Genomic DNA, 112,491 nt, shown 5'->3' with positions numbered 1-112,491 from the left:
ACCCGCAAGGGCTACCGCGTCGGCCAGATCGCCTCCGCCGGCCTGGTCTCCCTCGCCCACGGCACCAACGACGCCCAGAAGACGATGGGCATCATCACCCTCGCGCTGATCGCGGGCGGCTCCCTCGCCCCGGGCTCGAACCCTCCCACCTGGGTGATCCTCTCCGCGGGCCTGGCCATCGCGCTCGGCACCTACATCGGCGGCTGGCGCATCATCCGCACCATGGGCACGGGCCTGACGGACCTGGAGCCGCGCCAGGGCTTCGCCGCCCAGACCAGCGCCGCGACCGCCATCCTGGCCTCCTCCCACCTGGGCTTCTCCCTCTCCACCACGCATGTCGTCTCCGGCGCGGTGATGGGCACGGGCCTCGGCCGCAAGGGCGGTGTGGTCCGCTGGTCCACCGCGACCCGCATGGCCATCGCCTGGGTCCTCACCCTTCCGGCCGCCGCGCTGGTCGGCGCGGGCGCCGAGTCCGTCACGGACCTCGGTGACTGGGGCACCGCCGCGGTCGCCGTCTTCCTGGTCGCCGCGAGCGCCGCGATCTGGAAGATCTCCCGCCGCGAGGTCGTGGACCACACCAACGTCGTCGAGGAGACCGAGGAGCCGGCCGGCGTGGTGACCACCGCCATCGCCGCCGTCACCCCGCCCCCGGCGGGCACGATCGGCGAGGACCTGACGGCCACGATCGCCTCCCCGGCCGCCGCCGCACCGGTCGCCCCGGCCACCCCGGCCGCAGCCACCTCGGCCACTCCGCCGGCCGCCACCGTCTGACCCCGGCCACCCGGTTACCGAAGGAAGCATCATGAAGATCGACTGGTCGGCCATCGGCTCCGTCTTCGGCGTCAGCCTCGCGGTCACGGTGGGCCTGGTGGCCGTGTTCACCCTCGGGGTGAGCGCTCTGGCGCGGCGTGAGAAGGCGGCGGCCCAGGGCAACTCCGCGGCCCTCGCCGTCACCGGCGCCTACGTCTGCTTCGCGGCCTGCGCGGCGGCGGTGGCGTACGGCATGTATCTGATCGTGGCGAAGGTCTGACCACACCTCGGCAGGGCTCCTCTCCGGCTCGTTCCGGAGAGGAGCCCTGCCGCATGTCCGGACCCGGGCGATGTGGGGATCGGCACACTCTCCCCCTGCAGGTCAACGGCAAGTTGACGGCCGTTCCGGACACGTGGTGGACTGCCCAGGCCATGTACGGCGGCAGGAGAGGAAGCCGGTGCGAATCCGGCGCGGTCCCGCCACTGTCACCGGGGAAGAACCCCCGGGAGCCAGGAACTCTCACCGCCGAATCTCCGTCGAACCAGGGCGCGGACACCCTGAGTGAGGACAACGATCGCCATGCCCGGCTGCCGAAGGACCCCTGTCAGGCCCGCTCCTGTACCCACGGCCGGCTGAGCCCATGGGTGCCGATCGCTCCTACGCGTACGGCGCCGCCGCCGGCCTTCTCGGGGACCTGCTCCTCGGCGATCCGCGCCGCGGGCATCCGGTCGCCGTGTTCGGGCGGGCGGCCACGGCCGTGGAAGGCGCGTTGTGGCGCGACCACCGCGGCTGGGGCGCGCTGCACACCGTCGTGTGCGCGGGCGGCGCCGTCGCCCTCGGCACGGTAGCCGCGCGCGCCGTACGCCCCTCCCCCGCCGCCTCCGCCGCGCTGACCGCCGCCGCCGTCTGGGCGGTCGTCGGCGGCACCTCGCTGGCCCGCGAGGCCGGCACGATCGGGCGGGCGCTGCAGGCCGGGGACATCGAGGCGGCCCGTGCCCGGCTGCCCCATCTGTGCGGCCGGGACCCGCAGGCGCTGGACGCCGACGGGATCGCGCGGGCCGTGGTCGAGTCCGTCGCCGAGAACACCTCCGACGCCGTCGTGGGCGCGCTGGTGTGGGGTGCGGTGGCCGGGGTGCCGGGGCTGCTCGGGTTCCGGGCCGTCAACACCCTGGACGCGATGGTGGGTCACAAGTCCCCTCGCCACCGCCGCTACGGCTGGGCCTCCGCCCGCCTCGACGACGTGGCCGGCTGGCCGGGGGCCCGGCTGACCGCCGTACTCGCCGCCGCTGCCGGTCCCGACCCGCGGGGTGCCCTGCGCGCCTGGAAGGCCGACGCCGGCATGCACCCGAGCCCCAACGCCGGGCCCGTGGAGGCCTCCTTCGCGGGCGCGCTCGGCGTGCGCCTCGGCGGCACCCTCTCCTACGGCGGCCGCGTCGAGCACCGGCCCGTCCTCAACGGGGACATGGGCCGGGCCGTCCGGGTCACCGACATCGACCGGGCCGTACGGCTCTCCCGCCGCGTCGGCCTCCTCGCGCTCGGCACCACGGTCGCCGCGCGCCTCCTCGTCAAAAGCCTGAAGGGACGTGGGAAGTGAACGGGGGACTCCTCGTCGCCGGCACCACCTCCGACGCCGGCAAGAGCGTCGTGACGGCCGGGATCTGCCGGTGGCTGGTGCGTCAGGGGGTGAAGGTCGCGCCGTTCAAGGCGCAGAACATGTCGCTCAACTCCTTCGTGACCCGTCAGGGCGCGGAGATCGGCCGGGCGCAGGCCATGCAGGCCCAGGCGTGCCGGATCGAGCCGACCGCGCTGATGAACCCCGTGCTGCTCAAGCCGGGCGGCGAGCAGAGCAGCCAGGTGGTGCTGCTGGGCAAGCCGGTCGGCGAGCTGAGCGCACGCGGCTACCACGGCGGGCGGCAGCAGAAGCTCCTCGGCACGGTGCTGGACTGTCTGGCCGAGTTGCGGGGCACGTATGACGCGGTGATCTGTGAGGGGGCGGGCAGCCCGGCCGAGATCAATCTGCGCCGGACCGACATCGTGAACATGGGGATCGCGCGGAACGCGCGGCTGCCCGTGCTGGTGGTGGGGGACATCGACCGCGGGGGCGTCTTCGCCTCCTTCTTCGGCACCGTCGCCCTGCTCTCGCCCGAGGACCAGGAGCTGATCGCGGGGTTCCTGGTGAACAAGTTCAGGGGCGATGTCTCGCTGCTGGAGCCGGGGTTGGAGATGCTCCAGGGCCTGACCGGGCGCGGGACGTACGGTGTGCTGCCGTTCCGGCACGGGCTCGGCATCGACGAGGAGGACGGGATGGGGGTCCCCCCGCGCGAGCGAAGCCGAGCGTGGGGGAGTGTCTCGCTGCGCGGGACCGTCCGGGAGTCGGCCGTCACTCCCCCGGTCGGCGAGGACGTGCTGCGGGTCGCCGTGTGCGCGATCCCGCTGATGTCCAACTTCACGGACGTGGACGCGCTGGCCGCCGAACCGGGCGTCGTGGTGCGGTTCGTGGACCGCCCGGAGGAGCTGGCCGACGCGGACCTCGTGGTGATCCCGGGCACGCGCGGGACCGTACGGGCGCTGGAGTGGCTGCGGGAGCGGGGCCTCGCCGACGCCCTTGTCCGCAGGGCCGCTGATCAGAGGCCGATCCTCGGCATCTGCGGCGGCTTCCAGATCCTCGGCGAGCACATCGAGGACGAGGTCGAGTCGCGCGCCGGCGCGGTCCCCGGGCTCGGGGTGCTGCCGGTGCGGGTGCGGTTCGCCCGCGAGAAGACGCTCACCCGGCCGGTCGGCGAGGCCCTCGGCGAGCGGGTCGAAGGGTACGAGATCCACCACGGCGTCGCCGAAATCACGGGCGGAGAAGCCTTCCTCGACGGCTGCCGGGTCGGCCGGACCTGGGGCACCCACTGGCACGGCTCGCTGGAGTCGGACTGCTTCCGGCGGGCCTTCCTGCGCGAGGTGGCCGCCGCCGCGGGCCGCCGCTTCGTGCCCGCGCCGGACACCTCCTTCGCCGCGCTGCGCGAGGAGCAGCTCGACCGGCTCGGCGATCTGATCGAACAGCACGCGGACACGGACGCGCTGTGGCGGCTCATCGAGTCGGGCGCGCCGCAAGGACTGCCTTTCATTCCACCGGGAGCGCCCGCATGAGCACAGTGTTGTTGTTGTCCACCGCCGACACGGATCTGCTGGCGGCTCGGGCCTCCGGTGCGGACTACCGCATCGGCAACCCGACCCGGGTGGACGTCGGGCAGGAGCTGCCGGAGCTGCTGGCGGGCGCGGGCCTCGCCGTCGTACGGCTGCTGGGCGGCAAGCGGGCCTGGGAGGAGGGGCTCGCCGCGCTGAAGGCGGCCGGGATCCCGACCGTGCTGCTGGGCGGCGAGGCCGTGCCGGACGCGGAGCTGATGGCCGAGTCGTCGGTGCCGGCCGGGGTCGTCGCGGAGGCGCTGCGGTACCTGGTCGAGGGCGGCCCGGCGAACCTGCTGGAGCTGTCCCGGTTCCTGTCCGACACCGTGCTGCTGACCGGCGAGGGCTTCGAGGAGCCGCGCACGATGCCGGCGTACGGCGTGCACGGTGAGCGTGCTCGCGTCGACGGCCGGCCGACGGTGGGCGTGCTCTTCTACCGGGCGCACGAGCTGAGCGGCAACACCGCCTTCGTGGACACCCTCTGCGACGCGATCGAGGCGCGGGGCGCCAACGCCCTTGCGGTGTACTGCGGTTCGCTGCGCGGCGCGGACGCGGGGCTGTACGAGCTGCTGGGCGGGGCCGACGCGCTGATCGCCACTGTGCTCGCGGCGGGCGGCACACACGCCTCGCAGGCCTCGGCGGGCGGTGACGAGGAGGCCTGGGACATCGGCGCCCTCGCCGACCTCGACGTCCCTGTGCTGCAGGGGCTCTGCCTCACCTCGTCGAAGAAGGCCTGGGAGGAGTCGGACGCCGCCCTCTCCCCCATGGACGCGGCGATGCAGGTCGCGATCCCGGAGTTCGACGGCCGCCTGATCACCGTGCCGTTCTCCTTCAAGGAGCAGGGCCCCGACGAGGTCCCGGTGTACGTCGCCGACCCCGAGCGGGCGGGCCGGGTCGCGGGGATCGCCGTACGGCACGCGCAGTTGAAGCACAAGCCGAACGCGGAGAAGAAGATCGCGCTGGTCTTCACCGCGTACCCCACCAAGCACTCCCGCGTCGGCAACGCGGTCGGTCTGGACACGCCCGCTTCGGCGGTCCGGGTGCTGGACGCACTCCGCGACGCCGGATACGGGATCACCGAATACCCCTCCGGCGGCGACGAGTTGATCCACCGGCTGATCGACGCCGGCGGCCACGACGTCGAGTGGCTGACCGAGGAGCAGCTGGCCGCCGCGCCCGCGCGGGTGCCGCTGGCCGATTACCGGGCGTGGTTCGACAAGCTCGACCCGGACCTCAGGGACGCCATGCTGGAGGCGTGGGGCGAGCCGCCGGGCAGCCTGTACGTCGACGGCGACGACATCGTGCTGGCCTCCCTCCGGTTCGGGAACGTCGTGGTCATGATCCAGCCGCCGCGCGGCTTCGGCGAGAACCCGATCGCGATCTACCACGACCCCGACATGCCGCCCTCGCACCACTACATGGCGGCCTACCGCTGGCTGGAGAACAGCTTCGGCGCGGACGCGATCGTGCACATGGGCAAGCACGGCACGATGGAGTGGCTGCCGGGCAAGGGGCTCGGGCTGAGCGCGGGGTGCGCGCCGGACGCCGTCCTCGGTGACCTCCCGCTCATCTACCCGTTCATCGTCAACGACCCCGGCGAGGGCACCCAGGCCAAGCGGCGCGGGCACGCCACGGTCGTCGACCACCTGGTGCCGCCGATGGCGCGCGCCGACACCTACGGTGACCTGGCCAAGCTGGAGCAGCTGCTGGACGAGTACGCGCTCGTCTCCGACCTGGACCCGGCGAAGGCGCCGGCCGTGCGCGCCCAGATCTGGACGCTGGTCAAGGCGGCCGAGCTGCACCACGACCTGCATGTGGACGAGCAGCCGGGCGACGACGACTTCGACGAGTTCGTCATGCACATCGACGGCTATCTGTGCGAGATCAAGGATGTGCAGATCCGCGACGGGCTGCACATCCTGGGCGGCGGCCCGGTCGGTGAGCCGCGCGTGAACCTGGTGCTGGCCGTGCTGCGGGCGTCCCAGGTGTGGGGCGGCCGGGCGAACGCGCTGCCGGGGCTCAGGGCCTGCCTCGCCGCTCATTTCGGGCTGGTGGAGAAGGAGTTGCTGGCCGAACCGGGGGCGCCGGTGAAGGTGCCGGTGGAGCTGACGGACCTGGTGGAGGGGCCCTCCCGTACGGGCGCCGACGCGATCGACCTGCTGGAGCAGCTGTGCCGGCGGATCGCGGAGGGCATGGAGGAGCGGGCCTGGGAGCGTACGGCCGTACCCGCCGTGCTGCGCGACGCGCTCCGCGTGCAACTCCCGGATGCCGTCGCCGTGTTGGAGTTCGCGTGCGACGAGGTCGTACCCCGGCTGGCGAAGACCACCGACGAGATCGGGCACATCCTGCGGGCCCTGGACGGCGGTTACGTCCCGGCCGGTCCCTCGGGTTCGCCGACCCGTGGTCTGGTGAACGTCCTGCCGACCGGCCGTAACTTCTACTCGGTCGACCCCAAGGCCATTCCGTCCAGGCTGAGTTGGGAGGTCGGGCAGTCGCTCGCCGACTCGCTGGTGCAGCGGTATCTGAGCGACACGGGCGAGTACCCGCAGTCCGTCGGCCTGACCGTGTGGGGCACGTCCGCGATGCGCACCCAGGGCGACGACATCGCCGAGATCCTGGCGCTGCTGGGCTGCCGTCCGGTGTGGGACGACGCCTCGCGCCGGGTGACGGGCTTCGAGATCGTGCCCCTGGCGGAGCTGGGCCGGCCGCGCATCGACGTCACGGTCCGTATCTCCGGCTTCTTCCGGGACGCGTTCCCGCATGTGGTCGGGCTGATCGACGACGCGGTGCGGGCGGTGGCGGAGCTGGACGAGCCGGCCGAGTCCAACTACGTGCGGGCGCATGTGGAGGAGGACGCGGCCGGGCACGGCGACCGGCGGCGCGCGACGGCCCGCATCTTCGGCTCGAAGCCGGGCGCGTACGGCGCGGGTCTGCTGCCGCTGATCGACGCCCGGAACTGGCGCTCCGATGCCGACCTGGCCGAGGTGTACGCGGTGTGGGGCGGGTACGCCTACGGGCGCGGGCTCGACGGGCGGGCGGCGCGCGGGGACATGGAGACGGCGTTCAAGCGGATCGCGGTGGCGGCGAAGAACGTCGACACCCGCGAGCACGACCTGGTCGACGCCGACGACTACTTCCAGTACCACGGCGGCATGGTGGCGATGGTCCGGCATCTGACCGGCGCCAACCCCGAGGCGTACGTGGGCGACAGTGCCGTTCCGGACCAGGTGAAGACCCGCACGCTGGGTGAGGAGACCCACCGTGTCTTCCGCGCCCGGGTGGTGAACCCGCGCTGGATGGCGGCGATGCGCCGGCACGGCTACAAGGGCGCCTTCGAGATGGCGGCGACCGTGGACTACCTGTTCGGCTACGACGCCACCGCGGGCGTGGTCGACGACTGGATGTACGAGAAGCTCAGCGCGGAGTACGTCTTCGACCCGGAGAACCGGGACTTCATGAAGGAGTCCAACCCGTGGGCGCTGCGCGGCATCACCGAGCGGCTCCTTGAGGCGGCGGACCGGGGGCTGTGGGCGGAGCCGGACGCGGACACGCTGGAGCGGCTGCGCGCCACGTATCTGGAGCTGGAAGGCGACTTGGAGGGCGACGACCAGTGACAACTCCCTTCCCTTTCACGGCCGTTGTCGGTCAGGACGATCTGCGGCTCGCGCTGCTGCTGAACGCGGTCAGCCCCGCCGTCGGCGGTGTGCTGGTGCGTGGTGAGAAGGGCACGGCCAAGTCGACGGCGGTACGCGCCCTTTCGGCGCTGCTGCCCGGGGTGGCCGTGGTCTCCGGGTGCCGGTTCTCCTGTGACCCGGCGGCACCGGATCCGGCCTGCCCGGACGGCCCGCACGAGCAGGCGTCCGGTACGGCACGGCCCGCACGGATGGTCGAGCTGCCCGTCGGGGCCTCAGAGGACCGGCTGGTCGGCGCCCTCGACATCGAGCGGGCGCTCGCCGAGGGCGTGAAGGCGTTCGAGCCGGGGCTGCTGGCCGACGCGCACCGGGGCATCCTCTACGTCGACGAGGTCAACCTCCTCCACGACCACCTGGTCGACCTGCTGCTGGACGCGGCGGCGATGGGCGCCTCGTACGTGGAGCGCGAGGGTGTGTCGGTGCGGCATGCGGCGCGCTTCCTGCTCGTCGGGACCATGAATCCCGAGGAAGGCGAATTGCGACCCCAATTGTTGGATCGTTTCGGGCTGACCGTCGAGGTCGCGGCCTCGCGGGAGCCCGATCAGCGGGTGGAGGTCGTGCGGCGCCGGCTGGCGTACGACGACGATCCGAGCGGGTTCGCCGCACGGTGGGCGGACGAAGAGGCTGCCGTACGCCAACGGATCGTGGCGGCACGGGAGTTGCTGCCGCAGGTGCGGCTGGGAGACGGGGCGCTCCGGCAGATCGCGGCGACCTGTGCCGCCTTCGAGGTGGACGGCATGCGGGCCGACATCGTGATGGCGCGTACGGCGACCGCGCTGGCCGCGTGGGCCGGGCGGACCGACGTGCTCGCCGAGGACGTACGGCAGGCGGCGCTGCTCGCGCTGCCGCACCGCAGGCGCCGTAACCCCTTCGACGCTCCCGGTCTGGACGAGGACAAGCTGGACGAGACCCTGGAGCAGTTCTCCGGGGACGACTCGCAGGGTGATGAGGATCCCGATCCCGACGGGCCCGGGGGCGGCGGCGGGCAGCCGGCGCCCGACAGCGGACCGCAGGGTGGCGGGGACACCGCCGCGCGCCCCGAGGCCGGTGAGGGCGGGGAGCCGCAGGCGTCCGGCGGGCGGGAACAGTCGGCCGTACGGGCCGCCGAGCCGTTCCGGACCAAGGTGCTGAGCGTGCCCGGGATCGGTGAGGGTGCCGCCGGGCGGCGCTCGCGGGCGCGGACCGAGCACGGGCGGACCACCGGGGCCCGCCGGCCCCAGGGGGCGCTGACCAAGCTGCATCTGGCCGCGACCGTGCAGGCCGCCGCCCCGCACCAGCGGGTGCGCGGCCGGTCCGGGCCGGGGCTGGTGATCCGCCGGGACGATCTGCGGCAGGCGACCAGGGAGGGCCGCGAGGGCAACCTCGTGCTGTTCGTCGTGGACGCCTCCGGATCGATGGCGGCGCGGCAGCGGATGAGCGCCGTGAAGGGTGCGGTGCTGTCGCTGCTGCTCGACGCCTATCAGCGGCGGGACAAGGTGGGGCTGGTGACCTTCCGGGGGGCCGGTGCCGATGTCGCGCTGCCGCCGACGTCCTCCGTGGATGCCGCCGCCGTACGGCTGGAGTCGCTGCCGACGGGTGGGCGCACGCCGCTGGCGGCCGGGCTGCTCACGGCACATGACGTGCTGCGGGTGGAGCGGTTGCGGGATCCCGCGCGCAGGGCGCTGGTCGTGGTGGTGACCGACGGGCGGGCGACCGGTGGCCCGGAGCCGGTGGCGCTGGCCGGGCGGGCGGCACGGCTGTTCGCGGCCGAGGGGGTCGCCTCGGTGGTCGTGGACTGCGAGTCGGGTCCGGTGCGGCTGGGGCTGGCCGGGCAGCTCGCGGGTGAGCTGGGCGGTACGGCCGTCACGCTGGACGAGCTGCGGGCGGACTCGATCGCCGGGCTGGTCAAGGGAATGCAGAGCAGGAGGGCCGCGTAATGCCGCAAGGACAGCCGAGTGTCGTACCGGACGACGGACTGACGACCCGTCAGCGCCGGAACCGTGCGCTGGTCGTCGTGCACACGGGCGTCGGCAAGGGCAAGTCCACCGCCGCGTTCGGGCTCGCGCTGCGTGCCTGGAACCAGGGGTGGCCGATCGGGGTGTTCCAGTTCGTCAAGTCGGCGAAGTGGAAGGTCGGCGAGGAGAACGCGCTGCGCGTGCTCGGCGCCTCCGGCGAGGGCGGCACCGTCGACTGGCACAAGATGGGCGAGGGCTGGTCGTGGGTGCAGCGGGACGCCCAGATGGACAACGAGGAGAAGGCCCGGGAGGGCTGGGAGCAGGTCAAGCGGGACCTGGCGGCCGAGACGTACCGGCTGTACGTGCTGGACGAGTTCGCCTATCCGATGCACTGGGGATGGGTGGACACCGATGAGGTGATCGAGGTGCTGCGGGACCGGCCGGGCACCCAGCACGTCGTCATCACCGGGCGGAACGCGCCGGAGAAGCTGGTGGACTTCGCGGACCTGGTGACCGACATGTCCAAGGTCAAGCACCCCATGGACGTGGGCCAGAAGGGCCAGAAGGGCATCGAGTGGTGAGGTCGTCGGTGCCACGGCTGGTCATCGCCGCGCCCGCCTCGGGCAGCGGCAAGACCACCGTGGCCACGGGGCTGATGGCCGCGTTCGCCGCGCGGGGGCTCGCCGTGTCCCCGCACAAGGTCGGGCCGGACTACATCGACCCCGGGTACCACGCGCTCGCGACCGGGCGGACCGGGCGGAACCTGGACGCCTACCTGTGCGGGCCGGAGCTGATCGCTCCGCTGTTCCTGCACGGGGCACGGGGGTGCGACCTGGCCGTGGTCGAGGGTGTGATGGGGCTGTACGACGGGGCGGCGGGCGAAGGCGAGCTGGCCTCCACCGCGCACGTGGCCAAGCTGCTGGGCGCTCCGGTGGTGCTGGTGGTCGACGCGTCGTCGCAGTCCCGGTCCGTCGCCGCGCTGGTGCACGGGTTCGCTTCCTGGGATCCGGGGGTGCGGGTCGGGGGCGTGATCCTCAACAAGGTGGGCTCCGACCGGCATGAGGAGTTGCTGCGGGAGGCGTTGGATTCGGCCGGTGTGCCGGTGCTGGGTGCCCTGCGGCGGGCTCAGCAGGTGGACACGCCTTCTCGGCACCTTGGGCTGGTGCCGGTCGCCGAGCGGGGCTCCGCCGCGGTCGAGGCCGTCGCCGCGATGGCTGCGCAGGTGTCCGCCGGCTGTGACATGGCGGCGCTGGAGGCACTGGCCCGTGCTGCCGGTCCCGTACCAGGGGGCTCCGCCCCCTGGACCCCCGCCTCGTCCGCCCTCCACCCGACTCGCTCGGCCGGGAGGCGAGGGCAGGGCGGGCCCGAACCGTCGGCCGGGAAGCCGACCCCCGTCGTCGCCGTCGCCGGTGGACCCGCCTTCACCTTCTCCTACGCCGAGCACACCGAGCTGCTCGCCGCAGCCGGTGCCGACGTCGTCACCTTCGATCCCCTCCGTGACGAGCAACTGCCCGAAGGCACCGCAGGGTTGGTCATCGGTGGGGGTTTCCCCGAGGTGTACGCCGGTGAGCTGGCCGCCAACGAGCCGTTGCGCAAGGCCGTCGCGGAGCTGGCCCTCGGCGGTGCCCCCGTGGCCGCCGAATGTGCCGGACTGCTCTATCTCTGCCGGGAGTTGGACGGGCAGCCCATGTGCGGGGTGCTGGATGCCACCGCGCGGATGACGCAGCGGCTGACGCTCGGTTACCGGGAGGCCGTGGCCGTCGGGGACAGTGTGCTGGCCGTCGCCGGGACGCGGATGCGGGGGCACGAGTTCCATCGCACCGTTGTCGAGCCCGGCGCCGGGGCGGCTCCCGCCTGGGGAGTGCGGGCGCCCGTACGGCGGGTGGAAGGTTTCGTACAGCAGGGCGTGCACGCGAGTTATCTGCACACGCACTGGGCGGCCGAGCCCGGTGTGGCCCGTCGGTTCGTGGAGAGGTGCCGGACGTCATGAGCAGCAGGCTGGTCGGGGTCGGGGTGGGTCCTGGTGACCCGGAGCTGGTGACCGTCAAGGGGGTCAACGCCCTGCGCGCGGCCGATGTCGTCGTCGTACCCGTCATGGACACCGGTGAGCGGGGGCGGGCCGAGGCGACCGTGCTGCACTACGTGGGCGCGGAGAAGGTCGTCCGGGTGGTGTTCGCGCTGAACGAGCGGACCGACCGGGCGCGCCGGGAGGCCGCCTGGGACGCGGCGGGCGAGCGGGTCGCCGAGCTGCTGCGGCGGCACGGGTCCGTCGCCTTCGCCACCATCGGCGACCCCAATGTGTACTCGACGTTCACGTATCTCGCGCAGACCATCGTGGCGCTCGTGCCGGACGTGGTCGTCGAGACCGTGCCCGGGATCACCGCCATGCAGGATCTCGCGGCGCGCTCCGGTGCCGTGCTGACCGAGGGCACCGAGCCGCTGACCCTCGTACCGGTCACGGCCGGGTCCGCCGTGCTCAAGGACGCGCTGGCGGGGCCGGGGACGGTCGTCGCGTACAAGTTCGGGCGGCAGGCCGCCGAGGTCGCGGAGGCGCTCACGGAGACCGGGCGGCTGGCGGACGCCGTGTGGGGTTCGGCGCTGGGTCTGGCGGAGGAGTCGGTGCGGCCGGCCGCCGAGCTGGACGGGGAGCCGCTGCCGTACCTCTCCACGCTGATCGCGCCGCCGCGCCGGGACGGCGGACGGGGCGGGAAGCTGTGACCCGCCCCCTCGGGGTGACCCGCTCCCTCGGGGTGACTCGCTCCCTCGGGGTGCGCGGTCCCGTCGGATCAGCCGCCGGAGATGCCGACCACCAGCCAGATGAAGGCCGCGCCCGCCACCGTGCACAGCAGGGTGGAGCGCGCGGGGTGCTCGTGGTGGGCCTCGGGCAGGATCTCGGCGGCGGCGAGATAGAGCAGCGCGCCGCCGAAGAGGCCCAGATAGCCGCCGAGCAGCGGTTCGGGGATGTGGAAGAAGACCGTCGACAGCGCGCCCAGCACCGGTGCGCAGGCGTCGGCCACCAGCATCCCGATGGCCCGGCGGCGGGCGTTGCCGTACAGGCTGGTGATGGTGAAGGTGTTGAAGCCGTCGGCGAAGTCGTGCGCGATCACGGCGAGCGCGACGGCCGCGCCCATGCCGCCGCCCACCTGGAAGGCGGCGCCGATCGCCACGCCGTCCATGGCGCTGTGCCCCACCATCGCGCCGGCCGCCGCCAGGCCCACCTCGGGCGCCCGGTGCCGGTGCCCCTCGGCTCCGCCGTGCGGGGCCTGCCGGGCGGCCAGGGTGCGTTCGACCAGATGGGCCAGCAGGAAGCCGGCCACGAAGAGCAGCAGGGCGGCGGGTACGCCGAAGATCTCGCGGTCGGCGGCGTGCAGCGCCTCCGGCAGCAGGTCCAGGCCGACCACGCCCAGCATCAGACCGCCGGCCAGGCCCAGGACCAGATGCCGACGGTCGGTCACCCGCTGTGCCGTCCAGCCGCCGGCCAGCGTCATCAGGAACGCGCCGAGCGCGACGAAGACCGCCATAGGCCCTTGCTATCCGATGGAGGCACCTTCGCGCACATCCGGCACCTCCCATATCCCCCTACACCCTGACATTTCGCTGCTCCCGCAGTGTGTTTTCCGTACGAGAGGACCTTTCCCATGGCCGATGCCACTGCCGATGCCAAGGGCGACGCCACTGCCGATGCCAGGGGCGACGCCCCCGCCGGCAAGGTGACGTTCGTCGGTGCCGGCCCCGGCGCCGCCGATCTGCTGACGTTCCGCGCCGCGCGCGCGATCGCCGACGCGGACGTGGTGATCTGGGCGGCCAGCCTGGTCCAGGCGGAGGTGCTGGAGCACGCGCGAGCGGACGCGGAGATCCTGGACTCGGCGACCATGTCCCTGGAGGACGTCGTCGCCGTCTACCGGCGCGCCCGCGCCGAGGGTCTGAAGGTGGCCCGGATCCACTCCGGCGACCCGGCGCTGTGGGGCGGCACGCAGGAGCAGCTGGACCGGTGCGCCGAGATCGGGATCGCGACCGAGGTCGTCCCCGGTGTGTCGGCGTTCTCGGCCGTGGCCGCGCTCGCGCAGCGCGAGCTGACCATCCCCGAGGTCGCGCAGTCCGTCGTCCTCACCCGGCTGGGCGGCGGCAAGACGCCGATGCCGCCCGGCGAGGAGGTACGGGAGTTCGCCCGGCACGGTACGACGATGGCGATCTTCCTGTCGGCGGCGCGCAGCGGGCAGCTGGTGCGCGAGCTGCTGGAGGGCGGCTACCCGACGGACACCCCCGTGGTCATCGCCTACCAGGCGACCTGGCCGGAGGAGCTGCTCGTGAAGTGCACGATCAGCACGCTGGAGGAGACGGTCAAGGAGCACAGGCTCTGGAAGCACACGCTCTTCCTGGTCGGCCCGGCGCTGGACGCGCACGGGACGCGGTCGCACCTGTACCACCCGGGGCACTTCCACGGCTACCGCAAGGCCGACCCGGAGGCCCGGCGGGCCCTGCGCGAGCGGGGAGCGAGCAGTTGATCACGGTCGTCGGCGCGGGGACCGGGGCGCCGGTTCCCGAGGACGTCGTGGCGGGGGCCGCGCTCGTCGTCGGCGGGCGGCGGCACCTGGACGCCGTGCGGCTGCCCGAGGCGGCCGAGCGGATCGTCCTCGGGCCGCTGGCGCCCGCGCTGGACACGATCGCCGGGTACGTGGCGAAAGAGCTCCCGGTGCTCGTGCTGGCCTCCGGGGACCCCGGGTTCTTCGGGATCGTGCGGGCGCTGGCCGAGCGGTTCGGGGCCGGGCTGCTGGACGTGCGGCCCGGGGTGTCGTCCGTGGCGACGGCGTTCGCGCGGCTCGGGCTGCCCTGGGACGACGCGGTCGTGGTCAGCGCGCACGGGCGGGAGCTGCGCACAGCCGTGAACGTCTGCCGGGCCCGGCCCAAGGTGGCCGTCCTCACCGGGCCGGGGGCCGGGCCCGCCGAGCTGGGCGCCGCGCTCACCGGGTGCGACCGGGTGCTGGTCGTGGCGAGCGCGCTCGGCGATCCGGCGCACGAGCGCGTGGAGCGGGTGACGCCCGCCGAGGCGGCGGCCCGGGACTGGGGTACGGCGGTGAGCGTGGTGCTGTGCCTGGACGAGGCGCGGGCGCTCGGCGCGGTGCGTACGGTCGCCGGGGTGCCGGAGCAGCCCGGCCGGTGGGCGCTGGAGGAGTACGAGATCGCACACCGGGACTCGATGATCACCAAGTTCGAGGTGCGTGCGCTGGCCCTGGCCCGGCTCGGGCCCCGGCTCGGCGACCTGGTGTGGGATGTCGGCGCCGGGTCGGGCTCGGTGGCGGTGGAGTGCGCGCGGCTCGGCGCTGCCGTCGTCGCCGTCGAGAAGACCGGCGAGGGGGTCGGGCTGATCCGCGCCAACGCGGCCGCGCACGGCGTCGAGGTGGACGTGGTGCACGGGGCGGCACCGGACGCGCTGGCCGGACTGGACACCCCCGACGCCGTGTTCATCGGCGGCGGCGGGCGTGATCTTCCCGACATCGTCGGCGCGTGCGCGCGGCGGGCGCGGCGGGCGGTCGTCGTCGCGATGGCGGCCCTGGACCGGGTGCCTGCGGCGCGCGAGGCGCTCGTGGCGGCCGGGTTCGCCTGTGGCGGGGTGCTGCTCCAGTCCTCGCGGCTGGCGCCGCTGCCGGGGAATGTGACCCGGCTCGCGGCGACCAATCCTGTGTTTCTGCTCTGGGGCGAGAGATTTCTGGCGTCTAGTGAAGGAGTTCCTCAGTGATCGGCCTGATTTCCGCCACCGCGGCGGGGGCGGCGGCGCGCGACCGGCTGGCCGCGGCGTGGCCGTCGCGGACGCGGGTGTACGAGGGTCCCGTCGGGGAGGCGGTGCGGGCCGCGTTCGCGGAGTGCGAGCAGCTGGTGTGCTTCCTGGCGACGGGAGCGACCGTACGACTGCTCGCGCCGCTGCTCGGCGACAAGACGGCGGACCCGGGTGTGGTGTGCGTGGACGAGGGCGGCCGGTACGCCGTGTCGCTGGTCGGCGGACACGGCGGCGGCGCCAACGAACTCGCCCGCGAGGTGGGCGAGTTGCTGGGGGCGGAGCCCGTGGTGACGACCGCGACGGACTCCGTCGGGCTGCCGGGGCTGGACACGCTCGGGCTGCCGTACGAGGGTGCGGTGGCCGCGGTCTCGCGCGCGCTGCTGGACGGCGAACCGGTCGCCCTGCAGGCCGAGTTGACCTGGCCGCTGCCGGCGCTGCCGACGTCGGCGCAGGGCCCGTACACGATCCGGCTGACGGACCGGGCCGTCGAGCCCGGCGAGCGTGAGGTGCTGCTCCGGCCGCCGTCGCTGGTGGTCGGGGTGGGCGCGTCCCAGGGGGCGCCGGCGCAGGAGGTGCTCGGGCTGGTCGAGGAGACACTCGCGCAGGCGGGTCTCTCGGTCACGTCCGTCGCCGAACTGGCCACCGTGGACGCCAAGTCGGAGGAGCCGGGCATCGTGGCGGCCGCCGAGCGGCTGGGGGTGCCCCTGGTGACGTACTCCGCCGAGGAGCTGGCGGCCGTCGAGGTGCCCAACCCGTCGGACGCGCCGCTCGCGGCCGTCGGCACGCCGTCCGTGGCGGAGGCCGCCGCCCTGGTCCGGGGCGGCGAACTCCTCGTACCGAAGCGGAAGTCCGTACGCGCTGACGGCCGGCCCGCCATGGCGACCTGTGCCGTGGTACGGCGTCCGGCGCGCGGGCGGCTCGCGGTGGTCGGGCTCGGACCCGGCGCCCGGGACCTGCTCACCCCGCGTGCCACGGCCGAACTCCGGCGCGCTTCCGTGCTGGTGGGCCTCGACCAGTACGTCGACCAGATCCGCGATCTGCTGCGGCCGGGCACGCGGGTGCTGGAGTCCGGGCTCGGCGCCGAGGAGGAGCGGGCCCGTACGGCGGTCGCGGAGGCCCGCAAGGGGCACGCGGTGGCACTGATCGGCAGCGGGGACGCGGGCGTGTACGCGATGGCGTCCCCGGCGCTGGCCGAGGCGTCCGACGACATCGACGTGGTCGGGGTGCCCGGGGTGACGGCCGCGCTGGCCGCCGGGGCGATCCTGGGTGCGCCGCTGGGCCACGACCATGTGTCCATCAGCCTGTCCGACCTGCACACGCCGTGGGAGGTCATCGAGCGGCGGGTGCGGGCGGCGGCCGAGGCGGACCTCGTCGTGACGTTCTACAACCCGCGTTCGCGGGGCCGCGACTGGCAGCTGCCCAAGGCGCTCGCGATCCTCGCCGGGCACCGGGAGCCGACGACGCCCGTCGGTGTCGTACGCAACGCGTCCCGGCCGGACGAGTCGAGCCGGGTGACCACCCTCGGCGCGCTCGACCCGGCGACGGTCGACATGATGACGGTCGTGACGGTGGGCAACACCGCGACCCGGAACATCGCGGGGCGCATGGTGACCCCGCGCGGCTACCGCTGGCAGGCAGCGCAGGAGGAGGCCCGGTGAACCGTGTCGTCCACCCGATCGAGCAGGAGTCCTACCGGCGGTTGCGCGCCCGGCTGGACACCTCGCACTTCCCGCCGCTGACGAGGGCGGTGGTGGAGCGGGTCATCCACTCCGCCGCCGACCTCGACTACGCCGGCGACCTCGTCATGGACGAGGGCGACCTGGCGAAGGCCCATGCGGCGCTGCACGCCGGGGCGCCGGTCGTCGTCGACGTCGAGATGGTGGGCGCCGGGATCACCCGGCGCGAGACCGTCTGCCGGCTGAAGGACGCCGAGGCGGGCCCCGGCCTGACGCGTTCGGCGCACGCGATCCGGCTCGCCTACGAGCAGGTCGGCCCGGGTGCCCTCTGGGTGATCGGCAACGCGCCGACCGCCCTGGAGGAGCTGCTCACCCTGGACGCCTCCCCCGCGCTCGTCATCGGCCTGCCCGTCGGCTTCGTCGGGGCCGTCGAGTCCAAGGCCGCGCTCCGCGAGAGCGGGCTGCCCGCCGTGAGCAACGTGTCCGAGAAGGGCGGGTCGGCGGTGGCCGCCGCCGCGCTCAACGCCCTGCTGTACCACCCCACTTCATCCGAGGAGACCCCGTGACCACCCCGCCGCCCGCCCTGCTCATCGCCGGTCACGGCACCCGGGACGAGGCCGGAGCCGAGGCGTTCCGCGACTTCGTCCGGGAGCTGGGCCGCCGCCACCCCGAACTGCCCGTCGCGGGCGGCTTCATCGAGCTGTCCCCGCCGCCGCTCGGCGAGGCCGTCGCCGAGCTGGTCGAGCGGGGTGTACGACGGTTCGCGGCGGTGCCGCTGATGCTGGTGTCCGCCGGGCACGCCAAGGGTGACATCCCGGCCGCGCTGGCCCGCGAGAAGGAACGGCACCCGGGGATCTCGTACGCCTACGGCCGTCCGCTGGGCCCGCACCCGGCGCTGCTGGGCGTGCTGGAGCGGCGGCTGGACGAGGCGCTGGGCTCCTCCGGGCGGAGCCCCGAGGACCGGTCGGACGTGACCGTGCTGCTGGTCGGGCGCGGCTCGACCGACCCGGACGCCAACGCCGAGGTGTACAAGGCGGCCCGGCTGCTGTGGGAGGGGCGCGGGTACGCCGGTGTGGAGACGGCGTTCGTGTCGCTGGCGGCGCCGGACGTGCCGAGCGGGCTGGACCGGTGCGTGCGGCTGGGGGCGAAGCGGATCGTCGTACTCCCCTACTTCCTGTTCACCGGGATCCTGCCGGACCGGGTGCGGCAGCAGACCGAGGGCTGGGCGGCCGCGCACCCGGAGGTCGAGGTGCGCTCCGCCGAGGTCATCGGGCCCGAGCCGGAGCTGCTGGACCTGGTGATGGAGCGGTACGCGGAGGCGGTCGAGGGCGATCTGCGGATGAACTGCGACTCGTGCGTGTACCGGATCGCGCTGCCGGGCTTCGAGGACAAGGTGGGTCTGCCGCAACAGCCGCACTTCCACCCGGACGACGACGGGCACCACGGCCATGGACACGGGCACGGGCAGCACCATCACGGGGGGCACACGCACAGCCATGCACACTGAGGACAGCAGGCACGATCTGCGGCATCACGGCGACGCCGAGGTCCGTGACGACGGCTCGGCGCTGGTGGACCTCGCCGTCAACGTCCGCGCGGACACTCCCCCGGCGTGGCTGCGGGAACGCATCGCCGAGTCGCTGGGCTCGCTCGCGGCCTACCCGGACGGGCGGGCCGCGCGGGCGGCGGTGGCGGCGCGGCACGGCCTGCCGGTGGAGCGGGTGCTGCTGACGGCCGGGGCGGCGGAGGCGTTCGTGCTGCTGGCGCGCGCGCTGAAGGTACGGCAACCCGTCGTCGTGCACCCGCAGTTCACCGAGCCGGAGGCCGCGCTGCGGGACGCGGGGCACACCGTGGACCGGGTGCTGCTGCGGGAGGCGGACGGGTTCCGGCTGGATCCGGCGGCGGTGCCGGAGGAGGCCGACCTCGTGGTGATCGGGAACCCGACCAACCCCACGTCGGTCCTGCATCCGGCGGACACGATCACCCGGCTCGCCCGTCATGGGCGGACGCTGGTGGTGGACGAGGCGTTCATGGACGCGGTGCCGGGCGAGCGGGAGACGCTGGCCGGGCGGACCGACGTACCGGGTCTGGTGGTGCTGCGCAGCCTGACCAAGACCTGGGGGCTGGCCGGGCTGCGGATCGGGTATGTGCTGGCCGCGCCGGAGACCATCGGGTCGCTGGAGCAGGCCCAGCCGCTGTGGCCGGTGTCCACGCCGGCGCTGGCCGCGACCGAGGCGTGTATGACGCCCCGGGCGCTGGCGGAGGCGGGGCATGCGGCGCACCGGATCGCGGCGGACCGGGCGCATCTGGTGGCGGGGCTCTCCGCTTTCGCCGACCGGGGTGTCTCGGTGGCCGGTCCGGCGGAGGGGTCGTTCGTGCTGGTCCGGATGCCGGGGGCGGCCGGGGTACGACGCCGGTTGCGTGAGCTCGGCTACGCCGTGCGCCGGGGTGACACGTTTCCGGGGCTCGGCGAGGAATGGGTACGGGTGGCTGTGCGGGACCGGGGCACGGTGAACGGGTTCCTTTCGGCACTGTCCGTCGCGCTGCCGTAGCTGGGGCTCCGCCCCTGGACCCCGCCTCGCCCGCCCTCCACCCGAAACTGTCGGCTGAGAGGTTCCGTCAGGAGATCGCCCTGAGCCCACCCCTCGCGCGCGCCCCGCGTTCGCCGCGCCCGTACCCCCGGAGTTCGGCGATCGCCTCGGCCGTCCGCTCGTCCGCCGGAAGGTACACGACAAGCTGCTGGGCGTCCGCCGTGACGTCCAGCGTCTCGCGAGTGAGCCGGAGTTCGTGTCCCGACGGGTGGTTCAGGCGCAGCACCCCGCGCTGCGGCACCACGTGCAGGTTCAGGCGGCGCGTGAACTCCGGGCCCGCCACCGGGGCCAGTTCCGTGCTGAGCCACTCCGCGTTCTCGATGGACGGGCCGAGCCACAGGTCGAAGGCCTGCTCGTCGGCGACCTCGGACCAGTCGGTGAAGAAGGTGCGGGCGCGCGGGTCGGTGAAGACGTACCGGGTGAGGTTCGGGGTGTCGCTGTCGAGGAGTCCGGTGCCGTCCGTCAGCAGCTCGTAGCCGCTGGTGCGGGCGAGGATGTCGCCGAGGCGGTTGGTCACGACGGCGATGCCCGGTTCCAGCAGGCGGAGCGTGTCGAGCAGGGCGGGGCGGACGTCCCGGCGGGGCGGGGCCGGCCGGGTGTGGCTGGGGCAGGCGCCGCCGGTGATCTTCGCGAGGTAGCGCAGATGACCGCGCTCGGCCGCGTCCAGACTGAGCGCGTCGGCGAGGCAGTTGAGCACGGACACCGAGGGGTTGCGGTCGCGGCCCTGTTCGATGCGGGTCAGGTACTCGACGCTGATGCCGGCGCGTGCGGCCAGGTCGAGCCGGCGCAGCCCCGGTGAGCGGCGGCGGCCGCGCTCCGGCAGTCCCAGTGTCTGCGGCTGGATGCTGTCCCGCTTGGCCCGGACGAAGTCCCCCAGTGGTGTACCCATGAGGGGAGGATAGGTCGCCCCTGTGACCGTCGCCGAGGGCTCAGCGTGGCCCTGCGGGGGCCAGCCTGGGCACGGCCTGGCTGTGCGGTGCCGGGCGCCCGATCGTGGTGGGCATGGAGAACACGAACACGCACAAGCTGCTGATCATCGTCGGAAGCGTTCGGGAGGGCCGGTTCGGGCCGGTCGTCGGGTCGTGGGTGGCGGAACAGGCCCGCACGCACGGGGGGTTCGAGGTCGACGTGGTCGATCTGGCCGACATCGACATCCCGTTGGCGCTGCCGGCCGAGTCGCCGAAGTTCGCGGGGGACGCCTACCCGCGGCCGGCCGGGATGGCCCGGCTGACGTCGGCGCTGGCCGAGGCCGACGCGTTCATCGTCGTCACGCCCGAGTACAACCACAGCTACCCCGCCTCCCTGAAGGCCGCGATCGACTGGCACTTCACCCAGTGGACGGCGAAGCCGGTCGCCTTCGTCAGCTACGGCGGCGCGGCCGGCGGCCGGCACGCGGTGCTGCACCTGGAGAACGTGCTGACGGAGCTGCACGCGGTGACCATCCGGGACGGGCTCGCCTTCCCGAACTACTTCACCGCCTGGCAGGACGGCCGCCCCCTGGACGAGACGGCCGCCGGTTTCGCGAAGACCCTGCTCGACCAGCTGTCCTGGTGGGCGGCGACGCTGCGGGCGGGCCGGGAGACCGCTCCCTACCCGGCGTGAGGGCTGGGCAGGGAGCGGCAGAAGGCCGTGCCGTCAGCCCTTGCGGCGCCGGGCCACCGTCACCGCTCCCCCGCCGGCCAGCACCAGCGCCAGGGCACCGCCCGCGATGTACGGAGTCGCCGAGCTGCCGCCGGTCTCCGCGAGGTCGGCGCGGGATCCCTGCGCCTTGACGTCGGCGACCGGGTCGTGGCTCTGCGCCGGGTCGCCGGCGGGCGCGGACGCCGGGGACTCGCAGGTGGCGCGGGCCAGGGTGACCGTGCCCTCGACATCGGCCACGTTGAGCTTCAACGGGTTGACGGAGACCTTGAGTTCGAGGGCGGTGGCGGCCGCCGTACGGGTCGTGGTGCTCCGCCGGGACAGGTCGAGGCGGACCTCGCCGACGCCGGGCACCTTCACCTCGGTCGGGCCGCCGGCGGTGAGCGTGACGCGCTTGCCGAGGACGGTGACGGCGCCGAGGACGTTCGCGGCGGCGACCGGTGCCCTGCCGGCCTCGCAGGTGGCGTCGGCGGTGATCGTGTCGGCCTCGATCAGGGACAGCAGGGGCAGGCCGGGGACGTGCAGTCGGGCGTGGGCGAGCCGGACCGAGCCCTCGGCGCGCCGCGCGGTCACCGTGGCCTTCGCCGAGGCGACGTCCGCGCCGAGGACGGTGAACGGTCTGCCGCCGGCCACGCCGTCGAGCCGCGCGGACAGGGCGGTCCGGTCGGCGCTCTGCGGTGCCTGGACCTCGTTGAGGGAGACCGCGAGCGGGACGTCGACGGTCTTGTTGAGCAGGGACACGTCGAGACCGGTGCGGAGCACCACTGCGGTCGCGCGGCCGTGGTCACCGGTCGCGTGCGCGGCGCCCGCTCCCAGGACCACGGGGACTGCGGTGAGGGCGGTGACCGTCGCCAGGGCGGCGAGTCTGCGCGCGGGCATGCGGAAGTCGTTGCTGTTCAAGGTGGTGGGACCCCCAGAAGGAACCTGCTTGGGACCCGTCAACCTTGTACGCGGTGTGGGTGAACGGTCAGCGATCCCGGGTTACTTCACTCAAACGTGGATTTTCCACACACTGATTCGAATCGCCGGGCACGGGCGTTCCCTTACCCGACGACGATCCCGTTCAGCACCACCCGGCGCGGTGCCGCCAGCACCCGTACGTCCGCGCGCGGGTCGGTCTCGTACACCACCAGGTCGGCCGGTGCGCCCTCCTCCAGACCGGGGCGGCCGAGCCAGGCGCGGGCGCCCCAGGTCGTCGCGGACAGGGCGGCCACGGGCGGGATGCCGGCGGTGACCAGCTCGGCCACCTCGGCGCCGACCAGGCCGTGGGCCAGTGAGCCGCCGGCGTCCGTGCCGACGTAGACCGGGATCCCGGCGTCGTAGGCACCGCGCACGGTGTCGTAGCGGCGCTCGTGCAGCCGGCGCATGTGCGCGGACCAGCGCGGGAACTTGCTCTCGCCACCGTCCGCGAGCCGCGGGAAGGTGGCGATGTTGACGAGGGTGGGGACGATCGCGACGCCCCGTTCGGCGAAGAGCGGGATCAGGTCCTCCGTGAGACCCGTGGCGTGCTCGATGCAGTCGATGCCCGACTCGACCAGGTCGCGCAGGGAGTCGGTCGCGAAGCAGTGCGCGGTGACGCGGGCGCCGAGCCGGTGGGCTTCCGCGATCCCCGCCTCGACGGCCTCACGGGGCCAGCAGGCGGACAGGTCGCCGAGGTCGCGGTCGATCCAGTCGCCGACGAGCTTGACCCAGCCGTCGCCGCGCTTCGCCTCCTGGGCGACATAGGCGACCAGGTCCTCCGGTTCGATCTCCCAGGCGTAGTTGCGGATGTAGCGGCGGGTGCGGGCGATGTGCCGGCCGGCCCGGATGATCTTCGGCAGGTCGGCGCGGTCGTCGATCCAGCGGGTGTCGGAGGGCGAGCCGGCGTCCCGCAGCAGCAGGGCGCCCGCCTCCCGGTCGGTGAGCGCCTGCTTCTCGGCGGTGTCCGCGTCGACCGGGCCGTGCGCGTCGAGGCCCACATGGCAGTGCGCGTCGACCAGGCCGGGCAGCGCCCAGCCCTCGACAGTGGTGACGTCCCGGGCGCCGGCGGGGCGGTCGTACGACACCCGGCCCCCGACCACCCACAGCTCGTCGCGGACGTCCTCGGGCCCGACGAGGACCCGCCCCTTCACGTGCAGCACGGCACCATCGCTCATGTACTGCACCTTAATGAGCTACTGCTCGGACCCGCCCACCTGGTCGGAGGTCTCCTCCTCGACCTCGGCCATCGCCGGGTCCAGCAGCCGGGAGAGGAAGTGCCGGGTGCGCTCGTGCCGTGGACTGCCGATGACCTGTTCGGGGCTGCCCTCCTCCACGATCACGCCGCCGTCCATGAAGACGACCCGGTCGGCGACCTCGCGGGCGAAGGTCATCTCGTGCGTGACGACCATCATGGTCATGCCCTCCTGGGCGAGCCTGCGCATCACCGCGAGGACGTCCCCGACCAGCTCCGGGTCGAGCGCGGAGGTCGGCTCGTCGAAGAGCATCACCTCCGGGCCCATCGCCAGCGCCCGGGCGATGGCCACGCGCTGCTGCTGGCCGCCGGAGAGGGAGGAGGGGTACGCCTCCGCCTTCTCGGCGAGGCCGACGCGGGCCAGGTTCTCGGCGGCGATGCTCGCGGCGCTCGCCTTGTCCCGGCCGAGGACCCGGCGCTGCGGGAGCGTGAGGTTCTCGGTGACGCTGAGGTGCGGGAAGAGGTTGAACTGCTGGAAGACCATGCCGATACGACGGCGTACGGCGTCGATGTCGACGTCGGGGTCGGTGATCTCGGTGCCGCCGACGAAGACCTGGCCCTTGGTGGGCTCCTCCAGGAGGTTCACGCAACGCAGCAGGGTCGACTTGCCGGAGCCGGAGGGGCCGATGACGCAGACGACCTCGCCCTGGCCGATCTCCAGGTCGATGCCCTTGAGCACCTGGTTGTCGCCGAAGGACTTGTGCAGGTCCCGGACATGGATCTCGCGGCGGGTCACTTGATCTCCTTCTGGGCTTTGGCCTCCAGGCGACGGGCGACGAAGCCGAGCGGGATGGTGACCAGCAGGTAGCACAGGCCCGCGACCAGGATCGGCGTGGAGTTGGCGGTCGTACTGGCCAGGTCCCGGCCGAACTTGGAGAGTTCGCGCTCCTCCAGGGTCACACCGAGCAGCAGCACCAGGGAGGAGTCCTTGAAGAGCATGATCAGCTCGTTGGTGAGCGGCGGAAGAATGATCCGGAACGCCTGCGGGATGATGATGGAGATCATGGCCTTGGCCGGCGAGAAGCCCAGCGAACGGGCCGCCTCCATCTGCCCCTTGGGCACAGCCTGGATGCCGGCACGGAACGTCTCCGCCATGTAGGCGGCACCGATGAGTCCGAGGCCCAGGGCGCCCTTGCCGTAGGTGCCGCCGGGGATCTCCGTGCCCGGGAAGGCCAGCGGGACGGCCACCGCGATGAAGACGAAGATCAGCAGGGCGGGCAGCCCCCGGAAGATCTCGATGTAGACGCTCGCCAGCCAGCGGTACGGGCCCACGGAGGACAGCCGCATCAGCGCGATGACCAGGCCGAGCGCAAGTCCGAGAACGAAGCCGGACACCGTGAACAGGACGGTGTTCTTCAGCGCCAGCGTGATCACGTCAGGCCACATCTGCTTGGCGATGCTGCCCTGCGCGAACTGGTTCTGCAGTCGGCCCCAGTCCGCCGTGACCGCGAAGGCGATCACGGCGGCGACGAAGACGACGTACTGGATGCCCCGGGACAGACGGCGCTTCTGACGCTGCGTCAGCCCCTTCTTCTTCGGCTGGAGTCGTACGTCCGTGTCGGTCATGAGGTGGCGGCCGGGGAGGCGACGGAGGCGTCGTACGGGCCGATCCACTGCTCGTAGATCTTCTTGTAGGTGCCGTCGGCCTTGGCGTCCTTCAGGGCCTTGTTGATGGCCTCGCGCAGGGCGGTGTTGCCCTTCTTGACCGTGAAGCCGTACTGCTCGCCGGTCTTGAGGTTGTCGACGACCTTGAACTTGCCGGCGTTGGCCTTGTCCTTCAGCCAGCCCTGGACGACCGGGTAGTCGATGACGACGGCCTGGACCTGGCCGGTGCGCAGGCCGTTGAGGACCGCGTCGGAGGAGTCGAAGGAGATCGGGTCGAAGCCCTTGCCCTTGACGTAGTCCTCGCCGGTGGTCTGCGCCTGGGCACCGAGCTTCTTGCCCTTGGCCTTGACGTCGGCGAGCGAGGTGATGCCACTGCTCTTGTCGACGAGCACGGCCTGGGTGGCTTCGAAGTACGGGTCGGAGAAGTCGACGTTCTTCTTGCGCTCGGGCGTGATCGTCATGCCGGCGGCGGCCAGGTCGCACTGGCCGGAGTTCAGGAAGGCGCCGGTCTTGAAGTTCTCGAACGGGGTGTCGACGATCTGCTGCGTGACGCCGAGGTTCTTGGCGACGAGGTCGATCAGGGAGACGTCGAAGCCCTGCACCTTGCCGTTGATCTCGGACTGGAACGGCGGGTAGGGCAGGTGGGTGCAGGTGGTCAGCTGGCCGGCCTTGACGACGTGGACCCCCTTGACGGTGGCACCGCTCCCCCCGCCGTTCGAGGAGCAGCCGGCGGCCACGAGCACCAGCCCGGCGGTCGCGGTGGTGACAGCCAGGAGGCGGGTCCGGTGTCCGAGGAACGTTTTCATGGGGGGATCTTCTCTGTGGGGGAACTGTGGCTTCCGATTATAAGGATGAGTTTGAGTCTCTCAAATCAAACCCATGGTTACGGAGCCGTTGCACCTAAGATCGATGGAGTCGACCTCCCTGAACGAAGAGAGAAGCAGCGCCGTGAGCCACCCCTTCCTCGATCTGCCCCCGCTGAGTGCCGAGCGTTTCGCCGCGATCGAGGACGGGGTGGCCCGGCTGCTGGACACCCGGCAGGACGTGCTGATCACGCAGGGTGAGGCGCTGCTCCCGCTCGAAGGCGCGATCCGCGCGGCGGCCGGGCCGGGCACGGTGGCCCTGAACGTGATCACCGGCCCCTACGGGCAGACCTTCGGCAACTGGCTGCGCGACGCCGGCGCGACCGTGCACGACATCTCCGTCCCCTTCCACACGGCGGTGACGGCCGAGCAGATCGAGGAGGCGTTCGCCGAGCACCCGGAGACCGACTTCGTGTCCCTCGTCCACGCGGAGGCGGCGACCGGCAACACCAACCCGGTCGCGGAGATCGGCGAGGTGGTACGGCGGCACGGCGCGCTGTTCTACCTGGACGCGGTGGCCTCCGTGGGCGCGGAGCCGGTGCTCCCGGACGCGTGGGGCGTGGACCTGTGTGTGATCGGGGCGCAGAAGGCCATGGGCGGCCCGGCGGGTGTGTCGGCGATCTCGGTGAGCGAGCGGGCCTGGGCCCGGATGGCGGCCAACCCGAACGCGCCGCGCCGCTCCTACCTGTCCCTGCTGGACTGGAAGGAGCGCTGGATCGACGCCGGCCGCGCGGTGCTGCCGCACGCTCCGGCCCAGCTGGAGATGCTGGCGCTTGAGGCGTGCCTGGAGCGGATCGAGTCGGCGGGCCTGGCGGCGGTCATGGCCCGGCACCGGAGCGCCGCGCTGGCCACCCGGGCGGGCGCGGTGGCGCTGGGCGGCGGGCTGGAGCCGTACGTGTACGAGGAGAAGGACGCGGCACCGGTCGCCACGACACTGCGGGTGCCGGCGGGCGTGGTGGCCTCGGAACTGGTGACCGGGGCCCTGGCGACCGACCCGGCGCTGCCGCTGGTCGCGGGCGGGGGCGCGCTGGCCAAGGAGATGGTCCGGGTCAACCACTACGGGGCGGATGCGACGCCGGGTGTGGTCCAGGGGTCGCTCGCCGCCCTGGGCAGCGCGCTCGCCGAGCACGGCCTGACCGTGGACCTGGAGGCCGCCCGACGGGCCGCGGCCGAGGCCTGGGGCCAGGGCCGCTAAGCGGTCCCGGCGAAGTGGGCTGCGGTTCGGCAGCGCCCCGTAGGGGCGCGGGGCTGTATCGATATGCGGCTCCGCCGCGATGGGGGTACCTCCCTGCTCGAACGAAGTTGAGAGCTTGGGGGAGCGCCCAGCCACGACGGGCCCGCAGACGACCGACGGCCCATTGCGGCACTTCCCGCGGAGCGCTTGGCGCTTCAGGAATCCGGCGAGAACGCTCACGTCGAAGAACCTCGGCGGCTCCTCGCTTTCACCGGAAGGGACGCGGTCTCACGGCCGTACGAACTGGGTCTCGGCGGCACTGACGTCCGCGGCCGGCATCGGCGGCGGGCGGCGGGCGGTGTCGCTGACCTTGATCAGGACGGCGACCAGCAGCCAGTTGGCCACCATGGACGAGCCGCCCTGGGCGAGGAAGGGCAGCGCCTTGCCGGTGAGCGGGATGAGCCCGGTGACACCACCCACGACCACGAAGACCTGGAGGACGAGCGCCGAGGCCAGGCCGCCGGCAAGCAGCTTGCCGAACGGGTCGGTGACGGTGAGGGCCGTACGCAGGCCGCGCTCGGCGAGCAGGGCGTAGAGCAGGATGACGACCGTGACCCCGGTCAGGCCGAGTTCCTCGCCGACTGTGGTGAGGATGAAGTCGCTGCGCCCGGCGAAGCCGATGAGTTCCGGATGGCCCTCGCCGAGGCCGGTGCCGAGGATGCCGCCCGAACCGAAGCTGAACAGGGCCTGGGCGGCCTGGTCCGAGATCAGCCCCGGCGGGCGCTTGTCGGGCGGGAGGAAGATGTCCATCGGGTGCAGCCAGGCGACGACACGGCCATGGACGTGCGGTTCGAAGGACCCGACGACGAAGGCGCCGACGGCGAACATGACGACGCCGAACACCACCCAGCTGGTGCGCTCGGTGGCGACGTACAGCATGATCACGAACAGGCCGAAGAAGATCAGCGAGGTGCCGAGGTCCCGCTCGAAGACCAGGACGAGCAGACTGAGCAGCCACACGGCTGCCACGGGGCCGAACTGGCGCCCGCGCGGGAGATACATGCCGAGGAGACGCCGCCCGGCGAGCGCGAGGGCGTCCCTGCGCAGCGTCAGATATCCCGCGAAGAAGACCACGATGACGATCTTCACGAACTCGCCGGGCTGGAAGGACAGCGGGCCGATGAAGATCCACCGCTTGGCGCCGTAGACGTCACCGGGGTAGAAAGCCGGCGCCATCAGCAGGACCAGCCCCACGGTGATCGTGACGTACGGATAACGCTGAAGCCTGCGGTGGTCCTTGAGGAGCGCCACCGCCCCGGCGAACACCGCCACCGCGATGGCGCACCACGTCAGCTGCCCCGACGCCGCGGCCGTCGAGTGGTGGTAGTGCGTCCCGTAGGCGATGTCGAGACGGTGGATCAGGACGAGGCCCAGACCGCTGAGCAGGGTGGCCAGGGGCAGGATCAGCGGATCGGCGTGCGGCGCGAACCGGCGTACGGCGACATGGCACACCACGGGCAACACGCCCACGACCAGGCACGTCAGTGCCATACTCGGCGGCAGCTTCCCGCTGACGGCGAGGGCCGTCTCGGCATAGCCGTAAGCGCAGATGAGGACGGCGCCGAGGAGCAGGACCAACTCCAGGTTCCGGTCGCTCAGGCGTCCTGACCGGCCTGGCCGCACTGCCAGTTGTGCCGGTCCCCGCCGACCAGTCATACCATCCCCTTCGATCGGGTCCGCCGCCGCGACCCCGCTCCGGGCCCCAGTCAGCAGAGTTATATGGTTGCGCAACAACGCAACTGAACTGTAGCTGACGGCAGGTAAGAGGAGGGCCAGTGGCGGCAGCGAGCAGGCGGGGGCGCCGCAGGCTGTGGCCGGTCGTGATCGGGGTGGGCGTGGTCCTCGCGCTCGTGGGTTATCTCGCCGTTCGGTTCATCCGCTCGGCGACGTCCGACGCATGCACGGCGCATGGCACGGACGGTACGACCGTCACACTCGATCTGGACCAGGCGTCCCACGCCGCGACCATCGCGGCCGTGGCCCACGCGCGCGGTCTGCCGGAACGGGCCGTCACCATCGCCCTCGCGACCGCGATCCAGGAGTCCAAACTCCGCGATCTCTCCTACGGGGACCGGGATTCCCTCGGCCTGTTCCAGCAGCGCCCGTCCGAGGGCTGGGGCAGCCCCGCCCAGATCCGCGACCCCGTCTACGCGTCGGGCAAATTCTTCGACGCACTGGTCAAGGTGCCGGACTACGTCGACCTACCGGTCACCGTCGCCGCGCAGGATGTCCAGCACAGTGGCTACCCGGAGGCCTACGCATCACATGAGGCCACGGCAGCGACGCTGGCCGACGTGCTGACGGGACAGGAGGGGCCCGCGCTGACCTGCACGATCAGCGGAGCGAGCAAGAGCGGGGCGGATGCCGCCCAGGCCGGCGGAGGGAGCGGTACCGACGACGCCGGGGCGGGTCGGGGCGGCGGTACGGCAGGCGTCGTACACGAGGGCGGCGACGGCGGTGGTGTCGCCGCAGCGGTCCGACGTGAGTTCGGCAGGGTGCCGGCCGCCGTCCCCGCGACCGGCAGCAGCGTCAGCTACCCGGTCACCGAGACGGCCACGGGCTGGTCCCTCGCCCTGTGGCTGGTCTGTCACGCCGACGCGTTGCACGCCGCGTCGGTCACGTTCGACAACCGTCGATGGAGCAGCGGCGCCTCGGACCATGGCTGGACGCAGATCTCGCCCGCGTCGGCGAACTCCTCGACGGTGGCTGTGAACGTGAGCCGGCCCGCGGTGGCCGCTGCACCTTGACGGACTGCGGCAGGCCCACGGCCAACCAGAGAGATTGCTTGCAGACTTGCGCAATATCGCAGACGTCTGGCGAGAATGGTGCCCGTGACCACCCATGACACCCCTCCTCCGCAGCGCCAGGGCCCCGAGCACTGGTCCGAGCTGCTGCATGTCCGTCTGGAGCGGATCGAGGGCCTGCTCGCTCCGGCCGAGCAGGTATCCGAGTCCGAGCGTCCCGCGTGGCAGCGGCGCACCAGAGGTGAGCAGCGTTGGGCGGTGATGGCGGCACTGCTGGTTGCCGTCTGGGTGCAGTGGGCGCTGCCGGAACGCTTCAGCATCCACCCGCACTGGCTGCTGCCCGTCCTGGAGTTGGCCATGATGGCGGCGCTGTGGGTGGCCCATCCCCACCGACGGATCGAGTACCGGTCCCGCCCGCTGCGCGCGCTGGGCCTGCTGCTGGCCGGCGCGGTCAGCCTGGCCAACGGCTGGTCGGCCGTCGTCCTGGTGCGCGACCTGCTGCACGGTACCGAGGGCTCCAATGCCGCGGCCCTGCTGACGACGGGAGGCGGCATCTGGCTGACCAACGTCATCGCCTTCAGCCTCTGGTACTGGGAGTGGGACCGAGGCGGCCCGGTGACCCGCGCCCTGGGCACGCGCCAGCATCCGGACTTCCTCTTCCCCCAGATGCAACAGGAGGGCATCGCGCCCGACGACTGGGAGCCGCAGTACATGGACTACCTGTATGTGGCCCTCACCAACGCCACGGCCTTCAGCCCCACCGACACCATGCCGCTGTCCCGCTGGGCGAAGCTGCTGATGTCCACGCAGTCCACGATCTCGCTGCTGACCCTGGCGCTGATCATCTCGCGCGCGGTCGGGGTCCTGCAGTAAGTCTCGTGCGTGCGGGGGGAGTTGAAGGTCACCGGCGTGAAGCGGGCGGACAGGGACGACAGCGAGCTTAAATTTGCTAGATTGCGCAACTACGCAACTACGCCTGGCGGGCCCGACCGGTCATGGGAGTGGAAGATGAGCGACCTGCGGAACGGGCCAGGTGGTCGGGCGACGCGCAGTCGTACGTCCCCGGTGCCAGGCCCGCGCGGGGCAGGGCGAGCAGGCCGGGGCCGCCCGGTGCGACGCGGCAGGCGAATGCTGAAGATCGCCGGAATCTGCCTGTCTCTCCTGGTGCTCGGTACGGCCGGTGTCGGCTGGTGGTTCTACCAGCACCTGAACGGCAACATCCACAGCGTGTCCCTGGACGGCAAGGGCGGCACCGAGAAGGCCGACGCCTTCGGCCGCACCCCGATCAACATCCTGGTGATCGGCTCGGACGGCCGCACCAGCGCGGAGGACTGCAGGCTCGGCGGCGGCTGTTCGAAGACCGGTGTGCAGTCCGGCAACGGGAACGCGGACGTGGAGATGGTGGTGCACATATCGGCGGACCGCTCCAACGCCACGGTGATGAGTGTGCCGCGCGACACCATGACCCAGGTGCCCGCCTGCAAGGACCCTGTCTCCGGGCAGTCCACGTCCGGTTACTACGGCCAGATCAACAGTGCCTTGTCGTACGGGCCTGCCTGTCAGGTGGCCACCGTCCATCAGCTCACCGGCATCCCGATCGACCATTTCGTCAAGCTCGACTTCTCCGGCGTCGTGCAGATGTCGGACGCGGTCGGCGGCGTCGACGTCTGCGTCAGCGACGACGTCTACGACACCTACTCGCATCTGAAGCTGTCCAGGGGCACCCACACCCTCAAGGGCTCGGGCGCGCTGGAGTTCGTCCGCTCCCGGCACGGCTTCGGCGACGGCAGCGACCTGGGCCGTACGACGACGCAGCACATTTTCCTCAGCTCGCTGATCCGCAAGTTCAAGAGCGCCGGCACCCTCACCGACCCCACCGCGGTCTATGGCCTCGCCGACGCCGCCACCAAGGCGCTGACCGTGGACGACGGCCTGGGATCGGTGAGGAAACTGATCGGGCTCGCGTCGGACGTGGACAAGGTCCCTGCCAAGCGTATGACGTTCACGACGATGCAGACCGATCCCGATCCGAACAACAGGGACCATGTGGTCGTGGGCCCGGGCGCCAAGACCCTGTTCTCCACCATCGCCAACGACCAGTCGCTGACGACCGATTCGGGCAAGAAGGCCGACGCGGCCTCGGCCACCGCCGAACCCACGGCCACCGCTTCGGCCGTACCCGCCTCCCAGATCGCGGTGACGGTGGGGAACGGCACCACGGTGACCGGCCGCGCCGCGGACGTCGCGACGGCCCTGACCGACCAGGGCTTCGGTTCCGCCACGGTCATCCACGGCACCCCGAGCTCCGCCACGACCACGCTGACCTACGGCACCGGCCAGAAGGGGGAGGCGCAGACGGTCGCCAAGGCGCTCGGCCTGCCCTCCTCGCAGCTGAAGCAGGGCACCGGCACGGGCCTGACCCTGGTGATCGGCAGCGACTGGCCCAGCGGGACAAGCTTCCCGGGCGGCAGCTCCTCGCCCGCGCCGGCCGACACCCACGCCGCCGTCGGAGGCGCCCATGCCTCCACCGCCGACCAGGCCAAGACCTGTGCCAAGGTCAGCCCCTACAAGACGGTCAGCCTCAATGGTGTCTCCATGACGCCCACCCAGGCATACGCGGCGGCACGCGGCATTCCCGACTCCGACACCTGAGAGGGGGAGCAGCGTGCGGCATCGTCGGCGTGCTCGCCGCGCAGGGTTTCGGCCAGGGCCGTTGTCGTACCCGCGTGTCATGCTGCGGCCATGACGACCCCTCAGGCACCCCGGACCCTTCCCGACGGCCGCCCGGTCTCCGCGCCGACCGGTCCCGAACGCGCCACACTGGAGAGCTGGCTGGACTTCCACCGGGCCACGCTGGAGCTGAAGTGCCAAGGCCTGGACGACACGCAGGTGCGGCAGGCCTCGGCGGAGCCGTCGTCGCTGACGCTGCTCGGACTCGTCCAGCATCTCGCCGAGGTGGAACGCAACTGGTTCCAGCGGGTGCTGGCAGGACGGGACGTACCGCCGCTGTTCGAGGAGCGGACGGGGTACGGCCTCGATCCCGAGCGCGGGCTGGCGCAGGCCCTGGCCGTGTGGCGGGCGGAGATCGCGCGGGGCCGGGAGCTGCTCGCCGGGCGGGATCTGGAGGACACCGGGCGCATCGTCGACGAGCCGATGGCCGGCGTCGAGGTCAGTGTGCGCTGGGTGCTGATCCACCTCATCGAGGAGTACGCCCGGCACAACGGACACGCCGACATTCTGCGTGAACGAATCGACGGGACCACCGGGACCTGAATTCAATTTACTTTCACAATTCCCGCCAATTCTCCGGACGACAGCTTCCCGTCTTCTTCTGCCCGCTTTTTCCAAGACTAAACGGGGCACTTTTCCGGCATGTTTCATACACGCCATTGACGGTTTCCTGGCTGTGACACACTCCACAGAGACATGGATTTGCCCCGATTTGTCACGGGACAAGACGGGCATAACGCCGATCGCTCTGCACACCCCAGTGACGGCGGCCGTGCATTTCTGAATTCACATCGGTAAATTCGTGCCGCATGACTGCCGCACCCGCAGACCTGTTCATCGACCAGCCGGCGGTGACCGACGGAGCCACGCTCTGGCGTCTCGCCAAGGACTCGAAAACGCTCGACCTGAACTCCTCGTACAGCTATCTGCTGTGGTGCCGGGACTTCGCCGGCACCTCGGCGGTCGCGCGCGGTGCGGACGGGGAGCCGGTCGGCTTCGTCACCGGCTACGTACGGCCCGAGCGCCCCCGCACGCTGCTCGTCTGGCAGGTGGCCGTCGACTCCGCCCACCGGGGTCTCGGCATCGCCGCCGCGCTGCTGGACGGGCTGACCGTGCGCCTGGCCGCCGAGCGCGGCATCACCGACGTGGAGACCACCATCACCCCGGGCAACACCGCCTCCGAGCGGCTGTTCACCTCGTTCGCCGCCCGGCACGGGGCGCACCTCGAACGCGAGGTGCTGTTCCCCGCCGAGCTGTTCCCGGACGGCCCTCACGACCCCGAAGTCCTGTATCGCATCGGCCCGTTGACCGAGTACACCGCCCACTGAGGAGCGATTCACCGTGACCATCACCCAGCCCGACCTCAGCGTCTTCGAGACTCTTGAGTCCGAGGTGCGCAGCTACTGCCGCGGCTGGCCCACGGTCTTCGACCGCGCGCGGGACAGCCGGATGTACGACGAGGACGGTCATGCGTACCTCGACTTCTTCGCCGGTGCCGGCTCACTCAACTACGGCCACAACAACCCGGTACTCAAACGGGCGTTGATCGACTATCTCGCACGCGACGGGGTCACGCACGGCCTCGACATGTCGACCACGGCCAAACGGACCTTCCTGCAGACCTTCCAGGATCTGGTGCTGCGCCCGCGGGACCTGCCGTACAAGGTCATGTTCCCGGGCCCGACCGGCACCAACGCCGTGGAGGCGGCGCTGAAGCTGGCCCGCAAGGTGAAGGGCCGGGAGGCGATCGTGTCGTTCACGAACGCCTTCCACGGGATGTCCCTGGGCTCCCTCGCCGTCACCGGCAACGCCTTCAAGCGGGCCGGCGCCGGCATTCCGCTGGTGCACGGCACGCCGATGCCGTTCGACAACTACTTCGACGGCACGGTCCCGGACTTCCTGTGGTTCGAGCGGCTCCTGCAGGACCAGGGCTCCGGGCTCAACAAGCCCGCCGCCGTGATCGTGGAGACCGTGCAGGGCGAGGGTGGCATCAACGTGGCCCGGCCCGAATGGCTGCGCGCGCTCAAGGAGTTGTGCGAGCGGCAGGACATGCTGCTGATCGTCGACGACATCCAGATGGGCTGCGGCCGTACCGGCGCCTTCTTCTCCTTCGAGGAGGCGGGGATCGTGCCGGACATCGTCACCGTGTCCAAGTCGATCAGCGGCTACGGCCTGCCGATGTCGCTGTGCCTGTTCAAGCCCGAGCTGGACGTGTGGGAGCCGGGCGAGCACAACGGCACCTTCCGCGGCAACAACCCCGCGTTCGTCACCGCGACCGCGGCGCTGGAGACGTACTGGGCCGACGGCTCGGCGATGGAGAAGCAGACCCGGGCCCGGGGCGAGCAGATCGAGCAGGCGCTGATCTCCATCACCGAGGAGAACCTCGCCGACGTCAAGGAGTACCGCGGGCGCGGACTGGTGTGGGGCATGGAGTTCCACGACAAGGCGCGGGCCGGCCGGGTCGCCGGGCGGGCCTTCGAACTCGGGCTGCTCATCGAGACCTCCGGCCCCGAGGGCGAGGTCGTCAAGCTGCTGCCGGCCCTCACCATCACGCCGGACGAGCTGGACGAGGGCCTCAGGATCCTCGCCCGCGCCGTCCGCGAAACCCTCTGACCGACCGACCAGGAAAGAGCGCACCACCGTGATCGTCCGATCGTTCAAGGACATCGAAGGCACCGACCGGCACGTCAGGGCCAGGTCCGGCACCTGGGAGAGCAAGCGGATCGTCCTCGCCAAGGAGCGGGTCGGCTTCTCCCTGCACGAGACCATCCTGTACGCCGGGACGGAGACGTCGATGTGGTACGCCAACCACATCGAGGCCGTCGTCTGCACCAGGGGCGAGGCCGAACTGACCGACCACGAGACCGGGAGGACGTACACGATCACCCCCGGCACCATGTACCTCCTGGACGGCCACGAGCGGCACACGCTGAAGGTCAAGGAGGACTTCCACTGCCTCTGCGTGTTCAACCCGCCCGTCACCGGCCGGGAGGACCACGACGAGAACGGCGTCTACCCGCTCCTGACGGAGCCCGAGGAGGTGTGACAGACATGACCACCCTGACCGATCTGTACCCCAGCCGCGGCGCCACCGAGGTGAGCGTCCCCCGCCAGGACCCGGTCGTCTGGGGCTCCCCGGACACGCCCGGCCCGATCCCGACCGCCGACCTGCAGTCGTACGAGCGGGACGGCTTCCTCGCGATCGACCAGCTGATCACCCCCGACGAGGTCGAGGTCTACCGGCAGGAGCTGGACCGGCTGGTCGCCGACCCGGCCGTCCGGGCCGACGAGCGCTCCGTCGTGGAGCCGGCGTCGCAGGAGATCCGCTCGGTCTTCGAAGTGCACCGGATCAGCCAGGTGTTCGCGAACCTGGTGCGGGATCCGCGCGTGGTCGGCCGGGCCCGGCAGATCCTCGGCTCGGACGTGTACGTCCACCAGTCCCGGATCAACGTCAAGCCCGGTTTCGGAGCGAGCGGCTTCTACTGGCACTCGGACTTCGAGACCTGGCACGCCGAGGACGGCCTGCCGAACATGCGCACGGTGTCCGTCTCGATCGCGCTGACCGAGAACTACGACACCAACGGCGGCCTGATGATCATGCCGGGTTCGCACCGCACGTTCCTGGGCTGCGCCGGCGCCACGCCCGAGGACAACTACAAGAAGTCCCTCCAGATGCAGGACGCGGGCACGCCGTCCGACGAGGCGCTGACCAAGATGGCGAGCGACTACGGCATCAAGCTCTTCACGGGCAGGGCCGGCTCGGCGACCTGGTTCGACTGCAACTGCATGCACGGCAGCGGGGACAACATCACCCCCTTCGCGCGCAGCAACGTCTTCATCGTGTTCAACAGCGTGGAGAACGCGGCGGTGGAGCCGTTCGCCGCGCCGGTGCGCAGGCCTGAGTTCATCGGGGCGCGGGACTTCACACCCGTCCGGTGACCGCATACCACCCGCCGGCCGGCCCGCCGCGCAGCGGCAATCGGATACAGCATCGGGGCGCGGGACTTCACACCCGTCCGGTGACCGCATACCACCCGCCGGCCGGCCCGCCGCGCAGCGGCAATCGGATACAGCATCGGGGCGCGCGACTTCACGCCGGTGAGGTGAGATCCCCGTGAACCCCGGGCCGGGGTCTCCTGTGTGGGACGGGAGGCCCCGGCCCGGTCATGTCGTCAGCCGGCGAGGACGTTCAGCAGCCGGTCGACGTCCGCGGGCGTGTTGTAGAGGTGGAACGAGGCCCGCAGGTTGCCGGCCCGGTTGGAGACCTCGATGCCGGCACGGCTCAACTCGCCTTGCCGCTGGCCCAGTCCGGGCACCGAGACGATCGCCGAGCCGGGCGCGGGCAGCGCCTCGTGGCCGAGCGTGGCGAGACCGGCCCGGAAGCGATCGGCGAGGTCCAGGTCATGGGCGTGTACGGCGTCGACGCCGAGTTCCTCGATGAGGTCGAGGGAGTGGCGCAGCCCGGCGTAGGTGAACAGGCTGGGGCTGACGTCGAACCGCCGTGCCGAGTGGGCGAGTTCGGCCACCGGGCCGTAACAGCTGTCCCACGGCTTCTCGGCGGCGACCCAGCCCGCGAGCAGCGGGGTCAGCTCCCCGAAGTCCTCGGGGACGACGAGGAACGCGGCACCGTGCGGGCCGAGCAGCCACTTGAAGGTCGTGGAGACGGTGAAGTCGTAGGCGCCTGCGTCCATGGGGAGCCAGCCGGCCGCCTGGGAGAAGTCGACGTAGGTACGGGCGCCGTGAGCGCGGGCGGCCTCGCGCAGGGCCGGCAGGTCGGCGATCCGGCCGTCGGCGGACTGGGCGGCGCTGACCGCGACGAGCGCGGTGCCGGAGCGCACGGACTCGGCGAGCCGCTCCAGCGGTACGGCACGGACCTTGAGGTCACCCCGGGTGTGGAAGGGGTTGATCACGGAGGTGAAGTCGTCCTCGGCGGTGAGGACTTCGGCGCCGGAAGGCAGGGCGGCGGCGACCAGTCCGGTCTGGGAGGCGACAGATGCGCCCGCCGCCACCCGGGTGACCGGGACTCCGGCCAGCCGGGCGAAGGACGCGCGGGCGGTCTCGACGTCCTCGAACAGGGGATCCAGGGCACGGCCCTCGGTCCGGATGGCGACGGCCTCGTGCAGGGCGGCTACGGTACGGGCGGGCAGCAGGCCGCTGCTCGCGGTGTTGAGATAGGTGTTCTTCGGGCTGAACTCGGCGCGGACGAGGCTCTCGAAGGTCTCCATGCCCCCACTGTGCGGGGCATGGCATCTCTCGTCCATTGCGAATTTTTGCGTGGATCCGCTTAGGAGCCCTTATACATCCGCGCCGACCTGCGGTTTCAGCCCTGCTGCGGCACCGCACACCCGTCCGGGCCGCACGCTGCCCCGTCCCCTTGGTCCCCCTGCTCGACCAGCTTCAGCGGGGAGCGCTCGCCCCAGGCCTGGCTGAGGGCCTGGGTGAAGACCTCGGCGGGCTGGGCGCCGGAGACGCCGTACGTCCGGTCGAGCACGAAGAACGGCACTCCGTTCGCGCCGAGCTGCGCGGCCTCGCGCTCGTCGGCGCGGACGTCGTCGGCGTAGCGGGACGGGTCGGCGAGCACGGCACGCACGGCCTCCGCGTCCAGCCCGGCCTCCACGGCCAGCTCGACGAGCCGCTCGTCGCCCTCGGTGAACAGGGACCGCTCCTCGGCGAAGTTCGCCCGGTACAGGATCTGGATCAGCTCGTCCTGCCGGCCCTGCTCCTTGGCGAAGTGCAGCAGGCGGTGCATGTCGAAGGTGTTGCCGTGGTCGCGGCCGCGGGTGCGGTAGTCCAGGCCCTCGGCGGCGGCCTGGGCGCCCAGGTTGTCCTCGCCGGCCTCGGCCTGGGCCTCGCTCATGCCGTACTTCCGGGTGAGCATGGTGATCACCGGCTGGACATCGCCCTTGGCGCGGCCCGGGTCCAGCTCGAAGGACCGGTGCACCACCTCGACCTCGTCGCGGTGCGGGAAGGCAGCGAGCGCCTTCTCGAAGCGGGCCTTGCCCACGTAGCACCAGGGGCAGGCGATGTCGCTCCAGATCTCGACGCGCATTCTTCGGCTCTCTTCGGGTCGTACGGGCACGGAGGCTCTCTCCGCCACCGGTACGTGAACGTTCAATCAGCGCGGTTCATTCCCCGGCCCGTACGGCGTACCGCAGGAACAGATGGTGATCACCCGCGGCCGGTGGGTTCTCCGGGTCCGGGATCCAGCCCTGGCGGGCGTAGAAGGCCTGGGCGCGCCGGTTGTCCACGTGCACGTCGAGAACGGCGGTCCGTCGGCCGTCGGCCCGCCACTGCTCCACGCAGGCGGCGTGGAGGGCCGTACCGATGCCGGAGCGCCAGTGGCCGGGGTCGACATGGAACTGGAAGAGCTTGACCGTGTCGGCCGGGCCGCCCGCCGGGGTCCGGAAGGAGGCGATGCCGGTGATCACGCCCTCTGCCACCACGCACAGCACCTGCCCGTCGGGCCGCTCGACGGCGCCGCGCCAGGTGGCGGTCCAGTCGATGCCGTCGTCCGGGAGGCCGTCCGGGTAGTACGTCGAGCGCGCCCTGCGGTGCAGCGCGGCGATGGTCTCGGCCTCGGCGGGCAGGGCGGTGCGGATCACGCGGCTGCCCTTCACACGGTCACTGATCATGCCACCGAGGACGCGACCGCTCCCGTACCGGTTCCTCAGCTCCCGTCTCTCAGGTCCTGCGGCCAGCTCTGCCGGAACTCGATGTGGTCGTACGTCACCACGCATCCCTCCCCCATCGGCGACTGGGTCATGAAGCCGACCAGCGCGTCACCGGTCTCCTTCTCGTCGCCCAGCGTGAACAGCCGGACGAAGGTCCATCGCTCGCCGTCCCGGGAGGCGTGGAAGGCGAAGGCCCGCCCGGTCCGGCTGACCCGCAGCCACGCCGAACTCCCTTCCACGGTGAAGGAGTTGGCGTCGTCGGAGTGTCCCCGGGTGACCACCGTGCAGACGGTGGGCACGTCCGGGGAGTACTCCAGGCACAGCTTGGCCCAGGCCCGCTCGCCGACGTGCGCGTACAGCACGCCGGCGTCGAAGGCCGCCCGGAACCCCACGGTCACCCGGGCGATCAGCTGAAAGTCCCCCTCGGGCGCCCCCAGCAGCCGCGGCGCGTCGGAGGCGGGATCGAGCGCCTCACCGGTAGGCGTGACGAACCGGTCCTGCCGGGCCCCGGCCCATCCGGTCAGCACGCCGCCCTCGTAGGACCAGTGGCCGTCGGGCCCGTATGTACGCAAGGGGAAGGGGAGTTCGGGAAGTTCCACGTCCATCGGCCAATCATCGCAGGGGTGCTGGAACTGCCTGAGGGGGGCGGCGTTACCGCTCCAGAACCCCGTTGAACCTCCGGGGAAGCCCCAGCGGGTTCTCGTCCTTCAACTCGGCAGGCAAGAGGGCGGTGGGCGCGTTCTGGTAGGCCACCGGCCGCAGCCACCGCTCGATGGCCGTACCGCCCACGGACGTGGACGTGGACGTCGTGGCCGGGTACGGCCCGCCGTGGTGCTGGGCCGCGGCCACGGCGACACCCGTCGGCCACGCGTTCACCACGACACGCCCCGCCAGCGGCGTCAGCTCGGCGAGCAGTTCCGGCCCCCGCCCCTGCCCGGCGGCCTCCTCGGCGGACACCTGGACGGTCGCCGTCAGGTTGCCCGGCAGCCGCGAGAGCACGGCCTTCGCCTCGGCCTCGTCGGCATAGCGGGCCACGACCGTGACCGGCCCGAAGCACTCCTCCAGCAGCAGGTCGTACGCCCCCTCCTCGGCCAGCTTCTCCGCCGACACCGTGAGGACCCCCGCGCTGACCGTGTGCTCGCCGCCCGCGCCCGGTGTGACGGGCGAGTCGACGTCCGCCAGGGCGGCCCGCTCCTGGACCCCGGCGACGAAGTTGTCGCGCATGCGGTGGTCGAGCAGGACCCCCGCCTCGGTGTCGCTGACGGCGTCGGCGAGGGACTTCACCAGCCGGTCGCCGCCCGCGCCGGACGGCACGAGCACCAGGCCGGGCTTCACGCAGAACTGCCCGACGCCGAGCGTCATGGACCCGGCCAGCCCGGAGCCGATCGCCTCCGCGCGCTCGGCGACGGCCGCCTCGGTCACCAGGACCGGGTTCAGCGAGCCGAGTTCGCCGTGGAACGGGATCGGCACCGGACGCGCGGCGGCGGCGTCGAAGAGCGCGCGGCCGCCCCGGATCGACCCGGTGAAGCCCGCGGCGGTGACCAGCGGGTGCCGGATCAGCTCGATGCCCGCCTCGAAGCCGTGCACGAGGCCGACGACGCCCTCGGGGATGCCGTGCTCGGCGGCGGCCCGGCGCAGCACCTTGGCGACCAGCTCGGACAGGGCCGGGTGGTCGGGGTGGGCCTTGACGACGACCGGGCAGCCCGCGGCGAGCGCGCTCGCGGTGTCGCCGCCGGCGACGGAGAAGGCGAAGGGGAAGTTGGAGGCGGAGTAGACGGCGACGACGCCGAGCGGGACCTTGTAGCGGCGCAGGTCCGGAATGGGCGGGGTAGCGGTGTCGTCGGGGTGGTTGATGACGACGTCGAGGAAGGCGCCCTCGTCGACGATGTCGGCGAAGGCCCGCAACTGGTAGCCGGTGCGGGCGAGTTCCCCGGTCAGCCGGACCGGGCCGAGGGCGGTCTCGGCGTCGGCGGTCTCGATCAGGCCGTCCTTGGCCGCTTCCAGGCCCGCGGCGGCGGAACGCAGGAACGCGGCGCGGACCGTGCGGTCGGCGAGGGCGCCGCGCGCGGCGTCGGCCGCGCGGACCGCGGCGTCCACCTCCTGCGCTGTGGCCTCCACCGCAACCTGCTCACGCTGCTTCCCGGTGCGCGGGTCGACACTCCAGACTGGTGCTGCTGCCACCGCGGGTTCCTTCCAAACGAGACTGCGCTTAACTGGGTCACCCATCAGCCGCGTTCGATATACTGAACACTGTCTCTGATGATGAATTCGCTGCTCAGAGACTATATATCTGGGTCCTGAATATCCAGGGCCCTCGAACATCCGGGTCTCGTCGAACGAAGGGGTCAAGGGCGATGACGGCAGGCGACGCAGGGGGCGGGGCGCAGGTCAAGTCCGCGGTACGGACCGTTGAGCTGCTTGAGTACTTCGCCGGCCGGCCTGGCATGCACTCCCTCGCGGCGGTCCAGGAGGCCGTGGGGTACCCCAAGTCCAGCCTGTACATGCTGCTGCGCACGCTCGTGGAGCTGGGCTGGGTGGAGACGGACGCGACGGGCACGCGGTACGGCATCGGGGTGCGGGCGCTGCTGGTCGGCACGTCGTACATCGACGGTGACGAGGTGGTGGCCGCGGCCCGCCCGACGCTGGACCGGCTGTCGGACGACACCACGGAGACGATCCACCTGGCGCGCCTCGACGGCACGAACGTCGTCTATCTGGCCACCCGCCAGTCCCAGCACTATCTGCGCCCCTTCACCCGGGTCGGCCGCCGGCTGCCCGCGCACTCCACCTCCCTCGGCAAGGCGATCCTCGCCAGCTACACCGACGAGCAGGTCCGCAAGCTGCTCCCGGAGACCCTCCCGGCCCTCACCGAGCACACCATCACCGACCGCGAGAAGCTCATCGAGGAGCTGCACCAGGTGCGGGAGCAGGGCTTCGCGGTCGACCGCGAGGAGAACACGCTGGGCCTGCGCTGCTTCGGCGTGGCGATCCCGTACCGCACCCCCGCGCGGGACGCGATCAGCTGCTCGGTGCCGGTGGCCCGGCTCACCCCGGCCCACGAGCAGATGATCAAGGACGCGCTCTTCGACGCCCGCGACCGGCTGACGCTGGCGACGCGCCGGCTCTGACCGGACATCTCGGGGGGCCGGTCTTTCTGAGCGTCCGATGAGAAAGCGGGCGTACGGGAACGATCAGCCCGTTCCCGGTCGTCTTCCTGACCGGGATGAACAAGACGATCAGGCGGGCCTCCGTCTTCTGTCTGCTGCTCGTGCTCGCTCTGCTGGTCAGGGCGACCTGGGTGCAGTTCTACGACGGCAAGGCCCTCGCGGACGACAACGACAACCGGCGGGGCGCGATCGAGACGTACTCGCGGCCCCTCGGGAACATCATCGTGGCCGGAAACGCGATCACCGGCTCGACACGGACGAAGGGAGGCGACCTCGCCTACAAGCGGACGTACACGGACGGCAGGCTCTACGCCGCGGTGACGGGCTATGCCTCGCAGGCCTACGCCCCCACCCAGCTGGAGGGCATCTACCAGGACCTGCTCAACGGCACGGACACCAGGCTCAAGACCGTCCTGGACACGCTCACCGGCGAGCGCGCCGACCCGGGCAACGTGCTCACCACGATCGACCCGGCGGTGCAGAAGGCGGCCTACGACGCCCTCGGCGACAAGAAGGGCGCGGCCGTCGCGATCGACCCGAAGACCGGCAGGATCCTCGCCGTGGTGTCGACGCCGTCGTACGACCCCTCGTCGCTCACCGATGCCAACACGGCCGGGGCCGCCTGGCAGCGGCTCACCGCGGACCAGGACAAGCCGCTGACCAACCGCGCGCTGCGCCAGCCGCTGCCGCCGGGGTCGACGTTCAAACTGGTCGTAGCGGCGGCCGCGCTGGAGGACGGGCTCTACAAGAACGTGGACGAGCACACCGACAGCCCCAACCCGTACACCCTGCCGGGCACGGTGCGTCCGCTGGCGAACGAGAACGCGTCGGCCCCGTGCGAGAACGCCTCGATCCGGGTGGCCCTGCAGTACTCCTGCAACAACGTCTTCGGCAAGATGGCCGTCGACCTCGGGCAGGACAAGGTGAGGGCCATGGCCGAGAAGTTCGGCTTCAACGACGACACGCTCGATGTGCCGGTGCGGGCCTACGCCAGTGTGTACCCGTCCGGCATGGACAAGGCGCAGACCGGGCTGTCCGGCATCGGCCAGTTCGATGTCACCGCGACCCCGCTCCAGATGGCCATGGTGTCCGCGGCCATAGCCAACGGCGGCAAGCTGGTCTCGCCGCACATGGTGTCGCAGATCACCGACAGCGGCGGTGATGTGCTGCACGACTACGACACCGGCGCGAGCACGCAGCAGATCGTCAGCTCCTCCACCGCCGAGCAGCTCCAGTCGGCGATGGAGACGGTGGTGCGGGACGGCACCGGTACGAACGCGCAGATCGACGGCGTGACCGTCGGCGGCAAGACCGGTACCGCCCAGCACGGCGAGAACAACAGCAAGACGCCGTACGCCTGGTTCACGTCGTTCGGAAAGTCCGACAGCACCGGCAAGGAGGTGGCCGTGGCGGTGCTGGTCGAGCAGTCGGACGCGGCGCGCTCGGAGGTCAGCGGCAACGGGCTGGCGGCGCCGGTGGCGAAGGCGATGATGCGGGCGGCGCTGAAGAGCTGAGGCCTACTTCACGCCGAGCAGCTGCTCGACGGGATCGATGGCGAAGTACACCAGGAACAGCGCCGAGACTCCCCACAGCAGCCAGTTGACCTCCCGGGCCTTGCCCAGCACCGACTTGATGAGCACGTACGACAGGAAACCGGCCCCGATCCCGTCGGTGATGGAGTACGTGAACGGCATCGCGGCGATGGTGAGGAACGCCGGGATGGCGATCTCGTAGCGGTCCCAGTCGATGTGCTTGACGTGGGTCATCATCAGGAAGCCCACCGCGATCAGCGCGGGCGCCGCCGCCTGGAGCGGGACGATGGTGAGCAGCGGGGTGAGGAACAGGGCGAGGCCGAACAGGCCGCCGGTGACGACGTTGGCGAGCCCGGTGCGGGCGCCCTCGCCGACGCCGGCCGCCGACTCGATGTAGGCGGTGTTGGAGGAGGCGGAGCCGAGACCGCCGGCGACAGCGGCGGCGCCGTCGATGAACAGCACGCGGCCGATGCCGGGCACCTGTCCCTTCTCGTCCAGCAGCCCGGCCTCGGCGCTGATGCCGACGATCGTGCCCATGGCGTCGAAGAAGTCCGACAGGATCAGGGTGAAGACGAGCAGGACGGCGGTGAGCACACCGGCCTTGCCGAAGCCGCCGAACACGCTGAAGTGACCGATCAGTCCGAAGTCCGGGGCGGCGACGATCTTGTCCGGGAGCTTGGGCGTGGTCAGGCCCCAGCTCTTGATGTGGGCGGCGGCGTTGATGACGATCGCGACGACGGTCATCGTCACGATGCTGATGAGGATCGCGCCCTTCACCTTCCGGGCGAGCAGCGCGATGGTGAGCAGTACGCCGAGGCAGAAGACGAGCACGGGCCAGCCGGTGAGCCGGCCGACCGCGCCGAGCTGGACCGGCACGGTGGTGTCGGCGGCGTCCGGGATACGGCTGACGAACCCGGCGTCGACAAAGCCGATGAAGGCGATGAACAGGCCGATGCCGACGCCGATCGCCTGCTTGAGCTGGTTCGGGATGGCGTTCATGATCGCTTCCCGGAGTCCGGTGAGGACCAGGAGGCAGATGATCAGGCCTTCGAGGACGACGAGGCCCATCGCGTCGGGCCAGCTCATCAGCGGGGCGAGCTGGAAGGCGACGACGGCGTTGAGACCGAGGCCGGCGGCGATCGCGAGCGGGAGGTTGCCGCCGACGCCCATGATGATCGTCATCACACAGGCCACCAGTGCGGTGGCGGTGACGAGTTGGCCGGTGTCGAGGGTGTGCCCGTACTTGTCCTTGGCACTGCCCAGGATGATCGGATTCAGGACAAGGATGTAGGCCATGGTGAAGAACGTGGCGAAGCCGCCGCGTATCTCCCGGCCTATGGTGGATCCCCGTTCGGAGATTCTGAAGTACCCGTCGACGGACATGGGCCAACTCCTTGTTGCCTGATGAGCGGTGTGCGGATGCTGGCTGGATTGTTCCCTCGCTGAACCCGGTTCAGGTTTTCTCCGTGTTACGGATTCGGGTTCGGCGGGTCATACACCGTCCGAGCCCCCGTACATCTTCACCAAATGATCACTGCTACGCTTCCGGATCTCCGTCTGAGGCACCCCCTCCGGGTGTCGGCTGTCATTCACATGACACTCCAGAGTCGTACCGAGTCGTATCGAGAAGAGGTCACCCGTGGGCACAGTCGTCGACGACGCCGCCTCCGTGGAGTTCCATGCCTTCTTCGAACGGCACTACGCCGAACTCTCCCGCCTGGCCTACCTGTTGACCGGTGAGTCCGACGCCGCCGACGACCTGGCGGCGGACGCGCTGCTGGCGCTGTGGCACCGCTGGGACCGGGTCCGCGGCGCCGACCATCCGGTGGCGTACGCCCGGGGCGTGGTCGCCAACCTGGCCCGCACCCGGATCCGCAGCGCGGTGCGCGAACGGCGCCGGATCGCGCTGTTCTGGTCGCACCGCGAGGAGAAGACCGAGAACCCGGACGTGGCCGGGGTGGTGGACGTGCAGGAGGCGCTGCGCAGACTGCCGTTCCGCAAACGGGCCTGCGTGGTGCTGCGGCACGCGTTCGACCTCTCGGAGAAGGACACCGCGCTCGCGCTCGGGGTGTCGGTGGGTACGGTTAAGAGCCAGACGTCCAAGGGCATGGCCGAGCTGCAAAGATTGCTCGGCCCGCAGGGCGATCCGCGGCGGATGCACGCGGTGATGGCGACCCGGAGCGGCGAGAGCGGAGGACGGAACCGATGAGGCAGCAGGACGTGCACGACGAGCTGCGCGCCCGGCTGCACGAGGCGGCCGCGGCCCATGAGCCCGACCGCGCGCGCATCCTGGCCCGCGTGGAACGCGGCATGGCCGCACCCTCCCCCTCCGCTCGCGCCGCCCGTTCCGCCCGCTCCGCCCACCGGGCCACGCGATCGCCGGTGCTCGGCTGGGCACGGGTGGTCGGGGCCACGGCGGCGGTCGCCGGGGTGCTCGCCGTCGGCGGGTACGCGGTGGCGTCCGCGGTGAAGGACAAGCCTCCCGCGCGACAGACGGTGGCGGTCTCGCCGACGCCCACGCCGTCCCCGGACGCGACCTCGCGCCCACCGGCTCCCTCCGGTCCGGCCCCGAGCACGGGCGGCACGCACTCCGCGCACGCACCGAGTGCCTCGCCGTCCCGCACGCCGGGAGCCTCCGGACAGCCGCCCGTCGCCCACAGCGAGCAGGACGGCCCGCTGTGGTCGGACGGCTCGGTGGACCCGCACAGCAACGACTTCTGGGCGCAGAGCAATCTGACCCTGAAGACCTCGAAGCAACTGAGCGCGCTCACCGTGGAGTTGAAGGTAGCCCAGACCGGCGGGGTGTCCTCGACGGGCGCTTGGCGCTCCCTGCCGGAGACGGACTTCACACAGACGGTGGAGGAGCGGGACGGCTTCCTCGTCTACACCTGGACCCTCAAAGAGGGCCGTACGGTCCCGGCGGGCGAGTGGGTGTTCGCGGGGCAGTACAACCACGAGCGCGGTGGCCGGGACGCGAAGGGCGACGGCTACACGATCACGGGCACCGCCGCCGGCAAGCCGTACGTGGTGAAGGGCGACTTCGCAAAGCACGGCTGACCAGCCACGACGGACCCACGGACTCAATTCATGGTCGCCCCGATGACACCGGACCCCGTCGTCAGAAACGTCGTGGCCGGCAGCGAGCCGGCGCCGTTGCCGTTGCCCTGGAAGGCGGGGTCGGTCCAGCGGTTCCTGCCGTTGCCGAAGGCCCAGGAGTGCTCGATGGTGACCGTCGAGGAGAACTGCCACAGGTCGAGGCCGTCGTCGGAGTTGTTGTAGAGGCGGATGACGGTGCCGGTGCCGGCGTTCTTGACGGCCGACTCCAGTTGGGCCGTGGTGGAGACGGTGACCGTGGCCGTGGTGGCCTGGGCTCCGCCGTCGGACAGGCCGAGGTGGACGCCGCCGGCGGCCACGGCCACGGCGGCGGCGGCGGCGATCGTGAGGGTGCGCGTCCCGCGGTGGCGTCCGGTGCTGTGCCGCACGGTGGTTCCTTTCCTGGGGGGTGTCATGGGGGTGACGGGTTCCAGTCGCCGCGGCTGGACCGGGGTGCCGGGCCCGCACGAAAACGACCGAAACTTTCGCCCCCTCCCATCGCCCGCACACCGATTGACGCCCTGTCCCCCGCTGGCCACACTCCGAGAACGCGGACCGCACAGCACCCAACAGAAACCCTCACGATCCCCCAGGACGGCCATGCGTCTCAGAAAACTGCTGGTTCCCCTGTTCGCCCTCGCCCTCACCCTGCTGGCCGCCCAGCCGGGCTCGGCGGACCCGGCCCGCACCACGTACGCCGGTTACCTCTTCGCCTACTTCACCGGCGAGGGCACGACCGACGGCGAGCAGATCCATTTCGCCCTCAGCCAGGGCAACGACGCGCTGCACTGGCGGGAGCTGAACGGGGGCAAGCCCGTGTTGTCGTCGACCATCGGGGAGAAGGGTCTGCGCGATCCGTTCGTGATCCGCTCCCCCAAGGGCGACAAGTTCTACTTGATCGCTACCGACCTGAGGATGTATCAGAACAGCAGCGGCGGCTGGGACTACGTCCAGCGGCACGGCAGCAGGTCCATCATGATCTGGGAGTCCACCGACCTGGTCCACTGGACCGACCAGCGGCTGGTGAAGGTCGCTCCGGACAACGCGGGCAACACCTGGGCGCCGGAGGCCTACTGGGACGACCGGCTGCACGAGTACGTCGTCTTCTGGGCGTCGAAGCTGTACCCGGCCGACGACCCCGACCACATGGGCTCGACGTACAACCGCATGATGTACGCGACGACCAAGGACTTCCGCACCTTCAGCGCGCCGAAGGTCTGGGACGACCCGGGTTACTCGGTGATCGACTCGACGGTCATCAAGGACAAGGGGACGTACTACCGCTTCACCAAGGACGAGCGGGATCCGAGCTCCAGCTCCCCGTGCTCGAAGTTCATCACAGCGGAGAAGTCCCGGGATCTGACGGCCACGAAGTACGGCTTCGTCGCGGACTGCATCGGCAGCGGCGCGATCCAGCGCGGCGAGGGGCCGACGGTGTTCCGGTCGAACACCGAGAAGAAGTGGTACCTGTTCATCGACGAGTACGGCCTGCGCGGGTACGTGCCCTTCGAGACCACGGATCTGGCCTCCGGCAAGTGGACCGAGTCCACGGACTACGCGCTGCCGGCGAGCCCCCGCCACGGCACGGTGCTGCCGGTGACGGGGGCGGAGTACGAGCGGCTGCTCAGGACGTACGGCTGAGCGGCGGGGCCGTCAGGAGACGAAGTACGTCGGGTTGGGCAGCTTGTACGTCCGGTCGGCGTAGCCGCCGTCCAGGTCCGAGTACTGGTCGCCGAAGTTGGCGATGATCTCGTAGCCGAGGTCGTCCTCGATGTGCTTGCGGGTGCCGGACTTGTACTGCACGGTCGTGCAGGTCCAGGCGCCCGGGGTGGCGCAGTCGCTCAGGTAGGCCGGCGGGTTGGCCTTGTCCTTGAGGAACATGTGGTCGGCGTCGAGGTTCACATCGGCGCCGACCTTCTTCAGGTTGGCGACGGCGGCGGTGCGCTGCGCCTCGCTCAGGCCGGAGTTGTAGAAGACCTCGACGCCCTTGGACTCGGCGTACCGGACCAGCTCGGGGCTGCCGAAGACCGCCGGCCGGTCGGCACGGTTCACATAGTCGTTCCACGTAGCGGAGCTGAACGTGTAGTTGTACCGCTTCTCGTAGTCCAGGCTGAGCAGCAGCGTGTCGTCGATGTCGAACATCACGGCCGGCTTCTCACCGTGCCGGTGCGCCTTGCGCGCGGCCTTGTCGATGTAGGCCTTGGCGTCGGCGTCGATCCCGGCCAGGTCCTTGGCGTACGGGCTGTCCGGGGACGCCTGATAGACACCGTTGCTGTCGAGGCTGGTGCCGTAGTAGGTGTCGATGTCCTTCACCAACTGCCCGATGTTGTAGGGCTCGTGGGTGGAGTTCGCCGTCGACTGGCGGGCACCGGCCGCGCCCGCGCCGTACAGCGCGACGCCGGCGAGGGCGCAGGCGGCACCGAGGGCGACGGCTCTGTGGGACTTCCGCATGGATTCTCCGGATCTGGTGGTTGGAGTGACGTACCAGGTCAGAGACTGTCTACGCGCATAACACCCGGCCCGGCGAGGGGTGTTATCCGATCGATACACTTTTCTCGTGCCCGGACAAGGCGAGCGGTTCGGGGGCGATGCCGCATCGATCGAAGCCATGCTGAACCGGTTTTTGCGACCGTGCGGTGGGCGGGTGAGGATCGTGGGCATGAGATTCGTCGATGTCCACTGGCAGGAGCACGGGTTTGTTCTGGACCCGAGGGCCTACCTGGCCGAACTGCCCAGGCTCCGTGACGCGTTGCCTCAGGGTGCCTGGGCCTTCGTCTCCGATCCTGGGCACTACGACATCCCGGGTGCCACCCGCTGTGTGAAGGATCTGGAGCTGGCCGGGTTCCAGCCGGCCACCGACAAGAGCGGCCTGCTGGTTCTGGACTTCGCGCCCACCAAGTGGAAGCACGACTCGGGCCTGCGCATCAGCTACTCGGGGGTGCGGCACTCCGTCAGTCCGCCAGTCCGGCCGGCCGTCAGTTCATCGTCGCGCCGATCGTCGTGCTGCCCGTCGTCAGGAACGTCGTGTCCGGCAGGGAGCCGTCCGACGTGCGGGCGTTGTAGACGGTGGTGGCGTCCGTGGAGATGAAGGACGGGGTGGAGATGCCGGAGTCCCAGTTGTTGCCGGCCGAGGTCACGTTGGAGCCCTTGCTGACCAGGCCGCTTCCGTTGCCGACCGCCAGGTTCTTGCCGAGCTTCGCCGAGCTGGTCGCGAAGTAGTAGCCCCACTTGGCGTTCGCGTAGGCCGTCGTGCGGTTGATGACGATCGACCCGGTGTTGGAGTTCTCCGTGAACCCGTTGCCGGAGTTGTCCCAGGCGGCGGAGTTGTTGACGACGTGGGCGACCGTGACGCCGTTGCCGCCCAGCTTGAACCCGTTGCCGTTGCCCTCGAAGGCGCTGTCGCCCCAGCGGTTCTTGCCGTTGCCGAAGGACCAGGTGTGCTCGATGGTCACCGGGGAGGAGAAGGACCACAGGTCGATGCCGTCGTCCGAGTTGTTGAACAGCCGGGCTCCGGTGACCAGGTTCCCGGTGCCCGAGCCGAACTTGATGGCGACTCCGTCGGCGTTCTGGCCGTGCGTGGCGGCGTCGTAGTTGCCGTAACTGTCCAGGTTCTTCACGGTGTTGTTCACCGTGCCGTCCCCGGTCAGCGTGAAGCCGGAGTCGCCGTTGTCGATCGTCTTGTCGTTGTTCCAGTACGTCCCGGTGCAGGACTGGCAGACGACGGCGTGGCTCGGCCCGTTCTGGAAGGTGATGCCGGAGACGTTCCAGTAGTCGGCCGTCAGCTTGAAGATCCAGGAGCCCGACGGCAGCGACGAGCCGTCTATCTTCACCGTCTCCGAGCCGTACGCCGTCAGGGTGACCGGGGCGGAGGAGGTGCCGTTGGCCGTGGACTGGAGGGTTGCCGTCGGGTAGTAGGTGCCACCGCGGACCTGGATGACCTCTCCGGCGGTGGCGTTCTTGATGGCGTTCGCCAGGTCCGTGGAATTGCTGACCACGACCGTGGCCGCGTGTGCGGGCGTGGCGAGCAGGCCGAGCCCGCCGGCGGCCACGGAGAGTGCGAGGAATGTGCTCTTGATGCGACGCATGACGTGCGGGTCCTTTCGTCGGCTCAGAGCGAGCGGCTGTGGTGTCGGGGATTCCAGTCGCCGAGGTAGGCGGCCGGGGTGTGCGGCACTGCCTCGGCGGGGGTGAGCTGGGGCCGGTTGGCGGGGACGGTGACCACCGCGCCGGGCCCCGTGTTCCGGTACTCGACGAAGCGCATGGACTGCCACGGATAGGCGTCCGACATGTTGGTGTAGGGGGCGACCGCGTCGATGCCGGGGCCGAGCCAGGTGTCGCGGACGGTGAGCATCGGGCGGGCGGTGGTGTCGGAGCCGGGCACCCAGGGGCGGGCCAGCTTGTAGGCCGCGTCCGGGGCCGCGCTGCTGACGTGACCGCGTACGACGAGGTAGCCGCGGGGGTTGGCCACGGCGGTGGAGGGCGCGAAGACGAAGCCGTACGGGGCCGTCGGCACGTCCGTCCGGTCGAGGGTGCGGAAGTGGCAGTGCTCGTACACCGCCGTGGCCCGGCCGAAGACGAAGTCGACGTCGCCTTCGACGTAGCAGTGGGCGTAGTACTGGCGGGCGAAGGCCGTGAGGGCCATGGAGTCGGCGTACAGGGTGTCCTGGTGGCCGAGGAAACGGCAGTGCAGGAAGGCGCTGCGGTCGCCCTGCACCTTGATCGCGACCGCCTGGGTGCCGCTGATGCCGGGGTGGTCGGCGCGCAGCCAGTCGTTGGCGAAGGTGATCCAGCGGGCCGTGAAACCGGCGGGCTGGACGGTCACCGTGGCCGAGCCGGTCGTGCCGTACGTGCCGCCGCCGGGCTTGGGGGTGCCGGCCGCGTTGTCGTAGACGATCACGACGTCCCGGGGGTCCTCGGTGGCGCCGATCCAGGTCATCTCCGTACGGGTGGTGTCGACGGCGACCGTCTCGCGGTAGGTGCCGGGGGCGAGGACGAGGGTGCGGCCGGTGCCGGTGGCGGCGGTCACGGCGGTCTGGACGCTGGTGAAGTCGCCCCGGCCCTGCGGGTCGACGTACAGGGTCTGCGGAGTGAGGCGGCGGGCCGGGGAACCGTACCGGCCGAACGGGCCCGGCGCCCCGGCGGCGTGCGCGGGGACGGTACCGAGGCCGACGAGGCCGAGCGCGGCGGTGACCCCGGCGCTCGCGGTGAGGAAACCCCGTCTGGACAGCCGGAGTTGGGGCGAGGGCATGGTCATACTCCTTCGCGGTGCGTGCGGCTCTGGGAAGCGGGAGGAGGAGGGCGGCCGGGGCGGTGGGGTGCGCGCCCCGGCCGGCGGTTCAGCACAGGTGGCCGGCGCCTGCCCGGTGATCGACGATGCCCGGCACGGCCTGGGCCGGGTCCACCTTCGTCCGCAGGGTCGGGGTCCAGCCCGCGCCGGACTGCAGGATCTCGCTCGGCACCTGGGCGTTGTGAACGGCGATCAGGTCGGTCGGGACGCCGTTGACGTAGTTGTCGTCGGCGGTGATCGGCGCCTCCTTCCACTTCTTCAGGATCGTGCCCGCCTGGACGCCGTCCGGGAGGGTGAACGCGTTGTGCTCGGCGACGATCTGGGACTCCATGCCGATGCCGTAGCTGTAGACGTAGTCGGTGCCGCCCGCGACGAAGTGGTTGTCGTAGGAGTCGACCTTGCCGAAGCGGACGCGCGGGGCGCGCTCCAGCACGTTCGTGTACAGGTTGTGATGCAGGGTGACTCTGAGGTGGCCCCGGTCGATCGCGGCGGTGGCGGCGCCGTCGCTGTTGCCGATGAGCGTCGTCTTGTCGTGGTCCGCGAAGACGTTCCAGGACGCGGTGATGAGGTCGGATCCCTTGACGATGTCCATCTCGCCGTCGTGCTGCTCGTAGATCCGCCCGTAGTAGGACGGCAGGGAGCTGTCGGGGTGGTCGCCGTCGGTGAAGGTGTTGTGGTCCATCCAGACGTGTGTGCCGCCGTAGATGGTCACGTCGTCGTACTCGGAGTTCCAGTTGCCGACGGCCGTGTCGGTGGGGTCCCACTGCGGGAAGCAGTCGAGGGCGCTCTGGAAGCGCAGGTTGCGGACGATGACGTTGTCCACGCCCTTGATCACCAGGTTGGCGCCCTGGAATCCGGCGTCCTTGCCGATGCCGATGATCGTCGTGTTGGCCGGGACGTTCGCCTCGACGTAGGCGGCCTGGTTGGCGGCCGAGGCACGGCGCAGGCCCTCGGGGCTGTCGGCGGGCTCGCCGTCGAGCTTCTTGGTGCGGCCCCAGACCGCCGGGTCGTAGGTCTTCAGGTAGGTGGCGAAGTCGTAGCCGGGCACGGCGAACGAAGCACAGCTCGGCTCGTCGGCGCGGATGGTCCCCTGGACGCGGATGATCTTCGGCGCGCTCCCGCCGTCCTTGAGGGCCGCCTTGAACTGGTCCCAGGTGGTGACGGTGTACACGTGCGCGGAGTCGGCGGCGGCACCGCCGGTCGTCCCCGTGCCGTCCGCCGCCCAGCCGTCGTCGGCGGGCAGCACCTGCCGGTCCGGGCCAAAGGCCCGGAGGCCCGGCTGGGCGGAGGCCGTGCCGGTGCCGGTGACGGCGAGGACCAGGGCTGTGCAGCCCACCAGCGCTGCTATGACACGTCCATGACACTTCTGTGTACGCACTGTGCGGGTCTCCTCGATATGACTCGACATGAGAGGCAAGCGGTCAGGATTGCGGTGCCGGCGGCCAGGTGATCCAGGACGTCGGGATGTCCTCGTGCAGCCGTACGGCGTCGTGCGGCGCCAGCACCCGGGTACGCAGCAGCTCCTGTGCCACGAGCCGGGCCACGGCGATGGCGCCGGGCGGGTTGAAGTGCGTGTTGTCCTGCTCGGTGGCGGTCCAGTTGAAGTAGACCTTCGTCTCCTCCACCCCGAGGCGCTGCCACAGCGCGAGCGACAGCGCCTCGATGTCGAGCAGCGGGACGTCCTCCTCCCGCGCGAGCGCCCGCATGGCCGCCGGGTACTCGCCGTGGGTGGGCACGGCGTTGCCGTCGGCGTCGAACCGGCGGCGCTCGACCGGGGTGGCCAGGACGGGCCGGGCCCCGTGGGCCCGGGCGCCGTCGAGGTAGAGCCGCAGATACTGCTGGTACGTCGTCCACGGCTCGGTGTAGCGGGTGGGGTCGGCGGCCTTCTCGTCGTTGTGCGCGAACTGGACGAGAAGGAGGTCCCCGGGACGGATCTCGGCGAGTATCGCGTCGAGCCGCCCCTCGTCGACGAAGCTCTTCGAACTCCGGCCGTTCATGGCACGGTTGTCGACCTTGTGGTCTCTTCTCAGAAAGAAGGGGAGTGCCATTCCCCACCCGGTCTCGGGTGCCTCGTCGGCGTATTTCTGCGCCGCCGTCGAATCACCGGCGATATAGAGGGTGCGCGACCGCCCGGCGGCCTGGGCGAGGCCGCCGGCGGAGAGTGCGAGGGGAACGGAAGCGAGGGCGGCGAGGCCGGCCTGTCTGCGCGTGAGGGACACGACGGTCCTTTCTCAGGCTGTCAGTGATTCTTCTTCCAGTCCGCCTGAGCCTTGTTCAGCTGATCGGCCAGCGTGTCCAGGAACTGCTTCGCGCTCAGCTTGCCGAGCAGCAGCTTCTGGAAGTTCGGCTCGTTGTCGGACTTGGAGATGGTGTTCCAGTCGGGCAGGTAGTACGGCAGCTGGACGATCTTCGTGTTGGCCCCGTTCAGTGCCTCGGCCGCCAGCTTCGTGGGCTCGGCCTGCTGGATCCACGCGTCCTTCGCCGCGTCCGTGTTCGCCGGCACCTGCCCCGCCGACTGGTTGAACTTGGAGTTCTCGGCGGCCGAGACGGCGAACTCGATGAACTTCCAGGCGGCCGCCTTGTTCTTGCTCGACTTGAACAGGCTCAGCCCGTCCACCGGGTTGGACACCTGGACGCGCGTGCCGTCGTCCGTCGTGGGGTTCGGAACGCCCCGGAACTTGTCCTTGCCGAGCGCCTTCAGATGGTCCTGGTAGGAACCGAGATTGTGGCTCAGCATGCCGATGGTGCCGCTGTCCCACTGGGCGACCATCTTCGTGAAGTCGTTGTTGATGTCGGCGGACGGGGTGTCCTTCTTGTAGAGCGCGATGTACTTCTCCAGCGCCGCCACGTTCCTGGGATCGTTGACGGTGGTCTTGTCACCGTTCCAGAACGAGGTGATGCCGGTCTGGCCGTACACCGCGTCCAGGGCCGGCGCAATGGATCCCGCACCGCCGCGGATGGTGAAGCCGAACTCGTTCTTGCCCTTGTTCGTCAGCTTGTCGGCGGCCTCGTAGAACTTCGACCAGGTCGTCGGCGCGGCCAGGCCCGCCTTCTTGAACAGGTCGGTCCGGTACCACAGCGTGCCGTTGTTCGCGGACGTCGGCACCTGGTAGAGCGTGTTGTCGCCGCCGGCCGCCTTGCTGACGTCGATGAGGTTCTGGCTCAGCTTGCCGTTGAGCGTGCTCTTCGAGAGCCGGGAGTCCAGCGGCTCCAACGCGTTCTGGGCCGCGACCTCGGCGAGCATCGCGGTGCCCACTCCGCCCACGTCGGGCAGGCCGCCGCCCTGGATCGCGGTGTCGTACTTCGACTGGGCGCTGGCCGCCGGGATGCCGACGTAGTCGACCTTGATGTCCGGGTACTTCTTCTCGAAGTCGCCGATGATCTGCTTCCAGATGTCGGTGCGGACACCGCCGTTGTTGTCCCAGAAGGTGATCGTGCCCTTCCCGGACCCCTCGTTCCCCTTGTCCCCCGCGCTGCCGCTGCCGTTGTCGCCGCACGCGGTCGCGGTCAGCGCGACGACGGAACCCACGGCGACGGCCATGGCGGCGCGCCTGCTTCTGCGGATGCTTCTGCTCTTCATACGTCGGCTCTTTTCATCATCGAAGGAGAGTGCGGAAGAACTACGAAGAGGACGGACTACGAAGACGTGATCCGGAACCGGGTGAAGGTCGCCGCCCCCGCGTGCCCCGGTCCCTCGGGAGCGACGGCGAACAGGCCGAGCAGGGCACCGACCCAGCGCCAGGGAGTGGCCGCGAAGACGGGACCGGAGCGGCGCGGGCCGTCCCCGACGTCGTAGCCGAACCGGCAGCGCGCCCCGGCGCCGATCTCGATCCGCAGCCGGGCCCGCCCCTCGGGCGCGGGGCAGGACACCCCGGCGTCCCGCTCCCGGTCGGCGGCGGCCTCCGCGAACCGGTGCACGAGCCGGACCGTGCCGTCGGCCGCCCGTTCCAGCCCGATCCAGCCGAACGCGTCGCCGAGGACGACGAGTCCGGCCCGCGCCCCGGGTTCGGCGGAGTCCAGCCGCAGCTCGACCTCCACCGTGCAGGGCAGGCCGGGCAGCCGCTGGGTGAGGATGTTCGGGAGCCTGCGCGGGTCGTGGGCGTCGGCCGAGCGCACGCAGCTCAGCCGCAGCCCGTCCGCCGAGTGCTGGGTGGCCCAGCCGGCATGGGGGTCCCCCCGCTCGAGCGAAGCCGAGAGTGGGGGAGGGTTGGCGGTCCACTGCCACTGACGGCCGTACCGCCCGCCGGGGAAGTCGTCGTCGGTGGCGGGCACGGCGGGCGGCTGCGCCGGAAGAGCGGGCCTGCGGTGTACGGCGACGGGGGCGCCGCTGTCCCCGATGACCGGCCAGCCGTCCGGGCCCCAGCCCATGGGCTGGAGGTGGACGACCCTGCCGTACGCGCCGCGCTGCTGGAAGTGCAGGAACCAGTCCTCGCCGGCCGGCGTGCGCACCCAGCCGCCCTGGTGCGGCCCGTTGACCTCGGTGTCTCCCTGCTCCAGGACGATCCGCTCCTCGTACGGCCCGAAGAAGCCGCGCGAGCGGAAGGCGCCCTGCCAGCCGGTCTCCACTCCCCCGGCGGGCGCGAGGATCCAGAACCAGCCGTCGTGCCGGTAGAGCTTGGGGCCCTCCAGGGTGAACCAGCCGGGGATGCGGTCGCCGTCGACGATCACCTTGCCCTCGTCCAGCAGCGAGGTGCCGTCGGGGTGCATCCGGTGGCCGGTGAGCCGGTTCTTGATGCCGGAGCGGGACTTCGCCCAGGCGTGCACGAGGTAGGCGTCGCCGGTCTCGTCGTCCCACAGCGGGCACGGGTCGATCAGGCCCAGGCCGGCCTTCAGCAGGTGCGGGCGGGTCCAAGGGCCCCTGATCTCCGGGGCGTTGACCTGGAAGATGCCCTGGTCGGGATCGCCCCAGAAGATCCAGAAGCGGTCGTCGTGGTGCCGGATCGAGGGCGCCCAGACCCCGCCGTCGTGCCGGGGCAGCGCGAACCGCTCCTCCGGTTCGAGGCGTTCGAGGGCATGGCCGACGAGGGTCCAGTTCACCAGGTCGCGCGAGTGCAGCAGCGGCAGGCCGGGGGCGCGGCCGAAGCTGGAGGCGGTGAGGTAGAAGTCGTCACCGACGCGGACCACGTCCGGGTCGGACCAGTCGGCGTTCAGGACGGGATTGGCGTAGGTGCTCATGCGCTCACCGCCTTCCGGGCCAGCGCGGCGGCCCCGTCCCGGTCCAGCCGGCCGTCGGCGACGACGGTGACGATCCGGCGTACGGCGGTCACGCCGGGCTCGACGGTCAGCCGCTCGGTGTGCGCCAGCGACGAGCCCACGCCCGGGTACTCGGCGGCGCGCACGAACCACGGGTCGCGCCGGGTCTCCTCGGTGGCGCCGGCGAAGACCAGCGTCCAGCCGGCCCCGGCGAGCGCCAGCCACCCGGCACACCGGCCGTGCACCCCGTCCTCGCCCTCGCGGTCGGCGGTGAAGACCTCGGGTGCCCGGGGTTCCTTCCGAGCCCGCCAGAAGAAGCCGCCGTAGGCCGCGCCGGGCCGTCCGTCGGTGGCGGGGCTGCCGATGGTCAGGGTCCCCGGGGTGACGTTGGTGAGGGAGAAGGTGAAGTCCAGAGCCCAGGCCGTGGCGGTGAGTTCGACGGCGGCGACAGTACGGCGCTCGCGCAGCAGCTCGGCCCCGGCGGCGACCCAGCGCAGCTCCTCCATGAAGCCGTCGGGGTCGCGCAGTTGGAAGGCGCTGTGCCGCTGGGCGCCGTGGTCGTCGAGCTCGGTCGGCCCCTGGTCGCGGACGGTGGGGGTACCTCCCTGCTCGAACGAAGTTGAGAGCTTGGGGGAGCGCCCGCCCCAGAAGTTGTGCCCCTCGACGTCGGGAACGGCGACACCGACGCCGAGGTGGTGTGCGTGGTCGGCGGGGCTCAGCTCGGTCACCGCTGTACCGGCCAGCGTGGTGACCGGGTGCAGATAGGGGCGGGGGGAGAGCCGGGCGGGCAGTTCGGGCCGGGTGACGTACCGGGCGACCGGGCGGCCCGCGGCCCGCAGGACCAGGGTGTCGGGGGAGGCCATCAGCGGCTCGCCTCGTTCCGTACGGCCCAGGGGGCGCCCAGTTCGGAGTAGAGGGCGAGGGTGTCGGCCGAGGCCGCGACCAGTGCGTCGATGCCGGGCACGATCCGGCGGTCCTCGGCGGGCAGCCGCCGCCAGGCGCCGTCCGGGAGCGGGGCCGGGTCGGGGGCGGTGCGGACGGCCTCCACGACCCGCATGAAGGCGCCGGTGTCGTCCGGCGGGACCAGCAGCTCGGTACCGCTCTGCAGGTGCTCGACCAGGTTCTCCAGCAGGTCGGTGCGGCCGTACTCGGTCTCCTCCGGACCGTGTCCGGCGCGCTGGAGCAGTACCCGGTCCTGCTTGTACCAGAAGGTGATCCGGCCGCTGCCGCCGTGCACCAGGACGTACGGCTCCCCCGGCTCCTCGGCGCACAGGGTCGCGGCGACGGTGACCGGGCCGCGCGGGGTGCTCACGCGGACGCAGGAGGTGTCGTCGGACTCGATGTCGTTGGCCCGCCGCAGCTCGGTCTCGATGCCGGTGACGTCCTCGGCGCGGGTGGTGCCGAGCAGGGCGAGACCGGTGGCGACGGCGTGCGCGAGGGGGTTGGTGAGGACTCCGTCGACCACGTCGGTGCCGTTCAGGCGGCGCCGGCCGGCCCAGGGGGCGCGCCGGTAGTAGGCCTCGTCGCGGGCCCAGGCGCCGGCGCCGCCGACCCCGACGATCTCGCCGATCGCGCCCTCGGCGAGCAGCCGCCGGATCGCGGGCACGGCGTGCGAACCGAGCGACTGGAACCCGATCTGGCAGACCACGCCCGCCGTGCCGACCCCGTCGGCCATGCGCCGGAACTCCGCGTACGACGGCGCGGGCGGCTTCTCCAGCAGCAGGTGCACGCCCCGGGCGGCGGCCGTGAGCGCGAGGTCGGTGTGGGTGGGGATGGGGGTGCAGACGACCGCGATCCGGGCGCCGGTGGCGTCGAGGAGCGCACCGAAGTCGGCGGACTGCTCGGGCGTGCCGAGGCCGTCGGGGATCTCGTGCGGGGCCAGCGGGGTCAGCTCGCAGATCCCGGCGAGCCGGACGAGGCCGCGCCGCTGGAGCCGGCGGATGTTGTCGAGGTGCCAGCGGCCGTGACCGCGCGCGCCCGCGAGAACGATCGGCAGTGTCATCCCTTCACCGCCCCCGCGCTGAAGCCGGTGATCAGCCACTTCTGGATGAAGGCGAAGACGATCACGACGGGTACGGCCGCGATGATGCCGCCCGCCGCCAGCGCGCCGAGGTCGACGCTGTCCGCGCTCATCAGGGTGTTGAGGCCGACCGGGATGGTCTGCTTGCTCTGGTCGGACAGGAACATCAGGGCGAACAGGAAGTGGTTCCAGGCGTGCACGAAGGCGAAGGAGCCGACGGCGATCAGCCCGGGCCGCAGCAGCGGCAGGACGACGATCCGGAAGGCGGTCATCCGGTTGCAGCCGTCCACCCAGGCGGCCTCCTCCAGGGAGTACGGCACGTTCCGGATGAACCCGCTGATGAGGATCATCGACAGCGGCAGCTGGAAGACGGTCTCGGCGATGACGACACTCGCGAGCGAGTTGATCATCGACAGCTTGGCGAAGATCTGGAACAGCGGGACCAGCAGCAGCGCGCCCGGTACGAACTGGGAACACAGCAGGGCCAGCATGAACCCGCGCTTGATCCTGAAGTCGAAGCGGGCGAGGGCGTAGCCGCCGGCCAGGGCGACGACGGTGGTCAGCACCAGGGTGGCGAGGCCGACGTAGACGCTGTTGGTGAAGTAGGTGCCGAAGCTGCGCTCGGTCCACACCTTCTGGAAGTGTTCGAAGGTCATCGGCCACGGCACGAGCGAGGTGGAGCCTGCCGGGCGCAGGGCGAAGAGCAGGATCCAGTAGAAGGGGATCAGGGTGAAGAGGAGATAGATCGACAAGGGGACATAGATCTGCCAGCGCGGTACCTCGTCCCAGGCGCGCCGCCGCTTGCGGGGCAGGGCGGGCTCGGGCGCCACGCGCTCGTCCTCCGCGGGAGCGATCTCGGTGATCACTTGCTCTCACCTCCGAACTTGCTCAGCCGCAGATAGACGATCGAGCAGAAGAGCAGGATCACGAACGCCACCGTGGTCAGCGCGGAGGCGTAGCCGAAGTTGTGTGCGTCGACACTGGTGTTGGCGATGTAGAGGGGAAGGGTCGTGGTCTCGCCGGCCGGACCGCCGCCGGTCAGGGTGTAGAGCAGGTCGACGTTGTTGAACTCCCACACCGCGCGCAGCAGCGTGGACAGCACGATGGCGTCCTTCAGATGGGGCAGGGTGATGTGCCAGAACTGCTTGATCCTGCTCGCCCCGTCGACCTCGGCGGCCTCGTACAGGTCCTTCGAGACGGACTGGAGGTCGGCGAGGATGAGGATCGCGAAGAAGGGCACACCCCGCCACAGGTCGGCGACGACCGCCGCCGGGAAGACGGTGGAGGTGTCCGACAGCCAGCTGGTGCCGTACGACCCCAGCCCCGCGTCGGCAAGGTAACGGGTGATGCCCGTCTGGGAGTTGTAGAGCAGCACCCAGATCGCGGAGGTCAGCACGCCGGAGACGGCCCAGGGCGAGAAGACCAGGGCGCGGCCCAGCGCCCGGCCGACGAAGGTCTGGTTGACGATGAGCGCCAGCGCCAGGCCCAACAGCAACTGCAACCCGACTTCCACCACGACCCACTTGGCGCTGAAGGTCAGCGTGTCCCAGAACTGGGGGTCGTGGGCGAAGATCTGCGTGAAGTTGCCGAATCCCGCGAAGCCGTTCCGCCACGGCTTGGTCGGGTTGTAGTTCTGCAGGCTGTAGTAGAAGACGCTGAGCACCGGGTAGGCGATGAAGCCCAGCATCAGCAGGGCCGCCGGGGCGATCAGCAGGTACGGCAGCCTGCGCGGGGTCGCGGAGGCACGGCGCCGCCGGGGTGGCGCGGGCGGTTCCGCCACGGCTGCGGCTTGGGCCATGACTTTCTCCGTTCGCAGTGGGCTGTTCAGCGAGTGCGGTGGGCATAGGAAGCGCTTGCTACATGCACATGCGTGAAGCGCTTCGACAGGCGGATACACGGGTGTGCTCAGCCGGCGTACGGGTCCGGCACGTGGCCCGGCCGGGCGAGGAACTCGAAGTCGCAGCCGGTGTCGGCCTGGGTGATCTGCTCGTTGTAGAGGGCGCCGTAGCCGCGTTCGTACCGGGCGGGCGGCGGGGTCCACTCGGCCCTGCGGCGCGCCAACTCCTCGTCGTCCACGTGGAGATGGAGGCTGCGGGCGTCGACGTCCAGGGTGATGAGATCCCCGGTGCGCACCAGCGCCAGGGGCCCGCCGACGTACGACTCCGGGGCCACGTGCAGCACACAGGCGCCGTAACTCGTTCCGCTCATCCGGGCGTCGGAGATCCGCACCATGTCCCGCACGCCCTGCTTGAGCAGGTGGTCGGGGATGGGGAGCATGCCGTACTCGGGCATGCCGGGTCCGCCCTTGGGCCCGGCGTTGCGCAGCACCAGCACGCTGTCGGCGGTGATGCCGAGCGCAGGGTCGTTGATGATGCGCTGCATGGTCCTGTAGTCGTCGAAGACGACCGCCGGTCCGGTGTGCTTGAGCAGGTGGGGCTCGGCGGCGATGTGCTTGACGACCGCGCCGTCCGGGCAGAGGTTGCCGCGCAGTACGGCGACCCCGCCCTCGCTCGCGACCGGGTTGTCCCGGGTCCGGATGACGTCGTCGTGGTGCACCTGGGCGCCCGCGATCTGCTCGCGCAGGGTGTCGTACGAGACCGTCGGCCGGTCCAGGTGGAGCAGGTCCGGGATCCGGGAGAGGAAGCCGGGCAGGCCGCCGGCGAAGTGGAAGTCCTCCATGAGGTACTTCCGGCCGCCGGGGCGGACGTCGGCGAGGACGGGCACGGTGCGGGCGATGCGGTCGAAGTCGTCCAGGGTGAGCCGTACGCCCGCCCGGCCGGCCATGGCGATCAGATGGATCACGGCGTTGGTGGAGCCGCCGAGGCCGAGCACGGTGGTGACGGCGTCCTCGAAGGCCTCACGGGTGAGGATCCGGCTCAGCTTCCGGTCCTGGTGGACGAGTTCGACGGCCGTCATGCCCGCCTTGGCGGCCATCCGGTCGTGTCCCGAGTCCACCGCCGGGATGCTGGACGCGCCCGGCACGGTCACGCCGAGCGCCTCGGCGGCGGCCGTCAGCGTGGACGCCGTACCCATCGTCATGCAGTGGCCCGGCGAGCGGGCCAGGCCGCTCTCCAGCTCGGCCATCTCGCAGTCGCCGATGAGGCCGGCCCGCTTGTGGTCCCAGTACTTCCACATGTCGGTGCCGGAGCCGAGGACCTCGCCGCGCCAGTGGCCCGGGAGCATGGGCCCGGCCGGCACGAAGACGGCGGGCACATCGGCCGAGGCGGCTCCCATGAGCAGGGCCGGGGTCGACTTGTCGCAGCCGCCCATGAGGACCGCGCCGTCGACGGGGTAGGAGCGCAGCAGTTCCTCGGTCTCCAGCGCGAGCAGGTTGCGGTAGAGCATGGGGGTCGGCTTCTGGAAGGTCTCGCTGAGCGTGGAGACCGGGAATTCGAGCGGGAAGCCCCCGGCCTGCCACACGCCCCGCTTCACGGCCTGCGCGCGGTCCCGCAGATGCACATGGCACGGGTTGATGTCGGACCAGGTGTTGAGGATCGCGATGACCGGCTTGCCGAGGTGTTCCTCGGGGAGATAGCCGAGCTGGCGGGTGCGGGCGCGGTGGCTGAAGGAGCGCAGGCCCTCGGTGCCGTACCACTGGTGGCTTCTGAGCTCCTCGGGGCTCTTGCGGGGCACGCTCATATGGACCATCCGGCGGCGATGGCGGCGACCTCGGCGCGCTCGTCCTCGGGGAGGTGCCGGCTCGGCGGGCGGACGTCCCGGCGGCACAGGCCGAGCGAGGCGAGGGCCTCCTTGACGACGGTGACGTTGTTGGCGGAGCCGTGGGCGGCCCGGAGTTCCTCGAAGCGGCGGATCTGCTCCCAGACCTTCATGGCGGCCGGGTAGTCGCCGGACCGCAGCGCTTCGATCATGTTCAGCGAGACGGCCGGGGCGACGTTCACGAGTCCGGAGGTGAAGCCGGTGGCGCCCGCCGAGAAGTAGGAGGGGGCGTACGGCTCGGCGAGCCCGGCGACCCAGACGAAGCGGTCGAGGCCGGCGTCGCGGGCGAAGGCGGCGAAGCGGGACGCGTCCGGTACGGCGTACTTGACGCCGATGACGTTCGGGCAGTGGTCGGCGAGTTCGGCGAGCCGGGCGCCGGGCAGCTGGGCGTTGCGCAGGTACGGCACCACGCCCAGCTCGGGCACGGCCTCGGCGATGGCGCGGTGGTAGTCGACCCAGCCGGCCGCGGAGACGTAGGGGTGGGCGGGCTGGTGCACCATGACCATGCCGGCGCCGAGGTCACGGGCGTGCCGGGCGGAGGCGACGGCGGTGGGCAGATCGTGTCCGACACCGACGAGGATCGCGGCGCGGTCGCCGACCTCGTCGATGGTCGACTCGGTGACGACACGGCGCTCTTCGGGGCTGAGAGCGTAGAACTCGCCGGTGTTGCCGTTCGGGGTGAGGGTGGTGATCCCGGCTTCGAGCAGGCGGCGCAGCAGGGCCCGGTGGGTGCCGGTGTCGATGGAGCCGTCCGCGGCGAACGGGGTCACCGGGATGGCCACCACGTCGGCCAGGGCCGCCCGCCTGCTCTCGAACGTCACGCTGCTCATCGATGACCTTCCTCTGCGTGGGGCTGGGGGTCCGAGGGGTCCGAGGTGTCCGAGGGGAATGCGCGCTGGACGAAGGACGCGATGTGGGCGTGCAGGGCGCCGGCGGCCCCATCGGCGTCGCCGGCGAGCGCGAGCCGCAGGATGTCCCGGTGCTCGGCGGCCTCCCGCTCCCAGGAGGGGTCGGTGGCCCAGGCGACGGCGGAGACGAGGGCGGCCTGGTCGCGGACCTCGTCGAGCATCCGGCCGAGCAGCGGGTTGCCGCACGGCAGGTAGAGGGCGCGGTGGAACTCCCGGTTGGCGAGCGACCGTTCGGCGGTGTCGGTGGCCTCGTCGGCGCGGGAGAGCGCGTCGCGGGCGTCGTCGAGGGAGGCACCGCGCCGGACGGCCCTGCGCAGCGCCTCCGGCTCCAGCAGCAGGCGCACGTCGTAGACCTCGCGCGCCATGTCCGCGTCCACCATGCGCACCGTGACGCCCTTGTACTGGCTCATCACGACGAGGCCGGTCCCGGCGAGGGTCTTCAGCGCCTCGCGCACCGGGGTCTTGGACACCCCGAACTGCGCGGCCAGCTCCGTCTCGACCAGGGCCTGTCCGGGCGTCAGCTGCCCGGTCAGGATGCGGTGTTTGATCGCGTCCAGCACGAACTGCGTGCGGGACGGGATCGGGGTGGGCACAGAGGTCATGCGGCCCTCTCGGATCTCACATATCGCGTCTCATATATGACGTACGAAGTACGACGCGGTTGAAGGTAAGAGGGGGCCTGTGTTTCGTCAATGCTTCTGACAAAGGAAGTCGGGGGGCGCCCTCAGAGCGTGTGGGTGGCGCCCTCGACCGCGGCGAAGGTGGGTCGGCCCGCCACCTCGGCGGCGCGTGCGGTGGCCGCCTCGCGGGTGAGCGTGGGACCGACGTGGGTGACGAGCAGCCCGCGCACACGCGCCTCGCGGGCGATACGCCCGGCGTCCTCGGGCGTCAGATGCACCTGTGCGCCCTGTTCGCTCTCGCGATGCACGTCGATGTCGGCCTCGCACAGGAACAGATCGGCACGGTAGGCGAGTTCACCGAGCGCGGCGCACGGCCCGCTGTCCCCCGAGTACGCGAACACGCTCCCCTGGCACTCGGCGCGCAGCCCGTACGCCTCGGTGTCGTGGGCGACGGCGCGGGCGGTCAGCCGGAGGTTCCAGTGCCGGACGTCGTGGCCGTCGTACAGCGCCCGGAAGTCGAAGACGTCCTTGAGGAACCCGACGTCCGGCCGCCCGAAGAAGCCGGCCAGCCGCTGGGCACAGTCCCGCGGGGCGTACACCGGGACCGGCGCGTGCGGGGTCATCCCGCCGAAGGCGAAGGCATAGGCGGCGGCGAGCAGGTCGGCACTGTGGTCGGCGTGCAGATGGGAGATCCAGATCGCGGTGAGCCGTGCCGGATCCGTGTGCCGTTGCAACGCGGCGAACGACCCGGGGCCCGCGTCCACCCACACCTCGGCCCCACCGCCGGCCAGCAGATACCCCGAGCAGGGCCGGTCGGGACCGGGATGCGGGGAGGCGGTGCCGAGGACGGTGAGGCTGAGGGGCATGGAGGGAAGCGTACGGTGCCGTTTCAGCCAGGGACGCTGCGACTCCCCAAGGGGCGCGGGGCCGTGCCGGTGTGCGGCTCCGCCGCGATGGGTCCCCCTGTTCGAGCGAAGCCGAGAACTTGGGGGAGCGAACAAACGAGAGGGACCCGCAGCCGGAAGCGGTCTGCACCTCCGCGGCGGGAAGCCGCTAACCCGACACCGGTCGCCATTCCGGATCCCGGCCGCTCAAACCCACGGCTCGGTCCAGCAGCGTCGAAGACTCCGGGACGGGAACGACCGGCCCGAACAGGCCGCTGCCCCGGTCGGGATCGTCGGCGGCGGCACGCAGGAACGTCAGCGCCGAGCCCAGTGCGGCGGGGTCGGGCGCATACTCCTGTCCCGTGGCGCGCGCCAGATCCCACCCGTGGATGACGAGCTCGTCGGCGACGACGGCACCCGCGACCGGCGCCGGCAGATCCACCCCGCCGGCCCGGGTGTCCCCGGTCCACGCGGCCGGGTCGCGCCAGGCGTCGGCCAGCTCGTCCAGCGCCTTGGACAGCTCCTCGCGCCAGCCGGGTCCGATGTCCGGGACGGTGGCGCCCGGGTCGGTGTCGGTCGTGGGGCCGAGGTCCTTGCGGGCCGCGTCGCGGAAGGCGACGGACAGCCCCAGCAGGTGACCCAGCAGATTGCGCACGGCCAGGTCCGGGCAGGGTGTCGGGCCCGTCATCTGCTCGTCGGTCACCGACTCGGCGAGCCGCGCCACGATCCTGGTCTGCGGTCCGAGGTCCAGCGTGGTCATGCCTGTCTCACTCCTTCAGGGTCGCTGCCTGTACGAAGGGCAGACCGGCGGGCTCCCGAAAACTCATCGGTCCGTGTACGCCCCAGGGGCACGACTGACACGTTCCGACGGATTGCCGCCAGGAGCGGACCGCACCGGAATAAGGCACCTTACCGATCCGCGCCCACCCCCCTTAGCCCCACGATGACCAGGCATGACGACTTCCTGGACCCTGCCGCGCGTGCTGCGCGACCGCAACGCGGGGCTGTATCTGACGGCGGTGGTGGTGTCGGGCTTCGGCAACTCCGCGCTGTTCCTGGCATCGGGTGTGTGGGTGAAGGACCTCACCGGTTCCGACAGCCTGGCCGCGCTGTGCATGCTCGCCATGTGGGCCCCCACCCTGGTGGGCCCGCCGCTGGGCACGATCGCCGACCGCGTCCGCCGGGGGCCCCTGCTGGTGGCGCTGAACGCGGGACTGGCCGCCCTGCTGCTCACCCTGTGCACCGTGCGCTCCCCGGGCGGCCTGTGGCTGCTCTTCACCGTCCTGCTGGTCTACGGCGCCGCCGAGGTCGTCCACGACGCGGCCGAGTCGGCCCTGGTGACCGCGGCCGTCGGCCCGGAGCGCCTCGGCGACCTCAACGGGCTGCGCATGGCCGTCACCGAAGGCATGAAGCTCGTCGCCCCGCTGACCGGTGCGGGTCTGTACACGGCCTTCGGCGGCCCGGCCGTCGCCTGCCTGGACGCGGGCACCTTCGCGGTCGCCGCCGGGTTGTACGCCCTGCTGCGGGTGCGCGAGGAACGACCGGCCCGGACCGGCGGCAGCCGGCGCAAGGAGACCGCGGAGGGCCTCCGGCACCTGTGGGGCCACCCGGAACTGCGACCGCTGGTCGGGGCGGGCGGTACGACGATGCTCCTCGCCTCCTTGAGCAGCACCACGCTGTATGCGGTCGTCGACCGCCTCGGCCACTCCCCCGCGTACACGGGCGTGCTCTACGCCGTCCAGGGCGCCGGTTCGGTGGCGGCCGGGCTCGTCTCGGGCACCGCGCTGCGGCGGCTCGGTCCCCGCCGGTTCGCGGCCGCGGGGATCGCGCTGACGGCGCTCTCGGTGATCACCCGTGCCGTGCCGTCGGACCCGGTCGCCCTCGCGTCCTCCGCGGCGGCCGGTCTCGGGCTGCCCTGGGTGCTCGTCGCGGTGTTCACCGCCGTCCAGCAGCAGACGCCCGGCCCGCTGCTGGGCCGGGCGACGGCGACCGCCAACACCCTGGTCTTCACGCCGAACGTCATCGGGCTCGGCCTCGGGGCGGGCCTGGTCGAACTGGCCTCCCCCGTGCTGCTGTTGCCGATCTACGGCCTGGCGCTGCTGCTGACGGCGGCCGCGCTGGCTCAGCGCGCGGACAGGGCCTCCCGTACCGCTGCGAGGTCGTCGTCCGACGCCAACCCGGCGTGATACAGCCGCAGTTCGGTCGCGCCCTGCGCACGCGCGCGTGCCGCGTCGTCCGCGAGGGTGCCGGGGCTGCCGCCCATCCCGGAGACCACGGTGAAGTTGGCGGCCAGCACCGTCTCCTCGCGGGCGTGTGCGGCGAAGGGCGCGAGCAGGGCCGTGCCGCCGGCGCACGGTACGACGACGCCGTCGGCGACGGAGAGGACGCGAGCGGGGTCGGTGCCGGGGTTGGCGCCGCAGTGGTACGAGACCGGGTCGGCGTGCAGCAGGATCCGGAAGCCGGCCGGGGCGGCGGCGCGTACGGCGGCGACGACCTCCTCCTGGAGGGTGCCGGCGGTTTCCTCGCGCCAGGCGCGCGTGCGGGCCGCCGTCTCCTCGCCGAGGAGCTTGCCGACCGTCGGCCAGCCTTCGTCGCCGGCCGCGCCGCGCCACAGCGGCTCCAGCGCGTCCCGTACGGAGGCCACTAACGCGTCCGGGTCGAGGCCCTGCCCGTCGTACCCGGCACGGCAGGACGGGCAGAAGCACAGGGCCATCAGGTACTGCCCGGCCTCCCCGAGGGCGACGCCGCCGGTCTTGTCGTGGGCGTGCAGATGCTGGAGCCCGTACCAGCCGAGGGACTCCAGCTCGGTGCCGTGCGCGCCCGGGCGTACGGCGGCCTCGGCGGCCAGGTCGGCCAGGTACGCGCGCGTGGCGGGCTGGGCGATGCAGGGCGCCCAGGGGTAGCGGTCGCCGTAGGCGTTGACGACCGAGGTGTCCGGGTGTTCGGCGCCCAGCCGGGAGTTGTGGGCGAGGACGACCCAGGTGTGCACCTCCAGGCCGGCCGCGCCCAGGGCCCGCGCGGCCTCGCCGTGGGCGTCGCCCGGGGCCCAGCGGCCGGCGGGGTACGGCCTGAGGCCCCGGCCCGCCCAGCGTTCGCCCGGCGGGTAGAGGACGGCCGCGTACTCGGCGGTGACGATGCGGTGGCCGGGGTGGCGGGGGGTCAGGGCGCGGGTGGAGTGGTAGGCGGCGGCGAGGGTCACCTGCTCCACGCCGAGCCCGGCCACGCGCGCGGGGGCGTCGGGGTCCCCGACGACGTCCCAGGGGTAGAGGAACGCGGACGCCTTCACCGGCCCTCCTCCAGCAGCGCATGGCCCCGTTCGATGAGCTGGGCGAGCTGCTTGACGTGCTCCTCCGGCGGCTCGTGCAGCGGGGGCCGGACCTCGCCGACGTCCAGGCCGCGCAGCCGTACGCCCGCCTTGACGAGGGAGACGGCGTAGCCGCGGCCCTGGGCGCGCAGTTCCACGAACGGGCGGTAGAAGCCGTCCAGCAGGCGCCCCACGGTCGCCGTGTCGCCCGCATTGACGGCGTTGTAGTAGGCGAGGGCGATCTCGGGGGCGAAGCAGAAGACGGCCGAGGAGTACAGGGTGATGCCGAGGGCGTGGTAGGCGAGCTGGGTCTGTTCGGCGGTGGGCAGGCCGTTGAAGTAGAGGAAGTCGCCGGGGACCTCGGTGCGCACCGCGCTGACGATGCGCTGCATGAGGTCGAGGTCGCCGAGGCCGTCCTTGAGGCCGATGATCCCGTCGGTGCGGGCGAGTCCGACCACCGTGTGCGGGGTGAAGACGGCGTTGTCGCGCTGGTAGACGATGACCGGGAGGGCGGTGGCGGCGGCGACCTCGCGGTAGTGCCGCAGCAGGCCCTCCTGTCCGGCCTGGACGAGGTACGGGGGCATGGCGAGCAGGCCGTCGGCGCCCGCCTCCTCGGCCAGGCGCGCGTAGCGGACGGCGAGCGCGGTGCCGTATCCGGCGCCCGCGACCACCGGCACCCGCCCCTCGGCCGCCTCCACGGCCGCCCGTACGGCCGCCTGGAACTCCTCCGGCAGCAGCGCGTGGAACTCCCCGGTGCCGCAGCAGGCGAACACGGCGGCGGCACCGGCCTCGACACCCCGGCGCACATGGGTGCGGTAGGTGTCGAGGTCGAGGGCGCCGCCCTGGCCGTAGGCCGTGACGGGGAAGAAGAGCGGCCCGCTCGGGGCGCTGAGCCGGGCGGCGAGAGGGGCTGGCGTCACGGGCTCTCCCTTGAGACACACGGTGCATGTTTCTGATTGGCGTCTACATTTCTGAACGCGACCACGCTAAGGGGCCTTCTTGCGGCGGGTCAAGCGGGGAAACCCGTAACTCCGAAGCGAATTCACCGAGATCACGCGACACTTGACGGTACACAGCAGAACTCTCTAGCTTGTCCACGTATGTGAATGCCGGCCACAAGGAGAACCGAGGATGCCCGCTCCCCGCACCGTTCTGCTCACCGGCGCCGCCGGCGGGCTCGGCACCCTGATGCGGTCCCTGCTGCCGGAGTACGGCTACACCCTGCGCCTGTTCGACGTGCGCCCCGTCGAGGGCGCGCCGGACGCGATCACCGCCGACCTCGCCGACACGGCGGCCCTGCGTGAGGCGGTGCGGGGCGTGGACGCGGTCCTCCACCTCGCGGGCATCTCCCTGGAAGCCCCCTTCGAGAAGATCCTGAAGTCCAACATCGAGGGCACCTACAACCTGTACGAGGCCGCCCGCCAGGAGGGCGTGCCCCGGATCGTCTTCGCTTCCTCCAACCACGCCGTCGGCTTCACCCCGGCCCCGCGCGTGGGCGACCCGCTCATCCCGATCGACACCCCGCGCCGCCCGGACACCTTCTACGGCCTGTCGAAGTCCTTCGGCGAGGACCTCGCCCAGCTCTACTGGGACAGGCACGGCCTGGAGACCGTCTCCGTCCGCATCGGCTCCTGCTTCCCGGAGCCGTCCAACGTGCGCATGCTCTCGGTGTGGATGAGCCCGGCCGACGGCGCCCGCCTCTTCCACGCCGCTCTGACCGCCGAGGGGGTCGGCCACACGGTCGTCTACGGCTCCTCCGCCAACACCCGGCTGTGGTGGGACCTGACCACCGCGCGGGCGCTCGGTTACGAGCCGCGGGACGACTCCGAGCCGTACGCCGAGAAGCTGATCGCCGAGCAGGGCGAGCTGGACCCGGAGAACCCGGCGCACACCCACCTGGGCGGCCCCTTCGTGAGCGACCCGCCGATCTGGCCGTACTGACCCCACTGAAGTCCCCGGGCGGCGGAAAATCGTCGCTCACGCGCGCGGGCGGGCACCGAACGGGCCCACCCGCCGCCGTGTTCGGGCATCCGGACCGCCCGCTCCCACCCCGCCGGCCGCGGCCGCGCAGGTCCGCGCCGGGCAGGCCGTACGGTAAACGGGCACACACGGGCAGGAACGGGCCCGCAACAGACCTGGTCAGCGCCGCGTACCCGCTGTAGAACTTCCCCCATGGGCCCGAACGGGCGGTTCCACGGGAAGGCGGGTGACGAGATGAGCACGAGGACGGCCGAAGAGCGCCAGCGTGAGATCGTGCTGGCGGCGCGCGCCACCGGCTCGGTCGACGTCACCGCGCTCGCCGCCGAGCTGGGCGTGGCCAAGGAGACGATCCGGCGCGATCTGCGCGCGCTGGAGGACCATGGTCTGGTCCGCCGTACCCACGGCGGCGCCTATCCCGTGGAGAGCGCCGGCTTCGAGACGACGCTGGCGTTCCGCGCCACCAGCCATGTGCCCGAGAAGCGCCGGATCGCGGCCGCCGCGGCCGAGCTGCTCGGGGACGCCGAGACGGTCTTCGTCGACGAGGGCTTCACCCCGCAGCTCATCGCCGAGGCCCTGCCCACCGACCGGCCGCTGACCGTGGTCACCGCCTCCCTGCCGGTCGCGGGCGCCCTGGCGGAGGCCGAGAACATGTCGGTGCTGCTCCTCGGCGGCCGGGTCCGGGCCGGCACGCTGGCCACCGTCGACCACTGGACGACGAAGATGCTCGCCGGATTCGTCGTCGACCTCGCCTACATCGGCGCCAACGGCATCTCCCGCGAGCACGGTCTGACCACCCCCGACCCTGCGGTCAGCGAGGTCAAGGCGCAGGCGATCCGGGCCGCCCGGCGGACCGTGTTCGCGGGCGTGCACACCAAGTTCGGCGCGGCCAGCTTCTGCCGGTTCGCCGATGTCGGCGCACTGGAGGCGATCGTGACGAGCACCCTGCTGCCGGCCTCCGAGGCCCACCGCTACTCCCTGCTGGGCCCGCAGGTCATCCGGGTCTGAACAACCGAATCAGGTAGTCCGAAAAACCGACGCAGTCCCCACGTACGGCACCTCCACGCCTTGGAGTGCCCCTTATCTCCCCATTCATCCAGGAGCGATCCATGCGAACCCCGAGCCGACGGAGGCCGCGAGCCACGCTCGCCATGGCCGCCGCAGGGACGCTGCTCGCCCCGCTCCTCTCCGGCTGCTGGGCCGGTGCGGGCGGGTCCGGTTCCGGCGGCGACGCCATCAACGTGCTGATGGTCAACAACCCGCAGATGACCGAGCTGCAGAAGCTCACGGCCGCCCACTTCACCAAAGAGACCGGCATCAAGGTCAACTTCACGGTCCTGCCCGAGAACGACGTCCGCGACAAGATCAGCCAGGACTTCGCCAACCAGGCCGGCCAGTACGACGTGGCCACCCTGTCCAATTACGAGATACCGATCTACGCCCGCAACGGCTGGCTGCACGAGATGAACGGATACGTCGCGAAGGACCCGTCGTACGACGAGCAGGACGTGCTCGGTCCCATGCGCCAGTCCCTCACCGGAAACGACGGCAGACTCTACGGACAGCCCTTCTACGGCGAGTCGTCGTTCCTGATGTACCGCAAGGACGTGTTCGCGGCGAAGGGCCTGACCATGCCCGCCCACCCCACCTGGCAGCAGGTCGCCGACCTGGCCGCGCGGGCAGACGGCGCGCAGCCCGGGATGAAGGGCATCTGCCTGCGCGGACTGCCCGGCTGGGGCGAGCTGATGGCGCCGCTGACGACGGTCGTGAACACCTTCGGCGGCACCTGGTTCGACAAGAAGTGGAAGGCCCACCTGGACTCCCCCGAGTTCGAGAAGGCGACAAAGTTCTATGTCGATCTCGTCCGCGGGCACGGCGAGTCCGGCGCCGCCCAGTCCGGCTTCGCCGAGTGCCTCAACGACATGACCCAGGGCAAGGTCGCCATGTGGTACGACGCCACGAGCGCCGCCGGACTGCTGGAGGCAGCCGGTTCCCCGGTCAAGGGCAAGCTCGGCTACGCCCCGGCCCCCGTCGAGAAGACCCCGTCCTCCGGCTGGCTCTACACCTGGGCCTGGGGCATCCAGAAGGCCTCCCGCAACCCCGACAAGGCCTGGAAGTTCATCTCCTGGGCGTCGGGCAAGGGCTATGAGCAGCTGGTCGGCGAGACCAGTGGCTGGCCGAACGTGCCGGCGGGCAAGCGGGCGTCGACGTACGAGAACGCCGACTACCGCGCCTCGGCCGCCTCCTTCCAGGAGATGACCAGGCAGGCCATCGAGAGCGCCCGCCCGGACGACCCCGGCGTGCAGCCGCGGCCCGCGCCCGGCATCCAGTTCGTCGGCATCCCCGAGTTCACCGACCTCGGCACCAAGGTCTCCCAGGAGATCAGCGCGGCCATCGCCGGACGCCAGTCCGTCGGCTCGGCCCTCAAGAAGTCCCAGGCGCTCGCCGAGAAGATCTCCAAGGAGTACGAGGGACGATGACAGCGACGACCACGGCCCCGCTCACGGCCGCCCCCGCACGTACCGTGAAACAGCCCTCGGCCCGGCTGCGCGCCTGGGCCACCCGGGCCCCGCTGCTGCCGGCCCTCGTCTTCATGATCGCGGTCACCCAGCTGCCGTTCGTGGCCACGCTGGTGATCTCCTTCTTCGACTGGAACGCCCTCTATCCCAAGGCCCGTCACTTCACCGGCCTGGACAACTACCGCCAGGTGCTCACCGACGCCGACCTGCGCCACTCGGTGTGGACGACTGTGCTGCTCACGGTGGCCGTGGTGCTCGCCAGCCTGGTCCTCGGCCTGGCGCTCGCGCTGCTGCTGGACCGGAAATTCCGCGGCCGGGGCATCGTCCGCACCCTGCTCATCGCACCCTTTCTGGTGGTGCCGGTGGCCGCGGCCCTGCTCTGGAAGCATGTGCTCTACAACCCTGAATACGGCCTGCTGAATGGGTTGTTGCACTATGTGGGCGGCCCACAGCCGGACTGGATCTCGAACACCCCGCTGCTCGCCGTCGAGGCCTCCCTGGTGTGGCAGTGGACGCCGTTCATGATGCTGATCCTGCTCGCCGGGCTGCAGAGCCGGGACCAGCAGCAGATCGAGGCCGCGCGGGTCGACGGCGCGAACGACTGGCAGATCTTCCGCCACCTCACCCTCCCCCACCTGCGCCGCTACCTCGAACTCGGCGCCCTGCTCGGCTCGATCTACATCGTGCAGAACTTCGACGCCGTCTTCACGATCACCTCGGGGGGCCTGGGCACGGCGAACCTCCCCTACACCGTCTACCAGAGCTTCTACCAGGCCCATGAGAACGGCCTCGCCTCGGCGGCCGGCGTCCTGGTCGTCATCGGCTCGATCATCATCGCCACCTTCGCGCTGCGCGTGGTGTCGTCCCTGTTCCGCGAGGAGGTGTCCCGCGCATGAACGCCGTACCGCACCGGAACGGACCGAGTGCCGTACTACGCCGTAACGGACTGGGCCTGGTGGCCTGGCTGGCCGGCATCGTGTTCTTCCTGCCGATCGCCTGGATGGCCCTCACCTCCTTCCACTCGGAGGCGGACGCGGCGACCAACCCGCCGTCCTTCACCGCGTCGTTGACGCTGAACGGCTACCGCGAGTTCTTCGGCAGCGGCGGCGGGGCGAGCCCGTGGCCCGCGCTGATCAACTCCACGGTCGCGTCCGTGGTCTCCACGCTCTGCGTCCTGCTGCTGGCCCTCCCGGCGGCGTACGCGCTGTCGATCCGGCCGGTGAAGAAGTGGACGGACGTGCTGTTCTTCTTCCTGTCCACGAAGATGCTGCCGGTCGTGGCGGGCCTGCTGCCGATCTACCTGTTCGCCAAGAACACCGGGATGCTCGACAACATATGGCTCCTGGTCATCCTCTACACCTCCATGAACCTGCCGATCGCGGTGTGGATGATGCAGTCCTTCCTCGCCGAGGTGCCGGTGGCGGTGATCGAGGCGGCGAGAGTGGACGGCGCCCGCCTCCCGACGATCCTCGCGCGCGTGGTCGCCCCGATCGCCCTGCCCGGCATCGCGGCGACGGCGTTGATCTGCTTCATCTTCAGCTGGAACGAACTTCTCTTCGCCCGAGTCCTGACGGGCGTGGTCGCCGAGACCGCCCCCGTCTTCCTGACCGGCTTCATCACCAGTCAGGGCCTGTTCCTGGCCAAGGTGTGCGCCGCGTCGCTCGTCATCTCCCTGCCGGTGCTCGCCGCGGGGTTCGCCGCCCAGGACAAGCTGGTCCAGGGCCTGTCGTTGGGAGCCGTGAAATGAAGGCCGCCGTCATCGAGTCCGTGGGCCGCGCCGTGGTCACCGAGGTGCCGGACCCGACGCCGGGCCCGCGCGAGGTCGTCGTGGAGGTGGCCGCCTGCGGCCTGTGCGGCACCGATCTGCACATCCTCCAGGGCGAGTTCGCACCCGAGCTGCCCATCGTCCCCGGGCACGAGTTCGCCGGCGAGGTGGTCGCTGTCGGCACCCAGGTCACGGAGCTGGCGGCCGGCGACCGGGTGGCCGTCGACCCGTCCCTCTACTGCCACGAGTGCCGTTACTGCCGTACCGGCCACAACAACCTGTGCGAACGGTGGGCGGCGATCGGCGTGACCACGGCCGGCGGGGCCGCGCAGTACGCGGTCGCCCCGGTGGCCAACTGCGTGAAACTCCCCGAGCACGTGCGCACCGAGGACGCGGCCCTGGTCGAGCCGCTGTCCTGCGCGATCCGCGGCTACGACGTCCTGCGCTCCCGTCTCGGCGCCCATGTGCTGATCTACGGCTCCGGGACCATGGGCCTGATGATGCTGGAGCTGGCCAAGCGCACGGGCGCGGCGAGCGTGGACATGGTCGACATCAACCCCGCCCGGCTGGAGACGGCCCGCCGGCTCGGCGTCTCGGCGGCCGCCGGCGGCGCGGACGAGCTGGAACGGCCGCAGGGCTGGGACCTGGTGGTGGACGCGACCGGCAACGCCGCCGCCATCCAGGACGGCTTGGGCCGGGTGGCGAAGGCGGGCACGTTCCTGCAGTTCGGCGTGGCCGACTACGCGACGCGCGTGACGATCGATCCGTATCGCATCTACAACCAGGAGATCACGATCACCGGCTCCATGGCGGTGCTGCACAGCTTCGAGCGGGCGGCGGAGCTGTTCGCGAACGGGGTGCTGGACCCGCAGGTCTTCATCAGCGACCGGCTGCCTCTGGACGAGTACCCGCGGGCGCTGGAGCAGTTCGCTGCCGGGGTGGGGCGGAAGATCGTGGTGGTGCCCTGAGACGGCTCGGGGTCGGACCCCTGAGCCGATCGGGGGATGGGTAAGGGAACGGTAAAGCGGTGTCGTTCGTTCACCCGGCATGACAGCTATGACCCCTGGCTCGAACATTCCTCTGTCAGCCGCCCGCGTCACGGTGGACGTGGCCGCGCCCGTGCGGCTCGACGTGTCGGGCCTGCTGCTCACTGCCGACGGCAAGGTGCGCTCCGACGACGACTTCATCTTCTACAACCAGCCGGCGGGACCGGGCGTGACCTACACCCCCGGCGGCGGTACGGCCCCCGACGCGATCACGGTCGACACCGCCGCCGTCCCGCCGGACATCGAGAAGATCGTGGTCACCGCCAGCCCGGACGCGGCCGGCCAGACCTTCCAGGGCATCGAGCCGACGGCCACGATCCGCGACGCGGACGCCGGCGCGGTGCTGGGCACGTTCACCCCGCCCCGGCTCGGTACGGAGACGGCCCTGGTCGTCGTGGAGGTCTACCGCAGGGGCGGCGCCTGGAAGGCCCGTGCGGTGGGCCAGGGGTACGCCGACGGACTGGCCGGCATCGCGACGGACTTCGGGGTGACGGTGGAGGAACCGGCCGCGGCGCCGGCGGCTCCGCCGCAGCAGCCGGTGGCTCCGCCGGTCCCGCAGGCTCCCCCGGCTCCCCCGGCGCCCGTTCCCGGTGCGGGGAAGGTGAACCTGGACAAGGGCCGGGTCAGCCTGCAGAAGAACCAGACCGTGTCCCTGGTCAAGGCCGGCCGCCCGCTGCTCTCCCAGGTCAGGATGGGCCTCGGCTGGGAGCCGGCGTTCCGTGGCGCGGACATCGACCTGGACGCCTCGGTCATCGCCTACGGCCCGCAGCGCAACCACATCGACAGCTGCTACTTCGGCAAGCTGAGCATCCTGAACGGCGCGATCAAGCACTCCGGGGACAACCTCACCGGTGAGGGCGGGGGCGACGACGAGGTGATCGTGGTCGACCTCGGCCGGCTCCCGCAGGAGGTCACCGGTCTGGTCTTCACGGTGAACTCCTTCTCCGGCCAGAAGTTCACGGAGGTCGCCAAGGCCTACTGCCGCCTGGTGGACGCCGCCACCGACGAGGAACTGGTCCGCTTCGACCTCACCCACGCCGAGCCCCAGACGGGCGTCATGATGGCCAAGCTCATCCGCCAGTTCTCCGGCGAGTGGGACATGACAGCGATGGGCGACTTCGTGAAGGCACGCACGGTGCGGAACATGGTGGAGCCGGGGGCGAGAGCGCTGTAGTTCGCCGAGGGTGCGTGGGGGTGGATCGCTCTACCCCCGCAACCCCTCCATCAACAAGCCCAGATACCGCCGGATCTGCGCGCCCTTCCCATCGGCCAGCTCCGATGCCGTAGCCACCCCATGGGCCAGCCGCAGCAGCTCGATCGGCTCCAAGTCGGCCCGCAGGAAGCCCTCCTCACGGGCCGCCTCGATCAACCGGCCCGCCGCGCCCCGCACCGTCGTCCCGCACGCCGTCAGCGCCGCCGTATTGCCGTCCGTGACCGCCGACCCCAGCAGCGCCTTCAGCCCGCGCACCTGGATCGTGCCGACGCACAGCTCGTACAGCCACTCCATCAGCGCCTCACCCGGCGGGAGTTGTGCCGCCAGCTCGTCCGCCCGCGACCCCAGTGCCTCGATGCGGTCCACGTACGCGGCCTCCAGCAGCGCCTGCCGCGTCGGGAAGTGCCGGTAGAGCGTGCCGGAGCCGACGCCCGCCCGCTTGGCGATGTCGTCGAGCGACGCGTTCTCCCCATGCTCGGCGAAGGCCTCCGCCGCCACCTTCAGCAACCGCTCGTAGTTGCGCCGAGCGTCCGCGCGCATGGGCCTGACCTGCGTCATCCAGTTACTCCTTGCCAAACCGGGGACTCTCTCCGTATTTTACCGACATCTAAACGGAGACAGTCCCCGCTTACTGCCGTCCTGCTCCGTGGCAGCTCACCCCTGCCATGGAACACCGCCGCGCGCCCGGGGACGCCCAGACCGGGAGACCGCCATGTCCACCCCGTCCGCACCGTCCGCCACCGCCACAGCGTCCACCGCGCCCTCGCCACCCGCGAGGCTCGGCACCACCCTCCTCGTCATCGTCACCGCCTACCTGATGGTCGGCGTCGACTCCACCGTCGTCAACGTGGCCCTGCCCGACATCCAGCGCGGCCTGCACTTCAGCCGTACCGGCCTGTCCTGGGTCCTCAACGCCTACACCCTCGCCTTCGGTGGCCTGCTGCTGCTCGGCGGGCGGGTCGGCGACGTCCTCGGCCGCCGCCGCACCCTGACCACCGGGGTGCTGCTGTTCGCCGTGTCCTCGCTGCTCGGCGGGCTCGCCGTCGACGGCGGCTGGCTGCTCGCCGCCCGCGCGCTCCAGGGCCTCGGCGCCGCCCTGATCGCCCCCAGCACCCTCGCCCTGATCACCACCAACTTCCCCGACGGGCCCCGCCGGCACCACGCCCTGAGCGTCTACTCCGCCATGGCCGGCATCGGTGGCTCGGCCGGCCTCGTCCTCGGTGGCATGCTCACCTCCTGGGCCTCCTGGCGCTGGGCCCTGCTCATCAACGTCCCGATCGGCGCGGCCCTCGCCCTCGCCCTGCCCCGCTTCGTCACCGAGACCCCCCGCCACGCGGGCCGGTTCGACCTGGCGGGCGCGCTGACCGGAACCGCGGGGACCACCTCGCTGGTGTACGCGTTCATCCGGGTCTCCGAGGCCGGCTGGAGCGACACCCGGGCCCTGCTCGGCTTCAGTGCGGCCGCCGCTCTGCTGGCCGGCTTCGTCCTGGTCGAATCGCGGGCCGACCAGCCGGTCATGCCGCTGCGCCTGCTCGGCGACCGGAACCGGGCCGGCGCCTACGCGAGCATCCTGCTACTGCCCGCCGGCATGTTCGGCGCCTTCTACTTCCTCAGCCTCGTCTGCCAGCAAGCCCTGCGCTACAGCCCGTTGCGCGCGGGATTCGCCTTCCTGCCCATGACGCTGGTGATGTTCACGGCCGTACGGCTGGTGCCCCGGCTGCTGGCCCGCTTCGGCGTGAAGCCGGTGCTGCTGACCGGCATGACGCTGGTCACCGTGGCCTGCGGCTGGCTGTGGCGGCTCGGGCCCGGGGACGGCTACGCCACCGGGCTGCTCGGGCCGCTGATGCTGCTGGGCCTCGGCACGGGCCTGAGCTTCATGCCGCTGAACGCGACGATCCTGTCCGCCGTCGAGCCCCGGGAGGCGGGCGCGGCCTCCGGCCTGCTCCAGACCCTCCAGTGGCTCGGCGGCACGGTCGGCCTGTCCGTCCTGGTCACGGTGTACGGCACGGCGACCCGGCACACCACCGGGGCACCGGGCGCCGTCCTCGTCCACGGTTCCGCCCGCGCCTTCGGCGTCGGCGCGCTGCTCACCGTGGCCGCGCTGGCGGTGGCGGCGACGGTGCTCACCGGTCGCCGGTCCGACTAGAACAGCGCGCTGTACGCGTTCAGCGCCGGCCGGCCGCCGAGGTGGGCGCCGGAGTAGGGGCCACGTGCTTCAGGCGCTCCACGGCCAGTCGGCCTCCCCAGCGGCCTCAAGCAAGGACACCATCCGGAAAGCCGCGTCCGACAGGCCGCCGAAGGTGTGCCGGTTGCCCGTGCCCGACGGGCCGTGGCCCGCCCGGTAGCCCTCCAGGTTCCAGGTGTAGACGGGCACGTGGGCCGGGACCTGGACGGTCGGATCGCCGTGGCGGTTCGGGGTGTACTGCTCGTCGGTGACGATCAGCACCCGGTCGTGCTTCTTGTAGTGCCGGCGCACCGCGTCGGTCGTGTCGGTGCCGCCCAGGTCGCCGAAGCGGTCCAGGATCTTCAGGACCGACTCGCCCTTGCGGAACGTCACCGCGTTGCTCGTCGTACCGAACTCCACCAGGTCGGCGTCCGCCGCCCGCAGCGCGAGCGCCGTGCCGAAGACCGCCGCCGCGTCGGCCCGGGTGAGCTGGGACCGCTCGGAGACCCGCGACCAGAACATCGAGCCCGACCGGTCGACGAGCACCAGCGTCCGGCCCGGCAGCGCGGGCACGTTGGCCAGCGAATGGCCGAGCGCCTGCTCCAGCGGGTACGACCAGCGCAGCGATGGTGCGTGCTGGTACGCGGCGAGGTACCGGAAGGGGAACTGCCGTGAGCGCGCGACCTCCGCCGGGTCGCTGATCCGTGCCGCGACCCGCGCGGCGACCTCGTCCGAGACACCCGCCTCGTCGAAATTCCTCAGGTTTCGAACGAGCGACATCGCAGCCATCGACGGGATGACCGCCTCCCAGGCCGCCTTGTCCATCGGGCCCTGGAGCCAGCCGGCCAGCGCCTCCCAGGTGATCCCGGCCGCCGCCAGCCGCTCGGCGCCACCCTCCGACGTGACGACCCGGCGCCGCTCGGCCACGGGCAGCGCCATCAGCTCGCGGTGCGCGGTGAGCACCGGCAGCGACGCGGGCGGCACGGCCGTGTCCGGGTTGTGCCGGCGGTCGAGCGCGTACCGGAACAGCTCGCCCTGCCACGGCTTGTCCGGGTCGGGCGCCGCGTGCACCAGGTTGAGGACGTCGCCGAAGCGGTAGCCCTTGGCGGCGGTGTCGTACTTCAGCAGCGACTTGGCGTGGTACAGCCGTCGTACGGCGTCGGCGACGCCCCGCTTGACCGGCTTGGGGATCGCGCGGCCGTACGTCGACGTCCAGTACGCGAGCAGCTCGCCCGGCTCGTCCGGGCGCTGCAGCACGCAGTCCACGACCTGCCGGTTCGAGGGGCCGTCGGTCGCACCGGCGGTCAGCCGGGCGTGCACGTACTCGGCGGCGCCGACGATCGACGCCGTCCGCATGTTGCCCTCACCGCGCAGCCAGCGCAGCAGTCCGGCGGTCCAGTCCGGGTCACTGACGGCGAGGTCGCGGACCAGGCGGGTGAAGCGGTCGTCGCGGTCCTGGGCGTTCTCGTAGAAGGTGCCCGAAAGGAAGTGGGACACCGCGAGCAGGAACAGCTCGGAGCGCGGCTCGCGCTCCTGGCCCCGGCCGCCCTCGTAGGTCCGCAGGACCCGGCCGGTCGATGTGACCGCCGACTTCACCTGCGCCTTGGCGGCACGCGTGTTGAATCGCGCCATGGTGAATTCCCCCGAATTCGTTGCCGTTTCGGAGGGAGGCGCGGCAGAAGGAGGGTGTCCGAGGTCGAGAGTCGGCGGCGGGACTATTGCCTGGCGCGTCTTCCGTTCCGCCACACCGGCCGTGGGCCGGTGACGGGATTCGAACCCGCACCCTTTCGGACCAGGTCCTGAAGTATCCGCTGCCTGCGCACCGGACACCCACCATGTGCCACGCCTCCCGAGATCAGATCGGCGGCGGTTTTGATTTCGACCACAACGAAGTAACCGCTGCCCGCGCACCGGGAGGTGCGTGAAGTTGTTCGGTGTCCAGAGATCGAGGCCGGCGGAACCGACGTGTTGGTGCTCTGACCCCTGAGCTACGCCGGCCTGTTGTGCCGGCGGCGGGACTCGAACCCGCGGCCTCCCCGTTATGAGCGGAAGTAGGTCCTGCCTGTCGCACCTGGACGTGGATCACTCTAGGGGGACGGCCGCGGGACAGGCGAGCGAATTGATCGGCGCCAGGCGTCAGTCGCGCTTCTGCCGCTTCCAGGGCCCGGTGATGGCGAGCATGATGCCGGGCGTCTGGATGTTGGCGTACAGGGTCCTGCCGTCCGGGGAGAAGGTGACGCCGGTGAACTCGCTGTATTCCGGCGCCTGTTCGGTACCAATGTTGAGGTCGTTGCGGGCGATCGGATAGGTGCGGCCGCTCTCGGTGGCGCCGAACAGGTGCTGGATCCCCTCGCCGTCCTCGGCGATGACGAGGCCGCCGTACGGGGAGACGGTGATGTTGTCCGGGCCGTCGAAGGCGCCGTCCTCGGCCGGGGTCCGGTTCACGCCGAGGAGGACCTTGAGGGTGAGGGTGCGGCGGCGCGGGTCGTAGAACCAGACCTGGCCGTCGTGCTGGAGGGGGCTCTCCTCGCGGGCGTAGGAGGAGACGATGTAGGCGCCGCCGTCACCCCACCACATGCCCTCCAGCTTGCGGGCGCGGGTGACCTGGCCGTCGGTGAACTGCTTGCGCACGGAGACGGACCTGGCGTCACGGTCGGGCACGTCCACCCAGTCGACGCCGTAGACCGTGCCGGTCCTGGTGGCGCGGGAGAGGTCGTCCACGAACCGGCCGCCGGAGTCGAAGCACCGGAAGGCCTGGAGAGCGCCCGCGTCGTCGGCGAGGGTGCGCAACCGGCCGCGGCCGTGGCGGAAGCCCTCCGGCGGGGTCCAGCGGTACAGCAGGCCGTTGGGGCCGGAGGCGTCCTCGGTGAGGTACAGATGGCCGCGCTTGGGGTCCACCACGACGGCCTCGTGGGCGTACCGGCCGAGGGCCTTGACCGGCTTGGGGTCGCGGTTGGCCCGGCGGTCGGCGGGGTCGACCTCGAAGACGTAGCCGTGGTCCTTGGTCATGCCGTTGCGGCCGGCCTTGTCCTCGGTCTCCTCGCAGGTCAGCCAGGTGCCCCAAGGGGTGCTGCCGCCCGCGCAGTTGGTGGCGGTGCCCGCGATGCCGACCCACTCGGCGACCTCGCCGCCACGGCGTACCTCGACCACCGTGCAGCCTCCGGAGGCGGCGGGGTCGTAGACCAGGCCCTCGGTGAGCGGCACCGGGTGTGCCCACTTGGACCGGGGGCCCGCGAGTTCGTGGTTGTTGACGAGGAGCGTGGCGCCTCGGGGGCCCTCGAAGGTGGCCGTGCCGTCGTGGTTGGACGGGGTGAACTCGCCCGTCTCCAGCCTGGTCCTGCCGCTGTAGGTGATGACACGGTAGGTGAAGCCCTCGGGCAGGGCGAGGATGCCGTCCGGGTCGGCGATCAGCGGGCCGTAGCCGACCTCGTGCCGGTGGCCCTGGGCCGGCCCGCCGTCCGCGCTCTCGACGTCGTCCGTGGCGGCCAGGGCGCCCGGGGCGCTGGCGAGCGCGCCGACGCTGCCCGCCAGTGCCACCCCGGCACCGGTGAGGGCGGAGGTCCTGGCGAAGTCCCTGCGGGTGAGCGACATGGTGTCTCCTGAGACGGTGGGAGTGCCGTTGCGGGGGGCGGTCCTCGGTCCGGAGCTCACGCTCGCGCCCGCTGCTGAACACCGGTTGAACGCCGGGCGACGTCCGCGACCCTTGTTCAAGAATCCGTATGCGCCGCCCCATGGGCATCCCAAGGGAACCCCCCTCGGGGTGGCCCACCACGCACTCCCGCCCGCTCAACTCCCTTGCTGGGAGCGTGCCTTGAACGCGGCCTTCCGCGCCTCCTTCGCCACCTTCTTGTCCGGGTGCAGCCGGCCCATCGCCTCCAGCACATCGGCGGTGGCGGGATGCCCCACGCGCCAGGCCGCGGCGAAGAACCCGCTGTGCTGGGCGGCCAGTCCCTCCACCAGCGCCTGCAGCTCCTCGGAATTGCCCTCGGCGGCGAGCTGGGCGGCGACGGTGTCGATGGTCAGCCAGAACACCATCTCCTCGGACGGCGCCGGCACCCCGGCGGCGCCCTGTTCGGTCAGCCACACCCGGGCGAGGCCCCCCAGCTCGGGATCGTCCAGCACCTCGCGCAGCGCGGGCTCGGCCTCCGCGCCGATCAGCGACAGGGCCTGCTGGCAGCGCAGCCGCCGCAGCGGCGCGCCTTCGTCGACTCCGCGCGCGGCGGCGAGCAACTCCCGTGCGGCGCCGAGCGGTTCACGCCGGGTCAGCCACTGCTCGGTCTCGGCCTGGGCCGCCGACGGCCCGAATCCGGCCGTGCCGTCGAGCAGGGCGTCCGCGCCCTTGTCGGCGAGTTCGCCGACGGCCGGCGCCTCGAACCCGGCCTCCAGCAGCCGCGCCCGCAGCCCGTACGCGCCGAGCGGGGTGAGCCGGACCATGCCGTAGCGGGTGACGTCGGTGTCGTCGACCGCCGCGGCGGGTTCCTCATCGCCGTCCGCCATCAGGGCTTCGTCGACGGGCTGATACTCGACCAGCCCGATCGGCTCCAGCGTCCGGAACTGGTCGTCCAGCCGCATCATCGCGTCGGAGACCTGCTCCAGGACGTCGTTGGTGGGCTCGCCCATGTCGTCGGGGACGAGCATCGAGGCGGCGAGGGCGGGCAGCGGGACGGGGCCGTCGCCGGAGCCGCCCTCACTCACGGTCAGCAGATAGAGATTGCCGAGGACGCCGTCGAGGAACTCGCCCTCGGCCTCGGGGTCCCAGTCGAGTGACGAGAAATCGACCTCGCCGCCCTCCTCCAGCGCGTCGACCAGATCGTCCAGGTCGGGTACGGCGGCGTCGGCGAGGACGGTCTCCAGGGCGGCGAGCCACACCGTGAGCACGTCCTGCGGGGAGCCGCCGGTGAGCAGCTCCAGCTCCTCCCCCGTGCGGACCGTGCCGTTCTCCTCGTCCGCGATCTCGACCAGGCCGGCGTCCACGGCGACCCGCCAGGCCTCACTGGCGAGGGCGGCGGCGTCGTCGCCGGTCAGTCCGAGCAGTTCGGCGGCGGCCGGAAGCTGCTCCTCGACCAGGCCGCCGCCGGCGTCCACGCGGGTGCCGGGCCCGGCCCAGCGGGCGAGGCGGGCGGCGCGGGAGAGCAACGGCGTGGACAGCGCGGCGCGCGCCAGCTCCGCTTCGGGGTGCAGCCGTACGGGCGGCAGGGGGGAGCTGTCTGACATCGGCTGGATCTCCTCGGACCGTGAACGGGCTCAGCCGCTCAGCCTAGACGGATTTCCACCCATGCCGCCCGGTTCATCTCTCCGTCGGCTTCCGTACATGGCCGAAACCTTGACAACTCCCTTACCCAGGTAAGAGATTGACGCGCGTAGAAGTTGGGGGGACAACTGTTCACTCGGCTCTGCGCGCGTGACGGAGGGCTACGAGCCCCGCACGCTCCCGTACCACCGGTACCACCCGTACACCCTCGTCCCGGCACTCAGTCACGTCCCCGGAGGGATCCCTTGCCGAGCAGGTCTTCCGCGCGCCTCGCCGCGCTCACCGTCGCCGCCGTCTGCAGCGCGGCGTCCGCCGTCGTCCTCACCTCCCCGGCGCACGCCGACTCGGTGCGCATCCACGACATCCAGGGCACGACCCGGATCTCGCCGTACGCCGGCCAGAAGGTGACGGACGTGCCCGGCATCGTCACGGCCACGCGCGCGTACGGCTCCTCCAGAGGCTTCTGGATACAGGACCCGAACCCGGACGACGACCCGCGCACCAGCGAGGGCGTGTTCGTCTTCACCAGCTCCGCGCCGAAGGTCGCGGTCGGCGACTCGGTGACGGTGACCGGCACGGTCTCCGAGTACGTCCCGGGCGGCACCTCCTCCGGCAACCAGTCGGTCACGGAGATCACCAAGCCGACGGTCACCACCGTCTCCACGGGCAACCCGGTCCCGGCACCGGTCGTCATCGACGAGAACTCCGTACCGGACGAGTACACCCCGGCCGGCGACACCGCCGCGAACGGCTCGATCAACGGCCTGACCCTGGCGCCGTCGACGTACGCCCTGGACTACTACGAGTCCCTGGAGGGCATGAACGTCCAGGTCGAGGACGCCCGCGTGGTAACCGCTACCGACCCGTACAGCGAACTGTGGGTCACCGTGAAACCGCACGAGCACCGCAGCCGCCGCGGCGGCACGGTCTACGGCTCCTACGACTCCCAGAACACCGGCCGGCTCCAGATACAGTCGCTGGGCGCGACCGCCGACTTCCCGAAGGCGAACGTCGGCGACACGCTCACCGGCACCACCACCGGCCCGCTGGACTTCAACCAGTTCGGCGGCTACACCCTGGTCGCGAGCCGGCTCGGCACCCTGAAGAGCGGTGGCCTGGAGCGCGAGACCACACGCAAGCAGTCCAGCCGCGAGCTGGCGGTGGCGACGTACAACGTCGAGAACCTCGACCCGTCGGACACCACCTTCGCCGCGCACGCCGCCGCGATCGTGAACAACCTCCAGTCGCCGGACATCGTGTCCCTGGAGGAGATCCAGGACGACAACGGCGTCACGGACGACGGCACGGTCGACGCGAGCGTGACCGTGAACAAGCTGATCGACGCGATCGTCGCGGCGGGCGGCCCGAAGTACGACTGGCGCTCGATCAACCCGGTCAACGACCAGGACGGCGGCCAGCCGGGCGGCAACATCCGCCAGGTGTTCCTGTTCAACCCCGAGCGGGTGTCCTTCGTGGACCGCGCGGGCGGCGACTCCACCACCGCGGTCGGCGTGACCAAGGTGGCCGGCAAGGCCGAGCTGACTGTGTCGCCGGGCCGGATCGACCCGGCGAACGCGGCCTGGAAGGACAGCCGCAAGCCGCTGGCCGGCGAGTTCGTCTTCCGCGGCAAGACCGTCTTCGTGATCGCCAACCACCTGGTCTCCAAGGGCGGCGACCAGGGGCTGGCCTCGCAGTACCAGCCGCCGACGCGCAGCTCGGAGATCCAGCGTCACGCGCAGGCGACCGAGGTGAACGCGTTCGTCAAGGACATCCTGAAGGTCCAGAAGAACGCGAACGTCATCGCGCTCGGCGACATGAACGACTTCGAGTTCTCCGGCACCGCGAAGATCCTCGAAGGTGACGGCGAACTGTGGTCGGCGATCAAGTCGCTGCCGAGGAGCGAGCGTTACACCTACGACTACCAGGGCAACGAGCAGGTCCTGGACCAGATCCTGATCAGCCCGGCGATCCGGCGCGGCTGCGACGTCGAGTACGACAGCGTGCACATCAACGCGGAGTTCAACGACCAGATCAGCGACCACGACCCGCAGGTGCTGCGCTTCCGGCCGTGATCAGGGTGGTCACGCCTGGCTGAACACCTCGTTCAGCCAGGTCTGCCACGCGCTCTCGGTCGCCTCGGCGTCGGCGTCCCGCGCGAAGTCGTGGACGCTGATGCCGAGCGGGGCGCCCCAGTGGCCGCGGCCGAAGAAGCGGATGAGGGCGTCCTCGGTGCGCAGCCCGATGAAGTACGGGTTGCGGTAGTCGAGCACGGCGTCCAGGATCCGCCCGCCGGGCCCCCGGGCGGCGACCTTCGTCCCCGCGGCCGCGTCGTCCGAAAGCCCCAAGGCGTGGCCGACGGCGGCGAGCGCCCGCGGGGTCGCCGAGGCCGCGGGGCCGTTCAGCTGGGCGAAGGTGACCGGGCGGGGCGCGAAGTGCGTCAGGTACTCGCACAGGGTGTGCAGGTAGAAGTTGGTGTGCTTGCTCGCGCCGTCGTACTGGTTGTTCCAGTCGTCGGTGAAGATGCCGCTGTGGACGTAGCGCACCCAGGCCCGGCGGCCCTCGTCGCGGGGCTCGATGGTGTAGTCGAGCTGGTTGGCCGACTGGGTGGGCATGCCGACGTTCTCGCTGCGGTTGGTGTAGCGGTGGGGCGGGTCCCAGACGGTGACGGTCGAGCCGAAGGGGCCGGAGCCGCCGACGCGGGGCTCGGGCGGGTCCATCGGCCAGAGGTAGGCACCGGATGCGTTGATGACGGCGTCCCACACCTGCTCGGGCGGGACGTCGACCTCGAACTCGCGGACGATCTCGAATTCCTTGGGCGATTCCTTGGACATGGCGGGGCTCCTGCTCACTGATCCAGTGCGGGGGTGGGCTGTTCCTTGACTGTGGGGTGGAGGGCGACGACGATCCGGTGGTCGCGGCCGCCCTCGGCGTCGGGGGCGTCGTACTTGCGGATGAGGGCGCTCACGCCCGCCGTCAGCTCCTGGACGAAGGCCGCGCGGTCGGCGGCGGAGGCGAAGCGGAGCTCGCCGTCCAGGGCGTAGGTCGCCAGTTGCCTGCGGGCCTTGGTGGCGCCGGTGATCAGCGCGCCGACGTCGCGCACCAGACGGGCGCCGAGGGCGAGCAGCCAGCGCGCGGAGAGCTGGTCCCGGAAGCGGGCCGGATCCGGCTGCACGGCGGGCAGGGCGGCCGGCGAGATGACGTACGACGCGGCGGTGGCACGCATCAGCCGCTCGGTGACATTGCCCTTGCGGCGCTCTCCGGCCAGTTCGACCAGGCCGTGCCGCTCCAGGGCCTTGAGGTGGTAGTTCACCTTCTGCCGGGGCAGTCCGACCTTGCCGGCCAGCATCGCCGCCGACGCGGGTTCGGCGGCCAGCTCGGCGAGCAGCCGGGCCCGTATGGGGTCCAGCGACACGGCCGCCGCCTCAGGGTCCTCGATCACGGTCACGTCCAGCATGCGTCCACCCTCGCACCGAAAACTTTTTTTGTCCAGACGGATCAAGTTTTCGGTGCGAGGGTGCACGAGAGAGCGATGTGGAGCCCACGACCGTCAGACCGTCAGCCCTGTTCTCCGCGTTCGCCGAGGCGGGCGAGCTGGCTCTGGAACCAGTCGAGGCGCGCCTGCAACAGCGCAGCCTCGGCGACGAGTTCGGGCACACCGAGCTCCGCGCCAAAGGCGCCGGAGGTGCCGGACGCGCCGGACGCCGGATCGGCCGCCGGGAGCGCCGCACCGCCGCCTCCCCCGGCCATCACCTGCAGCCCCTCCCCGGCCAGCCGCGCGAAGCCGGCGAGCGAGACGGACGTACGGCCGCGCAGGCAGCCGGCGCAGGAGGGGACGAGGGCGCGCCAGCCGGGGCGGCCCCAGCCGGCGTCGGCGAGCGCGACGGCGCCGGCCCCGCAGGCGCAGGGGCCGGCGACGGCCGAGCGCACCCGCTGGCGGGCGTAGCGGAATCCGCGCTCGAAGCGGATGTAGGCGCCGAGCACGGAGACTTCGAGCAGCACGGCGTCCCGGTGCTCGGCAGTGCACAGCATGGCCTCGGCGGCCGCGCGGTCATGGACACAGTGGAAGCCGCAGTCGCACAGCCGTGCGGGCGGGCGGTGCCGTCGGCCGTAGACGCAGGAGGCGTCGTCGAGCACGCCGTACGGCAGCGCGCCGCCGAGCGACACTCCGGTGAACCCGGCCCGGGTGCCGTCCTGGGACAGCACCGGGTGGGCGATCTTGTATCCGGTCGGCGGCTCCGTCGGGCGTTCCGCCGGGAGCCGCAGTCTCATCGGGCGGCCGGGACCTCTTCGCGGGCGGCCGGCTCGGCCGGTTCGACGGTGGCGGCGTCCTCGGCGAGCGCGATCCCCTCGACGCGGACGGTCTCTTCGCGGACGGTCTCTTCGTGACCGAGCGGCCGCTCCTCGGCGACTCCGGTGGCCAGTGCCTTGCCGAGCTTCATGGTGCCTCCCATGAGTGACGTCGGTGACCCTTCGGCCATAGTGACCCATGAGGGGCCGAGTTGGACACAGGGCCTTCGGCCACAGAGCCCGACATCTCAGCAACACTTAGCTATATATCTAAGAAGAATTAAGTAGAGCTTCATCGTGGCGCTGCCGAGACTACCTGTATGACGACGACACGCAAGCCCCCCGCCCCATTCGGCCGCACCCTCTGCGCGATGATCACGCCGTTCACCGCGGTGGGCGCCCTCGATCTGGACGGGGCCCGGAGCCTGGCCGCGCGGCTGGTGGCGGAGGGCTGCGACGGCCTGGTGCTGAACGGCACCACCGGCGAGTCGCCGACCACCACGGACACGGAGAAGGCGGAGCTCATCGCGGCCGTCCGGGACGCGGTCGGCGCCGGCGTCTCCCTGGTCGCGGGCGCGGGCAGCGCCGACACCCGGCACACCGTCGAGCTGACTCTCGCGGCCGAGAAGGCGGGCGCCGACGGAGTGCTGCTGGTGACGCCGTACTACAGCCGGCCCCCGCAGGAGGCCGTGGAGGCGCACTTCCGGCAGGTCGCCGACGCGAGCGGCCTGCCCGTGATGCTCTACGACATTCCGGGCCGCACCGGCACCCGGATCGAGCCGGAGACGATGATCCGGCTCGCCGAGCACCCCCGGATCGTGGCGGTCAAGGACTGCTCCTACGACTTCCTCGGCACGCAGAAGGTGCTGGCGCACACGGAGCTGGCGTACTACGCGGGCTGCGACGAGCATGTGCTCGCGCTGTACGCGGTCGGCGCGGCGGGATGTGTCAGCACGGTCGCCAACGCCGTCCCCGGCCATGTCGCCGCGATCCTCGACGCCTTCGACGCGGGGGACACCGCGCGGGCCCGCGAACTCCAGCTGCGGGCCACGCCGTTGATCGAGGCGATGATGGACGCGGGCCTGCCGGGCACGGTCACCGCGAAGGCCCTGCTGGCCCGGCTGGGCCTGCCGGCGGGCCCGGTGCGGGCACCTCTGCTGTCTGCCGGGCCGGAGGCGGCCGACGGGCTGCTGACACGTTACGAGGCGCTCGTGGCGGCCTGATCACCGGCCGGCGAGGACCGGCCGTCTGCCCTGCCGTCCGGTGTCTCGGTGAGCCGCCCCTGTTGTTCCTGGACGTCGACGGCCCCCTCGATCAACCTATGCGGCAGGGTTCGGCGCGCCCCGAAGGGGCGCGGGGAACTGCGCGACCAGCCACGACGGCGCCGCAGACTCCTGACGGCACATCGCGGCACTTTCAGCGGAGCGCTCAGGTCGGCCTGCCCACCGATCTGCCGTACGTCGACTTCGGCGCCGGCTTGTTCGCCTTCCGGCCCGACGAGGTGCACTGGAAAACGGAGGCGATCGTGGCGTACGCCGACGGCCGGCCGTTCGCCTGGGTGGACGACGAGCAGAGCCCGGCGCACATCGCGTATGTGGCGGCTCACCACCCCGGCCCGGCCCTGCTCCACCATGTCGACCCGCGGGTCGGCCTGCGGGAGGCTGACTTCGCGGCACTGCGGGAGTTCGCGGCGGCGCTTCCCGCATGACGAAAGCGCCCTCCACTCCGCGGTGAAGGGCGCTTGCGTCAGCTGCCGTGCGTCGCCGTGCGTCAGTTGTGGCTGTGCAGGATGTCGTTCAGGCCGCCCCAGACCGCGTTGTTCGGGCGGGCCTCGACCGTGCCGGTGACCGAGTTGCGGCGGAAGAGGATGTTGGAGGCGCCGTTCAGCTCGCGGGCCTTGACGATCTGGCCGTCGGGCATGGTGATCCGGGTGCCCGCCGTGACGTACAGGCCGGCCTCGACCACGCACTCGTCGCCGAGCGCGATGCCCACGCCCGCCTCGGCACCGATCAGGCAGCGCTCACCGATGGAGATGATCACGTTGCCGCCGCCGGACAGGGTGCCCATGGTGGACGCGCCGCCGCCGATGTCCGAGCCGTCGCCGATGACGACACCGGCGGAGATCCGGCCCTCGACCATCGACGTGCCGAGCGTGCCGGCGTTGAAGTTGACGAAGCCCTCGTGCATGACCGTGGTGCCCGCGGCCAGGTGCGCGCCGAGGCGGACCCGGTCGGCGTCGGCGATGCGGACGCCCTTCGGGGCGACGTAGTCCGTCATGCGCGGGAACTTGTCGATCGAGGTGACCTGGAGGTGCAGGCCCTCGGCGCGGGCGTTGAGGCGCACCTTCTCGATGTCGTCCACGGCGACCGGGCCGAGCGAGGTCCAGGCGACGTTGGCGAGGTGCCCGAAGATGCCGTCCAGGCTCTGGCCGTGCGGCTTGACCAGGCGGTGCGAGAGCAGGTGCAGGCGCAGGTAGACGTCGTGCGCGTCGATCGGCTTCTCGTCCAGCGAGGCGATGACCGTGCGGACCGCGACCACCTCGACGCCCCGGCGGGCGTCCGGGCCGACCGCCTTGGTCGCGCCCTCGCCCAGCAGCTCGGCCGCCTGCTCGGCGGTCAGCCGCTCGGTGCCGGCCGGGCCGGGCTGCTCGACCAGCTCGGGGGCCGGGAACCAGGTGTCGAGAACGGTGCCGTCGGCGGCGATCGTGGCGAGACCGGCGGCGACGGCGCCGGTGGTGCGGGAAGCAGAGTCGGTCATGTACCAAAACCTAACGTGAGCGGGGTCGCGGAGGCGAACCGGTGCCGGGGCGTCTCACGTGCCGGGCACGGCTTCAGGGGATCAGACGGGCCAGCGCGGCGCGCGCGTACTCCTCGTCGTAGGAACCGCCCGTGAGCAGCACCTGCAGACAGATGCCGTCCATGAGCGCGCACAGCGCGCGGGCGGTGACCGGGTCCGTGCGCCGGGCCAGCAGCGCGGAGGCGCTCTCGGTCCACTCGGCGGCGACGGGGCGCAGCGCACGCCGGCGCAGCGCGGCCAGATACAGCTCGTACTCCAGCTCCACGCCCGTGCGCTCGCCGCCCAGCCACTCGCCGAGGGTGCGGGCCAGCTCCGCCGCGAGGTCGCCCCCGCCGCCCTCCGGCAACCGCTCGGCGAGCACCCGGCCGAAGCCCTCGTTCGCCTGCCGGAGCGCGGCGACCATCAGCTCTTCGAGGGTGGCGAAGTGGTACGTCGTCGAGCCGAGCGGTACGTCCGCCTCGGCGGCGACGGAGCGGTGGCTGAGCCCGGCGATGCCGTCCCGGCCGACCACGCGGATCGCGGCGTCGATGATCCGCTGCCGGCGCTCGGGGTCGTAGCGGCGGGCCATCAGTGGCTCGCCCCGCCCAGGTTCAGCACCACGACCCCGCCGATGATCAGCAGGATCCCGGCGACCTTGGTGACGTTCAGCCCCTCCCCGAAGAGCAGCAGCCCGAGGACGGCGATGGTCGCGGTGCCCACGCCGGACCAGATCGCGTAGGCGGTGCCGATCTGCACCGTCTTCAGTGTCTGGGCGAGCAGCGCGAAGGAGACGACGTAGCCGAGCGCCGTCACGAGCGAGGGCGCGAGCCTGCTGAAGCCCGCGCTGTACTTCATCGCCGTCGTCGCGGCGACCTCGGCGGCGATGGCGCCGGCGAGCAAGATGTATCCCATGTGTACGAGCGTACACAACTGTTGCGTACGGCCGTACACAGGCATGTGTCACGATCTCGGCCGCGAAAAAGTTTCACTTTCACAGAAACCGCTCACTGAACACACTCCGGCCACTAATGTGCGGGCCCATGCCCGACCACACCCCCCATCCCTGGGAGCACGGCTGGACGGCCGACGCCTCCCGGACCCCTGGCACCCGAAGACTCTGGCTCGCCGGCGCGCTGGCCATCGCGGTCGTCACCGCCTGCGTCACCGCTCTGGCCGTGAACAGCACGGCCCCGCGGTCCGAGGCCGCCCCGCGACCGCCCGGCGCCCCGACGGCGGGCGGCCCCGGCCTGCTCTCCTTCGCCTCCCCCTCGGGGAGTACGACCGCTCCCCCGAAGGGCAGGAGCGCTCTGACCCCGGTGACCCCGCAGACGGCGTCCGCCTCCCCTCAGCCGGAGCCGTCGACGTCGCCGTCCACGTCACCGGGCAGTCAGGGGAGTTCACCGCAGCCGAAGCCGAAACCGGCGCCGCAGGAAACGGGAACCTCCGTCCGCTCCGTCAACTACCCGGACCGCTACTGGCACATCAGCGGTGACTTCGTCCGGCTCGACCCGGTCGGCTCACCCGCCGACCGCCGCGACGCCACCTTCAGGGTGGTCAACGGCCTGGCGAACAGCGGCTGTTACTCCTTCGCCACGGCCGACGGCGGCTACCTCCGCCACCGGAACTTCCTCCTGCGCGCCGAACCCGACGACGGCACGCCCCTGTTCCGCCAGGACGCCACGTTCTGCCCCCGGCACTCCCCCTATCCCGGGGCGACCATGCTGGAGTCGGTCAACTACCCCGGCCGCTTCCTGCGCCACCAGAACTTCCAGCTGAAGCTGGCCCCTTACGACAACACCGATCTGTACTGGGCGGACTCGGCGTTCACCCTGGTGGACGGGCTGGGCTGAGCACACCGAAGCGGCACAGCACAAAGCGGCGGCACCCCCCGAGCGGGTGCCGCCGCTTCACGCACGCGGTGGGATCAGACGTTGAACCCGAGCGCCCGAAGCTGCTCGCGGCCGTCGTCCGTGATCTTGTCCGGGCCCCACGGCGGCATCCAGACCCAGTTGATGCGCAGCTCGTTGACCAGACCGTCCGTGGCGGACTTGGCCTGGTCCTCGATGACGTCGGTCAGCGGGCAGGCCGCCGAGGTCAGGGTCATGTCGACGGTCGCGATGTTGGACTCGTCGATGTGGATGCCGTAGATCAGGCCGAGGTTGACGACGTCGATGCCCAGCTCGGGGTCGACCACGTCCATCAGGGCCTCACGGAGTTCTTCCTCCGAGGCCGGCTTCATCTCGACGGTGTCGCTCATGCGGTCTTCCTTTCGGCTTCGGCGCCACCCAGCGCCTGGGCCGTCGCGTCCTTCCACGCCATCCAGCTCAGGAGGGCGCACTTGACCCGCGCGGGGTACTTGGAGACACCGGCGAACGCGACCGCGTCCTCCAGCACCTCCTCCATCGCGTCGTCCGGCTCGATCCTGCCCTTGGACTGCATCAGCTCCAGGAAGGTCTCCTGGATCTTCTGCGCCTCGGCCAGGTCCTTGCCGACCAGCAGTTCGTTCAGTACGGACGCCGAGGCCTGGCTGATCGAGCAGCCCTGGCCCTCGTAGGAGACGTCCTCGATCCTCGTGCCGTCGTACTTCACGCGGAGGGTGATCTCGTCGCCGCACGTCGGGTTCACGTGGTGAACCTCGGCGTCGCCATCCCGAAGACCACGCCCGTGCGGGTTCTTGTAGTGGTCCAGGATGACTTCCTGGTACATCGAGTCCAGCTTCACCGTTTCAGCACGCCCTTCAGCCGAAGAAGTTCCGTACGTGCTCCAGCCCCTCGACCAGTGCGTCGATCTCGGCCGGCGTGGAGTACAGGTAGAACGACGCTCGCGTGGTCGCAGGAATTCCGTAGCGCAGGCAGACGGGGCGCGCGCAGTGGTGGCCGACGCGGACCGCGATGCCCTGCTCGTCGAGGACCTGGCCCACGTCGTGCGGGTGGATGTCGCCGAGCGTGAAGGAGATCGCCGCGCCCCGGTCCTCGGCCGTGGTCGGGCCGATGATCCTCAGGTCCGGGACCTGGGCCAGGCGCTGGACCGCGTACTCCGTCAGCGCGTGCTCGTGGGCGAGGATCTTCTCCATGCCGATCGAGTTGAGGTAGTCGATCGCGGCGCCGAGACCGACCGCCTGCGCGATCGGGGGCGTGCCCGCCTCGAACTTGTGGGGCGCGGGAGCGTACGTCGACGAGTGCATCGACACCGTCTCGATCATCTCGCCGCCGCCGAGGAAGGGCGGAAGGTCCTCCAGCAGCTCCTGGCGGCCCCAGAGCACGCCGATGCCGGTCGGGCCGCACATCTTGTGACCGGTGAAGGCCACGAAGTCGGCCTGGAGGGCCTGCACGTCCAGCGGCATGTGCGGGGCGGCCTGGGAGGCGTCGATGCAGACCAGCGCGCCGACCTCCTGGGCGCGGCGGACTATCGCCTCGACCGGGTTGACCGTGCCCAGGATGTTCGACACCAGCACGAAGGAGACGATCTTCGTCTTCTCGGTGATGATCTCGTCGATGTTGGACAGGTCGAGCCGGCCGTCGTCGGTGAGGCCGAACCACTTCAGCTTCGCACCCGTGCGCTGCGCGAGCAGCTGCCACGGCACGATGTTGGAGTGGTGCTCCATCTCCGTGATGACGATCTCGGTCTCGTGGTCCACGCGGTAGGGCTCGTCGGCCCAGCCCAGCATGTTCGCCACGAGGTTCAGCGACTCGGAGGCGTTCTTGGTGAAGATCACCTCGTCGCGGCTCGGCGCGTTGATGAACTCGGCGACCTTGTCGCGCGCGCCCTCGTACAGCGCCGTGGCCTCCTCGGCGAGCACATGCACACCGCGGTGGACGTTGGCGTTGTAGCGCTCGTAGTACTCGCTCAGGGCGTCCAGTACCTGGCGCGGCTTCTGCGAGGTCGCCGCGTTGTCCAGGTACACGAGCTTCTTGCCGTCGTGGACCAGCCGGTCCAGTACGGGGAAGTCCTTGCGGATCGCCTCGGTGTCGAGGAGGCCCGGCAGCTGTGTCACTCGGATGCGCCACCCTTCGTGTAAGCCTCGTAGCCCTCGTTCTCCAGCTTGTCGGCCAGCTCGGGACCGCCGGACTCGACGATGCGGCCGCCGGCGAACACGTGGACGTGGTCGGGCTTGATGTAGCGCAGGATGCGCGTGTAGTGCGTGATCAGCAGGGTGCCGACCTCGCCGGTCTCGCGGACGCGGTTGACGCCCTCGGAGACGATGCGGAGCGCGTCGACGTCCAGACCGGAGTCGGTCTCGTCGAGGATCGCGACCTTGGGCTTGAGGAGTTCCAGCTGGAGGATCTCGTGGCGCTTCTTCTCACCGCCGGAGAAGCCCTCGTTGACGTTGCGCTCGGCGAAGGACGGGTCCATGTTGAGGCGCTCCATGGCCTCCTTGACCTCCTTCACCCAGGTGCGCAGCTTGGGGGCCTCGCCGCGGACGGCGGTGGCGGAGGTGCGCAGGAAGTTGGAGACCGAGACGCCAGGGACCTCGACCGGGTACTGCATCGCCAGGAACAGGCCCGCGCGGGCGCGCTCGTCGACGGACATCTCCAGGACGTCCTCGCCGTCGAGCAGCACGGTGCCGCTGGTGATCGTGTACTTCGGGTGACCCGCGAGGGAGTAGGCGAGGGTCGACTTGCCGGAGCCGTTGGGGCCCATGATGGCGTGCGTCTCGCCCTGCTTCACGGTGAGGTCGACGCCCTTGAGGATCTCCTTCGTGGCGTTGTCGGCCTCGACGGTGACGTGCAGGTCTCGGATTTCAAGCGTTGCCATGGGTGCCTCAGGACTCCTGGGTGAGGGAGACGAGAACGTCGTCCCCTTCGATCTTTACGGGGTATACGGGGACGGGACGCGTGGCCGGGAGGCCGGAGGGCTTGCCGGTGCGCAGGTCGAAGCTGGAGCCGTGCAGCCAGCACTCGATCTGGCAGTCCTCCACCTCGCCCTCGGAGAGCGAGACGTTCGCGTGGGAGCAGATGTCGTAGATCGCGAAGACCTCGCCCTCGGTCTTCACGACCGAGATGGGCGTGCCGTCGAGTTCCACCCGCTTCGGGGTGTCCTCCTCCAGCTCGCTCAGCCCGCAGGCGCGTACGAAGGTGCTGGTCATGCGACCGACGCCTCCAGCTCCTCCTCGATCTTGGCGAGCAGGCGCTCCTCGATGTCGGTGACACCGATCTGCTGGACCAGCTCGGCGAAGAAGCCGCGGACCACCAGGCGGCGGGCCTCGTGCTCCGGGATGCCGCGGGCCATCAGGTAGAAGAGCTGCTCGTCGTCGAAGCGGCCGGTGGCGGAGGCGTGGCCGGCGCCGACGATCTCGCCGGTCTCGATCTCCAGGTTCGGCACCGAGTCGACGCGCGCGCCGTCCGTGAGGACCAGGTTGCGGTTCATCTCGTAGGTGTCCGTGCCCTCGGCCTTGGCCTCGATGAGCACGTCGCCGATCCAGACCGCGTGCGCGTCGTCGCCCTGGAGCGCGCCCTTGTAGGCGACGTTCGACTTGCAGTGCGGGGTGTTGTGGTCGACGAGGAGGCGGTGCTCCTGGTGCTGGCCCGCGTCGGTGAAGTACAGGCCGAAGAGCTCGGCCTCGCCGCCGGTGCCGGCGTAGGCGACGCGCGGGTGCAGACGTACGAGGTCGCCGCCGAAGGTGACCACGAACGACTTGAAGGTGGCGTCGCGGCCGATCAGCGCGTTGTGCTGGCCCACGTGCACGGCCTTGTCGTCCCAGTCCTGGACGGAGATGACGGTCAGCTTGGCGCCGTCACCGAGGACGTAGTCGACGTTGGCGGCGAGGACGGCGTCACCGGTGTGGTCGATGACGACGACGGCCTCGGCGAAGGCTCCGAGCTCGATCACCTGGTGGCCGTAGGCGACCCCGCCCTCACCGTGCACGGCGATCCGGATCGGCTCGGTGAGCACCATCTCCTTGGGGACGGTGACCACGCCGGCCTTCTCGAAGGCCGAGAACGCCTGGGCGGCGACGCGGTCCACCGGCGTGCCGGCCCTGCCGATGCGGGCGTCGTCGCGGCCGACGGTCTCGACGCTCACGCCCTCGGGGGCCTGGACGTCCACCTTCACGCCGTCACCGGTCGCGACCGCGGTGCCGTCGTGCAGCCCGCGCAGCCGCTCCAGCGGCGTGAACCGCCACTCCTCCTCGCGGCCGTGGGGGACCGGGAAGTCCGCCACGTCGAAGGACGGGGGCGCGCTCATGCGCGTGGCGACGGTCGACTCGGCGGCCACCGCGATCTGGCCCGCGGTGGTCGAGCCCACGGGGATGTTCTGAGCCTCAGCCATGGCTGTCGGTCTGCTCGCTTTCTTACGTAAGGGCTTGATGGGAACGGCGGCGGATGCTTAGCCGACCGCGCCTTCCATCTGGAGCTCGATCAGCCGGTTGAGCTCAAGGGCGTACTCCATGGGCAGTTCCTTGGCGATGGGCTCGACGAAGCCGCGCACGATCATCGCCATCGCCTCGAACTCGCTCAGACCACGGCTCATCAGGTAGAAGAGCTGGTCCTCGGAGACCTTGGAGACGGTCGCCTCGTGGCCCATCGACACGTCGTCCTCGCGGACGTCCACGTAGGGGTACGTGTCGGAGCGGGAGATGGTGTCGACGAGCAGCGCGTCGCACAGCACGTTCGACTTCGAGCCGTGGGCGCCCTCGCCGATCTCCACCAGGCCGCGGTACGAGGTGCGGCCGCCGCCGCGCGCCACCGACTTGGAGACGATGTTGGAGGAGGTGTTCGGCGCCATGTGGACCATCTTGGAACCGGCGTCCTGGTGCTGGCCCTCGCCCGCGAAGGCGATGGACAGGGTTTCGCCCTTGGCGTGCTCGCCCATCAGGTAGACGGCCGGGTACTTCATCGTCACCTTGGAGCCGATGTTGCCGTCGATCCACTCCATGGTCGCGCCCTCGTAGGCCACGGCGCGCTTGGTGACCAGGTTGTAGACGTTGTTCGACCAGTTCTGGATGGTCGTGTAGCGGCAGCGGGCGTTCTTCTTGACGATGATCTCGACGACCGCGGAGTGCAGCGAGTCCGACTTGTAGATCGGGGCCGTACAACCCTCGACGTAGTGCACGTAGGCACCCTCGTCGACGATGATCAGGGTCCGCTCGAACTGGCCCATGTTCTCCGTGTTGATGCGGAAGTAGGCCTGGAGCGGGATCTCCACGTGAACGCCCGGCGGGACGTAGATGAAGGAGCCGCCCGACCACACGGCGCTGTTCAGGGAGGCGAACTTGTTGTCACCGACCGGGATGACCGTCCCGAAGTACTCCTTGAAGAGCTCCGGGTGCTCCTTCAGGGCGGTGTCGGTGTCGAGGAAGATGACGCCCTGCTCCTCCAGGTCCTCGCGGATCTGGTGGTAGACGACCTCCGACTCGTACTGGGCGGCGACACCGGCGACGAGGCGCTGCTTCTCGGCCTCCGGGATGCCCAGCTTGTCGTAGGTGTTCTTGATGTCCTCGGGCAGGTCCTCCCAGGACTCCGCCTGCTTCTCCGTGGAGCGCACGAAGTACTTGATGTTGTCGAAGTCGATGCCCGACAGGTCCGAGCCCCAGTTCGGCATGGGCTTCTTCTCGAACAGGCGCAGGCCCTTGAGACGGAGCTTGGTCATCCACTCCGGCTCGTTCTTCTTGGCGGAGATGTCCCGGACGACTTCCTCGCTCAGACCGCGCTTGGCAGAGGCGCCGGCCTCGTCGGAGTCGGCCCAGCCGTATTCGTACTTGCCCAGGCCTTCGAGCTCAGGGTGGGCAGTCTCCGTGGGGAGAGTCATGCGGGGTTCCTCCCGGCCGTGCTTGCAGGTGCGTCAGTGGAAATCTTGGGGATGAACGTCGTGCAGACGCCGTCGCCGTGCGCGATGGTCGCCAGTCGCTGGACGTGGGTTCCCAGCAGCTCGGCGAAGATCTCCGTCTCCGCCTCGCACAGCTGGGGGAACTGCTCCGCGACATGGGCGACCGGGCAGTGGTGCTGGCACAGCTGCTCGCCGACCGGTGCGGTGCGCGCCGTTGCAGCGTACCCGTCCACGCTCAGGGCCTTGGCCAGCGCTTCGGCACGCTTGTCGGGCGTGACCGCCTCGATCGCCCTGCGGTAGGCGCTCGCCTGGGCGGCGATCCGCGCGCGGGCGAACGCGGCGACGGCCTCGGGGCCACCGCCCTGCTCGGCGATCCAGCGCAGCGCGTCGGCGGCCAGCTTGTCGTACGACTGGTCGAAGGCGTCCCGGCCGCAGTCGGTGAGCGCGAAGACCTTGGCGGGACGGCCGCGCGTACGCGTGCCGTACACCCGCTGCTCCCGCGCCTCCACGATGTCGTCGGCGACCAGGGCGTCCAGGTGCCGCCGGACGGCGGCCTGGGTCAGGCCCAGCCGGCCGGCCAGCTCGGCGACGGTCGACGGGCCGTGGTCCAGGATGGATCGCGCGACGCGGTTGCGCGTGGAACGCTCACCGGTCGCGAGCTCCTCCTGCGGGGCCCCCAGGGGGGTCTCCCGAGCCTCGCCGACGTTTTTCACAACGCCATTGTTGCGTAATTCCGCGGAGCCTGACAAGCGCCGTCCGGATCACCGGACGGTGCCCTGCATCACTTAGGCATACCTAATCCGACCTGCGGAAACGATCTTTGATCGATCATCCGGAGGGGTCTGAACAGGCAATTCGGTGGCGCCGCGCGGACCCGTCGGGAAGACTCCGGAAGCATGCCGACACCCCCTCCGACCGGCCCACTTGTCACCCGGGACTCAGTCGCCGCACAGCTGCGCCTGCTCGGTGTCGAGACCGGCGAGATCCTCCTCGTGCACTCCTCGCTCAGCTCGCTCGGCTGGGTGAACGGAGGCCCGGTCGCCGTCGTCCAGGGACTCCTCGACGCCCTGGGCCCGTCCGGCACGCTGGTCGTCCCGGCCCAGTCCGGCGACCTGTCCGACCCGGCCGTGTGGGGAAATCCGCCGGTGCCCGAGGAGTGGTGGGACCGGATCCGGGCCACCATGCCGCCGTACGATCCGCTGATCACCCCCACCCGAGGCGTCGGTGTGATCCCCGAGACCGTGCGGACCTGGCCCGGAGCGCTGCGCAGCGCGCACCCGCAGACCTCCTTCGCGGCCGTCGGCCCGCACGCGCGCGCGGTCACCGAAGGCCACGCGTCCGACTGCCGGCTCGGCGAGCACAGCCCGCTGGCCCGGCTGGAGAAACTGGGCGCCCGGGTCCTGCTGCTGGGCGCGGGCTACGACGCCTGCACCAGCTTCCACCTGGCCGAGTACCGGATACCCGCGCCGCGCGTGGCTGTCGGCCGGCCCGCGCCCGGGGGCGGCTGGGAGACGGTGATCGAGGTCTCGATCGACTCCGACCGCTTCGACGAGCTGGGGTACGACTTCGAACGGGACCGGGACGTCGTGCGCGGCAGGGTGGGCGCGGCGGACGTGCGGCTGTTCCCGGTGGCGGACGCGGTGGCCTACGCCCAGCGGTGGCTGCCGGTGCACCGGCCCCGTGAGGAGGAGTTCCCGTACCCGCACGTCTGAACGCTCCCACGCCTCCCTAGACTCTGGAGCCATGCGAAGTGAGCCCGTGGTCCAGGTCCAGGCCCTGGTGAAGCGGTACGGCACAAAGACCGCGGTGGACGGCCTCGACCTGGTGGCCGAGGCGGGCGTGACCGCCGTTCTCGGTCCCAACGGGGCGGGGAAGACGTCCACGGTCGAGACTTGCGAGGGGTACCGGAAGCCGGATTCCGGCACGGTGCGTGTCCTGGGCCTCGACCCGGTACGGCAGTCCGCCGAGTTGCGTCCCCGTATCGGTGTGATGCTCCAGTCCGGCGGCGTGTACTCCGGTGCCCGCGCGGACGAGATGCTGCGGCACGTGGCCAAGCTGCACGCGCACCCGCTGGACGTGGACGCGCTGATCGAGCGGCTGGGCCTCGGCTCCTGCGGCCGGACCGGCTACCGCCGGCTGTCCGGCGGCCAGCAGCAGCGGCTGGCGCTGGCCATGGCCGTCGTCGGGCGCCCGGAGCTGGTCTTCCTGGACGAGCCGACCGCCGGCCTCGACCCGCAGGCCCGCCGGGCCACCTGGGACCTGGTGAAGGACCTGCGCGCCGACGGCGTCTCGGTGATCCTCACCACCCATTACATGGAAGAGGCCGAGCAGCTCGCCGACGATGTGGCGATCATCGACGGCGGCAAGGTCATCGCCCAGGGCTCCCCCGAGGAGCTGTGCAAGGGCGGCGCCGAGAACACCCTGCGCTTCACCGGCCGCCCCGGCCTCGACGTCGGCTCCCTGCTCAAGGCGCTCCCGGACGGCTGCACGGCCGCCGAGCTGACCCCGGGCAGCTACCGGGTCGTCGGCAGGGTGGACCCCCAGCTGCTGGCCACGGTCACCTCCTGGTGCGCCCAGCACGGGGTGATGCCGGACCGGATCTCGGTGGAACGGCACACCCTCGAAGACGTCTTTCTTGAGCTCACGGGCAAGGAGTTGCGCTCATGACGACCGCAACGGGTACGTACGCCCCGAAGCCGGGCGCCGCCCCCCTGCCCCGCATGATCGCGGCGCAGGCGGCCCTGGAGACCAGGATGCTGCTGCGCAACGGCGAGCAGCTGCTGCTGACGGTCGTCATCCCGACCCTGCTGCTGGCGCTCTTCAGCTCCGTGGACATCGTGGACACCGGCAAGGGCAAGGCCGTCGACTTCCTCGCCCCCGGCATCCTCGCCCTCGCCGTGATGTCGACGGCGTTCACCGGGCAGGCCATCGCGACCGGCTTCGAGCGCCGCTACGGCGTGCTGAAGCGGCTCGCCTCCTCGCCGCTGCCCCGCTGGGGCCTGATGACCGCCAAGACGGCGTCCGTGCTGGTCACCGAGGTCCTCCAGGTGATCCTGCTGACGGTGATCGCGCTCGCGCTGGGCTGGTCCCCGCACGGCAACCCCGCCGCCGTCCTGCTCCTGCTGATCCTCGGCACGGCCGCGTTCTCCGGGCTCGGGCTGCTGATGGCGGGCACCCTGAAGGCCGAGGCGACGCTGGCCGCCGCCAACCTCGTCTTCCTGCTGCTGCTCGTCGGCGGCGGGGTCATCGTCCCGCTGGACAAGTTCGGCTCGGCCGGGCAGGACGTCCTGCGCCTGCTGCCGATCTCCGCGCTGTCGGACGGCCTGCGGAGCGTGCTCCAGCACGGGGCCGGCATGCCGTGGGGTGACCTGGGGATCCTGGCGGTGTGGGCGGTCGTGGGGCTCGCGGCGGCGGGGAAGTTCTTCCGCTGGGAATGAGAGCACGAGGGACCCTCGTGAAAGCGTGCACAAGCGGCGGCCTACGATGGTGCCCGTGCCAAAGCTGACCCGCGCCGACGCCGTAGCCGCCCTGCGCAACCCGCTCGCCTTCATCGCCGAACGCTGGACTCCGGGGCCCCGGACCGTGCAGCGGGCGGCCCTCGCCGCGCTCGTCATGTCGGTGGTCATCGTGGTCACTGGCGGTGCCGTACGCCTCACCGGCTCGGGCCTCGGCTGCCCGACCTGGCCCGAGTGCACCGACGGCTCGCTGACGCCGACGAGCGCGCTGAGCTACCACAGCGCCATCGAGTTCGGCAATCGCATGCTGACGTACGTGCTGTGCGCCGCGGTCGGCTGGGCGATCATCGCCGCGCGGTCCGAGAAGCCGTACCGGCGCAGCCTGACCCGGCTCGGCTGGGCGCAGTTCTGGCTCGTGATGGGCAACGCGGTGCTGGGCGGCATCGTGGTGCTCGTCGGCCTCAACCCCTACACGGTCGCGGCGCACTTCCTGCTGGCGACGGCGCTGACCGCGGTGGCCGTGCTGATGTGGCAGCGCACCCGCGAGGGCGACGGCGCGCCCCGGCCGCTGGTCGGCAAGGCGGTGCAGCAGCTGGTGTGGTTCCTCGTGGTCGCCTCCGTCCTGCTGATCGGGGCCGGCACGGTGGTGACGGGCGCCGGCCCGCACGCGGGCGACTCCAGCGACGTCAAGCGCATCCCGATCGACTGGGAGACCGTCGCCAAGCTGCACTCCGTGTTCGCCTGGATCGTGGTGACGCTGACGTTCGCGCTGTGGTTCGTCCTCAAGGCGGTCGACTCGCCGAAGGGTCCGCTGGACCGGACGCGGGAACTGTTCATCGTGCTGCTGTGCCAGGGTGTCGTGGGTTACGTCCAGTACTTCACCCATCTGCCCGAGGCGCTGGTCTCCGCCCACATGCTCGGCTCCTGCGTGATGTGGATCTGGGTACTGCGCGTGCTGCTGTCGTTGCGGGAGCGTCCCGCGCTCGACGCCACCGTCCCGGCTCCCGCGACCGGCGACCACCTGGAGCCCGCGGCCGGCTGAGGTGCCGTCCGGTCACCGGTGCGCTGCTACGAGCGCGTCGATCGCCGGTCCCAGATACCCGCGGGTCAGCTCCGCCCGGCGGGCGCGCCAGGTGTCGTCCGCCCCCGGCGCGTCCGGGTCGTACCGCCTGCGGGTGATGTCCTCGACGACCTCGACCGGAGCACCGAGGGCCGGAAGCTCGGTGAGCGCCTCCCGCTTCGAGATCAGCCGTCCGTCGTGCAGGGTCACGGTGGCGCGGGCGAAGGTCAGCAGGCCCGCGTCGACCCAGATGTCCCGCATCCACAGCCGGGCCCGGTCGACATTGGGCCGCCAGAAGTCCCGCTGGTCGCGAACGACGAAGGCGTGCAGCTGTCGCTCCGGCACCGGCGGCAGCAGCCCGGCCGGTGGCTCGCCGTGCAGCACGCGGCCGAAGTCGTGCAGCTCGCGCCGGGTGACGGGAGTGACCGGGCGGCGCATGACGTGCCGGTGCGCCCAGGTGAGGTGGGACCGGTCCGGGTCGTCCAGGCCGGCCGGGGTCAGATAGCTGCAGTGGAGCTTCGCCGCGAGCGGTTCGGTGCGCAGCCCGCGGTGCAGGGACACGACCCGGCGTAAAGTCCTGAGGCTCACCGGAGCCGGGAGTACGGCGATGAGGTCCAGGTCGCTGCGGCCCTCCTGGTAGTCGCCGCCGGCCAGGGAACCGTGGGCCCACACGGCACGGGGACGCAGCGGCGCCAGGTCGGTCAGGAAACGGGCGAGCAGGGATTGCGTCGATTCCGTCGGCATGCGCCCAGTCTTGTCAGTTCACCGCAGTCCGTACACCCGGCGCGCGTTGTCCGCCGCGACCAGTCGGGCCACCCGCTGGGCGTCCTCCAGGGACCAGGCGCCGTCGGCGACCCAGCCGCCCAGGACCCGGCCCAGCGCCTCGCGGAACAGCCGGGCCCCCACGACGTGCAGCTCGGGCAGGCCCTGGGCGCCGGTGGAGAAGAGGATCTTGCCGAAGGGGGCCAGCTCCAGGATCTCGGCGAGGACCGTGGCGGCCCGGGCGCCGGTGCGTACGAGCGCGGCGCCGGAGTCGGTGTAGACGTGCGCGAAGACACCGGCCAGGTGGGCGGCGTGGCGGTGGTACGGATAGCCGTGCAGCAGGACCAGATCGGTGCCGAGGCCGGCGGTGGCCCGGACGAAGTCGGTGAGCAGCACCGGATCCGTGCGGTCGATGCGGGAGCCGGGCTCGCCGAGCCCCGCGTGCAGCTGGAGGGGGAGCCCGGAGGCGACGGCGATCCACAGCAGGTGCCGTAGCAGCACGGGGTCGAAGAGCGCGCCGCCCACCGGGCGCCCGGCCAGCCAGCGGCCCGCCGCGCCCCGTACCTCCCCCGGTCCCGGTGGCTCGGGGGCGAGGGCGAGGCCGTGCCGGAGCCCGGCGACGGAGGTGAAGGCGACGGCGTGCGCGGCGGCGGCGTGCACGGACTCGGCGAGGTTGGCGAGGAAGGACTCGACGGTGCCGGAGGTGTCGGCGACCTGTTCCGCGAGCAGCTCCAGCCGAACGATCTCATGGGCCTCGGCGAAGCCGGCGGAGGCCAGTTCGGCGGGGCCGGTGAGGTCGCCGGGCAGGCCGGTGTCGACGAGGTAGGTGGTGATACCGCTGCCCCGCAGGAGCCTGCGGCCCGTCTCCAGGACGCCCAGTTCCCGGCGGCGGGCCAGATAGCGGGCGGGCGGGCAGTGGGGTTCCAGGCCGAGCAGGGGCGGGCACCAGCGGCGTACGGCGAAGCCGGTCTGGGTGTCGAAGAGGGTGGTGCCGGGTGCGGGGGGTCCCTCGGTGTGCGCCAGTTGGGCCTCGAAGGTGCCGAGGCCCAGCTCCGTCCGCAGTACGCCATGGCAGTACTGGTCCACGAGGGACGGCGTTTCGATCATCCCGGGCTCCCCGTGAGGACGTGTGCTGCCTTACACGTCCTAACGGGTGAACGGGGTTCGAGGTCGCGGTTCGGCTCGGGGGCGAGCCGTTCAACCGCCGATCTGAATGCCCGCCATCCGCTTCCACTCGTACGGCCCGGTCTTCACCTTCGCCGCGAACTCGCCGTCGAAGAACTCGTGGACGGTGATGCCGGCCTTCTGCACAGCCTGCTCGGCGATGGCGTAGGTCGGGGCGACGAGATCGCCCCAGCCGCCGTCCTCGCCGACGAGGACGATACGGGCGCCGCGTTCGCCGATGTAGGCCACCTGGCCCTCGGCGCCGCCGTGCGCCTTGGCGAAGGCGCTGATCTGGTGGGCCAGCTTGGCCGCCTTGCGCTCGGCCTTCGGGTCAACCTGCTGCGTGTCTGCCATGACCAGGATGCTACTCACGAGTAGATCGACTGGCGAGAGCAGACCGCTGTGACGTACGCCCGACGGGTGTCAGCGCAGGAACGGGTCCACCGCGACCGCGACGAAGAGGATCGACACATAGGTGATCGACCAGTGGAAGAGCCGCATCTCCTTGAGCTTCGCGCCGGTCACCTCGGCCTTCGCCCGGTTCTGCAGGCCGTGCGCCTCCCAGAGCCAGAAGCCGCCGGCCGCGAGGGCGACCACCGTGTAGAACCAGCCGGTGTAACCGAGCGGGGTGAGGAGCAGCGAGACGGCGACCATCACCCAGCTGTAGATGACGATCTGCCGGGCGACGACCTTGTTGGAGGCGATGACCGGGAGCATCGGCACGCCCACGCGCGCGTAGTCCTCCTTGACCTTCATGGACAGCGGCCAGTAGTGCGGCGGGGTCCAGAAGAACATGACGAGGAAGAGGATGACCGGCGCCCAGGACATCGAGTCCGTGACCGACGACCAGCCGATGAGCACCGGGAGGCAGCCGGCGATGCCGCCCCACACGATGTTCTGCGACGTACGGCGCTTGAGGATCATCGTGTAGACGACGACGTAGAAAAGGAGCGCTCCGAGCGAGAGCCAGGCGCTCAGCCAGTTGACGGTGAATCCGAAGAGGAGCGTGGAGACGACCGCCAGGGTGATGCCGAAGGCCAGGCACTCGGGCGGGCTGACCATGCCGGTCACCAGCGGCCGCTGCGAGGTGCGGTCCATCAGCGCGTCGATGTCCCGGTCGATGTACATGTTCAGCGCGTTGGCGCCGCCCGCCGAGAGGTAGCCGCCGATGCAGGTGAGCAGGACCAGCTTCAGGTCCGGCACGCCCTTCTGGGCCAGGAACATCACCGGAACGGTGGTGATGAGCAGCAGCTCGATGATCCGCGGCTTGGTCAGAGCCACGAACGCCTTGACACGGGCCCCGAACGGCCGGTGAACCGGGCCCTGGCTCGCACCACCCAGCACGCCCGCTGGACGTGATTCGACGGCCGTCACGCACACCCCTGACAGAGACATCCCAGCAAGCCTCCCGAGTGAAGTGCCGGTAAAGGCTCGCGCGTACCACGCCACTTTAGACGTTGCCCATACCCCGCCCTTCGCGGGGGTGGGGTCGTGTTGGCGGCCCCCCGAACGAGGACCGCCGGAGGATCACCGGAGAGCCCCCCATAAGAGGTGACCCACCCCTCGATTGAGCGCTCAGATGACTGCCTCCGTATTCATGTGCCAAATGCCGTGTCGGCCAGTCGGGAGGCGGATCGCACAGAGTCCCGGCAGTCTGGAAACACTCGAAAAAACGCACGTCCTTACGGGGGTAGGCTCGACAGCGGCCGGCGGGCGTCAAGCACGCCGGCGGCCGGGTGGGCACCTGCCCCGAAGACCGGCGACCGACATGTGGAGAGGAGCCCTGACCCAGGGTGAGCACCAAGCCGACCACCACAGACCTTGAGTGGACCGACCTGGACCAGCGGGCCGTGGACACCGCCCGTGTCCTGGCCGCCGACGCCGTACAGAAGGTCGGCAACGGCCATCCCGGTACGGCGATGAGCCTGGCTCCGGCCGCCTACACCCTCTTCCAGAAGGTGATGCGGCACGACCCCGCCGACCCCGACTGGGTCGGACGCGACCGCTTCGTGCTGTCCGCCGGCCACTCGTCCCTGACCCTCTACACCCAGCTGTACCTGGCCGGCTTCGGCCTGGAGCTGGACGACCTGAAGGCCTTCCGGACGTGGGGTTCGAAGACCCCGGGCCACCCGGAGTACGGACACACCAAGGGCGTGGAGACCACGACCGGTCCGCTGGGCCAGGGTGTCGCCAACGCGGTGGGCATGGCGATGGCCGCCCGCTACGAGCGCGGTCTGTTCGACCCGGAGGCCCCGCAGGGCGAGTCGCCCTTCGACCACTTCGTGTACTGCATCGCCGGTGACGGCTGCCTCCAGGAGGGCATCTCCGCCGAGGCGTCCTCGCTGGCCGGCCACCAGAAGCTCGGCAACCTGATCCTGCTGTGGGACGACAACCACATCTCGATCGAGGGCGACACCGAGACGGCCGTCTCCGAGGACACCGTCAAGCGCTACGAGGCCTACGGCTGGCACGTGCAGCGCGTCGAGGCCCAGGACAACGGCGACCTGGACCCGGCCGCCATCTACGACGCGGTCCAGAAGGCCAAGGCCGTCACGGACAAGCCGTCGTTCATCGCGATGCGCTCGATCATCGCCTGGCCGGCCCCGAACGCGCAGAACACCGAGGCCGCGCACGGCTCGGCGCTGGGCGACGAGGAGGTCGCGGCCACCAAGCGCGTCCTCGGCTTCGACCCGGAGCAGACCTTCGAGGTCGCGGACGAGGTCATCGCTCACACCCGCAAGGCCCTGGAGCGCGGTGCGCAGGCCAAGGCCGAGTGGGAGAAGTCGCTCCAGGTGTGGCGCGACGAGAACGCCGAGCGGGCCGCCGAGTTCGACCGGATCAGCACGGGCGAGCTGCCCGCGGGCTGGGAGCAGAAGATCCCGGTCTTCGAGCCCGGCAAGGGCGTCGCGACGCGTGCCGCGTCCGGCAAGGTGCTGCAGGCGCTCGGCGCGGTCATCCCGGAGCTGTGGGGCGGTTCGGCCGACCTCGCCGGGTCGAACAACACGACCATCGACAAGGACAGCTCGTTCCTGCCCGAGGGCAACCCGCTGCCGGAGGCCAACCCCTACGGCCGCACCATCCACTACGGCATCCGTGAGCACTCCATGGGCGCCGAGATGAACGGCATCGCCCTGCACGGCAACACCCGTATCTACGGCGGCACGTTCCTCGTCTTCTCCGACTACATGCGCAACGCGGTGCGCCTGTCGGCCCTGATGCACCTGCCGGTGACGTACGTGTGGACGCACGACTCCATCGGTCTCGGCGAGGACGGCCCGACCCACCAGCCGGTCGAGCACCTGGCCTCGCTGCGCGCCATCCCGGGCCTGAACATCGTGCGCCCGGCCGACGCCAACGAGACCGCGATCGCCTGGCGCGAGGTCCTCAAGCGCTACACCAAGGAGTTCGGCAAGGGACAGCCGCACGGCTTCGCCCTCACCCGCCAGGGTGTGCCGACGTACGAGCCCAACGAGGACGCCGCACGCGGTGGTTACGTCCTCTTCGAGGCGGAAGGCGGCGACGCGCAGGTGATCCTGATCGCCACCGGTTCCGAGGTGCACGTGGCCGTCGAGGCGCGTGAGCAGCTCCAGGCGGAGGGCGTCCCGACGCGGGTCGTGTCGATGCCGTCCGTGGAGTGGTTCGAGGAGCAGGACCAGGGGTACCGGGACTCCGTGCTCCCGCCGTCGGTCAAGGCCCGGGTCGCGGTCGAGGCGGGTATCGGACTGACCTGGCACAAGTACGTCGGGGACGCCGGCCGCATCGTTTCCCTGGAGCACTTCGGTGCTTCCGCGGACGGCAAGGTGCTCTTCCGCGAATTCGGTTTCACGCCTGAGAACGTGGCCGCCAAGGCCCGGGAATCCATCGCCGCCGCCCAGCGCTGACGCTCATATACGACACGTAGGAGATGTAATTCCATGACAGACGCACTCAAGCGCCTCTCCGACGAAGGCGTCGCGATCTGGCTGGACGACCTGTCGCGCAAGCGGATCACGTCCGGCAACCTCGCCGAGCTGATCGACCAGCAGCACGTCGTGGGCGTCACCACCAACCCGACGATCTTCCAGAAGGCGATCAGCGGTGGCGACGGCTATGAGCAGCAGGTCGCCGACCTCGCCGCCCGCAAGGTCACCGTCGAAGAGGCCATCCGCATGATCACCACGGCGGACGTCCGCGACGCCGCCGACATCCTGCGCCCGGTCTTCGACGCCACGGACGGCCAGGACGGCCGGGTCTCCATCGAGGTGGACCCCCGTCTCGCCCACAACACCAAGGCGACCGTCGCCGAGGCCAAGCAGCTGGCCTGGCTGGTGGACCGCCCCAACACCCTGATCAAGATCCCGGCCACCCAGGCGGGTCTGCCGGCGATCACCGAGGTCATCGGCCTCGGCATCAGCGTGAACGTCACGCTGATCTTCTCCCTGGAGCGCTACCGCGCGGTCATGGACGCCTACCTCTCCGGCCTGGAGAAGGCCAAGGAGCGCGGCCTCGACCTGTCGCTCATCCGTTCCGTGGCATCGTTCTTCGTGTCCCGCGTGGACACCGAGATCGACAAGCGCCTCGACGCCCTCGGCACCGACGAGGCCAAGGCGCTGCGCGGCAAGGCCGCCATCGCCAACGCGCGCCTCGCCTACCAGGCGTACGAGGAGGTCTTCTCCTCCGGCCGCTGGCAGGCGCTGGAGAACGCGGGCGCCCGCAAGCAGCGTCCGCTGTGGGCGTCGACCGGCGTGAAGGACCCGGCCTACCAGGACACGATGTACGTCACCGACCTGGTCGCGCCGAACACGGTCAACACCATGCCGGAGGCCACCCTGGAGGCCACCGAGGACCACGGCGAGATCACCGGCGACACCATCTCCGGGACGTACGAGCAGGCGCGCGCCGACCTCGACGCGGTGGAGAAGCTCGGGATCTCGTACGACGACGTGGTCCAGGTGCTGGAGGACGAGGGCGTCGAGAAGTTCGAGGCGTCCTGGAACGACCTGCTGAAGTCGACCGAGGCGGAGCTCAAGCGCCTCGCCCCCTCGGAGGGCTGATTTGTCACCCCTTGCTGGTTCCGGAGCGAACCCGCTTCGTGACCCGGCCGACCGGCGGCTCCCGCGTATCGCGGGGCCGTCGGGCCTGGTCATCTTCGGCGTCACGGGCGACCTGTCGCGCAAGAAGCTGATGCCCGCGGTGTACGACCTCGCCAACCGGGGTCTGCTGCCGCCGGGCTTCTCGCTGGTGGGCTTCGCCCGCCGCGAATGGGAGAACGAGGACTTCGCCCAGGAGGTCCACGACGCCGTCAAGGCGCACGCCCGCACGCCGTTCCGTGAGGAGGTCTGGCAGCAGCTCATCCAGGGGATGCGCTTCGTCCAGGGCACCTTCGACGACGACGATGCCTTCGAGCGGCTGCGCGCCACCATCGAGGAGCTGGACAAGGCCCAGGGCACGGGCGGCAACTTCGCCTTCTACCTGTCGGTGCCGCCGCGCTCCTTCCCCGTCGTCATCCAGCAGCTGAAGAAGCACGGGCTGGCCGACCAGTCGGGCGGTTCCTGGCGGCGCGCCGTCATCGAGAAGCCGTTCGGCCACGACCTGACGTCGGCCGAGGAGCTGAACAAGGTCGTGCACGAGGTGTTCGAGCCGGACCAGGTGTTCCGGATCGACCACTACCTCGGCAAGGAGACCGTCCAGAACATCCTGGCGCTGCGCTTCGCCAACACGATGTTCGAGCCGATCTGGAACCGGTCCTTCGTGGACCATGTGCAGATCACCATGGCCGAGGACATCGGCATCGGCGGCCGCGCCGGCTACTACGACGGCATCGGCGCCGCCCGTGACGTCATCCAGAACCACCTGCTCCAGCTCATGGCCCTCACGGCCATGGAGGAGCCCGCCTCCTTCGACGCGTCCGCGCTGGCCGCCGAGAAGGAGAAGGTGCTCGGTGCCGTACGGCTGCCGAAGGACCTGGGCGCCTCGACCGTGCGCGGTCAGTACGCGGCCGGCTGGCAGGGCGGCGAGAAGGTCATCGGCTACCTCGAAGAGGACGGCACGGACGCCACGTCGAAGACCGACACCTACGCCGCGATCAAGCTGGAGATCGACAACCGCCGCTGGGCGGGCGTCCCCTTCTATCTGCGCACCGGCAAGCGGCTCGGCCGCCGGGTGACGGAGATCGCGGTCGTCTTCCAGCGGGCCCCGCACTCCCCGTTCGACACCACGGCGACGGAGGAGCTGGGCCAGAACGCGATCGTCATCCGCGTCCAGCCCGACGAGGGTGTCACGGTCCGCTTCGGCTCG

104 protein-coding genes, 2 pseudogenes and 1 riboswitch (2 of these 107 only partly in view) are annotated in these 112,491 nt (G+C 71.1%); of the genes and pseudogenes, 50 read left to right on the top strand and 56 right to left on the bottom strand.

The window, feature by feature from the left end; genetic code table 11:
- The 9 genes from O1G22_RS32330 to cobI all read left to right on the top strand — a co-directional run.
- Positions 1-771 carry the 3' portion of an inorganic phosphate transporter gene (locus O1G22_RS32330; protein ID WP_270084550.1) on the top strand. Its footprint begins 504 nt before the window's first position, so only the last 771 of its 1,275 coding nucleotides appear in the window; its start codon lies beyond the left edge, outside the window; its stop codon occupies positions 769-771.
- A gap of 31 nt (positions 772-802) precedes the next feature.
- Positions 803-1,030, top strand: coding sequence for a hypothetical protein (locus O1G22_RS32325; RefSeq protein WP_225100784.1), 228 nt, complete (start codon positions 803-805; stop codon positions 1,028-1,030).
- A gap of 120 nt (positions 1,031-1,150) precedes the next feature.
- A riboswitch (cobalamin riboswitch) is annotated at positions 1,151-1,292 on the top strand.
- A gap of 99 nt (positions 1,293-1,391) precedes the next feature.
- Positions 1,392-2,345: a cobalamin biosynthesis protein gene (locus O1G22_RS32320; RefSeq protein ID WP_270084549.1), complete on the top strand. Its 954-nt coding sequence runs from the start codon at positions 1,392-1,394 to the stop codon at positions 2,343-2,345.
- Positions 2,342-3,886: a cobyric acid synthase gene (locus O1G22_RS32315; RefSeq protein ID WP_270084548.1), complete on the top strand. Its 1,545-nt coding sequence runs from the start codon at positions 2,342-2,344 to the stop codon at positions 3,884-3,886. Before O1G22_RS32320 ends, O1G22_RS32315 begins: the two co-directional genes overlap by 4 nt.
- Entirely contained in the window at positions 3,883-7,536 is a 3,654-nt protein-coding gene (cobN, locus tag O1G22_RS32310) for a cobaltochelatase subunit CobN (protein WP_270084547.1), read from the top strand. Before O1G22_RS32315 ends, cobN begins: the two co-directional genes overlap by 4 nt.
- Positions 7,533-9,530 carry a putative cobaltochelatase gene (locus O1G22_RS32305; RefSeq protein WP_270084546.1) on the top strand — a complete coding sequence of 666 codons (1,998 nt, stop codon included), beginning with the start codon at positions 7,533-7,535 and terminating at the stop codon, positions 9,528-9,530. Before cobN ends, O1G22_RS32305 begins: the two co-directional genes overlap by 4 nt.
- Positions 9,530-10,129 (top strand): cob(I)yrinic acid a,c-diamide adenosyltransferase, encoded by a 600-nt coding sequence (cobO, locus tag O1G22_RS32300; RefSeq protein ID WP_270084545.1) that lies wholly within the window; start codon positions 9,530-9,532, stop codon positions 10,127-10,129. Before O1G22_RS32305 ends, cobO begins: the two co-directional genes overlap by 1 nt.
- The gene (locus tag O1G22_RS32295) at positions 10,126-11,538 is read left to right on the top strand and encodes a cobyrinic acid a,c-diamide synthase CobB (protein WP_428986523.1); all 1,413 of its coding nucleotides are present in this window, start codon (positions 10,126-10,128) and stop codon (positions 11,536-11,538) included. The genes cobO and O1G22_RS32295 overlap by 4 nt, the downstream gene beginning before the upstream one ends.
- Positions 11,535-12,266: a precorrin-2 C(20)-methyltransferase gene (gene cobI, locus O1G22_RS32290; protein ID WP_225100790.1), complete on the top strand. Its 732-nt coding sequence runs from the start codon at positions 11,535-11,537 to the stop codon at positions 12,264-12,266. Before O1G22_RS32295 ends, cobI begins: the two co-directional genes overlap by 4 nt.
- A gap of 68 nt (positions 12,267-12,334) precedes the next feature.
- Here the strand turns inward: cobI and O1G22_RS32285 are convergent, their stop codons facing one another.
- Positions 12,335-13,069 carry a ZIP family metal transporter gene (locus tag O1G22_RS32285; protein WP_270084543.1) on the bottom strand — a complete coding sequence of 245 codons (735 nt, stop codon included), beginning with the start codon at positions 13,067-13,069 and terminating at the stop codon, positions 12,335-12,337.
- A 117-nt stretch (positions 13,070-13,186) separates the two neighbouring features.
- On the opposite strand from O1G22_RS32285, the gene cobM reads away from it, so the two are divergent.
- From cobM to cobC, 6 genes are read left to right on the top strand one after another with little or no spacing between them, the layout of a single operon-like run.
- Positions 13,187-14,053 carry a precorrin-4 C(11)-methyltransferase gene (cobM, locus tag O1G22_RS32280; RefSeq protein WP_270084542.1) on the top strand — a complete coding sequence of 289 codons (867 nt, stop codon included), beginning with the start codon at positions 13,187-13,189 and terminating at the stop codon, positions 14,051-14,053.
- On the top strand, positions 14,050-15,285 hold the full coding sequence (cbiE, locus tag O1G22_RS32275; RefSeq protein WP_270084541.1) for a precorrin-6y C5,15-methyltransferase (decarboxylating) subunit CbiE: 1,236 nt from the start codon (positions 14,050-14,052) through the stop codon (positions 15,283-15,285). Before cobM ends, cbiE begins: the two co-directional genes overlap by 4 nt.
- On the top strand, positions 15,282-16,982 hold the full coding sequence (gene cobJ, locus O1G22_RS32270; protein WP_270084540.1) for a precorrin-3B C(17)-methyltransferase: 1,701 nt from the start codon (positions 15,282-15,284) through the stop codon (positions 16,980-16,982). The genes cbiE and cobJ overlap by 4 nt, the downstream gene beginning before the upstream one ends.
- Positions 16,979-17,566 (top strand): precorrin-8X methylmutase, encoded by a 588-nt coding sequence (locus tag O1G22_RS32265; protein ID WP_270084539.1) that lies wholly within the window; start codon positions 16,979-16,981, stop codon positions 17,564-17,566. Before cobJ ends, O1G22_RS32265 begins: the two co-directional genes overlap by 4 nt.
- On the top strand, positions 17,563-18,507 hold the full coding sequence (locus O1G22_RS32260; protein WP_270084538.1) for a sirohydrochlorin chelatase: 945 nt from the start codon (positions 17,563-17,565) through the stop codon (positions 18,505-18,507). The genes O1G22_RS32265 and O1G22_RS32260 overlap by 4 nt, the downstream gene beginning before the upstream one ends.
- Positions 18,497-19,552, top strand: a complete 1,056-nt coding sequence (gene cobC / locus O1G22_RS32255; RefSeq protein ID WP_270084537.1) for an Rv2231c family histidinol phosphate aminotransferase CobC — start codon at positions 18,497-18,499, stop codon at positions 19,550-19,552. The genes O1G22_RS32260 and cobC overlap by 11 nt, the downstream gene beginning before the upstream one ends.
- A gap of 67 nt (positions 19,553-19,619) precedes the next feature.
- Here the strand turns inward: cobC and O1G22_RS32250 are convergent, their stop codons facing one another.
- Complete coding sequence (locus tag O1G22_RS32250; protein ID WP_270084536.1) at positions 19,620-20,480, bottom strand: helix-turn-helix domain-containing protein; 861 nt, start codon at positions 20,478-20,480, stop codon at positions 19,620-19,622.
- A 113-nt stretch (positions 20,481-20,593) separates the two neighbouring features.
- Between O1G22_RS32250 and O1G22_RS32245 the strand changes: the two genes are divergently transcribed.
- Entirely contained in the window at positions 20,594-21,193 is a 600-nt protein-coding gene (locus O1G22_RS32245) for an NADPH-dependent FMN reductase (protein ID WP_270084535.1), read from the top strand.
- A 33-nt stretch (positions 21,194-21,226) separates the two neighbouring features.
- On the opposite strand, the gene O1G22_RS32240 is transcribed toward O1G22_RS32245, so the two are convergent.
- The 5 genes from O1G22_RS32240 to O1G22_RS32220 form a co-directional block, all read right to left on the bottom strand.
- Complete coding sequence (locus O1G22_RS32240; protein ID WP_270084534.1) at positions 21,227-22,129, bottom strand: SCO1860 family LAETG-anchored protein; 903 nt, start codon at positions 22,127-22,129, stop codon at positions 21,227-21,229.
- 143 nt (positions 22,130-22,272) lie between these two features.
- A complete protein-coding gene (locus O1G22_RS32235) occupies positions 22,273-23,364 on the bottom strand; it encodes an amidohydrolase family protein (RefSeq protein WP_270084533.1) in 1,092 nt (363 codons plus the stop codon).
- An 18-nt stretch (positions 23,365-23,382) separates the two neighbouring features.
- Positions 23,383-24,177, bottom strand: a complete 795-nt coding sequence (locus O1G22_RS32230) for an amino acid ABC transporter ATP-binding protein (protein ID WP_270084532.1) — start codon at positions 24,175-24,177, stop codon at positions 23,383-23,385.
- The gene (locus O1G22_RS32225) at positions 24,174-25,007 is read right to left on the bottom strand and encodes an amino acid ABC transporter permease (protein ID WP_270084531.1); all 834 of its coding nucleotides are present in this window, start codon (positions 25,005-25,007) and stop codon (positions 24,174-24,176) included. Before O1G22_RS32225 ends, O1G22_RS32230 begins: the two co-directional genes overlap by 4 nt.
- Positions 25,004-25,852 carry a transporter substrate-binding domain-containing protein gene (locus tag O1G22_RS32220; protein ID WP_225100803.1) on the bottom strand — a complete coding sequence of 283 codons (849 nt, stop codon included), beginning with the start codon at positions 25,850-25,852 and terminating at the stop codon, positions 25,004-25,006. Before O1G22_RS32220 ends, O1G22_RS32225 begins: the two co-directional genes overlap by 4 nt.
- A gap of 142 nt (positions 25,853-25,994) precedes the next feature.
- Here O1G22_RS32220 and O1G22_RS32215 point away from each other — a divergent pair, with 142 nt between their 5' ends.
- Entirely contained in the window at positions 25,995-27,104 is a 1,110-nt protein-coding gene (locus O1G22_RS32215) for a pyridoxal-phosphate-dependent aminotransferase family protein (protein ID WP_270084530.1), read from the top strand.
- Positions 27,105-27,371: 267 nt separating this feature from the next.
- Here O1G22_RS32215 and O1G22_RS32210 read toward each other — a convergent pair whose 3' ends face one another.
- Positions 27,372-28,799, bottom strand: coding sequence for an FtsW/RodA/SpoVE family cell cycle protein (locus O1G22_RS32210; RefSeq protein ID WP_270084529.1), 1,428 nt, complete (start codon positions 28,797-28,799; stop codon positions 27,372-27,374).
- Between the two features lie 119 nt (positions 28,800-28,918).
- On the opposite strand from O1G22_RS32210, the gene O1G22_RS32205 reads away from it, so the two are divergent.
- The 8 genes from O1G22_RS32205 (at position 28,919) to thpD (ending at position 36,556) form a co-directional block, all read left to right on the top strand.
- The gene (locus O1G22_RS32205; protein ID WP_270084528.1) at positions 28,919-29,890 is read left to right on the top strand and encodes a heavy metal transporter; all 972 of its coding nucleotides are present in this window, start codon (positions 28,919-28,921) and stop codon (positions 29,888-29,890) included.
- Positions 29,891-29,974: 84 nt separating this feature from the next.
- Positions 29,975-30,760, top strand: coding sequence for a hypothetical protein (locus O1G22_RS32200; protein WP_270084527.1), 786 nt, complete (start codon positions 29,975-29,977; stop codon positions 30,758-30,760).
- A 255-nt stretch (positions 30,761-31,015) separates the two neighbouring features.
- On the top strand, positions 31,016-32,539 hold the full coding sequence (locus O1G22_RS32195; protein WP_270084526.1) for an LCP family protein: 1,524 nt from the start codon (positions 31,016-31,018) through the stop codon (positions 32,537-32,539).
- Between the two features lie 90 nt (positions 32,540-32,629).
- A complete protein-coding gene (locus O1G22_RS32190) occupies positions 32,630-33,160 on the top strand; it encodes a DinB family protein (protein WP_270084525.1) in 531 nt (176 codons plus the stop codon).
- Between the two features lie 266 nt (positions 33,161-33,426).
- Complete coding sequence (gene ectA / locus O1G22_RS32185; RefSeq protein ID WP_225100810.1) at positions 33,427-33,945, top strand: diaminobutyrate acetyltransferase; 519 nt, start codon at positions 33,427-33,429, stop codon at positions 33,943-33,945.
- Positions 33,946-33,958: 13 nt separating this feature from the next.
- Positions 33,959-35,230: a diaminobutyrate--2-oxoglutarate transaminase gene (ectB, locus tag O1G22_RS32180; protein ID WP_225100811.1), complete on the top strand. Its 1,272-nt coding sequence runs from the start codon at positions 33,959-33,961 to the stop codon at positions 35,228-35,230.
- A gap of 28 nt (positions 35,231-35,258) precedes the next feature.
- Positions 35,259-35,663, top strand: coding sequence for an ectoine synthase (locus O1G22_RS32175; protein ID WP_270084524.1), 405 nt, complete (start codon positions 35,259-35,261; stop codon positions 35,661-35,663).
- 5 nt (positions 35,664-35,668) lie between these two features.
- Positions 35,669-36,556: an ectoine hydroxylase gene (thpD, locus tag O1G22_RS32170; RefSeq protein ID WP_270084523.1), complete on the top strand. Its 888-nt coding sequence runs from the start codon at positions 35,669-35,671 to the stop codon at positions 36,554-36,556.
- Between the two features lie 233 nt (positions 36,557-36,789).
- On the opposite strand, the gene O1G22_RS32165 is transcribed toward thpD, so the two are convergent.
- The 5 genes from O1G22_RS32165 to O1G22_RS32145 all read right to left on the bottom strand — a co-directional run bounded on the left by O1G22_RS32165 (position 36,790) and on the right by O1G22_RS32145 (position 41,469).
- Positions 36,790-37,842, bottom strand: a complete 1,053-nt coding sequence (locus O1G22_RS32165; RefSeq protein ID WP_270084522.1) for an aminotransferase class V-fold PLP-dependent enzyme — start codon at positions 37,840-37,842, stop codon at positions 36,790-36,792.
- A gap of 95 nt (positions 37,843-37,937) precedes the next feature.
- A complete protein-coding gene (locus O1G22_RS32160) occupies positions 37,938-38,666 on the bottom strand; it encodes a DsbA family oxidoreductase (RefSeq protein ID WP_270084521.1) in 729 nt (242 codons plus the stop codon).
- 76 nt (positions 38,667-38,742) lie between these two features.
- Complete coding sequence (locus O1G22_RS32155; RefSeq protein WP_270084520.1) at positions 38,743-39,249, bottom strand: GNAT family N-acetyltransferase; 507 nt, start codon at positions 39,247-39,249, stop codon at positions 38,743-38,745.
- Between the two features lie 35 nt (positions 39,250-39,284).
- Positions 39,285-39,893, bottom strand: a complete 609-nt coding sequence (locus O1G22_RS32150; RefSeq protein ID WP_270084519.1) for a DUF1349 domain-containing protein — start codon at positions 39,891-39,893, stop codon at positions 39,285-39,287.
- Between the two features lie 46 nt (positions 39,894-39,939).
- Entirely contained in the window at positions 39,940-41,469 is a 1,530-nt protein-coding gene (locus O1G22_RS32145) for an aldehyde dehydrogenase (NADP(+)) (protein WP_270084518.1), read from the bottom strand.
- A 173-nt stretch (positions 41,470-41,642) separates the two neighbouring features.
- On the opposite strand from O1G22_RS32145, the gene O1G22_RS32140 reads away from it, so the two are divergent.
- Both O1G22_RS32140 and O1G22_RS32135 read left to right on the top strand, forming a co-directional pair.
- On the top strand, positions 41,643-42,416 hold the full coding sequence (locus O1G22_RS32140) for an IclR family transcriptional regulator (protein WP_270084517.1): 774 nt from the start codon (positions 41,643-41,645) through the stop codon (positions 42,414-42,416).
- A gap of 95 nt (positions 42,417-42,511) precedes the next feature.
- A complete protein-coding gene (locus O1G22_RS32135; protein ID WP_270084516.1) occupies positions 42,512-43,969 on the top strand; it encodes a peptidoglycan D,D-transpeptidase FtsI family protein in 1,458 nt (485 codons plus the stop codon).
- 3 nt (positions 43,970-43,972) lie between these two features.
- Here the strand turns inward: O1G22_RS32135 and O1G22_RS32130 are convergent, their stop codons facing one another.
- On the bottom strand, positions 43,973-45,370 hold the full coding sequence (locus tag O1G22_RS32130) for an NCS2 family permease (RefSeq protein WP_270084515.1): 1,398 nt from the start codon (positions 45,368-45,370) through the stop codon (positions 43,973-43,975).
- Between the two features lie 256 nt (positions 45,371-45,626).
- Between O1G22_RS32130 and O1G22_RS32125 the strand changes: the two genes are divergently transcribed.
- Positions 45,627-46,196: a SigE family RNA polymerase sigma factor gene (locus O1G22_RS32125; protein WP_270084514.1), complete on the top strand. Its 570-nt coding sequence runs from the start codon at positions 45,627-45,629 to the stop codon at positions 46,194-46,196.
- Entirely contained in the window at positions 46,193-47,044 is an 852-nt protein-coding gene (locus O1G22_RS32120; protein WP_270084513.1) for a hypothetical protein, read from the top strand. Before O1G22_RS32125 ends, O1G22_RS32120 begins: the two co-directional genes overlap by 4 nt.
- Before the next feature lie 92 nt (positions 47,045-47,136).
- On the opposite strand, the pseudogene O1G22_RS32115 reads toward O1G22_RS32120, so the two are convergent.
- A pseudogene (locus O1G22_RS32115) lies at positions 47,137-47,496 on the bottom strand (hypothetical protein); the annotation flags it as partial.
- Positions 47,497-47,680: 184 nt separating this feature from the next.
- Between O1G22_RS32115 and O1G22_RS32110 the strand changes: the two are divergent.
- Positions 47,681-48,715 (top strand): annotated as a pseudogene (locus O1G22_RS32110) (glycoside hydrolase family 43 protein); the annotation flags it as partial.
- Between the two features lie 18 nt (positions 48,716-48,733).
- Here the strand turns inward: O1G22_RS32110 and O1G22_RS32105 are convergent.
- The 16 genes from O1G22_RS32105 to O1G22_RS32030 form a co-directional block, all read right to left on the bottom strand.
- The gene (locus O1G22_RS32105; RefSeq protein WP_270084512.1) at positions 48,734-49,531 is read right to left on the bottom strand and encodes an HAD family acid phosphatase; all 798 of its coding nucleotides are present in this window, start codon (positions 49,529-49,531) and stop codon (positions 48,734-48,736) included.
- A 524-nt stretch (positions 49,532-50,055) separates the two neighbouring features.
- Positions 50,056-51,165 (bottom strand): right-handed parallel beta-helix repeat-containing protein, encoded by a 1,110-nt coding sequence (locus O1G22_RS32100; protein WP_270084511.1) that lies wholly within the window; start codon positions 51,163-51,165, stop codon positions 50,056-50,058.
- Between the two features lie 23 nt (positions 51,166-51,188).
- Positions 51,189-52,328: a pectinesterase family protein gene (locus O1G22_RS32095; protein ID WP_428986424.1), complete on the bottom strand. Its 1,140-nt coding sequence runs from the start codon at positions 52,326-52,328 to the stop codon at positions 51,189-51,191.
- An 88-nt stretch (positions 52,329-52,416) separates the two neighbouring features.
- Positions 52,417-53,745 carry a pectate lyase family protein gene (locus O1G22_RS32090; RefSeq protein ID WP_270084509.1) on the bottom strand — a complete coding sequence of 443 codons (1,329 nt, stop codon included), beginning with the start codon at positions 53,743-53,745 and terminating at the stop codon, positions 52,417-52,419.
- A 43-nt stretch (positions 53,746-53,788) separates the two neighbouring features.
- Positions 53,789-54,586: a rhamnogalacturonan acetylesterase gene (locus O1G22_RS32085; RefSeq protein WP_270084508.1), complete on the bottom strand. Its 798-nt coding sequence runs from the start codon at positions 54,584-54,586 to the stop codon at positions 53,789-53,791.
- 20 nt (positions 54,587-54,606) lie between these two features.
- Positions 54,607-55,947: an ABC transporter substrate-binding protein gene (locus O1G22_RS32080; RefSeq protein WP_270084507.1), complete on the bottom strand. Its 1,341-nt coding sequence runs from the start codon at positions 55,945-55,947 to the stop codon at positions 54,607-54,609.
- Positions 55,948-56,003: 56 nt separating this feature from the next.
- Positions 56,004-57,542, bottom strand: a complete 1,539-nt coding sequence (locus O1G22_RS32075; protein WP_270084506.1) for a glycoside hydrolase family 43 protein — start codon at positions 57,540-57,542, stop codon at positions 56,004-56,006.
- Complete coding sequence (locus tag O1G22_RS32070; RefSeq protein ID WP_270084505.1) at positions 57,539-58,423, bottom strand: DUF6807 domain-containing protein; 885 nt, start codon at positions 58,421-58,423, stop codon at positions 57,539-57,541. The genes O1G22_RS32075 and O1G22_RS32070 overlap by 4 nt, the downstream gene beginning before the upstream one ends.
- Positions 58,423-59,562, bottom strand: a complete 1,140-nt coding sequence (locus O1G22_RS32065) for a Gfo/Idh/MocA family protein (protein ID WP_270084504.1) — start codon at positions 59,560-59,562, stop codon at positions 58,423-58,425. The genes O1G22_RS32070 and O1G22_RS32065 overlap by 1 nt, the downstream gene beginning before the upstream one ends.
- Positions 59,559-60,446: a carbohydrate ABC transporter permease gene (locus O1G22_RS32060; protein ID WP_428986423.1), complete on the bottom strand. Its 888-nt coding sequence runs from the start codon at positions 60,444-60,446 to the stop codon at positions 59,559-59,561. Before O1G22_RS32060 ends, O1G22_RS32065 begins: the two co-directional genes overlap by 4 nt.
- Entirely contained in the window at positions 60,443-61,378 is a 936-nt protein-coding gene (locus tag O1G22_RS32055; RefSeq protein ID WP_270084503.1) for a carbohydrate ABC transporter permease, read from the bottom strand. The genes O1G22_RS32060 and O1G22_RS32055 overlap by 4 nt, the downstream gene beginning before the upstream one ends.
- 107 nt (positions 61,379-61,485) lie before the next feature.
- Positions 61,486-63,228: an L-arabinonate dehydratase gene (araD, locus tag O1G22_RS32050; protein WP_270084502.1), complete on the bottom strand. Its 1,743-nt coding sequence runs from the start codon at positions 63,226-63,228 to the stop codon at positions 61,486-61,488.
- The gene (locus O1G22_RS32045; RefSeq protein ID WP_270084501.1) at positions 63,216-64,127 is read right to left on the bottom strand and encodes a dihydrodipicolinate synthase family protein; all 912 of its coding nucleotides are present in this window, start codon (positions 64,125-64,127) and stop codon (positions 63,216-63,218) included. The genes araD and O1G22_RS32045 overlap by 13 nt, the downstream gene beginning before the upstream one ends.
- The gene (locus O1G22_RS32040; protein WP_270084500.1) at positions 64,124-64,807 is read right to left on the bottom strand and encodes a GntR family transcriptional regulator; all 684 of its coding nucleotides are present in this window, start codon (positions 64,805-64,807) and stop codon (positions 64,124-64,126) included. The genes O1G22_RS32045 and O1G22_RS32040 overlap by 4 nt, the downstream gene beginning before the upstream one ends.
- Positions 64,808-64,929: 122 nt before the next feature.
- Positions 64,930-65,691: an MBL fold metallo-hydrolase gene (locus O1G22_RS32035; protein ID WP_270084499.1), complete on the bottom strand. Its 762-nt coding sequence runs from the start codon at positions 65,689-65,691 to the stop codon at positions 64,930-64,932.
- A gap of 187 nt (positions 65,692-65,878) precedes the next feature.
- Positions 65,879-66,469 (bottom strand): TIGR03086 family metal-binding protein, encoded by a 591-nt coding sequence (locus tag O1G22_RS32030; protein WP_270084498.1) that lies wholly within the window; start codon positions 66,467-66,469, stop codon positions 65,879-65,881.
- A gap of 193 nt (positions 66,470-66,662) precedes the next feature.
- Here O1G22_RS32030 and O1G22_RS32025 point away from each other — a divergent pair, with 193 nt between their 5' ends.
- Positions 66,663-67,895, top strand: a complete 1,233-nt coding sequence (locus O1G22_RS32025; RefSeq protein WP_270084497.1) for an MFS transporter — start codon at positions 66,663-66,665, stop codon at positions 67,893-67,895.
- On the opposite strand, the gene O1G22_RS32020 is transcribed toward O1G22_RS32025, so the two are convergent.
- Together O1G22_RS32020 and O1G22_RS32015 are read right to left on the bottom strand one after the other, a co-directional pair.
- Entirely contained in the window at positions 67,832-68,995 is a 1,164-nt protein-coding gene (locus tag O1G22_RS32020; RefSeq protein WP_270084496.1) for a hypothetical protein, read from the bottom strand. The genes O1G22_RS32025 and O1G22_RS32020 overlap by 64 nt on opposite strands.
- The gene (locus O1G22_RS32015) at positions 68,992-69,933 is read right to left on the bottom strand and encodes a 5-dehydro-4-deoxyglucarate dehydratase (protein WP_270084495.1); all 942 of its coding nucleotides are present in this window, start codon (positions 69,931-69,933) and stop codon (positions 68,992-68,994) included. Before O1G22_RS32015 ends, O1G22_RS32020 begins: the two co-directional genes overlap by 4 nt.
- A gap of 211 nt (positions 69,934-70,144) precedes the next feature.
- Between O1G22_RS32015 and O1G22_RS32010 the strand changes: the two genes are divergently transcribed.
- The 7 genes from O1G22_RS32010 (at position 70,145) to O1G22_RS31980 (ending at position 77,494) form a co-directional block, all read left to right on the top strand.
- A complete protein-coding gene (locus O1G22_RS32010; protein ID WP_270084494.1) occupies positions 70,145-70,954 on the top strand; it encodes an NAD-dependent epimerase/dehydratase family protein in 810 nt (269 codons plus the stop codon).
- A gap of 273 nt (positions 70,955-71,227) precedes the next feature.
- Positions 71,228-71,998, top strand: coding sequence for a DeoR/GlpR family DNA-binding transcription regulator (locus O1G22_RS32005; RefSeq protein WP_270084493.1), 771 nt, complete (start codon positions 71,228-71,230; stop codon positions 71,996-71,998).
- A 101-nt stretch (positions 71,999-72,099) separates the two neighbouring features.
- The gene (locus O1G22_RS32000; RefSeq protein WP_270084492.1) at positions 72,100-73,470 is read left to right on the top strand and encodes an ABC transporter substrate-binding protein; all 1,371 of its coding nucleotides are present in this window, start codon (positions 72,100-72,102) and stop codon (positions 73,468-73,470) included.
- The gene (locus O1G22_RS31995) at positions 73,467-74,405 is read left to right on the top strand and encodes a carbohydrate ABC transporter permease (protein ID WP_270084491.1); all 939 of its coding nucleotides are present in this window, start codon (positions 73,467-73,469) and stop codon (positions 74,403-74,405) included. Before O1G22_RS32000 ends, O1G22_RS31995 begins: the two co-directional genes overlap by 4 nt.
- Positions 74,402-75,256, top strand: a complete 855-nt coding sequence (locus tag O1G22_RS31990; RefSeq protein WP_270084490.1) for a carbohydrate ABC transporter permease — start codon at positions 74,402-74,404, stop codon at positions 75,254-75,256. The genes O1G22_RS31995 and O1G22_RS31990 overlap by 4 nt, the downstream gene beginning before the upstream one ends.
- Positions 75,253-76,242, top strand: a complete 990-nt coding sequence (locus tag O1G22_RS31985; protein WP_225100847.1) for a zinc-dependent alcohol dehydrogenase family protein — start codon at positions 75,253-75,255, stop codon at positions 76,240-76,242. Before O1G22_RS31990 ends, O1G22_RS31985 begins: the two co-directional genes overlap by 4 nt.
- Positions 76,243-76,330: 88 nt before the next feature.
- Positions 76,331-77,494 carry a TerD family protein gene (locus O1G22_RS31980; protein WP_270084489.1) on the top strand — a complete coding sequence of 388 codons (1,164 nt, stop codon included), beginning with the start codon at positions 76,331-76,333 and terminating at the stop codon, positions 77,492-77,494.
- A 30-nt stretch (positions 77,495-77,524) separates the two neighbouring features.
- On the opposite strand, the gene O1G22_RS31975 is transcribed toward O1G22_RS31980, so the two are convergent.
- Positions 77,525-78,091 carry a TetR/AcrR family transcriptional regulator gene (locus O1G22_RS31975; protein WP_225100849.1) on the bottom strand — a complete coding sequence of 189 codons (567 nt, stop codon included), beginning with the start codon at positions 78,089-78,091 and terminating at the stop codon, positions 77,525-77,527.
- A gap of 154 nt (positions 78,092-78,245) precedes the next feature.
- On the opposite strand from O1G22_RS31975, the gene O1G22_RS31970 reads away from it, so the two are divergent.
- A complete protein-coding gene (locus O1G22_RS31970) occupies positions 78,246-79,679 on the top strand; it encodes an MFS transporter (RefSeq protein WP_270084488.1) in 1,434 nt (477 codons plus the stop codon).
- Positions 79,680-79,748: 69 nt separating this feature from the next.
- On the opposite strand, the gene O1G22_RS31965 is transcribed toward O1G22_RS31970, so the two are convergent.
- From O1G22_RS31965 to O1G22_RS31955, 3 genes are all read right to left on the bottom strand, one after another.
- On the bottom strand, positions 79,749-81,329 hold the full coding sequence (locus O1G22_RS31965; RefSeq protein ID WP_270084487.1) for a TROVE domain-containing protein: 1,581 nt from the start codon (positions 81,327-81,329) through the stop codon (positions 79,749-79,751).
- A 504-nt stretch (positions 81,330-81,833) separates the two neighbouring features.
- On the bottom strand, positions 81,834-83,288 hold the full coding sequence (locus tag O1G22_RS31960) for an alkaline phosphatase PhoX (protein ID WP_270084486.1): 1,455 nt from the start codon (positions 83,286-83,288) through the stop codon (positions 81,834-81,836).
- A 195-nt stretch (positions 83,289-83,483) separates the two neighbouring features.
- On the bottom strand, positions 83,484-84,911 hold the full coding sequence (locus O1G22_RS31955; protein ID WP_270084485.1) for a hypothetical protein: 1,428 nt from the start codon (positions 84,909-84,911) through the stop codon (positions 83,484-83,486).
- 282 nt (positions 84,912-85,193) lie between these two features.
- On the opposite strand from O1G22_RS31955, the gene O1G22_RS31950 reads away from it, so the two are divergent.
- On the top strand, positions 85,194-87,020 hold the full coding sequence (locus tag O1G22_RS31950; protein ID WP_270084484.1) for an endonuclease/exonuclease/phosphatase family protein: 1,827 nt from the start codon (positions 85,194-85,196) through the stop codon (positions 87,018-87,020).
- A gap of 9 nt (positions 87,021-87,029) precedes the next feature.
- Here the strand turns inward: O1G22_RS31950 and O1G22_RS31945 are convergent, their stop codons facing one another.
- From O1G22_RS31945 to O1G22_RS31930, 4 genes are all read right to left on the bottom strand, one after another.
- On the bottom strand, positions 87,030-87,779 hold the full coding sequence (locus O1G22_RS31945) for an SRPBCC family protein (protein WP_270084483.1): 750 nt from the start codon (positions 87,777-87,779) through the stop codon (positions 87,030-87,032).
- Between the two features lie 14 nt (positions 87,780-87,793).
- A complete protein-coding gene (locus O1G22_RS31940; protein WP_270084482.1) occupies positions 87,794-88,402 on the bottom strand; it encodes an ArsR/SmtB family transcription factor in 609 nt (202 codons plus the stop codon).
- Between the two features lie 101 nt (positions 88,403-88,503).
- On the bottom strand, positions 88,504-89,217 hold the full coding sequence (locus tag O1G22_RS31935) for a hypothetical protein (protein ID WP_270084481.1): 714 nt from the start codon (positions 89,215-89,217) through the stop codon (positions 88,504-88,506).
- Positions 89,214-89,387, bottom strand: a complete 174-nt coding sequence (locus O1G22_RS31930; protein ID WP_270084480.1) for a hypothetical protein — start codon at positions 89,385-89,387, stop codon at positions 89,214-89,216. The genes O1G22_RS31935 and O1G22_RS31930 overlap by 4 nt, the downstream gene beginning before the upstream one ends.
- Positions 89,388-89,555: 168 nt before the next feature.
- On the opposite strand from O1G22_RS31930, the gene dapA reads away from it, so the two are divergent.
- Both dapA and O1G22_RS31920 read left to right on the top strand, forming a co-directional pair.
- Positions 89,556-90,458, top strand: coding sequence for a 4-hydroxy-tetrahydrodipicolinate synthase (dapA, locus tag O1G22_RS31925; RefSeq protein ID WP_270084479.1), 903 nt, complete (start codon positions 89,556-89,558; stop codon positions 90,456-90,458).
- Between the two features lie 98 nt (positions 90,459-90,556).
- The gene (locus O1G22_RS31920; RefSeq protein ID WP_428986422.1) at positions 90,557-90,943 is read left to right on the top strand and encodes a hypothetical protein; all 387 of its coding nucleotides are present in this window, start codon (positions 90,557-90,559) and stop codon (positions 90,941-90,943) included.
- 62 nt (positions 90,944-91,005) lie between these two features.
- Here O1G22_RS31920 and dapD read toward each other — a convergent pair whose 3' ends face one another.
- From dapD to O1G22_RS31905, 3 genes are all read right to left on the bottom strand, one after another.
- Positions 91,006-91,992, bottom strand: coding sequence for a 2,3,4,5-tetrahydropyridine-2,6-dicarboxylate N-succinyltransferase (dapD, locus tag O1G22_RS31915; protein ID WP_270084478.1), 987 nt, complete (start codon positions 91,990-91,992; stop codon positions 91,006-91,008).
- Between the two features lie 73 nt (positions 91,993-92,065).
- Complete coding sequence (locus tag O1G22_RS31910; RefSeq protein WP_270084477.1) at positions 92,066-92,599, bottom strand: TetR/AcrR family transcriptional regulator; 534 nt, start codon at positions 92,597-92,599, stop codon at positions 92,066-92,068.
- The gene (locus O1G22_RS31905; RefSeq protein WP_270084476.1) at positions 92,599-92,922 is read right to left on the bottom strand and encodes a DMT family transporter; all 324 of its coding nucleotides are present in this window, start codon (positions 92,920-92,922) and stop codon (positions 92,599-92,601) included. Before O1G22_RS31905 ends, O1G22_RS31910 begins: the two co-directional genes overlap by 1 nt.
- A gap of 128 nt (positions 92,923-93,050) precedes the next feature.
- Here O1G22_RS31905 and O1G22_RS31900 point away from each other — a divergent pair, with 128 nt between their 5' ends.
- Positions 93,051-93,860, top strand: coding sequence for an AbfB domain-containing protein (locus O1G22_RS31900; RefSeq protein WP_270084475.1), 810 nt, complete (start codon positions 93,051-93,053; stop codon positions 93,858-93,860).
- A 74-nt stretch (positions 93,861-93,934) separates the two neighbouring features.
- Here O1G22_RS31900 and O1G22_RS31895 read toward each other — a convergent pair whose 3' ends face one another.
- From O1G22_RS31895 to O1G22_RS31860, 8 genes are read right to left on the bottom strand one after another with little or no spacing between them, the layout of a single operon-like run.
- Complete coding sequence (locus O1G22_RS31895) at positions 93,935-94,267, bottom strand: metal-sulfur cluster assembly factor (RefSeq protein ID WP_225096473.1); 333 nt, start codon at positions 94,265-94,267, stop codon at positions 93,935-93,937.
- On the bottom strand, positions 94,264-94,731 hold the full coding sequence (sufU, locus tag O1G22_RS31890) for a Fe-S cluster assembly sulfur transfer protein SufU (protein WP_270084474.1): 468 nt from the start codon (positions 94,729-94,731) through the stop codon (positions 94,264-94,266). Before sufU ends, O1G22_RS31895 begins: the two co-directional genes overlap by 4 nt.
- 16 nt (positions 94,732-94,747) lie before the next feature.
- The gene (locus O1G22_RS31885) at positions 94,748-96,004 is read right to left on the bottom strand and encodes a cysteine desulfurase (protein WP_270084473.1); all 1,257 of its coding nucleotides are present in this window, start codon (positions 96,002-96,004) and stop codon (positions 94,748-94,750) included.
- Positions 96,001-96,765, bottom strand: a complete 765-nt coding sequence (sufC, locus tag O1G22_RS31880; protein WP_270084472.1) for a Fe-S cluster assembly ATPase SufC — start codon at positions 96,763-96,765, stop codon at positions 96,001-96,003. Before sufC ends, O1G22_RS31885 begins: the two co-directional genes overlap by 4 nt.
- 7 nt (positions 96,766-96,772) lie before the next feature.
- Positions 96,773-97,096, bottom strand: a complete 324-nt coding sequence (locus tag O1G22_RS31875; RefSeq protein WP_225096477.1) for a non-heme iron oxygenase ferredoxin subunit — start codon at positions 97,094-97,096, stop codon at positions 96,773-96,775.
- Positions 97,093-98,277 (bottom strand): Fe-S cluster assembly protein SufD, encoded by a 1,185-nt coding sequence (gene sufD / locus O1G22_RS31870; RefSeq protein WP_270084471.1) that lies wholly within the window; start codon positions 98,275-98,277, stop codon positions 97,093-97,095. The genes O1G22_RS31875 and sufD overlap by 4 nt, the downstream gene beginning before the upstream one ends.
- A 57-nt stretch (positions 98,278-98,334) precedes the next feature.
- A complete protein-coding gene (gene sufB / locus O1G22_RS31865; protein WP_225096479.1) occupies positions 98,335-99,756 on the bottom strand; it encodes a Fe-S cluster assembly protein SufB in 1,422 nt (473 codons plus the stop codon).
- On the bottom strand, positions 99,753-100,487 hold the full coding sequence (locus O1G22_RS31860) for a helix-turn-helix transcriptional regulator (RefSeq protein ID WP_270084470.1): 735 nt from the start codon (positions 100,485-100,487) through the stop codon (positions 99,753-99,755). Before O1G22_RS31860 ends, sufB begins: the two co-directional genes overlap by 4 nt.
- A gap of 183 nt (positions 100,488-100,670) precedes the next feature.
- Here O1G22_RS31860 and O1G22_RS31855 point away from each other — a divergent pair, with 183 nt between their 5' ends.
- From O1G22_RS31855 to O1G22_RS31840, 4 genes are read left to right on the top strand one after another with little or no spacing between them, the layout of a single operon-like run.
- On the top strand, positions 100,671-101,486 hold the full coding sequence (locus O1G22_RS31855; RefSeq protein ID WP_270084469.1) for an AAC(3) family N-acetyltransferase: 816 nt from the start codon (positions 100,671-100,673) through the stop codon (positions 101,484-101,486).
- Positions 101,487-101,517: 31 nt separating this feature from the next.
- The gene (locus O1G22_RS31850; RefSeq protein WP_225096482.1) at positions 101,518-102,441 is read left to right on the top strand and encodes an ABC transporter ATP-binding protein; all 924 of its coding nucleotides are present in this window, start codon (positions 101,518-101,520) and stop codon (positions 102,439-102,441) included.
- The gene (locus O1G22_RS31845) at positions 102,438-103,211 is read left to right on the top strand and encodes an ABC transporter permease (protein WP_270084468.1); all 774 of its coding nucleotides are present in this window, start codon (positions 102,438-102,440) and stop codon (positions 103,209-103,211) included. The genes O1G22_RS31850 and O1G22_RS31845 overlap by 4 nt, the downstream gene beginning before the upstream one ends.
- Before the next feature lie 46 nt (positions 103,212-103,257).
- A complete protein-coding gene (locus tag O1G22_RS31840; protein ID WP_270084467.1) occupies positions 103,258-104,271 on the top strand; it encodes a COX15/CtaA family protein in 1,014 nt (337 codons plus the stop codon).
- A gap of 12 nt (positions 104,272-104,283) precedes the next feature.
- Here O1G22_RS31840 and O1G22_RS31835 read toward each other — a convergent pair whose 3' ends face one another.
- The 4 genes from O1G22_RS31835 to O1G22_RS31820 all read right to left on the bottom strand — a co-directional run bounded on the left by O1G22_RS31835 (position 104,284) and on the right by O1G22_RS31820 (position 107,610).
- On the bottom strand, positions 104,284-105,033 hold the full coding sequence (locus O1G22_RS31835) for a nucleotidyltransferase domain-containing protein (RefSeq protein ID WP_270084466.1): 750 nt from the start codon (positions 105,031-105,033) through the stop codon (positions 104,284-104,286).
- 18 nt (positions 105,034-105,051) lie between these two features.
- Entirely contained in the window at positions 105,052-106,158 is a 1,107-nt protein-coding gene (locus O1G22_RS31830; protein WP_270084465.1) for an amidohydrolase family protein, read from the bottom strand.
- Positions 106,159-106,248: 90 nt separating this feature from the next.
- Complete coding sequence (locus tag O1G22_RS31825; RefSeq protein ID WP_270084464.1) at positions 106,249-106,569, bottom strand: hypothetical protein; 321 nt, start codon at positions 106,567-106,569, stop codon at positions 106,249-106,251.
- A 69-nt stretch (positions 106,570-106,638) separates the two neighbouring features.
- A complete protein-coding gene (locus tag O1G22_RS31820; protein WP_225096488.1) occupies positions 106,639-107,610 on the bottom strand; it encodes a heme o synthase in 972 nt (323 codons plus the stop codon).
- A 398-nt stretch (positions 107,611-108,008) separates the two neighbouring features.
- Here O1G22_RS31820 and tkt point away from each other — a divergent pair, with 398 nt between their 5' ends.
- The 3 genes in view from tkt to zwf are tightly spaced (at most 33 nt apart) and all read left to right on the top strand, a layout consistent with a single transcriptional unit that may run on beyond the window.
- Positions 108,009-110,096, top strand: a complete 2,088-nt coding sequence (tkt, locus tag O1G22_RS31815; protein ID WP_270084463.1) for a transketolase — start codon at positions 108,009-108,011, stop codon at positions 110,094-110,096.
- Between the two features lie 33 nt (positions 110,097-110,129).
- A complete protein-coding gene (gene tal, locus O1G22_RS31810) occupies positions 110,130-111,248 on the top strand; it encodes a transaldolase (protein ID WP_270084462.1) in 1,119 nt (372 codons plus the stop codon).
- A 1-nt stretch (position 111,249) separates the two neighbouring features.
- On the top strand, positions 111,250-112,491 hold the 5' portion of the coding sequence (gene zwf, locus O1G22_RS31805; protein WP_270084461.1) for a glucose-6-phosphate dehydrogenase. The gene runs 297 nt beyond the window's last position; the window shows 1,242 of its 1,539 coding nt (coding positions 1-1,242); its start codon is at positions 111,250-111,252; its stop codon lies beyond the right edge, outside the window.

It is taken from the genome of Streptomyces camelliae, assembly GCF_027625935.1.
Classification (GTDB): domain Bacteria; phylum Actinomycetota; class Actinomycetes; order Streptomycetales; family Streptomycetaceae; genus Streptomyces; species Streptomyces camelliae.
The sequence above is the reverse complement of the archived record's forward strand: the minus strand, read 5'-3'. Positions and strand labels throughout refer to the sequence as shown.

Bases quoted from the DNA above. Each gene is read 5' to 3' on its own strand.
- O1G22_RS32160 (WP_270084521.1), bottom strand. From the start codon at position 38,666: ATGCGCGTCGAGATCTGGAGCGACATCGCCTGCCCCTGGTGCTACGTG.
- O1G22_RS31995 (WP_270084491.1), top strand. From the start codon at position 73,467: ATGACAGCGACGACCACGGCCCCGCTCACGGCCGCCCCCGCACGTACC.
- O1G22_RS31875 (WP_225096477.1), bottom strand. From the start codon at position 97,096: ATGACCAGCACCTTCGTACGCGCCTGCGGGCTGAGCGAGCTGGAGGAG.
- O1G22_RS32040 (WP_270084500.1), bottom strand. From the start codon at position 64,807: ATGACCTCTGTGCCCACCCCGATCCCGTCCCGCACGCAGTTCGTGCTG.
- O1G22_RS31985 (WP_225100847.1), top strand. From the start codon at position 75,253: ATGAAGGCCGCCGTCATCGAGTCCGTGGGCCGCGCCGTGGTCACCGAG.
- O1G22_RS32225 (WP_270084531.1), bottom strand. From the start codon at position 25,007: ATGACCGACACGGACGTACGACTCCAGCCGAAGAAGAAGGGGCTGACG.
- O1G22_RS31990 (WP_270084490.1), top strand. From the start codon at position 74,402: ATGAACGCCGTACCGCACCGGAACGGACCGAGTGCCGTACTACGCCGT.
- O1G22_RS31975 (WP_225100849.1), bottom strand. From the start codon at position 78,091: ATGACGCAGGTCAGGCCCATGCGCGCGGACGCTCGGCGCAACTACGAG.
- O1G22_RS32245 (WP_270084535.1), top strand. From the start codon at position 20,594: ATGGAGAACACGAACACGCACAAGCTGCTGATCATCGTCGGAAGCGTT.
- O1G22_RS32095 (WP_428986424.1), bottom strand. From the start codon at position 52,328: ATGCCCTCGCCCCAACTCCGGCTGTCCAGACGGGGTTTCCTCACCGCG.
- tal (WP_270084462.1), top strand. From the start codon at position 110,130: ATGACAGACGCACTCAAGCGCCTCTCCGACGAAGGCGTCGCGATCTGG.
- O1G22_RS32030 (WP_270084498.1), bottom strand. From the start codon at position 66,469: ATGACCACGCTGGACCTCGGACCGCAGACCAGGATCGTGGCGCGGCTC.
- cobI (WP_225100790.1), top strand. From the start codon at position 11,535: ATGAGCAGCAGGCTGGTCGGGGTCGGGGTGGGTCCTGGTGACCCGGAG.
- O1G22_RS31940 (WP_270084482.1), bottom strand. From the start codon at position 88,402: ATGCTGGACGTGACCGTGATCGAGGACCCTGAGGCGGCGGCCGTGTCG.
- O1G22_RS31855 (WP_270084469.1), top strand. From the start codon at position 100,671: ATGCCGACACCCCCTCCGACCGGCCCACTTGTCACCCGGGACTCAGTC.
- araD (WP_270084502.1), bottom strand. From the start codon at position 63,228: ATGGTCCATATGAGCGTGCCCCGCAAGAGCCCCGAGGAGCTCAGAAGC.
- O1G22_RS31905 (WP_270084476.1), bottom strand. From the start codon at position 92,922: ATGGGATACATCTTGCTCGCCGGCGCCATCGCCGCCGAGGTCGCCGCG.
- O1G22_RS32150 (WP_270084519.1), bottom strand. From the start codon at position 39,893: ATGGACGTGGAACTTCCCGAACTCCCCTTCCCCTTGCGTACATACGGG.
- O1G22_RS32220 (WP_225100803.1), bottom strand. From the start codon at position 25,852: ATGAAAACGTTCCTCGGACACCGGACCCGCCTCCTGGCTGTCACCACC.
- O1G22_RS31845 (WP_270084468.1), top strand. From the start codon at position 102,438: ATGACGACCGCAACGGGTACGTACGCCCCGAAGCCGGGCGCCGCCCCC.
- O1G22_RS32250 (WP_270084536.1), bottom strand. From the start codon at position 20,480: ATGGGTACACCACTGGGGGACTTCGTCCGGGCCAAGCGGGACAGCATC.
- cobM (WP_270084542.1), top strand. From the start codon at position 13,187: ATGGCCGATGCCACTGCCGATGCCAAGGGCGACGCCACTGCCGATGCC.
- O1G22_RS32325 (WP_225100784.1), top strand. From the start codon at position 803: ATGAAGATCGACTGGTCGGCCATCGGCTCCGTCTTCGGCGTCAGCCTC.
- O1G22_RS31840 (WP_270084467.1), top strand. From the start codon at position 103,258: ATGGTGCCCGTGCCAAAGCTGACCCGCGCCGACGCCGTAGCCGCCCTG.
- O1G22_RS31900 (WP_270084475.1), top strand. From the start codon at position 93,051: ATGCCCGACCACACCCCCCATCCCTGGGAGCACGGCTGGACGGCCGAC.
- O1G22_RS31960 (WP_270084486.1), bottom strand. From the start codon at position 83,288: ATGTCGCTCACCCGCAGGGACTTCGCCAGGACCTCCGCCCTCACCGGT.
- O1G22_RS32105 (WP_270084512.1), bottom strand. From the start codon at position 49,531: ATGCGGAAGTCCCACAGAGCCGTCGCCCTCGGTGCCGCCTGCGCCCTC.
- dapD (WP_270084478.1), bottom strand. From the start codon at position 91,992: ATGACCGACTCTGCTTCCCGCACCACCGGCGCCGTCGCCGCCGGTCTC.
- O1G22_RS32190 (WP_270084525.1), top strand. From the start codon at position 32,630: ATGACGACCCCTCAGGCACCCCGGACCCTTCCCGACGGCCGCCCGGTC.
- O1G22_RS32140 (WP_270084517.1), top strand. From the start codon at position 41,643: ATGACGGCAGGCGACGCAGGGGGCGGGGCGCAGGTCAAGTCCGCGGTA.
- O1G22_RS31820 (WP_225096488.1), bottom strand. From the start codon at position 107,610: ATGTCTCTGTCAGGGGTGTGCGTGACGGCCGTCGAATCACGTCCAGCG.
- O1G22_RS32130 (WP_270084515.1), bottom strand. From the start codon at position 45,370: ATGTCCGTCGACGGGTACTTCAGAATCTCCGAACGGGGATCCACCATA.
- thpD (WP_270084523.1), top strand. From the start codon at position 35,669: ATGACCACCCTGACCGATCTGTACCCCAGCCGCGGCGCCACCGAGGTG.
- O1G22_RS32155 (WP_270084520.1), bottom strand. From the start codon at position 39,249: ATGATCAGTGACCGTGTGAAGGGCAGCCGCGTGATCCGCACCGCCCTG.
- O1G22_RS32210 (WP_270084529.1), bottom strand. From the start codon at position 28,799: ATGACTGGTCGGCGGGGACCGGCACAACTGGCAGTGCGGCCAGGCCGG.
- O1G22_RS32075 (WP_270084506.1), bottom strand. From the start codon at position 57,542: ATGAGCACCTACGCCAATCCCGTCCTGAACGCCGACTGGTCCGACCCG.
- O1G22_RS31935 (WP_270084481.1), bottom strand. From the start codon at position 89,217: ATGAGACTGCGGCTCCCGGCGGAACGCCCGACGGAGCCGCCGACCGGA.
- O1G22_RS31955 (WP_270084485.1), bottom strand. From the start codon at position 84,911: ATGTCAGACAGCTCCCCCCTGCCGCCCGTACGGCTGCACCCCGAAGCG.
- O1G22_RS31835 (WP_270084466.1), bottom strand. From the start codon at position 105,033: ATGCCGACGGAATCGACGCAATCCCTGCTCGCCCGTTTCCTGACCGAC.
- O1G22_RS32010 (WP_270084494.1), top strand. From the start codon at position 70,145: ATGCCCGCTCCCCGCACCGTTCTGCTCACCGGCGCCGCCGGCGGGCTC.
- O1G22_RS31970 (WP_270084488.1), top strand. From the start codon at position 78,246: ATGTCCACCCCGTCCGCACCGTCCGCCACCGCCACAGCGTCCACCGCG.
- cobO (WP_270084545.1), top strand. From the start codon at position 9,530: ATGCCGCAAGGACAGCCGAGTGTCGTACCGGACGACGGACTGACGACC.
- O1G22_RS31910 (WP_270084477.1), bottom strand. From the start codon at position 92,599: ATGGCCCGCCGCTACGACCCCGAGCGCCGGCAGCGGATCATCGACGCC.
- O1G22_RS32120 (WP_270084513.1), top strand. From the start codon at position 46,193: ATGAGGCAGCAGGACGTGCACGACGAGCTGCGCGCCCGGCTGCACGAG.
- O1G22_RS32000 (WP_270084492.1), top strand. From the start codon at position 72,100: ATGCGAACCCCGAGCCGACGGAGGCCGCGAGCCACGCTCGCCATGGCC.
- O1G22_RS31825 (WP_270084464.1), bottom strand. From the start codon at position 106,569: ATGGCAGACACGCAGCAGGTTGACCCGAAGGCCGAGCGCAAGGCGGCC.
- sufD (WP_270084471.1), bottom strand. From the start codon at position 98,277: ATGGCTGAGGCTCAGAACATCCCCGTGGGCTCGACCACCGCGGGCCAG.
- O1G22_RS32025 (WP_270084497.1), top strand. From the start codon at position 66,663: ATGACGACTTCCTGGACCCTGCCGCGCGTGCTGCGCGACCGCAACGCG.
- O1G22_RS32045 (WP_270084501.1), bottom strand. From the start codon at position 64,127: ATGAGCAGCGTGACGTTCGAGAGCAGGCGGGCGGCCCTGGCCGACGTG.
- O1G22_RS32135 (WP_270084516.1), top strand. From the start codon at position 42,512: ATGAACAAGACGATCAGGCGGGCCTCCGTCTTCTGTCTGCTGCTCGTG.
- O1G22_RS31920 (WP_428986422.1), top strand. From the start codon at position 90,557: ATGCGGCAGGGTTCGGCGCGCCCCGAAGGGGCGCGGGGAACTGCGCGA.
- O1G22_RS31965 (WP_270084487.1), bottom strand. From the start codon at position 81,329: ATGGCGCGATTCAACACGCGTGCCGCCAAGGCGCAGGTGAAGTCGGCG.
- sufB (WP_225096479.1), bottom strand. From the start codon at position 99,756: ATGACTCTCCCCACGGAGACTGCCCACCCTGAGCTCGAAGGCCTGGGC.
- O1G22_RS32235 (WP_270084533.1), bottom strand. From the start codon at position 23,364: ATGAGCGATGGTGCCGTGCTGCACGTGAAGGGGCGGGTCCTCGTCGGG.
- cobC (WP_270084537.1), top strand. From the start codon at position 18,497: ATGCACACTGAGGACAGCAGGCACGATCTGCGGCATCACGGCGACGCC.
- O1G22_RS32195 (WP_270084526.1), top strand. From the start codon at position 31,016: ATGCTGAAGATCGCCGGAATCTGCCTGTCTCTCCTGGTGCTCGGTACG.
- O1G22_RS32165 (WP_270084522.1), bottom strand. From the start codon at position 37,842: ATGGAGACCTTCGAGAGCCTCGTCCGCGCCGAGTTCAGCCCGAAGAAC.
- sufC (WP_270084472.1), bottom strand. From the start codon at position 96,765: ATGGCAACGCTTGAAATCCGAGACCTGCACGTCACCGTCGAGGCCGAC.
- O1G22_RS32055 (WP_270084503.1), bottom strand. From the start codon at position 61,378: ATGGCCCAAGCCGCAGCCGTGGCGGAACCGCCCGCGCCACCCCGGCGG.
- O1G22_RS31945 (WP_270084483.1), bottom strand. From the start codon at position 87,779: ATGTCCAAGGAATCGCCCAAGGAATTCGAGATCGTCCGCGAGTTCGAG.
- O1G22_RS32320 (WP_270084549.1), top strand. From the start codon at position 1,392: ATGGGTGCCGATCGCTCCTACGCGTACGGCGCCGCCGCCGGCCTTCTC.
- O1G22_RS31930 (WP_270084480.1), bottom strand. From the start codon at position 89,387: ATGAAGCTCGGCAAGGCACTGGCCACCGGAGTCGCCGAGGAGCGGCCG.
- O1G22_RS32070 (WP_270084505.1), bottom strand. From the start codon at position 58,423: ATGGCCTCCCCCGACACCCTGGTCCTGCGGGCCGCGGGCCGCCCGGTC.
- O1G22_RS32065 (WP_270084504.1), bottom strand. From the start codon at position 59,562: ATGACACTGCCGATCGTTCTCGCGGGCGCGCGCGGTCACGGCCGCTGG.
- O1G22_RS32005 (WP_270084493.1), top strand. From the start codon at position 71,228: ATGAGCACGAGGACGGCCGAAGAGCGCCAGCGTGAGATCGTGCTGGCG.
- O1G22_RS31895 (WP_225096473.1), bottom strand. From the start codon at position 94,267: ATGAGCGACACCGTCGAGATGAAGCCGGCCTCGGAGGAAGAACTCCGT.
- O1G22_RS31850 (WP_225096482.1), top strand. From the start codon at position 101,518: ATGCGAAGTGAGCCCGTGGTCCAGGTCCAGGCCCTGGTGAAGCGGTAC.
- O1G22_RS32100 (WP_270084511.1), bottom strand. From the start codon at position 51,165: ATGCGTCGCATCAAGAGCACATTCCTCGCACTCTCCGTGGCCGCCGGC.
- O1G22_RS32080 (WP_270084507.1), bottom strand. From the start codon at position 55,947: ATGAAGAGCAGAAGCATCCGCAGAAGCAGGCGCGCCGCCATGGCCGTC.
- ectA (WP_225100810.1), top strand. From the start codon at position 33,427: ATGACTGCCGCACCCGCAGACCTGTTCATCGACCAGCCGGCGGTGACC.
- O1G22_RS31980 (WP_270084489.1), top strand. From the start codon at position 76,331: ATGACCCCTGGCTCGAACATTCCTCTGTCAGCCGCCCGCGTCACGGTG.
- dapA (WP_270084479.1), top strand. From the start codon at position 89,556: ATGACGACGACACGCAAGCCCCCCGCCCCATTCGGCCGCACCCTCTGC.
- O1G22_RS32035 (WP_270084499.1), bottom strand. From the start codon at position 65,691: ATGCCCCTCAGCCTCACCGTCCTCGGCACCGCCTCCCCGCATCCCGGT.
- O1G22_RS32285 (WP_270084543.1), bottom strand. From the start codon at position 13,069: ATGGCGGTCTTCGTCGCGCTCGGCGCGTTCCTGATGACGCTGGCCGGC.
- O1G22_RS31830 (WP_270084465.1), bottom strand. From the start codon at position 106,158: ATGATCGAAACGCCGTCCCTCGTGGACCAGTACTGCCATGGCGTACTG.
- cobN (WP_270084547.1), top strand. From the start codon at position 3,883: ATGAGCACAGTGTTGTTGTTGTCCACCGCCGACACGGATCTGCTGGCG.